This window comes from Acetivibrio mesophilus (assembly GCF_004102745.1).
In the GTDB taxonomy this organism is placed as follows: domain Bacteria; phylum Bacillota; class Clostridia; order Acetivibrionales; family Acetivibrionaceae; genus Hungateiclostridium; species Hungateiclostridium mesophilum.
In genome coordinates this window covers 346,028-461,370 of record NZ_RLII01000001.1, presented here as the reverse complement: position 1 = coordinate 461,370, position 115,343 = coordinate 346,028, and the positions used below count along the sequence as shown (strand labels likewise).

95 protein-coding genes, 3 pseudogenes and 1 other annotated feature (2 of these 99 running past the window's edge) are annotated in these 115,343 nt (G+C 36.5%); of the genes and pseudogenes, 23 read left to right on the top strand and 75 right to left on the bottom strand.

Going from position 1 to position 115,343, the window contains the following annotated elements; translation table 11 throughout:
• From EFD62_RS02195 to EFD62_RS02180, 4 genes are all read right to left on the bottom strand, one after another.
• On the bottom strand, positions 1–606 hold the 5' portion of the coding sequence (locus tag EFD62_RS02195) for a cation diffusion facilitator family transporter (RefSeq protein WP_128705667.1). Its footprint begins 333 nt before the window's first position; only the first 606 of its 939 coding nucleotides appear in the window; the start codon lies at positions 604–606; the stop codon falls past the left edge of the window.
• Between the two features lie 135 nt (positions 607–741).
• Entirely contained in the window at positions 742–1,512 is a 771-nt protein-coding gene (trpA, locus tag EFD62_RS02190) for a tryptophan synthase subunit alpha (RefSeq protein ID WP_069194502.1), read from the bottom strand.
• Positions 1,505–2,689, bottom strand: a complete 1,185-nt coding sequence (gene trpB, locus EFD62_RS02185; RefSeq protein WP_069194503.1) for a tryptophan synthase subunit beta — start codon at positions 2,687–2,689, stop codon at positions 1,505–1,507. The genes trpA and trpB overlap by 8 nt, the downstream gene beginning before the upstream one ends.
• A 65-nt stretch (positions 2,690–2,754) precedes the next feature.
• Positions 2,755–3,002, bottom strand: a binding site (T-box leader).
• A gap of 79 nt (positions 3,003–3,081) precedes the next feature.
• Positions 3,082–3,648 (bottom strand): manganese efflux pump MntP, encoded by a 567-nt coding sequence (locus EFD62_RS02180; protein WP_069194504.1) that lies wholly within the window; start codon positions 3,646–3,648, stop codon positions 3,082–3,084.
• Positions 3,649–3,977: 329 nt separating this feature from the next.
• Between EFD62_RS02180 and sppA the strand changes: the two genes are divergently transcribed.
• Positions 3,978–4,958: a signal peptide peptidase SppA gene (sppA, locus tag EFD62_RS02175; protein ID WP_128705666.1), complete on the top strand. Its 981-nt coding sequence runs from the start codon at positions 3,978–3,980 to the stop codon at positions 4,956–4,958.
• The gene (locus EFD62_RS02170; RefSeq protein WP_069194506.1) at positions 4,936–5,709 is read left to right on the top strand and encodes an RDD family protein; all 774 of its coding nucleotides are present in this window, start codon (positions 4,936–4,938) and stop codon (positions 5,707–5,709) included. The genes sppA and EFD62_RS02170 overlap by 23 nt, the downstream gene beginning before the upstream one ends.
• 92 nt (positions 5,710–5,801) lie before the next feature.
• On the opposite strand, the gene EFD62_RS02165 is transcribed toward EFD62_RS02170, so the two are convergent.
• A complete protein-coding gene (locus tag EFD62_RS02165; protein WP_069194507.1) occupies positions 5,802–6,920 on the bottom strand; it encodes an AI-2E family transporter in 1,119 nt (372 codons plus the stop codon).
• A gap of 258 nt (positions 6,921–7,178) precedes the next feature.
• Between EFD62_RS02165 and EFD62_RS02160 the strand changes: the two genes are divergently transcribed.
• The 4 genes from EFD62_RS02160 (at position 7,179) to EFD62_RS02145 (ending at position 11,785) form a co-directional block, all read left to right on the top strand.
• On the top strand, positions 7,179–8,126 hold the full coding sequence (locus EFD62_RS02160) for a tryptophan-rich sensory protein (RefSeq protein ID WP_128705665.1): 948 nt from the start codon (positions 7,179–7,181) through the stop codon (positions 8,124–8,126).
• Positions 8,127–8,443: 317 nt separating this feature from the next.
• The gene (locus EFD62_RS02155) at positions 8,444–10,531 is read left to right on the top strand and encodes a sodium-translocating pyrophosphatase (protein ID WP_128705664.1); all 2,088 of its coding nucleotides are present in this window, start codon (positions 8,444–8,446) and stop codon (positions 10,529–10,531) included.
• A gap of 212 nt (positions 10,532–10,743) precedes the next feature.
• Positions 10,744–11,478 carry an AzlC family ABC transporter permease gene (locus EFD62_RS02150; RefSeq protein WP_069194510.1) on the top strand — a complete coding sequence of 245 codons (735 nt, stop codon included), beginning with the start codon at positions 10,744–10,746 and terminating at the stop codon, positions 11,476–11,478.
• A 4-nt stretch (positions 11,479–11,482) separates the two neighbouring features.
• The gene (locus EFD62_RS02145; RefSeq protein WP_069194511.1) at positions 11,483–11,785 is read left to right on the top strand and encodes an AzlD domain-containing protein; all 303 of its coding nucleotides are present in this window, start codon (positions 11,483–11,485) and stop codon (positions 11,783–11,785) included.
• Here the strand turns inward: EFD62_RS02145 and EFD62_RS02140 are convergent, their stop codons facing one another.
• From EFD62_RS02140 to EFD62_RS02130, 3 genes are read right to left on the bottom strand one after another with little or no spacing between them, the layout of a single operon-like run.
• Positions 11,786–13,093, bottom strand: a complete 1,308-nt coding sequence (locus tag EFD62_RS02140) for a glycoside hydrolase family 1 protein (RefSeq protein WP_069194512.1) — start codon at positions 13,091–13,093, stop codon at positions 11,786–11,788.
• Between the two features lie 25 nt (positions 13,094–13,118).
• Complete coding sequence (locus EFD62_RS02135; RefSeq protein ID WP_128705663.1) at positions 13,119–14,015, bottom strand: metallophosphoesterase; 897 nt, start codon at positions 14,013–14,015, stop codon at positions 13,119–13,121.
• A 41-nt stretch (positions 14,016–14,056) separates the two neighbouring features.
• Positions 14,057–15,076, bottom strand: a complete 1,020-nt coding sequence (locus tag EFD62_RS02130) for a DUF4474 domain-containing protein (protein WP_069194514.1) — start codon at positions 15,074–15,076, stop codon at positions 14,057–14,059.
• Between the two features lie 225 nt (positions 15,077–15,301).
• Between EFD62_RS02130 and EFD62_RS02125 the strand changes: the two genes are divergently transcribed.
• Positions 15,302–17,251, top strand: coding sequence for a hypothetical protein (locus EFD62_RS02125; RefSeq protein WP_128705662.1), 1,950 nt, complete (start codon positions 15,302–15,304; stop codon positions 17,249–17,251).
• 129 nt (positions 17,252–17,380) lie between these two features.
• Here the strand turns inward: EFD62_RS02125 and EFD62_RS02120 are convergent, their stop codons facing one another.
• The 12 genes from EFD62_RS02120 to EFD62_RS02060 all read right to left on the bottom strand — a co-directional run bounded on the left by EFD62_RS02120 (position 17,381) and on the right by EFD62_RS02060 (position 28,370).
• The gene (locus EFD62_RS02120) at positions 17,381–18,154 is read right to left on the bottom strand and encodes an SDR family NAD(P)-dependent oxidoreductase (RefSeq protein WP_083225138.1); all 774 of its coding nucleotides are present in this window, start codon (positions 18,152–18,154) and stop codon (positions 17,381–17,383) included.
• 166 nt (positions 18,155–18,320) lie between these two features.
• Positions 18,321–18,911: a hypothetical protein gene (locus EFD62_RS02115; RefSeq protein WP_069194515.1), complete on the bottom strand. Its 591-nt coding sequence runs from the start codon at positions 18,909–18,911 to the stop codon at positions 18,321–18,323.
• A 209-nt stretch (positions 18,912–19,120) separates the two neighbouring features.
• Positions 19,121–20,647 carry a M56 family metallopeptidase gene (locus EFD62_RS02110; RefSeq protein WP_069194516.1) on the bottom strand — a complete coding sequence of 509 codons (1,527 nt, stop codon included), beginning with the start codon at positions 20,645–20,647 and terminating at the stop codon, positions 19,121–19,123.
• Complete coding sequence (locus EFD62_RS02105) at positions 20,644–21,003, bottom strand: BlaI/MecI/CopY family transcriptional regulator (RefSeq protein ID WP_069194517.1); 360 nt, start codon at positions 21,001–21,003, stop codon at positions 20,644–20,646. The genes EFD62_RS02110 and EFD62_RS02105 overlap by 4 nt, the downstream gene beginning before the upstream one ends.
• Positions 21,004–21,290: 287 nt before the next feature.
• The gene (locus EFD62_RS02100) at positions 21,291–22,217 is read right to left on the bottom strand and encodes a DUF2935 domain-containing protein (RefSeq protein ID WP_069194518.1); all 927 of its coding nucleotides are present in this window, start codon (positions 22,215–22,217) and stop codon (positions 21,291–21,293) included.
• 562 nt (positions 22,218–22,779) lie between these two features.
• Positions 22,780–23,340, bottom strand: coding sequence for a GrpB family protein (locus EFD62_RS02090; protein WP_069194519.1), 561 nt, complete (start codon positions 23,338–23,340; stop codon positions 22,780–22,782).
• Between the two features lie 304 nt (positions 23,341–23,644).
• Positions 23,645–24,430, bottom strand: coding sequence for an amino acid ABC transporter ATP-binding protein (locus EFD62_RS02085; RefSeq protein WP_069194520.1), 786 nt, complete (start codon positions 24,428–24,430; stop codon positions 23,645–23,647).
• 14 nt (positions 24,431–24,444) lie between these two features.
• Positions 24,445–25,107: an amino acid ABC transporter permease gene (locus EFD62_RS02080; RefSeq protein ID WP_069194521.1), complete on the bottom strand. Its 663-nt coding sequence runs from the start codon at positions 25,105–25,107 to the stop codon at positions 24,445–24,447.
• A gap of 78 nt (positions 25,108–25,185) precedes the next feature.
• Entirely contained in the window at positions 25,186–25,998 is an 813-nt protein-coding gene (locus EFD62_RS02075; RefSeq protein ID WP_069194522.1) for a transporter substrate-binding domain-containing protein, read from the bottom strand.
• 187 nt (positions 25,999–26,185) lie between these two features.
• The gene (locus EFD62_RS02070) at positions 26,186–26,497 is read right to left on the bottom strand and encodes a hypothetical protein (RefSeq protein ID WP_128705661.1); all 312 of its coding nucleotides are present in this window, start codon (positions 26,495–26,497) and stop codon (positions 26,186–26,188) included.
• A 109-nt stretch (positions 26,498–26,606) separates the two neighbouring features.
• Positions 26,607–27,260 carry a vWA domain-containing protein gene (locus tag EFD62_RS02065; protein ID WP_069194524.1) on the bottom strand — a complete coding sequence of 218 codons (654 nt, stop codon included), beginning with the start codon at positions 27,258–27,260 and terminating at the stop codon, positions 26,607–26,609.
• Between the two features lie 96 nt (positions 27,261–27,356).
• On the bottom strand, positions 27,357–28,370 hold the full coding sequence (locus tag EFD62_RS02060; RefSeq protein WP_069194525.1) for an O-acetyl-ADP-ribose deacetylase: 1,014 nt from the start codon (positions 28,368–28,370) through the stop codon (positions 27,357–27,359).
• Between the two features lie 376 nt (positions 28,371–28,746).
• On the opposite strand from EFD62_RS02060, the gene EFD62_RS02055 reads away from it, so the two are divergent.
• Positions 28,747–29,397: a hypothetical protein gene (locus EFD62_RS02055; RefSeq protein WP_069194526.1), complete on the top strand. Its 651-nt coding sequence runs from the start codon at positions 28,747–28,749 to the stop codon at positions 29,395–29,397.
• 118 nt (positions 29,398–29,515) lie between these two features.
• On the opposite strand, the gene EFD62_RS02050 is transcribed toward EFD62_RS02055, so the two are convergent.
• The 4 genes and pseudogenes from EFD62_RS02050 to EFD62_RS02040 all read right to left on the bottom strand — a co-directional run bounded on the left by EFD62_RS02050 (position 29,516) and on the right by EFD62_RS02040 (position 32,462).
• Entirely contained in the window at positions 29,516–29,704 is a 189-nt protein-coding gene (locus EFD62_RS02050) for a nucleic acid-binding protein (RefSeq protein ID WP_069194527.1), read from the bottom strand.
• 17 nt (positions 29,705–29,721) lie between these two features.
• The gene (locus EFD62_RS02045; RefSeq protein ID WP_235832529.1) at positions 29,722–31,167 is read right to left on the bottom strand and encodes a hypothetical protein; all 1,446 of its coding nucleotides are present in this window, start codon (positions 31,165–31,167) and stop codon (positions 29,722–29,724) included.
• A gap of 27 nt (positions 31,168–31,194) precedes the next feature.
• Positions 31,195–31,545 (bottom strand): annotated as a pseudogene (locus EFD62_RS18300) (ABC transporter permease); the annotation flags it as partial.
• Positions 31,546–31,702: 157 nt separating this feature from the next.
• Positions 31,703–32,462 (bottom strand): annotated as a pseudogene (locus EFD62_RS02040) (ABC transporter ATP-binding protein).
• 320 nt (positions 32,463–32,782) lie between these two features.
• Between EFD62_RS02040 and EFD62_RS02035 the strand changes: the two are divergent.
• Both EFD62_RS02035 and EFD62_RS02030 read left to right on the top strand, forming a co-directional pair.
• Positions 32,783–34,348, top strand: a complete 1,566-nt coding sequence (locus EFD62_RS02035; RefSeq protein WP_128705660.1) for an FAD-dependent oxidoreductase — start codon at positions 32,783–32,785, stop codon at positions 34,346–34,348.
• Positions 34,349–34,651: 303 nt separating this feature from the next.
• Entirely contained in the window at positions 34,652–36,364 is a 1,713-nt protein-coding gene (locus EFD62_RS02030; RefSeq protein WP_128705659.1) for an AMP-dependent synthetase/ligase, read from the top strand.
• 28 nt (positions 36,365–36,392) lie between these two features.
• Here EFD62_RS02030 and EFD62_RS02025 read toward each other — a convergent pair whose 3' ends face one another.
• Both EFD62_RS02025 and EFD62_RS02020 read right to left on the bottom strand, forming a co-directional pair.
• Positions 36,393–36,938, bottom strand: coding sequence for a ClbS/DfsB family four-helix bundle protein (locus tag EFD62_RS02025; protein WP_069194531.1), 546 nt, complete (start codon positions 36,936–36,938; stop codon positions 36,393–36,395).
• 508 nt (positions 36,939–37,446) lie between these two features.
• Complete coding sequence (locus tag EFD62_RS02020; RefSeq protein ID WP_069194532.1) at positions 37,447–38,118, bottom strand: DUF5680 domain-containing protein; 672 nt, start codon at positions 38,116–38,118, stop codon at positions 37,447–37,449.
• A 245-nt stretch (positions 38,119–38,363) separates the two neighbouring features.
• On the opposite strand from EFD62_RS02020, the gene EFD62_RS02015 reads away from it, so the two are divergent.
• The gene (locus tag EFD62_RS02015; protein WP_069194533.1) at positions 38,364–38,810 is read left to right on the top strand and encodes a GNAT family N-acetyltransferase; all 447 of its coding nucleotides are present in this window, start codon (positions 38,364–38,366) and stop codon (positions 38,808–38,810) included.
• Positions 38,811–38,837: 27 nt separating this feature from the next.
• On the opposite strand, the gene EFD62_RS02010 is transcribed toward EFD62_RS02015, so the two are convergent.
• Together EFD62_RS02010 and EFD62_RS02005 are read right to left on the bottom strand one after the other, a co-directional pair.
• Complete coding sequence (locus EFD62_RS02010) at positions 38,838–39,662, bottom strand: GTP pyrophosphokinase (protein ID WP_069194534.1); 825 nt, start codon at positions 39,660–39,662, stop codon at positions 38,838–38,840.
• Positions 39,663–39,995: 333 nt separating this feature from the next.
• Positions 39,996–40,202 (bottom strand): hypothetical protein, encoded by a 207-nt coding sequence (locus tag EFD62_RS02005; protein ID WP_069194535.1) that lies wholly within the window; start codon positions 40,200–40,202, stop codon positions 39,996–39,998.
• 654 nt (positions 40,203–40,856) lie between these two features.
• Between EFD62_RS02005 and EFD62_RS02000 the strand changes: the two genes are divergently transcribed.
• The 3 genes from EFD62_RS02000 to celH all read left to right on the top strand — a co-directional run bounded on the left by EFD62_RS02000 (position 40,857) and on the right by celH (position 46,066).
• A complete protein-coding gene (locus EFD62_RS02000) occupies positions 40,857–41,417 on the top strand; it encodes an RNA polymerase sigma factor (protein WP_069194536.1) in 561 nt (186 codons plus the stop codon).
• Positions 41,417–43,102 (top strand): glycoside hydrolase family 5 protein, encoded by a 1,686-nt coding sequence (locus EFD62_RS01995; protein WP_069194537.1) that lies wholly within the window; start codon positions 41,417–41,419, stop codon positions 43,100–43,102. Before EFD62_RS02000 ends, EFD62_RS01995 begins: the two co-directional genes overlap by 1 nt.
• 237 nt (positions 43,103–43,339) lie before the next feature.
• Positions 43,340–46,066 (top strand): endoglucanase CelH, encoded by a 2,727-nt coding sequence (celH, locus tag EFD62_RS01990; protein ID WP_069194538.1) that lies wholly within the window; start codon positions 43,340–43,342, stop codon positions 46,064–46,066.
• A gap of 73 nt (positions 46,067–46,139) precedes the next feature.
• Here celH and EFD62_RS01985 read toward each other — a convergent pair whose 3' ends face one another.
• Positions 46,140–46,697: an NADPH-dependent FMN reductase gene (locus tag EFD62_RS01985; protein WP_069194539.1), complete on the bottom strand. Its 558-nt coding sequence runs from the start codon at positions 46,695–46,697 to the stop codon at positions 46,140–46,142.
• 425 nt (positions 46,698–47,122) lie between these two features.
• Here EFD62_RS01985 and EFD62_RS17970 point away from each other — a divergent pair, with 425 nt between their 5' ends.
• The 3 genes from EFD62_RS17970 to EFD62_RS01975 all read left to right on the top strand — a co-directional run bounded on the left by EFD62_RS17970 (position 47,123) and on the right by EFD62_RS01975 (position 49,350).
• Positions 47,123–47,263, top strand: a complete 141-nt coding sequence (locus EFD62_RS17970) for a hypothetical protein (RefSeq protein WP_235832528.1) — start codon at positions 47,123–47,125, stop codon at positions 47,261–47,263.
• Positions 47,244–47,834: a transglutaminase-like domain-containing protein gene (locus EFD62_RS01980; RefSeq protein WP_235832527.1), complete on the top strand. Its 591-nt coding sequence runs from the start codon at positions 47,244–47,246 to the stop codon at positions 47,832–47,834. Before EFD62_RS17970 ends, EFD62_RS01980 begins: the two co-directional genes overlap by 20 nt.
• A 328-nt stretch (positions 47,835–48,162) precedes the next feature.
• Positions 48,163–49,350, top strand: coding sequence for a M28 family metallopeptidase (locus EFD62_RS01975; protein ID WP_069194540.1), 1,188 nt, complete (start codon positions 48,163–48,165; stop codon positions 49,348–49,350).
• 155 nt (positions 49,351–49,505) lie between these two features.
• Here the strand turns inward: EFD62_RS01975 and EFD62_RS01970 are convergent, their stop codons facing one another.
• The 31 genes from EFD62_RS01970 to loaP form a co-directional block, all read right to left on the bottom strand.
• Positions 49,506–50,684 (bottom strand): glycosyltransferase, encoded by a 1,179-nt coding sequence (locus EFD62_RS01970; RefSeq protein ID WP_069194541.1) that lies wholly within the window; start codon positions 50,682–50,684, stop codon positions 49,506–49,508.
• Between the two features lie 29 nt (positions 50,685–50,713).
• On the bottom strand, positions 50,714–52,132 hold the full coding sequence (locus EFD62_RS01965; RefSeq protein WP_162302498.1) for a B12-binding domain-containing radical SAM protein: 1,419 nt from the start codon (positions 52,130–52,132) through the stop codon (positions 50,714–50,716).
• 57 nt (positions 52,133–52,189) lie between these two features.
• Complete coding sequence (locus tag EFD62_RS01960; RefSeq protein WP_069194543.1) at positions 52,190–52,876, bottom strand: hypothetical protein; 687 nt, start codon at positions 52,874–52,876, stop codon at positions 52,190–52,192.
• Positions 52,877–52,916: 40 nt separating this feature from the next.
• Positions 52,917–54,077 carry an NAD(P)/FAD-dependent oxidoreductase gene (locus EFD62_RS01955; RefSeq protein WP_069194544.1) on the bottom strand — a complete coding sequence of 387 codons (1,161 nt, stop codon included), beginning with the start codon at positions 54,075–54,077 and terminating at the stop codon, positions 52,917–52,919.
• A gap of 73 nt (positions 54,078–54,150) precedes the next feature.
• On the bottom strand, positions 54,151–55,929 hold the full coding sequence (locus EFD62_RS01950; RefSeq protein WP_069194545.1) for a hypothetical protein: 1,779 nt from the start codon (positions 55,927–55,929) through the stop codon (positions 54,151–54,153).
• Positions 55,930–55,933: 4 nt separating this feature from the next.
• On the bottom strand, positions 55,934–56,209 hold the full coding sequence (locus EFD62_RS01945) for an acyl carrier protein (protein WP_069194546.1): 276 nt from the start codon (positions 56,207–56,209) through the stop codon (positions 55,934–55,936).
• Positions 56,210–56,296: 87 nt separating this feature from the next.
• Complete coding sequence (locus tag EFD62_RS01940) at positions 56,297–58,102, bottom strand: hypothetical protein (RefSeq protein ID WP_069194547.1); 1,806 nt, start codon at positions 58,100–58,102, stop codon at positions 56,297–56,299.
• 58 nt (positions 58,103–58,160) lie between these two features.
• Positions 58,161–58,433 carry a hypothetical protein gene (locus tag EFD62_RS01935; RefSeq protein ID WP_069194548.1) on the bottom strand — a complete coding sequence of 91 codons (273 nt, stop codon included), beginning with the start codon at positions 58,431–58,433 and terminating at the stop codon, positions 58,161–58,163.
• A gap of 10 nt (positions 58,434–58,443) precedes the next feature.
• Entirely contained in the window at positions 58,444–59,619 is a 1,176-nt protein-coding gene (locus EFD62_RS01930) for a U32 family peptidase (protein ID WP_069194549.1), read from the bottom strand.
• A 17-nt stretch (positions 59,620–59,636) separates the two neighbouring features.
• The gene (locus EFD62_RS01925) at positions 59,637–60,566 is read right to left on the bottom strand and encodes an NAD-dependent epimerase/dehydratase family protein (protein ID WP_128705658.1); all 930 of its coding nucleotides are present in this window, start codon (positions 60,564–60,566) and stop codon (positions 59,637–59,639) included.
• 5 nt (positions 60,567–60,571) lie between these two features.
• The gene (locus tag EFD62_RS01920; protein ID WP_162302497.1) at positions 60,572–62,053 is read right to left on the bottom strand and encodes a class I adenylate-forming enzyme family protein; all 1,482 of its coding nucleotides are present in this window, start codon (positions 62,051–62,053) and stop codon (positions 60,572–60,574) included.
• A gap of 20 nt (positions 62,054–62,073) precedes the next feature.
• Positions 62,074–63,705 (bottom strand): B12-binding domain-containing radical SAM protein, encoded by a 1,632-nt coding sequence (locus EFD62_RS01915; protein WP_069194552.1) that lies wholly within the window; start codon positions 63,703–63,705, stop codon positions 62,074–62,076.
• A 45-nt stretch (positions 63,706–63,750) separates the two neighbouring features.
• Positions 63,751–64,785, bottom strand: a complete 1,035-nt coding sequence (locus tag EFD62_RS01910) for an SAM-dependent methyltransferase (protein WP_069194553.1) — start codon at positions 64,783–64,785, stop codon at positions 63,751–63,753.
• A gap of 13 nt (positions 64,786–64,798) precedes the next feature.
• Complete coding sequence (locus EFD62_RS01905; RefSeq protein WP_069194554.1) at positions 64,799–66,424, bottom strand: B12-binding domain-containing radical SAM protein; 1,626 nt, start codon at positions 66,422–66,424, stop codon at positions 64,799–64,801.
• A gap of 61 nt (positions 66,425–66,485) precedes the next feature.
• The gene (locus EFD62_RS01900) at positions 66,486–67,991 is read right to left on the bottom strand and encodes a class I adenylate-forming enzyme family protein (RefSeq protein WP_144445240.1); all 1,506 of its coding nucleotides are present in this window, start codon (positions 67,989–67,991) and stop codon (positions 66,486–66,488) included.
• A 73-nt stretch (positions 67,992–68,064) separates the two neighbouring features.
• Positions 68,065–68,868: an ABC transporter permease gene (locus tag EFD62_RS01895; RefSeq protein WP_069194556.1), complete on the bottom strand. Its 804-nt coding sequence runs from the start codon at positions 68,866–68,868 to the stop codon at positions 68,065–68,067.
• A 15-nt stretch (positions 68,869–68,883) separates the two neighbouring features.
• On the bottom strand, positions 68,884–69,675 hold the full coding sequence (locus EFD62_RS01890; RefSeq protein ID WP_069194557.1) for an ABC transporter permease: 792 nt from the start codon (positions 69,673–69,675) through the stop codon (positions 68,884–68,886).
• Positions 69,672–70,673 carry an ABC transporter ATP-binding protein gene (locus tag EFD62_RS01885; RefSeq protein WP_069194558.1) on the bottom strand — a complete coding sequence of 334 codons (1,002 nt, stop codon included), beginning with the start codon at positions 70,671–70,673 and terminating at the stop codon, positions 69,672–69,674. The genes EFD62_RS01890 and EFD62_RS01885 overlap by 4 nt, the downstream gene beginning before the upstream one ends.
• A gap of 51 nt (positions 70,674–70,724) precedes the next feature.
• Positions 70,725–71,846 (bottom strand): DegT/DnrJ/EryC1/StrS family aminotransferase, encoded by a 1,122-nt coding sequence (locus EFD62_RS01880; RefSeq protein ID WP_128705656.1) that lies wholly within the window; start codon positions 71,844–71,846, stop codon positions 70,725–70,727.
• A 60-nt stretch (positions 71,847–71,906) separates the two neighbouring features.
• Positions 71,907–72,803: an MDR/zinc-dependent alcohol dehydrogenase-like family protein gene (locus tag EFD62_RS01875; RefSeq protein ID WP_069194560.1), complete on the bottom strand. Its 897-nt coding sequence runs from the start codon at positions 72,801–72,803 to the stop codon at positions 71,907–71,909.
• Between the two features lie 14 nt (positions 72,804–72,817).
• Complete coding sequence (locus EFD62_RS01870) at positions 72,818–73,513, bottom strand: hypothetical protein (protein ID WP_069194561.1); 696 nt, start codon at positions 73,511–73,513, stop codon at positions 72,818–72,820.
• A gap of 204 nt (positions 73,514–73,717) precedes the next feature.
• The gene (locus EFD62_RS01865; protein ID WP_069194562.1) at positions 73,718–74,461 is read right to left on the bottom strand and encodes an ABC transporter permease; all 744 of its coding nucleotides are present in this window, start codon (positions 74,459–74,461) and stop codon (positions 73,718–73,720) included.
• Positions 74,458–75,186, bottom strand: a complete 729-nt coding sequence (locus EFD62_RS01860; protein WP_069194563.1) for an ABC transporter ATP-binding protein — start codon at positions 75,184–75,186, stop codon at positions 74,458–74,460. The genes EFD62_RS01865 and EFD62_RS01860 overlap by 4 nt, the downstream gene beginning before the upstream one ends.
• 59 nt (positions 75,187–75,245) lie before the next feature.
• Positions 75,246–79,721: a non-ribosomal peptide synthetase family protein gene (locus EFD62_RS01855; RefSeq protein ID WP_069194564.1), complete on the bottom strand. Its 4,476-nt coding sequence runs from the start codon at positions 79,719–79,721 to the stop codon at positions 75,246–75,248.
• A gap of 55 nt (positions 79,722–79,776) precedes the next feature.
• Positions 79,777–82,368, bottom strand: coding sequence for an excinuclease ABC subunit UvrA (gene uvrA, locus EFD62_RS01850; protein WP_069194565.1), 2,592 nt, complete (start codon positions 82,366–82,368; stop codon positions 79,777–79,779).
• Positions 82,369–82,417: 49 nt separating this feature from the next.
• Positions 82,418–82,684, bottom strand: a complete 267-nt coding sequence (locus EFD62_RS01845; protein WP_083225142.1) for a phosphopantetheine-binding protein — start codon at positions 82,682–82,684, stop codon at positions 82,418–82,420.
• Between the two features lie 136 nt (positions 82,685–82,820).
• Complete coding sequence (locus EFD62_RS01840) at positions 82,821–83,981, bottom strand: hypothetical protein (protein WP_128705655.1); 1,161 nt, start codon at positions 83,979–83,981, stop codon at positions 82,821–82,823.
• A gap of 26 nt (positions 83,982–84,007) precedes the next feature.
• Entirely contained in the window at positions 84,008–85,063 is a 1,056-nt protein-coding gene (locus tag EFD62_RS01835) for an FkbM family methyltransferase (RefSeq protein WP_069194567.1), read from the bottom strand.
• Positions 85,064–85,071: 8 nt separating this feature from the next.
• The gene (locus EFD62_RS01830; protein WP_083225144.1) at positions 85,072–87,018 is read right to left on the bottom strand and encodes an FAD-binding protein; all 1,947 of its coding nucleotides are present in this window, start codon (positions 87,016–87,018) and stop codon (positions 85,072–85,074) included.
• A 45-nt stretch (positions 87,019–87,063) separates the two neighbouring features.
• A complete protein-coding gene (locus EFD62_RS01825) occupies positions 87,064–87,792 on the bottom strand; it encodes a hypothetical protein (protein ID WP_069194568.1) in 729 nt (242 codons plus the stop codon).
• Positions 87,793–87,904: 112 nt separating this feature from the next.
• On the bottom strand, positions 87,905–88,438 hold the full coding sequence (gene loaP / locus EFD62_RS01820) for an antiterminator LoaP (RefSeq protein WP_069196315.1): 534 nt from the start codon (positions 88,436–88,438) through the stop codon (positions 87,905–87,907).
• Between the two features lie 663 nt (positions 88,439–89,101).
• On the opposite strand from loaP, the gene EFD62_RS01815 reads away from it, so the two are divergent.
• Positions 89,102–89,308 (top strand): GyrI-like domain-containing protein, encoded by a 207-nt coding sequence (locus EFD62_RS01815; RefSeq protein WP_235832526.1) that lies wholly within the window; start codon positions 89,102–89,104, stop codon positions 89,306–89,308.
• A gap of 76 nt (positions 89,309–89,384) precedes the next feature.
• Here EFD62_RS01815 and EFD62_RS01810 read toward each other — a convergent pair whose 3' ends face one another.
• The 6 genes from EFD62_RS01810 to EFD62_RS01790 form a co-directional block, all read right to left on the bottom strand.
• Positions 89,385–90,089, bottom strand: coding sequence for an MBL fold metallo-hydrolase (locus tag EFD62_RS01810; RefSeq protein ID WP_128705654.1), 705 nt, complete (start codon positions 90,087–90,089; stop codon positions 89,385–89,387).
• An 89-nt stretch (positions 90,090–90,178) separates the two neighbouring features.
• Positions 90,179–92,848, bottom strand: coding sequence for a cytosine permease (locus tag EFD62_RS01805; protein WP_069194570.1), 2,670 nt, complete (start codon positions 92,846–92,848; stop codon positions 90,179–90,181).
• Between the two features lie 53 nt (positions 92,849–92,901).
• Entirely contained in the window at positions 92,902–93,060 is a 159-nt protein-coding gene (locus tag EFD62_RS17445; protein ID WP_155522883.1) for a hypothetical protein, read from the bottom strand.
• A 334-nt stretch (positions 93,061–93,394) separates the two neighbouring features.
• Positions 93,395–94,138, bottom strand: coding sequence for an ABC transporter permease (locus EFD62_RS01800; protein ID WP_069194571.1), 744 nt, complete (start codon positions 94,136–94,138; stop codon positions 93,395–93,397).
• Positions 94,125–94,859, bottom strand: a complete 735-nt coding sequence (locus EFD62_RS01795) for an ABC transporter ATP-binding protein (RefSeq protein ID WP_069194572.1) — start codon at positions 94,857–94,859, stop codon at positions 94,125–94,127. The genes EFD62_RS01800 and EFD62_RS01795 overlap by 14 nt, the downstream gene beginning before the upstream one ends.
• Positions 94,860–94,936: 77 nt before the next feature.
• Entirely contained in the window at positions 94,937–95,743 is an 807-nt protein-coding gene (locus EFD62_RS01790) for a MerR family transcriptional regulator (protein ID WP_069194573.1), read from the bottom strand.
• Between the two features lie 160 nt (positions 95,744–95,903).
• Here EFD62_RS01790 and EFD62_RS01785 point away from each other — a divergent pair, with 160 nt between their 5' ends.
• From EFD62_RS01785 to EFD62_RS01770, 4 genes are all read left to right on the top strand, one after another.
• Positions 95,904–96,902, top strand: a complete 999-nt coding sequence (locus EFD62_RS01785) for a hypothetical protein (protein WP_069194574.1) — start codon at positions 95,904–95,906, stop codon at positions 96,900–96,902.
• A 14-nt stretch (positions 96,903–96,916) separates the two neighbouring features.
• Positions 96,917–99,142, top strand: coding sequence for a DUF3160 domain-containing protein (locus EFD62_RS01780; protein WP_069194575.1), 2,226 nt, complete (start codon positions 96,917–96,919; stop codon positions 99,140–99,142).
• Between the two features lie 3 nt (positions 99,143–99,145).
• Positions 99,146–100,186 (top strand): CapA family protein, encoded by a 1,041-nt coding sequence (locus EFD62_RS01775; protein ID WP_069194576.1) that lies wholly within the window; start codon positions 99,146–99,148, stop codon positions 100,184–100,186.
• A 532-nt stretch (positions 100,187–100,718) separates the two neighbouring features.
• On the top strand, positions 100,719–101,213 hold the full coding sequence (locus EFD62_RS01770; RefSeq protein ID WP_128705653.1) for a hypothetical protein: 495 nt from the start codon (positions 100,719–100,721) through the stop codon (positions 101,211–101,213).
• Between the two features lie 280 nt (positions 101,214–101,493).
• On the opposite strand, the pseudogene EFD62_RS01765 reads toward EFD62_RS01770, so the two are convergent.
• The 5 genes and pseudogenes from EFD62_RS01765 to EFD62_RS01745 all read right to left on the bottom strand — a co-directional run bounded on the left by EFD62_RS01765 (position 101,494) and on the right by EFD62_RS01745 (position 105,868).
• Positions 101,494–102,478, bottom strand: a pseudogene (locus tag EFD62_RS01765) (serine hydrolase domain-containing protein).
• Between the two features lie 35 nt (positions 102,479–102,513).
• A complete protein-coding gene (locus EFD62_RS01760; protein WP_069194579.1) occupies positions 102,514–103,359 on the bottom strand; it encodes a MerR family transcriptional regulator in 846 nt (281 codons plus the stop codon).
• A gap of 131 nt (positions 103,360–103,490) precedes the next feature.
• Positions 103,491–104,267 carry an aminoglycoside adenylyltransferase domain-containing protein gene (locus EFD62_RS01755; protein WP_128705652.1) on the bottom strand — a complete coding sequence of 259 codons (777 nt, stop codon included), beginning with the start codon at positions 104,265–104,267 and terminating at the stop codon, positions 103,491–103,493.
• Positions 104,268–104,491: 224 nt separating this feature from the next.
• Entirely contained in the window at positions 104,492–105,523 is a 1,032-nt protein-coding gene (locus EFD62_RS01750) for a type II TA system antitoxin MqsA family protein (protein ID WP_069194581.1), read from the bottom strand.
• Positions 105,524–105,556: 33 nt separating this feature from the next.
• Positions 105,557–105,868, bottom strand: coding sequence for a type II toxin-antitoxin system MqsR family toxin (locus EFD62_RS01745; protein WP_069194582.1), 312 nt, complete (start codon positions 105,866–105,868; stop codon positions 105,557–105,559).
• Between the two features lie 322 nt (positions 105,869–106,190).
• Between EFD62_RS01745 and EFD62_RS01740 the strand changes: the two genes are divergently transcribed.
• Positions 106,191–107,423, top strand: a complete 1,233-nt coding sequence (locus EFD62_RS01740) for a DNA polymerase IV (RefSeq protein ID WP_128705651.1) — start codon at positions 106,191–106,193, stop codon at positions 107,421–107,423.
• A gap of 28 nt (positions 107,424–107,451) precedes the next feature.
• Here the strand turns inward: EFD62_RS01740 and EFD62_RS01735 are convergent, their stop codons facing one another.
• The 4 genes from EFD62_RS01735 to EFD62_RS01720 form a co-directional block, all read right to left on the bottom strand.
• Positions 107,452–108,588: a YcjF family protein gene (locus tag EFD62_RS01735; RefSeq protein WP_069194584.1), complete on the bottom strand. Its 1,137-nt coding sequence runs from the start codon at positions 108,586–108,588 to the stop codon at positions 107,452–107,454.
• Positions 108,589–108,745: 157 nt separating this feature from the next.
• Positions 108,746–110,911, bottom strand: a complete 2,166-nt coding sequence (locus EFD62_RS01730; protein WP_128705650.1) for an immunity 26/phosphotriesterase HocA family protein — start codon at positions 110,909–110,911, stop codon at positions 108,746–108,748.
• A gap of 403 nt (positions 110,912–111,314) precedes the next feature.
• Entirely contained in the window at positions 111,315–112,538 is a 1,224-nt protein-coding gene (locus EFD62_RS01725; protein WP_069194586.1) for an FprA family A-type flavoprotein, read from the bottom strand.
• Positions 112,539–112,747: 209 nt separating this feature from the next.
• On the bottom strand, positions 112,748–115,343 hold the 3' portion of the coding sequence (locus EFD62_RS01720) for an S-layer homology domain-containing protein (RefSeq protein ID WP_128705649.1). The gene runs 6,053 nt beyond the window's last position; the window shows 2,596 of its 8,649 coding nt (coding positions 6,054–8,649); the start codon falls outside the window, past its right edge — the gene reads right to left on this strand; its stop codon occupies positions 112,748–112,750.

Below are 115,343 nucleotides of genomic sequence, written 5' to 3'. Positions count from 1 at the left end.
AATTAGACCCATAATTCCATCTAAGGGAAAACGGACAAAACTTCCAATCAAAGTTCCTGCGACCACTGCAGTTGTTGCAATGAAATCATTCAGACTGTCCTGGGCTGTCGCTTTATTTATACCTGAATTGATTGTTTTTCCTATGTATCTATTGTATGAAAACATCCACAATTTTATAAGTATTGAGATAATCAGTATTAAAATAGATATTGTGTTAAACGTCACTTCTTCGGGCTTCATTATTTTCCCAAAGGAATTTCTTAAAAGTTCAAGGCCAACTGCAAATATAATAAAGGACACCACAAGAGATGATATATACTCGTACCTTCCATGCCCATGGGGATGTTCATCGTCAGGAGGCCGATTGCTAAGCTTGACGCCAAGTATGGCAACTAATGATGAACCCATGTCGCTCAGATTGTTAAAGGCATCGGAAATTACTGCAATACTGTTTATGAATAGTCCAGTGGTTATTTTTAGCATAAAGAGAAATATATTACAAACAATGCCTATCACTCCCGACAACACTCCATAAGACTCTCTCACCTTCTTATCCGTCACATTTCGGTAATCCTTAATAAACCACTTAATTATAAGTTTTATCAACTCAAGGCCTCCATTCTCGATATCGTAATATTTACAAATCATCCCCTATATATTATATTCTACAGAGCATAAAAAACACATCTGCGGAATGTCATTTTCCCACAGATGTGCTCATCTGCTGCCTTGTCGAGTCCGCTATTTTATTGCACTCTTCATTTCGCGGACATACGCTTCAACGTGAGGTATGCATTCCACACCGTATTGAGCTATAATCTTTACAATTGCACTTCCCACAATTACTCCGTCGGAAAATCTGGCCATTTCAGCAGCCTGTTCCGGATTAGAAATTCCAAAGCCAATGGCACACGGAATATCCTTAACGGCTTTTACTTGCTTTATCATTTCTTTAGCATCATTGCCGATTTCATCTCTGACACCGGTAACACCCATGGATGATACACAGTAGACAAAACCCTCAGCTTCTTCCACAATCATTCGAACGCGCTCCTTTGATGTGGGCGCTATCATTGAAATAAGCTTGACATCGTATTCTTTACAGAAGGGAGCCAATTCCTCCTTTTCCTCAAAGGGAATGTCAGGGACAATAACAGCATCAATTCCCGTGTCGCTGCACTTTCTTAAAAACTTTTCAGTCCCATAACTGAAGATCGGATTTGCATAAGTCATAAAAGCAATCGGCACATTACATGATTTACGGACGCGTTCTACCATATCAAAAATTTTGTCCGTTGTCACTCCGCCCGAAAGTGCACGATAATCCGCTTCTTGAATAACAGGTCCTTCTGCGACCGGATCAGAAAACGGTATTCCCAACTCAATTAAATCCGCTCCTGCTTCCGCCATCTTAAGCACCAATTGTTCGGTTATCTCCAATGACGGGTCTCCCGCTGTAATAAACGGAATAAATGCTTTTCCGCTACTAAATGCCTGCTCTAATTTATTCATAGATTTGCACCCCCCTATAACGCGCTATCGCCGCAACATCCTTATCGCCTCTTCCCGAAAGACAGACTACAATGACTTGATCCTTGCTCATTGTCGGAGCAAGCTTCATAGCATATGCAACTGCATGGGAACTCTCAATTGCCGGAATTATGCCCTCGGTACGGGAGAGATACTCAAAAGCTCCCACAGCTTCATCATCAGTAATAGCCACGTATTGAGCTCTGCCAGTATCACGCAGGTTTGCATGTTCCGGGCCTACTCCCGGGTAGTCAAGACCTGCCGAAATAGAATAAACTGGTGCAATCTGCCCATACTCATCCTGGCAGAAATAAGACTTCATGCCATGGAAAATCCCCAGAGTACCTTTGGTCATTGTTGCCGCATGCTTATCGGTATCCACTCCATGTCCGGCAGCCTCGCATCCGATAAGTTGAACACTTGAATCCCCAATAAAATCATAAAATGCTCCAATTGCATTGCTTCCTCCGCCAACGCAGGCCATTACAACATCAGGAAGCTTTCCTTCTTTCTCAATAATCTGCTTTTTTATTTCCCGGCTAATTATGCTCTGAAAATCCCTTACAATGGTCGGGAACGGATGTGGTCCCATAACCGAACCTAGCACATAATGGGTATCATGAACCCTCTTTGACCATTCCCTCATGGTCTCATTGACCGCATCCTTCAGGGTCTGAGTCCCGCTTGTAACTGCATGAACCTTTGCGCCCAAAAGCTCCATTCTAAATACATTCAATGCTTGACGCTCGGTATCCTCCTTGCCCATGAATATCTCACATTCCATTCCCATAAGTGCTGCAGCTGTTGCCGTTGCAACACCATGCTGTCCGGCACCGGTCTCCGCAATTACACGGGTTTTACCCATACGTTTTGCAAGAAGCACCTGACCGAGAACATTGTTTATTTTATGGGAACCTGTATGGTTGAGGTCCTCACGCTTTAGATAAACCTTAGCACCTTTGAGGTCCTTTGTCATCTTTTCCGCATAATAGAGCAGAGACGGCCGTCCGGCATAATTCTTCAACAGGTCATTTAGTTCTGCTGTAAACTGAGGATCGTCTTTAAAGTGATTATATGCCTCTTCCAGTTCAATTACAGCATTCATCAATAATTCAGGAATATATTGCCCGCCGTGGACTCCAAATCTTCCTTTTGACATATACGTCACCCTCCCTTTAACAATATAAGATAAACTATATAAAATAAAAAACGCCTTCATCCCTATATAGGGACAAAAGCCTTCGACTTCTGTGGTGCCACCCAAATTGACGATAAATCGTCCTCTCATTTTTGTATACTAACATATACCCCCCACTGATAACGGACAGGTTTCCCGTAAGCGCCTACTTTTCTATAATTTCGGGCTTCCCTCACAAGTCCATTCGGAATAACCTTTGCAACTGCATTTCCAGCAACCAGCAGCTCTCTTTGTGCAAGTAATTATTCTTACTATTCTTGATCATAGGTTTATTCATACTATTAAGGTTTAGTATATCATTAAATAACTGTTTTTGTCAACATCAAAATTCGCTCTAACAGAAGATTACACTGTCAAAAAGAAATGATTCCGAGGTGCTCAAGAAGTATTTTACATCCCATTGCAATTAGGATGAATCCACCTGCAATCTCAGCCTTTGACTGAAACTTCTCTCCGAAGACATTTCCAATCTTTACTCCTAAGAATGAAAAAGTAAATGTAATTATTCCTATCATTGCAACCGCAGGAATAATGTTTACCTGTAAAAAGGCAAAGGTCACCCCTATTGCCAAAGCATCAATACTTGTGGCAAAGGCCATCATTGTAAGACTTTTGAGGCTAAAAGAGTCCTCATTAGATATTTCACATGTGTTTCGGGATTCCTTTATCATATTAATACCGATAATTGAAAGCAAACCAAAAGCAATCCAATGGTCGATTGAAGTTATGTAGTCTTTAAACTGTGTTCCCAGAAGATAGCCCAAAAGGGGCATCAAGGCCTGGAAACCTCCAAAAAAACAACCGGTAATAACTGCGTTCCTATAACTCATTTTATTCATTGACAGACCTTTGCAGATTGCAACCGCAAAAGCATCCATCGAAAGTCCGACTGCAATAATCAGTAATTCTATACTTCCCATTCCATTATACTCCTTCGCATGTCAACTTGCCGCATAGTAATGCTACGTACACTTTCCCGTTAAATTTCAATTAATATTTATACTAACACAATTTTGCCAAGTTACATAGATAATTTTTACAGATATCAATATCAAATTTTATACAATTACTTACGACTTTATACAACATCTATATGTATTACAGAAGCTTTTCTGACGATTTGTCAAATTTGCAATACCCCCTGTCATCTACATATATCTGTCATGCATTTAACACTTTACTACTAAAATAGAGTATGAGATAATTAATTTTATGATAATATGCAATTATTTAGAAAAGGGGTCGAACAATGAATAAGAAACAGCTAATAGGTTTAATTGTAGCAGGAGCAGTATTTGTTTTTGTTTGTTCTTCAAGTATTTTGATGAACATTGTATCTAAAAATCTAGGAACATCTTTTAATTTCAATGCGGCCGAAAACAGTCTTCCTCTTACTCCCTATATAGGTGTAGTGAGTGTTGAAGGCACTATTATGGAAAGCCAATCAACTACAAGCTTTATGGCAAGTGGATACAATCATAAAAATACATTAGAGCTTATTGAAGACATGAAAAATTCAGCAAGCAACAAAGGTATCCTCTTATATGTGAATTCCCCCGGCGGTGGTGTTTACGAAAGTGATGAATTGTATTTGAAATTGAAGGAATACAAAGAAGAGACCGGAAGACCGGTTTGGACTTATATGTCAAATCAGGCATGCTCCGGCGGCTATTATATTTCAATGGCATCCGATAAAGTATACTCAAACCGAAACACGTGGACCGGCTCTATTGGTGTTATCATTTCCCTGACAAATTACAAAGAGTTGTTTGAAAACATTGGGATTAAAGGTATTTATATTACAAGCGGTAAAAATAAAGCAATGGGTGCCGCCGACCTAGATCTAACAGAGGAGCAGCATGGTATACTGCAAAGCCTTGTCGATGAGTCATATGATCAATTCGTTGAAATTGTCGCAGAAGGCAGAAAAATGACAACAGCTGAAGTGAAAAAAATTGCTGACGGAAGAATTCTTTCTGCAAAACAGGCTCTCGAGTTGAATCTTATCGATGAAATAGCCACATACGAAGAAGTAAAGGAAGCTTTCAGCAGTGAGCTCGGAGATGCTGAAGTCTTTACGCCCAAAAATAATGATCCGTTTGGCTTAAGCTCCTTATTTTCTTATATAAGCAGCTTAAGACCTCGTTCTGATACAGAAATAATGGCTGAATTAATAAAGGTCAATGGAAGTGGGGTGCCGATGTACTATGCAATGCCAGGACAATACTAAGACTATTTATGCTGGTTTTGGAGCCCGACTATCAGCGTACCTAATTGATTCTCTGCTGGTGGGAATTGCGCTGTTAGTTGTGCGGATTCCAATGTTTGTAGCTTATCTGTTTGGGTCTTCAAATTTTATTACCAAACCGGTACTGTTTGAGTTCAATATCTTTGACATTGTTATTTATTTGTTAAGTATACTATACTATACTTTAATGACCTACTACACCGGTTCAACATTGGGTAAAAAGTTTCTGAGTCTTAAAGTAGTAAGTGCAAACGGTGAGAAATTGACATTCATCAACGTACTATACAGGGAAACAATCGGCAAATATTTATCGGGGGTTGTTATTTGCATAGGCTATTTTATGATTGCAATCGATGAGCAAAAACGGGGCCTTCATGATATCCTGTGCGACACAAGAGTTATCTACAACTTCAAAGTTCCTGTTAAATTGGTAGACAAAGCTCCGGGCAAAAAATATGCTTGGACCTGGAGTGTAAAAGAGGAATTCCTTAAGGAATTTTTAGAAATGCATTTAAAACCTTCTGCGGAAATACTTGAGGAGCAAAAGAAGGCAGGATATAAGAATCACTCTATCTTCAACAACGGCAATCAATTCTTTTATGTATTTGAATGCGACAACATTGATTATGCCAATAATTATTTATCCTCAAGCCAGATCTGCCGGGAATGGTGCGAAAGCATTTCCCCTATGGTGGAAAGCTCTTTTGACCTAAAAACAGCTACAGCTGTTTAGAACATATTAGAATTTCCATATAAAATAAGCCTTCATCCATTTCCGGCATAAGTCCGAAGATGAATGAAGGCTGTTTTCTTGTCTTCCCTCATTTATTTAACACTCTGCTTCTCAGACCTTCTTAGAACATCATTTTTAAGCAGATTAAAAAGAATTGTTGCAATCGGTACCCCTAGCAAAACACCAATAGAACCTCCGACTCCTGCACCTACAATTACCGACAGGACAACCCATATCCCAGGAAGTCCAAGACTGCTTCCAACTACCCTCGGATATATCAAATTGTTTTCCAACTGCTGCAATACGATTAAGTAAACCAAAAACCATATGGCTTTCATTGGCGAAATCATTAATAGAAGCATGAAGGCCACAAATCCTCCTATATATGCTCCAAAGTATGGTACCAATGCAGTAAGCGCAATTAAAACACTTATGAGCAGTGCATATTCGAACCGGAAAAAGATCATGCCGATAAAACAAAGGGAACCCAAAATAAAGGCCTCTGCCAGCTGTCCATATATATACTTATTAAACACATCTACCACAACACGATATATATAAGCTCCCTTATTGCACAAGTCTTTGGGAAGATAGGTGCTGAAAACTTTTTTGCACTGTCCAATAAGCTTTTCCTTTCCAGCTAAAATATATACGGAGAATACCAGTGTTATTACCAATGTTGCTAAAAATGACACAACCCCTGTAGTTATACTGATAATCTTCGACATCAGCTCAGTTATGCTGCTTCCCAGCCTGTTTGTATATTCAAGAATTAGTTTATCCATAGAGGATAAATCAATCTTTTCAAGGCCCAAAAGCTCGGAAACTTCATTGGTTAGATCGCGAAAATTGTCGATATATGAAACCCTATTGCTCAGGAATACCTGTATACTTTTTATCAGTTCAGGTATTATAAAGCTTATTATCAGGGTAAGCAATAAAAGAACCAGCAAATAGGTAATCGTAATTGCTGTCCCTCTTGCGACACCCTTTAATCGATTTTTGAATATTTTTTTATTCAAAAACCTATCAACTGCCATGCAAGGCTTGTTTAAAATGAAAGCAACGGCAATTCCGATAAAAAAGGGTTTGAATAAAACAACAAATTTCCAAATACCGCGCATAATCGGTATGAAATTAATGACAATGAGAACGAGTGCTACTGCATAAGTAATCACGATTATCAGGTTCTTTGTCATTTTATCACTCAATAAAACCAACTCCTCAAGAATTGAAGCAAGTATTCATATAAACTACTCTTACTTCTTTTTATTGTCAAAATCTATTCTAATAAATATAGATAAAATAATCAATAATATTGCTGCATAACGATGCTATAATATTATGATTTTATTGTATTATATCATAAAATATGTTAGTATAAGCACGAGATGATTATATTTTATGTCTATAATTATTAACAAAGAGCATTATAAGGTTTATGGCTGCTCATACAAGGAGTGTAAAATATGGAAGAAAATATAGAAGGCAAAGCCGAAAGCAATTTAGAAGCCAATAGGGATAATACTGTTGAAAATACTGTTGAAAATACTGCGGAAACCACATTAGAAATCCCTTCGGATAACGACGCAGAAAATAATAGTGTGAGTACTTTTACAAAGGTCCATACCACCGTTTCTTTTGCTGTAATGGTTTTCATAAATTTTTTCGCCAATGTTGTTCCCTTTAATAAAATGACTACAGGAGAAGTATCCGATTTTTATCCGAATCTCTTTGCACCTGCAGGCGTAGCCTTTTCTATATGGAGGGTTATTTACCTTTTGCTTGCGGCATATACAATTTATCAGTTTGACCTTTTCAAGAAAAAAGACAGAATATTTAGCAAAGATTTAATTGAGAAAATAGGGATCTTCTTCTCAATATCATCTATTACAAATACAGCATGGATTTTTGCATGGCATTACAATTCCATTGGCATGTCCCTCATATTGATAGCCATTATTTTGGTATGCTTGATTTTTATTAATCTCAAGCTTAATAAAGCCAACCTTGTAACAAGAGAAAAACTTTTCTTAAAGCTTCCTTTCAGCATTTACTTCGGCTGGATTACAATAGCAGCAATCGCCAACACCGTTATATTCCTTTCTAGTATCGGATGGAACTGGTTCGGCATTCCTGAGTCGGTCTGGACCATACTGGTTTTACTACTCACCCTTCTAATCGGTGGTATCGTAATATTCAAAAAACAGGATTTCGCTTATGGGCTCTCCATTATTTGGGCCTTTATTGGTATTTTGATTAGACACACTTCTGAAGACGGCTTCGGCGGCAAGTATCCTGTTATTATTATCGTTCTTATTATAAGTATTATCCTATTGCTGATTACCAATGTTTATGTATTGGTGTCCGATAAAGAAAAACTAAAAAGCTTTAGACTATTTAAACGACTAAAATAATGGGAAATAGAAAAAAATAATCGCTGGATGATATTTTTTTCTCACCTCTATGATATAATAACGAATGGAGAAAAATTTTATAAAATACTGGCATTAATTTTAAGTTTTTCATAATACTAAAACAGAAGGGAGGTTTATTTTGAATATCATCTGTACTTTTGCTTCTGGTTTTTAATCAAAAGCAAACCTTATTTCTGTTTTAGCTTTTCATATTATTCTTATCAGACGAAAAGCCGAAATAAGATTTAAGTACTATGTACTTATTGTTTTGCTGTAAAAACTTGAAAGAATTTTAACATCGCCAAGGAGGTCTGTAAATGATTGATATTACTACTCAAACGGTTCAAATTCTTGCAATCCTAATCTCGGCTTTGGCTCTTGGTGTTGCTGTGTGGTTGTACTCATGGGTAAAGTCTCAACCATCCTCCAATGCTCGTATCGCTGAAATCGGGGAATACATTCGCCAAGGTGCAAATACCTTTTTAGGACGCGAATACGTTGTTCTTGCTCGTTTTACTGCAATAATAGCGGTTTTGATTGTAATCTTTCTTCCAAAACCAATCTGGTCAGGCCATGGTTTTGCCAGTAATATCTGGATGGCTGTAGCTTATATTTTCGGTACAGTTCTTTCAGCATTGGCCGGAAAAATCGGTATTCAAATTGCTACCATTGCCAATATAAAAGCTGCTGAAGCTGCTCAAAAAGGTGTTAAACCGTCCTTTATGGCAGGATTCCGTGGAGGCGCGGTAATGGGTATGGCTGTTGTAGGTACTAGCCTTTTAGGAGTTACTCTAGTCCTAATGGTCGTTGGAGATGCCAGTGCAGTTCTTGGTTTCAGTTTTGGGGCAAGTTCATTGGCTCTTTTTGCAAAAGCAGGCGGCGGTATATTTACAAAGACTGCCGATATTAGTGCGGACCTGGTAGGTAAGGTAGAGCTTGGACTTGAAGAGGATGACCCGAGAAATCCTGCGGTTATAGCCGATAATGTGGGAGACAACGTTGGTGACGTTGCCGGAATGGGCGCTGACCTCTTCGACTCCAATGTTGCATCGATGTCCGCTGCATTGGTTATGGCCACCGCTCTCGGAGGTCTTCAGAGCAAAAACGTCACTATGGTTTTTGCCTACGCTGCCATAGGGCTCTTGTCTTCCATCATTGGAGTAGCCACGGCACGTATCGGCAAAGACGGTGATCCCGGAAAGGCTCTTAACAGTTCTACTTATGTGACCACTGCCATATTTGCTGTACTTACAGCTTTGTCAACCTATATCTTTGGTTTTGAATGGCGTATCTGGGGTGCAACTGCTGTTGGTCTTATAGTCGGAACTATCATAGGTATTACCTCCGACTATTTCACAAACGATGCGAAGCCTCCGGTTCATGCTGTTGCAGAAGCTTCAAAGTCAGGACCTGCTTTCACTATACTTTCAGGTTTTTCTTATGGATTGCTAAGTACCCTTCCTGCACTGATCGGAATAGCAGTGACTGCTTTAGTTTCCTATTATATATGTGCTCCACTGGGCGACGGTTATGGAATGTTCGGAATCTCAATGTCAGCCCTTGGTATGCTCTCGATAGTTGGAATGATTATTTCCAACGATGCCTATGGCCCAATTGTTGATAATGCCCGTGGTCTGGCTGAAATGGGTGGCTTTGGCGAAAAGGTCATTGCCATTACCGATGAACTGGATTCAGCCGGTAATACAGTTAAGGCCGTAACAAAGGGATTTTCCATAAGCGCCGCAGGTCTTACGGTTATATCTCTTCTGGGTGCATTCATGAGTGAAGTAAACACTTCCGCCGCCGAGCTAGGCTTAAAAGGAATTGAGAACTTCGACATCATGGATCCCACTGTATTCTTCGGACTCATAATAGGTGTGGCAATTCCTGCAGTATTCTCCGCAATGCTGATGCTGGGTGTAGATAAAAACGCACAGCGAATGGTTGCCGAGATTCATCGTCAATGGGATTCAATCCCCGGACTCAAAGATGGAAAAGAAAATGCCAAACCGGATTACGATAAGTGTATAGATATCGCCACAACAGGATCCCTTAAAGAACTTATACCGGCTGGATTAGTCGCTATAGTTTCGACCATAGCTGTAGGCTTTATCGGCGGTGTATCTGCAATTGGAGGCTTTTTGACCGGTAATATTGCTTCCGGTCTCCTGCTTGCTCTTCTGATGTCCAACGCCGGCGGTCTTTGGGATAATTCCAAGAAATATGTTGAGGCAGGAAATTGCGGCGGCAAGGGCTCAACGGCACATAAAGCTGCTGTTGTTGGCGATACCGTAGGAGACCCATTCAAGGATACCGCAGGTCCTTCCATCAATACACAGATTACCGTTGTGTCCTTGATTTCTTCGTTGCTATCAACATTGTTCCTACTGTATTCTTTCTTCTAAGAAGTTGTAATGGATTTGTAATCACTGGACGTTAAACATAGAAAGCCTTCCTTTTTCGAGGGAGGCTTTTTTGCGATTTCAAATTTAATCTGATTTTTAAGTAAAAATGCTATGGATAATTTTTCGATTTAATATTATAATGTTCTAATGCTTGAGAAGAATATCTTACTAAAAATAATTTGTAAAAGGTCATAATTGGGGAGTTTGAATTTATGAGCAAAGTTTTAATAAATAGGAATGATTTCATCTATGGATTTAAAAAAGGTACACCAATTCTATTGGGATATATACCGGTGGCTTTTACCTTTGGCCTTATGGCTGTCAATGGCGGTCTTCCTCCATTAATGGCAGTTTTTATTTCCTTATCCAACCTCACAAGTGCCGGACAGTTTGCTGGTACAAATTTAATTATCGAAGGTGCGGGGTATCTTGAAATTGCCCTGACTACCTTTGTTATAAATATCAGATATATGCTGATGTCCCTTTCTTTATCTCAAAAAATCGATCCAAAGATCACTCTTTGGCAGCGCCTTATTTTCGGTTTTGGAATAACCGATGAAACCTTCTCAATGGCTTCAATGGAAAAAGGAAAGCTATCCTATTCCTATATGTTGGGTCTTATTACGGGGCCAATTTTCGGTTGGAGCTTCGGGACAGCTCTAGGCGCCTTCACCTGTTCCGCATTGCCACAATCCCTCAGCAATGCAATGGGTATTGCTTTGTTTGCCATGTTTATTGCTATTATAGTGCCGCCATCAAAAAAATCCAGGCCGATTTTGATGATTGTACTTATCTCAGTTACAATAAATCTAGCTTTAAAACATATCCCTATCTTCAGTTTTATCTCAAGCGGTTTTCGCGTAATTATCTCTACCATATTAGGTGCCGGAATCGGAGCCGCCCTCTGGCCTGCAAAAGAAGAAAACGGTATTGTTAAGGAGGATTAGAATTATGCTGTATGCATTTATCGCCACTGTCTTAATGGCACTTGTTACATATTTACCGAGGGTACTGCCCATTGCTGTCTTTAGGAAAGAAATCAAGTCAACTTATATAAGATCTTTTTTGCAATACGTCCCTTATGCAGTGTTGGGAGCACTTACCTTTCCGGACATTTTCAATTCCACAAGCAGCTACACCACTGCCGTCTGCGGTACTATTGTCGCTCTAATTCTGGCTTACAGGGAGAAAAGCCTCTTTGTAGTAGCATTAGGAGCAATATTAACTGTATATGTCACCGGGTTATTTTTATAGTCATCTGCTGTACTTCTTAAAGCTCCCAATCATTTCCTCGGTCAATTCTTTTCTCCTGCATATTTGGGCAAAAAGCCAGGCACTTTTTCTGGCTGTCCTTTTCTGTGTACGAAAATTGCAGTCGTAGAGGCCAAAATCCGTTGACTCGCCCTCCAGCCATTCGAAGTTATCCATCAATGTCCAGTAATAGTATCTTTCTATCGGTATTCCTTCATTTATAGCTTTCGAAATGTAAGCAAGGTGGTTTACAATAAAGTCCGGCCGTTTGTTGTCATTTTTATCGCTTATTCCATTCTCAGTTATATAAATGGGCAATTTATATCGGTCATAGTACTTCTTGCACACCTTATATATGCCCTCCGGATATATATCCCACCCTAGGTCTGATTTAGTTAAATCCTTGTCATTCACAAGTTGATGAAAATAAAGGGATGGGTCAAATACAAATTCAACAATATTTCTCGTATAATAATTAATTCCCAAAAAATCCACATATCTGCCTTTTTTATGGCTTGAGCCCTTTTTTGAAAGAGGAAATATCAAGCGGCCAACTGTCATGCCTTCCATAAACATTTCATTAAATAGATAATCGACAACTTTACCTATCATTTTCCCGGTCGAGCTTATTCCATCAAAAATGCGAAGGTGCATTGCTGTGCCTACCATTGTCCTGCCCTCAAACTTACGTTGTCTTCTTATCTTATGTATTAAATGATAGAGCTTTATATGAGTATTAATAAGCTCTGCTGTGACCTTCAGTCCTTCCGAAAGACTTCTCTCCCCCGGAGGGAAAATGCCGATTACATAACCAAAATCGACATAGACATTGGGCTCGTTAAAGGTTATCCAGTCACTCACAAGATCCCCCAAATTTTCAACAACATACTTCACATATTCTATAAAAATCTCTGCATTGCCCGGTTTCTTCCATCCTCCAATATCATGAAACCAGATCGGATCAGAAAAGTGGTGGAGTGTAACCATAGGTTTGATGTTATTGTCTATCAAAAGCTGAATCTCATCTCTGTAATGCTTCATCGCTTCTTCGGAAAACTGTCCCCTAGAAGGTTCTATTCTGCTCCATTCAAGGCTCATCCTGTGGGTTTGAACCCCAAGATCCTTCAATAACTCCGTATCCTCCTCTACCCTGTTCCAGTGGTCACAGGCAGTAATACAGCTGCTTGAGTCCTTAATCCGGCCTTCTTCACACCATTTATACCACGTATTGTTGGTATCTCCACCTTCAATTTGAGTACTTGCGGTAGCGGTTCCAAACATAAATCCATCATCAAGCTTAAAAGTAACCATGATAGCCACCCCACACTTTACATTCTTATTTGAAATATTCCTTTAGCTTTACCGGCTTCTCCATTTCATCCCTACCGACATACAATGTGCCATCATCCTTGGTTTTTAGACTCCATTTCACAAGTACTATCTTTCCATCTGCAATCTCTATTCCCGTTATGCCATAAGGGTTAACACAGCAACCATCATTAAAATACGGTGGCTGGCCAACTGCCGGAAATGCTGGTCTGTGTGTGTGACCTGCAATAATCATCTGATTGTTGCTCTTAACCCAATCAACAATCTTGTTTACTACAGATGCTTTTTTCCCGAGGTTTTTCGATGCACTGGTAGGATCTCGAAATCCCAACAATTCAATCGGCCTCCAAAAGTGTCTTACAAGAAATCTGCCGATCATCCATAATCTATCATTCGAAAAATCAGCCTGGTGACCATGTACAAGGAATATTTTATCTCCTGTAACTCTATGACGCAGAATCAATCCCTCATGTACCTTTATTTTGTAAAATGAATTTATGTTCCTTATATCGCCATCTTCAAAATGACGGTAATATCTTCTTTTGGCGGTTCTTGACGCGTATTTTTTCTTTTCTATATCATGGTTGCCATAAACAAAGTAGGCCCTGCCGTCTTCAATAAATTTAGTCAATAGAGAAAAGACGTCTCTATGCTGACTTATTATTTCACATATATCGTTATTTTCCCATAGTTCATCTCCATCCCCCAGCTCTATATAAGTGTAATTATTTCTATAGTAATGGGTTAATGCTGCATAGTAAATGTTTTCATTTTTGCTGAAATTATCTGCCCAGCTTCCATCACCTCTGTGACAATCGCTCATCAAGATAATTTTTGATGAGTCATCAAAAGGAATCTCTTCTGCTGATTGAAAAACTTCGGATAATCTCATGAATTCATACACGTTCACCACCTCACAAGTACAACAATCCCATATAATTAATCTCATAGATGCCTTTGTATTTTTTCATAGGAGCTATATAATTCCGCTGGTCTTCCCAATGCCAGAATATGTTTATACAACTCTGGTTCCTTCTCACGAACTGCATTCATCTTTTCCTCCAGAGTAATGCATTCTTGTGTAACCTCATTATAAAGGTCGCATAAAAGTTTGTTTTTGGCCTGAATGATTCCATCGGTTATCTCTGTTCGGGTAAGAGGCTGCGGAGTATGAGGCTTATCAAATATTATTCTAACGGAGTTTCCATATCTTTTTACTTCCTTATCCGAATATCCCGCCCTCTTTAATCCTTCAATAAATGCTGTGCACATTAGCTGGTCTTTTAATGTCATGGTGATCTCCATAGTCAATTCTGAAGGCTGTGAGAATTCGCCAAGTCTGAATCCTGTCAACCACCAATGCCTATCCCCACGCTCGAAAAGAACTTTTCCTTTCTTTTTCAAGGTAAACGACATCCATAATAATTCATCATCACTTACACAATGATAAAAAGTCCCGTTAAAAAATCCGGGAATATTTAAATCTGGCCCATCCGTTGCGTATATTCCTACCTCAGCACCGGTGGGCAGGTCGTATTGCCCTTTCCAAAACTCAATTAACCACTTCTTGCCGTTATACTCAAAATAAATCGGGTCGCAATCTACTATCATACCTAAAGGTGCTGCAGCTTCGTCATATAGGCGGCAATATCCAAAATTTCTTTGCCATGCGTCTTTGATAGAATAAAAAATATCCTGCTTTTCGTCATATGCATAACCGGCAATGGCAAAGGATTCGTTCAGCTCTTCCTTATTTGCATCCTTTTTTCCTATTCCAATAAGAAACAGCAGTGAATTAATAATCTTATTTAGCTCGTTGAACCAATTGAAGATAGAGCGATAGAGTTCTTTCCTAATAACCAGTCTAATAATAAAAGCCAATACAACCAATGCAATTATAATTCCAAAAATATACAATAAGTTTGAACTCAAAAAGGCCACTGAGCATTTCGCCTCTTGAAACATAAAAACCTCACCCCAAACATATTTCTTTGTACCATAATATTCAAAACCGATTGATTATGTTAATGATAATTTGCATTTTTTATATCAAATCCTGGGAATAAAACAAAGAACTTTTTTGATTAAATTAATTAATTTGACAAAAAGTTTTATTTTTCTGTTGATTCTGATATAATGTTTATATATTTGTTTATACAAGTTTCATTTACTAGGGGGATGGTCTTTGATATGTTTATTTTGCTTTTAATAGCCTCATTCTTGACAGGATTTTGCCTGTTAAAGAAATTAACCGCTATTAGATCACCAATTATGATGATTTCCGGTTCCTTTCTTATAGGATGTCTTTTTTCCGGCACACTGCTATACTGGCTTGATATTCTTTTTGTTAAAACACTGAACAACTATTATATGAGCAATATAGTATACCTTGTAATATCCGCTGCCTTTATCGCATACGTATACTTCACAGAGACCGGAATACAAAAAGAGTTTCTTAACATGATAAAAGAGTTTTGCCGTGATAAAGTTGCGGTAATTTGCTTTATTGCTTTTATCCTGTTTTCAACGTGGTTTAATTATAATACCTTCAGCCTATCAAACGGATATATAACTATGTCCGGAGGTGCATGGAGTGATTTAACTCTTCACAACGGGTTTGTCCGCTCCATAAGCCTTGGTCAAAACATTCCGGTTGAGCATGTTTATTATGACAACACCCCGATAAAATATCATTTTTTATTCGATTACTTTGTAGGTAAAATATCCCAGACAGGGTTGCATTCAGTTCACGCCTTGAACCTTATGTGTCTTTTAAGCCTTTCCTTTTTGCTCCTAATGATTTTTCAGTTCGGAAGAACAGTATTTAAAAGTGATGCCACAGGAATACTTGGTGCACTCTTTTTATTGTTCCACAGTTCAATAAGTGGTTTAAAATGGGTTTTCGATAACTTGGGTTGGGATATGTTTAAAAAAATGTATGAAAAAACCGGATGGTTGGGCTCAACCATGTTTGAAGGTTGGGGACTTTTTAATCTAAACGTCTTCGTAAATCAAAGACACTTTGCCTTTGCTTTGGCACTTCTTGTTTTTATTGTTACATATGTGCTTTCTGTATATGAAAAAGAAACGAATACTTCAAAACCTGTAAAAGCTAAAAGCACCCCATTGACCCAAAGTAATAATTATTCATGGCTTTTGTCAAGCTGTTTAATAGGGGTTACAGTAGGTATCATTCCTTATTGGAATTCTGTTGTAAATACAGCTCTGCTCTCATTTTTAGGACTATATACGATTTTAAATATACGAAAAAAAGAGATCTTTCAACCAATGTTTGTCACTACTGCCATTGCAGGTCTTGTTTCATTGCCGCAGCTACTGATATTTAAGTCAGGCGACTCGAGTTTAAATGAATATCCTAAGCTGCATATCGGCTACGAGGTGGGACATTTTGATTTATTTGACTTGTCAGAGTTTTATTTTAAAGTCCTTGGCCTAAAACTAATTATTGTTATTATAACACTTTTTATTATCCCCAACAGAAAAAAAATACTGTTCCTTATCCTCTCAGTGCCGTTTATACTGGCCAATTTGCTACAGCTTGGCGTAGTGCTGTACGATAACAGCAAGCTCATGTTCGCAACTCTCATATTTATAAATTGTCTGGCTGCCTACTATTTAGTACAACTTTTCCGCCAAAAGTCCTTAATATTTAAATTCGTAGCCGTCATCCTTTGTATTAGCCTTATGGTCGCTGGAGTACTGGACTTAATGTCTGTCAAAAATCTTCCTAAAGTCAATGTGGCAGATAAATCAGACTTTACGCAATGGATTATTGAAAATACCGAGCCGGGTTCCACATTCCTTACCCTTCCGTCCATACAATATAATGACAATGCCGTATCCAATATACTTATGGCAGGCGGAAAAATGTATGTACATGATGCAGCCGACTCAGCTTATAAGCTTGATGAACGCTTTAACAATCTAAACATTATATTAAGAGGCGAAGAGAGCTTTGAAATAATAAAAAGTATTATCGAGCAAGAAGATATCGACTACATTGTGGTTAGTCCCGAGCTTAGACAAAGCGAAAAATACACTGTAAACGAGGAATTCCTCAATCAAAACTTTACTACAAAATATAACTTTAACGGTATTTCTGTTTACTCAATTAATTAAATACTTTGACTGTCATTCAAAAAGCCTTTATAATGTGTAACTGCCCCATTCATCATCAGCTAAACCGATGAAAATGGGGCAGTTGCACATTACAATAATCTATTAAACTTTAATTCCCTTTCTTTCAGCCTATACACATGTGTATCCGCCATCTACAGGTATAATAGCTCCTGTTACATAGGTAGATGCATCAGATGCAAGATAAACAGCAGTTGAATCCAGTTCCCCTTCTTTTCCGTAACGTCCTACCGGAACAGTGGATTTCATATAATTGGTGAAGTATTCGGTGTCAAGAGTCTCCTGAGTAAGCTCCGTAACAAAATAACCGGGACATATTGCGTTTACCGTAATACCATACTTAGCCCATTCCGCCGCCAGAGCTCTTGTCATATTAACCACACCGCCTTTGGCTGCGTGATACGCAGTGCTTGGATGCGCCATGTTTCCAACCATGCCGTATATGGAAGAAATGTTAATTATTCTTCCATAATTATTTTTTATCATAATCTTGCCGAATTCCCGGGCAACCATGAAAACACCGTTTAGGTCAACATTAATTGTGTTGTTCCACATCTCATCACTTGTCTCCTCAGCTGACGCCACACCACCGCTGCCGGCATTATTTATTAAAATGTCAACTTTCCCAAACTCTTTCTCAGTAAGCTCGGCTGCTCTCTGGATCAATCCGATATTTGTTACATCACATTCTATGGAGAGACACCTTACCCCAAATGCACGGATTTCTTCTGCAACCTTCTCGAGTTTTTCCTTGCGCCTTGCCAAAATAACAATATCCGCTCCTTGAGCTGCAAGAGCTTTAGCCATTTGAACACCAAGTCCAGATGAAGCTCCTGTGACTACCGCTACCCTGCCTTTTAAGCTAAACAAATCTCTCTTTTGCATTTTACACACCTCTATATTTCTTAATATTGAATTATATCCTCATAAATATAATAACACATTGTTTACAAAATATTAAGGCTTTTTTGTTAAAAAAATAACAAAATGAAAAAAACGTATCCTCAGGGGAAAAAATTTTTCTACAACCGAAATTTTTTAAACTGAATTGTTATAAAGCCGCAGATAGTTTTTGTTTGATAGGTATTTCCTGATTCCTTAAGCATCCCTTTAGTAATTTTGCATCCTTGAGATCACCTTTAAATATTACTCGTCCGTTTAATCTTAGAAGACTTTGAGGTCTGACAAGATTTCTTGATATTTTAAGATCTGCAATACCACTTTCTTTCAAGATATAATACACAAATTCAGAGCAAACGAATCTTGAACTGTCGCATGCTTCCCTATTCAATAAATTATTGATAAGTCCCATATAATTGTACTTATATTGGCTGGCATTGGCAATAAAATACCTTAATAGGGCTTTAGCCCTTTTGTACTGCTGTTTTGATACCTCGAACTCAATTACTGCTCCCGGCAGTACTCTACAGTATTTATATGTCCCTTTATTTAGATTCTCATGCTTAAATACACCAATAAACGGATAGAATTCGTATTTCCTTCCAAAACTATACATGTTCTCAATGTCTCTGTCTAGCGAAATAGAAGCGTGGGTAAATTCATCTTTTGTAAAAAATCCTATAAGTCTCGATATTATTGTATTAGTCCTCGTAAGAACTACATAGATATAAAACTTTTCCATTGTGCTCCCCCACATCAATAAATATTCGCTGTGAACCTCTTCATTGAACGTACTGGCCAAAACACTAACAAACACTTTTTGCAATTATTTTGCTTGTACTTTAATTATATTCCTTTATGTGAGCAAAATCAACATATATTGTATCCTCTAACACAGCAAGGTAATACCGTTATAAAAAATCAATACCTTAATTTAAAATCACCCTATTTTTATCCGGTTTCATATCTATCTACCCGCCACCTCCCATCATCACCTTTTAAAAGCACAACATAAAAACTGGTTTGGGTTGACAAATATTGAGCAGATGTTTTTACGGTTTCCATATCAACTGATACATTAAATACTAAAACCGAGTCAGAATTTTCTATACGTAAAAAATGCGTATCTCTTATTAATTCTATTTTTTTTGCTTTAGCCCATCTCATCCCCCATACATCACCATCATGAATAAAATTACCTTTGCCATCGTCGACAAAATTATTGTTATGGTTTTCGGTGCTAAGAATGCACATTGCATCATAATCCGCTAGCTCAAAAGCGGCAAAATACTCCTGTAGTACTTGAAAGGCCTTTTGCTCTTCATCCCTCATTTCGTCTGGCATAGGAGTAAAGGTTGATACAGTTTCATCATCCACATTCATAAAATCATATTTGTTATAAATGGCGTCATTAAGATCGCTTTGCAGTTCTCCCTTATTGGTTGGATCGGCTTTAAGATTGTATTCGTCGTTGACTTCCAGGACTTTTCTTCTGTCCTTTACCAAAATTTTACCTTCTTTAGATGCATTTGTGGCAAAAGCAATCGAAGCTGCAAGAACTGCCATAACCGCAACCATTATGACCCAAAACTTAGGTTTTTTAAAATTTAGAACATTTTTTATTCTGGTCTTTACATAGCTCTCGCCGAATGCCAAAGGAGCAGCCGTTAAAATACCTTTCCTCCTAACCGACAGCGACAGAAGTGAATTTGAATAACCACCCTTTGCTCCTTCGCCCAGCCTATACATCACACTCTCATCGCAGGACATTTCCATATCCCGGCTCATGAGAGCAAAGCTCAGCCACATAAGCGGATTAAACCAGTGCAGGATAAGTGCCAAAAAAGCAATTGGCTTTATGAGATAATCCTTCCTGCGGATATGGGTGCGCTCGTGTTCCAATATGTACGATAGGTTGGCATCCCCAATATTCGTCGGCACATAAATTCTCGGACGGATAAAGCCGCATACAAAGGCTGTGCTGATGGCATCGGTTTCAAAGACATTGCCCTCCACGAGAGTCGCAGTCTGAAGCTTTCCTTTGATTTTCATATAAGAAGAAAAACTATAAATCGTCAATACAATAACGCCAAAAATCCAAATAAGACTAGAAACAGTTATCCATATCTGCATGGGATTCACGCTTTCAGATAGAACAGTCCCGGGCAAGGGAGCATTCACTGCATTATCAATATTTCCAACCGAAGGCGTCTCATTAAGCCAAATATTCTGCGGTACAAACTCATATACTCTGCTTCCTTGCTTTACATTCAGCGTTATTAGATTGAAAAAGCTAAAGACGAAATTAATAGAAAATGGGCATACAAGACGGAAAAGTACAGGAGTCCAAAGAATATAGGAAAAAATCTTCGGCACTTTTTTAAAAAGAAAACGTAGAAGGATTACACCGATAGCCACATAGGATGCAGTGATACTCATGTTTACAATTGCTATAAATAAATCTTGCAAATAAGTCATTTCACCGCCTCCTCTATAATCCGCTTCAATTCCTCAGCCTCCTGTTCAGAAAGCTTACGGCCGCTTAAAAAGGCAGTCAAAAATTTCGGCAGTGAACCGTCAAATGTTTTTTCCAATACGGCTCTGCTTTCATATCTCTGCACATCTTCACGCTTTACCAATGAAGTAACGGTCGCATCCGTGTTTTGCAGGATACCCCGTTCACAAAGCTTTTTTAATACAGTATAGGTGGTCGATTTTTTCCAACCGAGTTTGTCTGCGCATAGCTTTACAAGCTCTGTAGAATTGATAGGTTCATTGTCCCAAATAATGCTGACAAATTTGTATTCCGCGTCAAATAGCTTATACTTTTCCATGAAATTGCCTCCTCAGGTTTATTTTAATAGACCTAATTAAAGTCTATCGCATTAGACCTGACATGTCAATAGCAAAATACATGTTTTCTCCATTGCAACAGATGCGTAGAGAACGCAAAAAAATCAGGGACGCACCCATCCGTTGTGTACCTGATTTCATGGTATTAACTTGCAGTAAATTCAGCGGTATTAGACCCTTCCCGAAATTCCCAGACCGGTGGATACAGAATCGGCTTATCCGTTGCAAAAGCTATTGTTTCGGCGCGCAAATCTCATACCAAATATCTTTATTTACTTCCTTCAAACATTTTAAGCAATCTCAAATAATGGTTCGCTTCACGCAAGACATGATCCCCCAGTAGCGGTATAATGATTGATTTTACTTCACATGCAAGAATACCCTGCGTGCCCTGCGCTTTGAAGTTCCGAAAATCCTCTGTTGCTTTTAAGCTTTCGTCAGTAACTTTAGCCAGTGGAGCGGTCGCTTCCATTGCTGCCTTTGCTTCTGCTGTCAATTGATCAAACTCATTTCCAAAACTATTAGCTTGATTGAACAAATTTTCTTCTGTAGGATCAAGTAAACCTCGAATAAACTTGGCATGTTCTGCCATTTGCCTATTCCAAAAAAATTCTAATGCGTAGGCTTCTTTTGCCAGATCTGTCTCTTCTCTTCTTTGAAGTCTTCTAAGCTGCTGAAGATATAATTCTGCCTCACGAGTTATGTGTAGAATCAACAAAGGATAATTAAATGTAAACATTTTGCAGTTTAAAACATTAGATAAGATATCCTTCTTAAACTGTATTAACGCAGCAGTTGCATTTATTGCCCTCTGGTTGAGCGCAGATACACGTTGTTCAAGCATAGGATTTGCTGTTATTATACCGCCTCCTGCTAGCCCTGCCTCTGCCTGTGTCAGTTGAGTCGGTATCTGTACCCCTGTAAAATATGTGGTTGCCATTTCTGCATTCAAAGTAAAAGGTGTTATTACCTCTCCTGATTTAAGTACCTCAGGATTAACAACACCGCTCGAAAGCGAAATAGCTTCTCCTAGAAGTGCGTCAAATTCCCTGCGAAAAGCATCTGCTCGCTGAGTAAAGCCTGAGTCCCTCGGCGCAAACCCAACTTCAAGGAAAAATGAGTGTTCTTTCATAATCCTTGCAAAAAACAGATGTAAACCTAGGGACTGTCTAATAAATTCAATGCTTGAGAGCATGGTTTATTCCTCCCCCTAAAAAAGGTTAACTTGCAATATCAGTTTATGTTAATATCCTATGAATTGTTACGGAATACTGCACATGATAACAGTAGTAACTTATATTTCATGTAACCTTTTTCTCATAGAGGTAAACCATCAGATACTTATATTGCTTTTTCACTTTGCCCTATTCAAACTAGATTCTCTAATGCCCTCTTTTACATAATCCGGCGCCTCAAAATAAATCTCACTTCTTCTTTCTTTCCGGAAGTTCCGTATAGAACCCTTCCAACAATTCCCGTATCATATCAACATTTTCAACTTCTTCCACCAAATACAACAATGTCTTTGAGCCTTCATACGGGTATTCAAGTCAACAGTCTGCAAGGAGTCTATCGGATGTACTTGTTCGTTTGACCAGAAACCTATTATCGCATATATCACCGATATGTTTTCCCCGATAATAAACAATATACTCTCCCATCATCTTTCTTGTCGTAATGTCTCCTATCATTGAAAGGCAGTCTACTTCGCTATAAAAATCGTACCTATTAACTATATAAAATTGGCCATACAGTCATTAATATTTCCCCTCACCATACTTTTCTACTGCCATATTCGTATATTTTCGGATGAAATCTGTTTTCATCTTTGTATATCCGTTACGGTCGAATTCGAATTTTTTCCAGAGGGACAATTTAAGATTTTCATACTCTTTTGCAATTTCTAAATGCTCTCTCAGATAGTCGCGAAAATAGAGCTCATCGTTGTCGCCAAAATTTCTTAAGTGTAGGTGGAAAACGCGGTCGGCAAAACCATCCGGTGTATAGCCTTTATTAAAATCCATTCGGTTTTGGCTTTGATCCATGCAAAGATATCCGTTTCTAAGGAGCAGTTCGTAAATTGCTTGATGTTCTACAGGTCTGGCCTCCACCAAAATGTCAATAATGGGTTTAGCCCAGATTCCATTTATAGATGTACTTCCAATATGATGAATTTGAACATTCTTCGGAAGAAATGAGGATAAAAATTCCTTTTCCTCCCTATACCAATCCTTCCAGCATTCCTTATGCTCCGTCAACTGAATAGGAAACAGTTGCCAAAGCTCACGAAGTGTCATTTCCGATAACGGTTTACGCACTCAAATATCCTCCCTTCCAGCTAACCCATACTCCATCTGTCTACCAATTTTCAAAAACAAAATCCGCTACTTTCTACTAGCTCCTTCTTGATAATACTTATTAAATCTCCTACTACAATTATCATATATTCCAGTGGCATACTTCATTTTCAGTATAATACATTAGGTGAGAAATCTCTATATTAAGGTCCCAAAATAATAAAGAGATACAGCGGCCTAAAACCTCCATATCTCTTACATTCTGCAGCACCTTCTAATGGGGATAATCACATACAAGACAGAGAAACCGTCTCCTGTTTCACTTTTAACCTTTCTTATACCGGGCCAGAAACTGCTTAGTTCTCTCTTCTTTAGGATTGCCAAATACTTCCTGGAGTGGACCCTGTTCAACAATCACACCACCATCCATAAAGATAACACGGTCTGCCACATCCCGAGCAAAATCCATCTCATGAGTAACAATAATCATTGTAGTGTTGCGCTCCGCCAAATTCCTAATAACCTTCAGCACTTCCCCAGTGAGTTCAGGGTCTAAGGCAGAAGTAGGCTCATCAAAACATAAAATGTCCGGCTCTAGAGCTAATGCCCGGGCAATAGCTACACGCTGTTGCTGTCCACCGGATATCATATGGGGATAGTAGTCCAGCTTTTCCGATAGACCAACCTGAGAAAGAAGCATTTTGCCCCGGTCTTGGATCTCTTTCAATATAACTTTTTTCTCCTGTTTGAAGTTAGGACGTCCTTTGGCTAATAGTTCCGCTGCTAATGTTACATTCTTTAGGACTGTATATTGAGGAAACAGGTTAAAATTTTGAAAAACCAGGCCAAAATGCAGACGCTTTTTCCGCACTTCACTTTCCCGTTGAGTAGCGGGATCCATTGCGTCAAAAATCACCTCATTATTGACGACGATGCTTCCTTTATCAGGCCGCTCTAGGAAATTAAGGCACCGCAGCAATGTGGTCTTTCCGCTTCCGGAAGAACCTATAATCGCGATTACATCTCCTCTTTCCAATGAAAAATCAATCTTTTTCAAAACCTTGAGGGTTCCGAAACTTTTCTCAATACCTTTTACTTCTAAAATCGCCAATCGAATCCCTCCTCTCAAGCACGGAAATAACTGAGTTTCTTTTCTACCCAATTAAGCAGTATGGTTAACGCCCCCACAAAAATAAGGAAATATATGCCCGTGGCAAAGAGAGGCCAAATAAGTCCTTTATTACTGTATTCTCCAGCCATCATTATGATCTCTTTATTTGAAATGATGTTGGCAAGAGATGTATCCTTCACTAAAGTAATCACCTCATTACCAATTGGAGGAACGATACGCTTCACTACTTGAAGCAGTGTTACACGGAAAAAAATCTGTGTCTTTGTCATTCCTAAGACTTGACCCGCTTCATATTGTCCCACCGGTACGCTCTCAATACCGCCTCGATAGATCTCCGAAAAATAACAGGCATAGTTGATAATAAAGGCAACGGTTGCAGCAATAAAACGTCCCGGTCCACCATTTGGCCAGGAAAAAGGTATTTTTAATAGACCCGGTCCATAAAAAATTATTATAAGCTGCAACATCAGTGGCGTTCCTCGGATTATCCAGACAAAAGTTCGCACCACCCATCGAAGAGGACGAAAGCGGCTCATTGATCCAAAAGCAATCAACATCCCTAAAGGTAGCGCAAACAAAAGCGTTAATACAAAAAGCTTACAATTGAGCATAAAGCTCTCAGACAGCCTCGTAACAATCACAAGAATTTCATTCATATTTCTTTTACCTCAACCTATAAGCGGCAGGACAGAGGATTAGCCCTCTGCCCTCACTTCATTTTTATGTATATAAGCCTATTCAGCCTGTTCCAGTCCATACTTTTCAGCCAATGCAGCTATAGTGCCGTCTGAAACAAATTCGTCGAAAATCTTATTCACTTCCGCACAAATATCAGAACCCTTTCGGAAGGCAACGCCATAATCTTCTTCGGCTAAGTAATCTACAATAATAATATCCTCATAGTTAGTGCCTTCGCCCGTCATTGATTTTGCCAAAGTTAAATCCAACACAGCTGCGTCAGCAGTACCGGATTTCAATTCCATCAAGCAGTCTGTCTGCAATGTCTTAGGAACAAAGCTTGCCTGCTTCAGATTATCATCAGCATTAATGGTATTTTCACCGGCAGAACCCTGCTCTGCCACAACAGTCTTACCTATTAAGGATTCCGTTCCGTTGTAAGTAGTGCCTTCTTTTATCAGAACCACCTGAGCATTCTTTATATAAGGCTTGGTAATTTCCATGGCTGCCTTACGCTCATCGTCGATTGTCAATCCATTCCAAATACAGTCAATGGACTTTGCATTCAGTTCTACTTCCTTGGTTTTCCAGTTGATCTCAACAAATTCAGGTTTAAGGCCAAGCTTCTCACATGTTAAGGTCGCCAACTCTGTGTCAAAACCGGTAAAAACGCCATTTTCATCTGTATAATTCATAGGCTCATAATTTGTGTAGCCAATAATCAGTTTGCCATTACCTTTAACGTAACTCAAATCACTACCTTCATCTGGAGATTTATTAGTTTCCTCAGTGCCGCAAGCGGCGAACGCAAGAACCATAGTTAGCGCTAGAAGCAACGACATTAATTTTTTCATTCTCAATTTTCTCATTTTTACTTCCCCCAATCTCAAACTAAAAATACTTCCTCATTATATCACGTTAACATAATAAAGCAAAGACTTTTTCTCTGACATTATGGTGCAACTTACCTCTGGCTTCACAGATAGTCTTATCGCTCTCATTCAGTACTATACCGCAATACGGGACATATTTATTCATGATTGGTTGCTCGTATAATTAAATGCTGCCAATCCAGTAACTTACAACCATAACTAAACAAGCAATGCTGGGAATGAACCATAAAAGTCTTGCTAGTTTTTTCTTGTTTTTAACAAACACAAAGCTAAGTACATTAGCAATCACAAGTGGAATCAATCCGATTGTTAGGGTCATTCCTGCCGCATCCCACGCTTCAGCAGGTAGCATAGCATCTGGATTTTGAACAACGGTATTATGCGTAACATACGGAATTGCGAAATATATCAAACAAAGAACTCCGAATATATTTATAACTACTACTGCAAGTTGTACTAATTTATTTATTATCATCCTGAATCCTCCTCCCCATAAAAATAGATGACAAGGGACTGCTCTCTATTCTATTTTTATGTTCTTGCATCTATTTACAATCCCTTGATTATCTTCGTCAATATACTTTTTATCTCTTTCGTCCGCGCCCCTTGAAGTCCTCTTCAATACGAATTTTCCAATCTTCTGCTATAGGGCGACTTGCACGCATACAACTTACTGTTTCACTGATTACTTCGTAATTAAGTAAGGTTCCTTCACTATCTGCGTTATAATTTGCTGCTCTTTCTTTTCTTATTCCAAAGCGCTCTGCAGTTGCAATGGCATCAATGTTTGCACCAAGGAAAATAAACTCCCAGCCGTATTTGCTTTTTTGACGTTCAATCATACGGCGGACTTTTTCGTAGCCAAACTCCTTGCTGGCATTTTCCATGCCGTCAGTTATTATTACGAACATAACATGTTCAGCTCGCTCATCTTCACCTGTATGCTTCTGAACATTTGCAATTTTATTTATTGTTTTTCCCACCGCATCCAATAACGCAGTAGTACCTCTGGCAAAATACTCTTTGTCTGTTATAGGTGCTACTCCTCGAAGGTTAATACGATCATGCAGTAATTCATACTTATCATCAAATAGTACAGTAGTTACTATTGCCTCGCCGGACTCTTTATTCTGCTTTTCCAGCATGGAGTTATATCCGCCAATAGTATCGCTTTCAAGACCGCTCATAGAGCCACTTCTGTCAAGAATAAAAACCAGTTCCGTTAAACCTTTTTTCATAATGTTATCCCCCAATCACTTATTCTAATTAAAGGATAACATTATTTATCTGGAGATTGGTCGCATGAGAAGCGACAATTCCACAATGTTGCCACTTTACACCCCTAACAAGTCTTGGTCAAACGCAAACAAAGCTTCATTTATTTCAAAAATATTATAGTTGCCTTCTTCAATGAAATACTCAATAATGATATCAAATTTACTGCTGTGAGAAAGTGCAAAACCAGCCTTAAGCAGTAAATCTTTGGTTTCATCCAAGTTTAATCTCAATGCTATTGCAAAAGCAATTACAGTTGCCTTGCTTGGATTGTAATTCATATCATTACGGATTTTAGAAAACAGTCTACGGTCTATATTGGCCCTTCTATAGGTTTGTGCATATGTCATATCCTTTTCGTCAATCAAACGTAATAACATCTGCGAGAATGTTTCGTCCATGTTCTTTATTACATCATCAAGGCTTCTTTTATATTTCTTCTTCTGAACAGGTGCTTCTATTGAGAATATGTCGGGATCTTCTCTATAGCTTTCTTCGGATTCGTATATTTTCTCAAATCTTTCTCTTCGGATGAAAGTATGTTCTTCTACATATCTATCATCGATATATTGGGCAATAGATGAAAATAGCTTCTTAGACAACATAAATTCTGCCTTATCGTATACAACTAGGAAAACTGTCATCTCATTGCCCAACAGAAAATCTCCAATGACCGTAATAGCCGTTTTTAATGCTTTATCTTTTGGGTATCCAAAGGCGCCTGCTGATATTAGCGGAAAAGCAATACTTTCACAATTATGTTCTTTTGCCAATGCAAGTGAATTTTTATAGCAATCTGCCAGCAACTTCTCCTCATTGTTTTTACCGCCATGCCAAACAGGTCCAACAGTATGGATTATATATTTTGCAGGCAGCCTATACCCTTTAGTTATCTTTGCTTGTCCGGTTTCACAACCACCAAGAGCCCGGCATTCATCAAGCAGCTCAGGCCCTGCTGCACGATGGATTGCCCCATCAACCCCTCCTCCTCCAAGCAGGGATGAGTTTGCTGCATTAACAATTGCATCTACGTGTACTTTTGTTATATCATTACGGATTATCTCGAGTGGCATTACTCTACCTCCTTGACCTCAATTTCTTAATAACATTTTAATTATGTTGCAAAGAGTATTATTAACCATTACTTCATTAAATGCCCAATCCAATCGTAAAATAATATATTTCCATTATACCATCTTAAGAATCTATTTCTGGATACAATTTATTCTTTTTAATTTTAAAGTATTTCTTCTAAATTACTTCCATAAGCTCTGGCATAATTATCTAAGTATTGACAAAAACGGTAGAACCGCATATACTATCTAAATAAGTTATTTGAGCATACTATGACAATTGAGGAACAACACAGCCAATGAGCCATACGATGTTTGCTCTATAAGTTCAGGTTTGGCGAAAAAGCAATAGTTTAGTAGAATAGGAGTCATAATAATGAAAAACAAATTTTCCATGCTATTTGTTACCATACTTACAATACTTATACTTGGAGGATGTAAGAATATGCCGAACAAATCACCGATGAAAGCGTATCGGTTGGTGTTGCAAAACAAGATCAATTTTTTCAGCGTGGACTCCAATAAAGAGTTGAATATTACCCAATTAAACGAAGCCATTGCTGCCGACAGCGGTGTTACGGTAAACGTGACAAAATTTGCAACAGTTGATTTAGAAAGGGATGGTATTCCGGAAATTATCCTTTGTCTGGCTGTGAATAACAACGAGGGTTTTGGCTTTGAGGTTTTGCGTTATCAAGATGAAATGTTTTATGGCTACACTTTGCCGTATAGAGCTTTTTTTGACGTAAAAGTTGATGGTACATTTTCCTTTTCCAGCGGTGTAGGAGACCATGGGTTCGGTACAATAGAATTCACAGATAAGGGTTATACGGTAAATAAGATAACTTATAGTGAAGCAAGCTATGATTCCGAGAATAATCAGACCTTTTCTTTTTTTGTCAATCATGAAGCTGCTACAGAAGAGGATTTCCTAGAGGCTATTAATGCGCAAAACGAAAAGCCGGAAGCCATGTGGTTTGATTTCACTGATGACAACATAAAAACACTGTTAGCCGACATGAAATAAAATGATGCCAAAAAATCAGACAATCAAAATGGAATACACAATGGGCCATATTGGCCCATTGTCTATTCCCCTTTATTATTCAACCTACAGACTCACAAAATCTAATCCATAATCATTTTTATATCTTTGTTGTATCTTTCAAATAAAATTCAACATACCCACATTTCGAACATACTGCACAATGTACTTTGCCAAGGTTTTCTTTAAAGATACCCGGTTTCGTAATCTTTAACCCGTAAGCTCCCCCTTCGACCTTAACATCAAAGTCTTCAGACATTTCAGAGTCACATCTTATGCATTTTCTCATTTCAACACCTCCGGAGATTAGTTTTTTGCCTTTAAATGGAATTTAATTATTTCCCTATTGTATCTCTTTTGAGTTATTATATAGTATATTAATTGGAAAAGGAAGAATACAAAAATGACAACTAATGTATTTACCGCAAACACCTCTTCCATACGTGTATTCAATGTAGCTATACGTATAAGTATATATCCCAAAAACGCGCCCAATAATACCGGAGTAAAGAAAACCACTTTTAGTTCGTTTGAAATTACTTTTCTAAACTCACTCTCAGTAATTCCAATTTTCTTTAGCTTTTTATACTTAATTCTTAGCTGCTCAATGTCTGTAATGAGCTTAAAGTAGATAACACAACTTGTGCAAATAAGAAATAAAATTCCAATAAAGCTTACAATAAACAATCTCATTGAACTTTCTCTTTTAACAGAAACATAATACTCAATTCTTGAAACCATTTTAAATGCACTGTAAGCAGCCGAATCCTTGTTTTCTGATGTACTGAAATCTTTGTTTTTCTCATCCTCAAGCTGCCTTTTCAGTTCAGCAACTAGGGGACCGGTCCTCTTCCAATCATCAAAATTAAGCATATTAAATGTTCCAAAATACCGCTCATCAACATTATCTTTCATTTCATTAAAATCATCAGCATCTACAATCAGCATAAACCTTGACGGTTGTACTTTGAGATTTATTAGTATGGTGCGTTCCTCACCGACAAATCTGAAATCATAGGACTTTCCTCCAAAATCCAATTTGACTGTATCATATGGAAACTGATTATTTGCTTCACTTGCCAAATCCGAGTTTATCTGCATTATACTGCCTTTGCCAACATCTAATGATTTACCGGTAACACCCCTGTATTGTTCATCTGAAATAACAGCCATTTCTGTGGAAGTCTCAGTTTCGCCAAAACTAACTATTCTTGATGCATACAAGAAATCCAACTTTTTATGCACTGCTTGTTTTAAGTTATTTCCCTTGATTAACCTATCAATTTTTGACATGTCCAATCGTTTGTTAGGATCTACATATACAATATGATAGGGCTGTTCAGTTTCAATGACTCTTGGAAGACCAGCCAAAATCGAGTAGGCTGCAGAAACAAAAAATATTAACACAATACATAATATCGTCGAACTGAAAATAACTTTCTTGTTTTGATTCACCTTATTACGTATTTCCGTAATAGTTAATATATTGTTATAATAATTCTTTTTGCTCCCTTTAAATAAATGCAAAATTACAGCGCCTAATCGCGATATAATAAGGTAGATCCCCACGAAGCAACAAACAACAAAAACCACCGGTGTCAATCCACTGTTGTTATCGCTTCTTACGCCGGCAATATAGTTGTATAAATTGATATGTGCAAATAGTAACATAAGAACTGCTAAAATACTCAAAACTATGCTGCTCGTTGGTTTAGGCATTGTGGTACTTTCAGGCTTTTTCCACTGTTTCATAATCTCATTTAAATGTAACTTTTTTGAGTATAACCAAATAAAGATTAACTGAATGAAAAAAATTAGAAGAAATATCGCTAAAGTCTTAATATAGCTAATAAGCTCAAATGAAAAGGATATATTATTTAGTTCCAGTAATACCTTAAAAACAATATATAATAGACATGATAAGACGGTGCCGAAAATGAAACCCACAATCAATGCACCTGCAATTATAATGCAAGTTTCAATAAAAATCAGTTTAATCAAATCTTTCCTGTTCATACCGACCATTAAGTATACGCCAAATTCCTTGCTCCTTAGTTTTAAGAAAGTCTGGATAGCATAACTTATGAAAAAAACTAAAAATATAATTAATACAATTAATGAAAAATTCATTAGCATTTTTATGTTCTTATTTGAGAAGACATCCAAAAAATCTTTATTGTGCAATATGTTAAAAAACACTTGTAGCACCATAACACAAAGACTATAGCACAAGAATATAGATAAGTATTTTCTCACATTGCCTTTAAAATTCTTTATAGCCAAGTCTTTAAACGTCATTTTCTTCACCCCCGATTTTCGAAAGGTGTAGAAGTATCTTGTCAAAAAACTCCTTTCTCCTGCAGTCTTTTACCATTTCACTGTTGATATGCCCATCCTTAATAAAAATAATTCTATCGCAAAAACTTGCAGCAAACGCATCATGGGTTACCATAAGTATAGTGCATGATTTTTCTTTGTTAATTTTCTGGAAATAAGTCATAATAGAATTTGATGACTTCGAATCCAGATTACCGGTGGGTTCATCAGCAAATATTATTGCAGGATCATTTATTAACGCACGACCAATGGCAGTTCTCTGCTGTTGACCTCCAGAAGTCTCGAAGGGATATTTATTTGCTATCTCAAATATATTTAGAAGCCTTAAAATATCATTTGCTTTTCTGTCTATATCACGAGTATTTTTTTCTTTCGAGGGTCATTGGAAGTATTATGTTTTCTCTTATTGTGAGGCTGTCTAAGAGGCTAAAATCCTGAAGAACAAATCCTATCTTCCGTCTTCTAAAAAACGCGAATTCATCATCTTTTAATGAGCAAATATCTCGTCCTTCAATTTCAATCGTTCCGGTTGTCGGGTAATCAATTCCGCTTAATATGTTCAATAATGTAGTTTTACCGCTTCCCGAAGGTCCCATTACACCTACAAATTCTCCTTTGTCAACAGTCAAATCAATTCCGTTTATTGCCTTATATTCTATGCCTTTGCTAACATATATTTTTGTAATACTGTTAGCATTTAAAATACTCATTACATTGACCCCCCTGTTAATAATGTATGTATATTATAGATTTAAATCCTCTATGTGTAAACATAATCATTCAATCATTTTCAAACTATAACTATTAAGTAATTTATCATGCATTTTTTCCAATTTCAATATTTTTTAGTGCTTCACAAGCAAAGCTCTACCGTGCTAAACCGTATAGATAAAAAGATATCTAATCTTTTGATAAAATACGTAAAGACTATCCGTGCAAGCTCAAACAAAATGGATATTTCACCACCTACCTGCAAAGAATAAATCTTGTTATAGATTGTGTATATTCTAGATTATTGGAGGGAATTTGTATGAATATAGATAAACAAGATATATTTTCCAAACCACCCCAACCGTATTGGATAGCTTCTACCCCGGAAACTGATTATCCTACCCTGGATGAGGATATAAAGGTTGATGTAGCAATTATCGGTGGTGGCATTACCGGCATCTCATCTGCCTACCTACTTAGTAAAGCTGGAGTAAAAGTAGCTGTCATTGAGGCCGACCGCATTTTACAGGGCACAACCGGACATACCACAGCAAAAATAACTTCTCAGCATGAATTGATATACAGTAAAATAAATAGTCAAATGGGCAGAGAATTGGCAGAGCAATATGCCGATGCAAACGAGTCTGCCATTCGTATGATTGAAAAAATTGCGACTGAAAATAATATCGAGTGTGATTTCGTTTCCCAATCCGCATATGTGTATACACTGCAAGATGAGTATATTGAAAAAATAAAAGATGAAGTGCAGATTGCCGAGTCCCTTGGCATAAAAGTCTCTTATCTCGAAGAAATACCTTTACCTTTCCCAATTAAAGCTGCTGTACGTTTTGACAACCAGGCTCAATTCCATCCTCGAAAATTTCTGCTGCCTCTTGCAAAAGAAATTACCGCAAGCGGTAATCAAATATTTGAACAAAGCAGAATTGTAGACATTGAAGACGGCAGCAACTATGTTTTAATTACAAACCAAGGTAAGAAGGTAGCTGCAAGCAAGATTATAATCGCTTCCCATTACCCTTTTTACAATAAAACTGGGCTATACTTTACAAGGATATATCCGGAGCGTTCATATGTTGTTGCTATTAAGGCAAAGGAAAGTTATCCCGGTGGAATGTATATAACCATAGAAGAACCGGGGCGCTCACTTCGCAGCCAACGGTCAGATGATGGCGAACTGATACTGGTCGGCGGTGAACACCACAAAACCGGACAAGGCGAGGATACAATCAAACATTATGAGGCGTTGATAGATTATGCCAACACAACCTTTACGGTAGAAGATATCCCTTACCGATGGTCTACCCATGATTGCATGACTTTGGACGGACTTCCTTATGTGGGGCATTTCACATCAAACACTCCAAATATGTACATTGCGACCGGTTATGGCAAATGGGGAATGACCAACAGTATGGCTTCCGCAATGATATTAAGGGACTTGATTGTTGATGGAAAGAGTTCCTGGCAGGAGGTTTATAACCCCTCACGTAAAACCATAGCAGCTTCCACCAAGAATTTCGTTGTGGAGAATCTTAATGTCGCAGAAAAACTAATTGAAGGAAAAATCTCACCCTTACCGGATAATATCAGTATTAAACCTGGAGAAGGGAAAATTATACAGGTGGATGGAAAAAGAGCTGGAGCTTATAGAGACCACCAAGGCACATTACACGTGGTAGATACAACATGTACACATATGGGCTGTGAATTATATTGGAATTCTGCTGAAAAATCCTGGGATTGCCCCTGCCATGGCTCAAGATTTACCTATGAAGGCGATGTGATTGAAGGTCCGGCAGTCAGACCTTTAAGTATACACAGTGATGTAAACACAATTGAGAAACTCATCAAAGACAAATTTTAATAGTTCAACAGGAAAAGGCTTCGTCATTGATGCCTTTTCTTTTATTTATCTTGTACAGTCCACCTTCTGGATATAGCTAAAATACCTAGCAAAAGTTCTATAATAACCGTGATTGAATATGGAAATGAATTGCCGGAATATGAATTAGCTCTTATCGGTATTACTCGATAAGAAAGATTGTATGCAAAATGGATTAGTTATATTTTTTTGTATTTTTGGTTTGTAAATACTGATAATATTATTGTATAATTATTATTAATGCTTTGCAGGACAGATTCTTATTTTTAGGGAGGTAAATTAATAATGAAAAATGGAGAATTATATAAAGTTAGACCTATTAATGATTTAAAGGATATGCTGAATTCCAGTGCAGAGATATATGGTGATAAGGCAGCTTTTTTATCAAAACCAAAGGGTGGGTCTGATTATATTCCCATATCATATAAACAGTATAAATCTGATGTGGACGCTATGGGAACAGCTCTCATTGATCTTGGCCTTAAAAATAGGAAGATCGCTTTAATAGGTGAAAACCGTTATGAATGGTCTATATCATATCTTTCGGTTGTAAATGGAACCGGAGTTATTGTTCCTCTGGACAAAGAGCTTCCTGCAAACGAAATTGAGTTACTTCTAAAACGCTCGGAGGCAGATGCAATTATTTATTCGGAAAGTGTTAAGGACAAAATAGAGCCTCTCTATGAAAAATCTACATCCATACGATATTTTATTAGTATGGATAAAGAAAAAAACGATGGCAGCATCTTATCCTTCCATTTACTTTTACAAAAGGGACATAACTTACTGAAAGAAGGAAAGCGTGATTTTATTGATGCAAAAATAGATGCCACAGAAATGACTGCGCTTCTCTTTACTTCCGGAACTACCGAAACTGCCAAGGCGGTTATGCTGTCTCACAAAAATATAGCAGAAAATCTAATGGGTATGTGTTCTATGTTATATATTGATGAAAAGGATACATTCTTATCAGTCCTCCCTATTCATCATACCTATGAATGTACCTGCGGTTTTTTGTGCCAAATATACAGAGGCTGTACCATCGCATATTGTGAAGGGTTACGCCATATAGTTAAGAACCTTAAAGAGTCTAAGGCAACAATGATGTTGGGAGTGCCCTTGATTTTCGAATCCATGTACCGTCAAATAATGAATCAGGCAATAAAATCAAAGGGAGAGAAGAAAATAAAGCTTGCAATTAAACTTAGTGACATTTTGGGTAAAATCGGAATTGATATACGCAAAAAAATATTCAAGCAAATTCACGAGGCTCTCGGTGGACACATAAGATTGTTTATTAGTGGTGCTGCAGGTATTGACCCCCAAATAGCTAAGGGATTTAGGGAGCTAGGTATATTCTTAGTGCAAGGCTACGGTCTTACTGAATGCGCTCCGATAGTTGCCGTTAATCGTGATATTTACTATAAGGATGAGGCTGCCGGGTTACCATTGCCAGATCTTCAGGTTGAAATTGATAACCCCGATGAAGATGGTATTGGCGAAATTAAATGTAAGGGTGCTAGTGTTATGCTCGGCTATTACGAGAACCCTGAAGCTACTGCAGCGGCTATTAAGGATGGATGGTTTTACACAGGTGACAGTGGATTTTTCGATAAAGATGGATTCATTCATATTACTGGCCGTAAAAAGAATGTAATTATCACTGGAAACGGCAAGAACGTTTTCCCTGAGGAAATAGAGACCTTATTAAACAGGAGTCCATATATTAAGGAGTCATTGGTTTATGGAAAAGGCCAATCTGACGGTGATACGATAATATGTGCAAAAATAGTTCCCGATATTGATAAAATCAAAGAAGATAAAGAGAATAATCTGCTTACAGATGAGTCTATAGAAAAAATAATTGATATAGAGGTTAGGAATATAAATAAAACCATGACTAACTATAAGCATATTAAAGAAATTACCCTTAAAGAAGAGGAGTTTGTTAAAACAACGACAAAGAAGATTAAACGCCATGAAGAATTAAAAGATTAAAAGCTCGGGACATCGAGTCCCTTCCCTGTCAGGAAGGGGAACTCAGCTTTTTTATCTGCCTCTTTATCTTTTTAATCGCCCAGTCATAATGGCTGCATGTTGCGCTAATGCAGTAACTGCCCAAACTAGTTGTGCCACTCCATTTAAAATGCTGTTTCTCAAACAACTCCTCATTGGAAAAACCTTCGATGAGTCCGAGAACTTCCTTATGACTTTGCATAAGCATTTTCTTTGCATCTTCATATGGTGTTAATTGATGTTTTTCCCAAAATTTCATGTTCATATCGCCGTATGTTTTCCAATTGTACGGTTCAGGCAGAAAAGGTATGTGATTGCCCTTCTGGTTGGAGGTAACCCAATCTAACAAGAGTTGATGCCACTCGTACAGGTGAACGAAAATATCACGCAGGTTTTTATCACGCTTCCAGTGGGCCTCCTTATCCTTTGGATCATCACCGAAATCAAAAGGCATGCTGAGTTCTTCCTCTGTCATGCTGTCAATGAGTGCCCACATCTTATCAAATTGCTCATTTGCGGCAGTAATCAAATCTTTTTTCGTTGTCGGTCTTGGAATATTATTCTACACTCCTCTCATTTTGGTTGATTGTCTTAGCCATATAGCCCTGCCTGTCCCATTTTTATCAGCTCTATTCTTAATAATAACATCGGAAAGATGACAACAGTACGTCATATTATATTGGTTGAATTTTTTGTTTTAAGTGATCCGGAAGTTTTACTGTCCCGCGAAGCCAGCCGTTATCACATTACATCTATTTCTCATTAAGCAATTCAAGCGTAAATAATTATCCTTGTTAGCGTTAAGCAAATATAAAGGAAAATAATATTCCATAATATGGGTGTTGAAATTTGCATGATTCGCTATTGAATTGCTGTGATCAGGATACATAATATTTGTGTTCAAAACCACTTACCCAGAAAGATAAGCGGCCTAAAATCTACTACTTACTATAAATTGCAAGTCACGAAACCGAAGATGTCAACCAGCAAAATGCTATGTCATCTAGAATAACTTATAAGTCTACAGCAATAATTATTTTATGCCCTGAATATACTCGTCAAATTCAACGAATCAATCCCCCATGAAAGTAACACTCAAACACCTTTACCTCATTACAGTAGATTTCTTCATAGCCTTGAAACCAAGTAAAATCACCCACAACCTTACACTTGTATAAGTACTCTCCTGACTGATAGTATTCCGGCCCTCTATAAGGCATGTTTTTATCTGCCTTCCTAAGCGCCTCTTTTAAGAAATTTCCACTAAAGTTTTCTCCCAACACCCGTCCCAGATAATTCATGGCATAAACGGCTTTTCCATCTTGCCAAATAGCTTCTTCACCTGCAAATTGTTCTCCTCCCACATATGTATCATGATATGTGAAAGGTCCATTTGTATACTGAAAATCATGGGAATCAAGTCTTGTTGAAGTTGTTTCATTCATGCATGCTGCATATGTGTTTATATTCGCTTCAAGTCTGAAATCAATCAGTTTGTCCAAATCTGTCTTCGCATCGGATGAAATATTGATCATACACTTTTGATCTCTAACAAGATAATCAACAGTCACATTGAGTAGATCACTGATTTGAATCAGATTTGAAATATCCGGATAAACCTGTCCTGACTCCCATTTAGCAACTGCCTGCCTTGATACATTAAGTCTCTCAGCCATTTCCTCTTGTGTGAGCCCTTTATTCTTTCTAAGTAATTGTAGTTTTTCGGAAAAAATCATCATCATCACCTCAAAATAATTATACTATAGCTCAGTCACATTACACATAACCCAATGTTTGCAATTATGCTACCTTTGTTATACATATTATGATAGAATATATCCTCTAGGATGCAATGTTCTTTGAATTGCCCCTCACCCTACATTCTACAACAATTTGAACTATCAAAGAATAAATTGAAGTTAAATTTTACTTTTGATAAAATTCAATTGAACAAAGTCAACAAAAAAAGGAGAAAACGCAGATGAGAATCGAGAAAATTGCTGATGGTGATAAAACTAAGTACATGGATTTGCTACTTATTGCAGACGAACAGGAAAGTATGATAGAAAAATATTTGTATCGGGGTGAAATGTTCGCCTTGATTGATGATGATCTTAAAGCGATTTGTGTTGTTACTCAAGAACAGCCGAATGTTTATGAAATTAAAAATATTGTTACAGTTCCAAAATATCAACGCAAAGGATATGGACAATATCTAATCTCATTTATTGTTAATCACTACAAAAAGTCAGGTGGCGAGTTGTACGTCGGAACAGGCGATAGCCCCATGACACTTAATTTCTATGAGAAATGTGGATTTGAAAAATCACACATTGTTAAAAACTTTTTTGTAGACAATTACGACCACCCCATGTATGAGGATGGAAAACAATTGGTGGATATGATTTATTTAAAAAGATCGCTCTGAGTCTGATTTTTACCGCAAATAAATACCCTATTCAATCGGCGTATCAATCTTACTTAATTTTTTCAGCAATATCTCTTCTTCTGTAGGATCACTACTGTTTGCCTCAATCTTCGTCCTTATGTCAAGCATTCGGGAGTCGATGTCCGATATAAGTTCGGCACACTCCTTTAAATGCTCGGCGATTTCTTCCCCATTTGCTATCTGCTGCTTATATCTAAGTTGATGTTCCAAGCTTGCCCAGGAATCCATAGCTATGGTCCTGATTTGTACCTCCACTTTCATATTTTTCTTTTGTTCGGCAAAATAGACAGGAACGCTGATTATCAAATGCAAACTTCGATAGCCGTTGGATTTTGGATGTGCTATATAATCCTTTTTCGTAATAAGCTTAATATCATCCTGCTTTATTAGCGCTTCTGCAATGCTGTATATATCATCTACATACGAACAAATCACCCGGACTCCGGCCACATCGTGAATATATTTTTCAATATTCTCGAGTGTAAAAGGTATATTTTTTCTTGTCATCTTCTTAATAATACTTGTAGTGCATTTAAGACGTGTATTAATAAAATTAATAGGATTCCTTTGATACCGGATTTTAAACTCTGTGTCCAAAACTTCAAATTTCGTCTTGATTTCTTTTATGGCACATTTATACATCATCATTAATTCTTTGAACTCAACCACCAAGCTCAATATTTCTTTGGACTGATCCCACATGGTATTAACTATTGGGTTGTCCATCGATATCACCTCAGGTAATAAATCATAAATTTGCGAATCAGATGTATCTGAAAACAGGTTTTCTAAGTATTCGTTTGAATTAAAAGACCTTTCCTTCTTGTTCATTGCGTTCCCCTTTTCTTCATGCATATTTTCCAAAAGATGCAAACAACAAAATTGAGAATATAGCGGTAATATATAAAATATTATACCGATGCAATATAAACTGAATATAAACAGTTTGTATAACCAAGTATTCTCAACGATTCAAGTTTATCTCTTTTTTTGGAATTAAGACAACCGTCTCCACATGCATTGAAACTTTACTTCGCATTAACATTCGCAAACAACTTAGGGATACCTGCATTTCCCCCCTACGTTTGATAGGAATCTTTTTTTCTAGTACACAAATTTATACCTTTAAAACTACGCACAAAATAACAATTTTATAGTTCAAGGCTACTCTGAGAAGAAACCATCATTCTTTACAGTTTTTCCAATAAATACTTTGTATGCTAAATATTCCATTCCCTCGACATATTCTTTCATATTTGTGCATCCGCTTAATCGCTTTTTCGCATTAAGCAAACACTCGTGTTTAACACCATTAACTAAAACATACTCATGTTTTCCACCGTCTGAACCTATAAATTCAACATTACTCATTTACACCAAACCTCCTTTTAGACAATTAAAGCAGGCACAAATTCTCTAACCTTATAATAATCATTCCAAGTATAGTATAAATCAATTTTTAGATCCGACTCCAAATAATCCAATGCTTCATCAAATGAATCTGAAAGACCAACAGAACAGCATAAATATAACTTATAGCTCCAACAACGGTCAAGCCCTATAATAAGCGCAAAAATCTAATGGAAGAAAACACCCCATGTTTATTACATAAAAAATTGAATACGAGAATTTTAATTATTAATTATAATCACTCTTTTTTACTCCAGATCCCATCTTTCTATCTAATAAATCACCTACTTTTTTCTAAAACGCAATAAGCCAAATAAATAGTTCTTCATTTCCCCTTAATAATTGATACTTCTGAAAAATATAAAAGTAACGTTTTTTTGCAGGAAAGTATATATTATTTTATTAGAAACTTAATCAAAAATGCAACATATTTTTCGAGAAAAATGTAGAGACAGTTTGATTTAACTATATTTTAATGATATAATCAAATTGAATACGAGAATTTTCCTAAATCAATCACTCTGGCTAATTCTTACTCTAAGTATTTATCTATTTTCCCATATATTATGAATTGAATTGATTTATATACTTTTTCTTTACAAGGGAGTTGATAAATTGCTGGATGAAAGCATTTTAATTTCCAATACATTAAATGGCGATATACAGTCATTTGCTTTACTTGTACAAGCTTATCAGGGACAACTATATAATTTTATATATAAAATGACAAAGTCTAAAGAAGACACAGAAGATATCCTTCAAGATGTGTTTGTAAAAGTATATAATAACTTGTATAAATATAATAATAATTACCGTTTCTCCACATGGATTTATAGTATCACTCTTAATACAATAAAATCATCAATAAAAAAAAGGAACACCCGAGCTTCCAGCTATTATCTAGATGATTTGATTGAAGAGATTCCAAGCCTAGAAAACAACCCGGAACTACTAATAGAAGTTAAGGAACATTATAGAGAAATAATAGAGGTCATTGATAGCCTTAAAGAAAAGCAAAAGACAGCTTTTATATTGAGATATATAAAAGACTTTTCCTATAAAGAAATTGGGAAAATAATGGGTATCTCACAGGACGCAGCCAAAATGAAAGTTCATAGAGCAAAATCCTCACTCGCCCAGAAGATAGCTGATATGGGAAGGAAAGGTGATTTATAATGAGATGTAGATATATGGATTATATGACAAATTACGACTTGGACTGTTTGTCTAATGAGGAGTCAGAAAAAATAAACAAGCACATAAGCACTTGCAAAAACTGCAGAAATTATTTAGGCGCACTTATGATATCCAAAAATTATATTACTAAAGAGCCGGAAATGGATAAATATTTTTACATGAAGGTTATTAATGCTGTAGACGCTGATAGATATAAGAAATCAAAACTGACTTTCAAGGTTCTCTCATTATTAGAACGACTAAAACCTGCTCTAAAAGCATCTTTTGGCACTTTAGCAATCTTTGTATCAGTAACTTTGTTAATAACCAGCGGAATCTTTGACAATCTCGGTAATTTGATTATCAAAGATAACAATAACATTTCCTATACTAATGAATTAACAAATTTAACCTTTTTGCAAACAGAGGGACAAAATATTGTTACTGAGAATGGTGAAATCTTCAATATTAGAGGTGTTACCCTTACAAACAACTTTTGGGGCAACTGGGTCAATGAAGAATCGGAAAAATTGCAAAGTGAAGGTATGGACCCTATTATACGACCATCTGTACAGGATGCCTGGGTCTTGACTGAGGATGATTTTGAGCGTATTAAAAATCTAGGTTGCAACACAGTCTTATACGACATCAATTATCAGCTTTTTGCAGAGGATAATCCCAACAGAGAGGAAAATCTCAAAAAACTGAAAGAACATATAATGCGTTTTTCTTCGATGGATATATATACTGCCATTATGCTAATGGCTCCTCCAGGGCTTGATTCTGCAAATGATATTTACGAAAAACACAAACATGGTTCAGACCGTATAAAATCTGTATTTGAAGATGATACCTACTATAAACAATGGGTTGATATGTGGAAGTATTTATCCAATGAACTTAAAGACTTTAAAGGTGTGGCCGGATACGGAGTGATAAACCAGCCAAGGGCTCCAAGTGAAATCGAAGGTGGAATCGAGGTATTTAGAGAACGTTTAAATAATGTATGCAAAGAGATACGTAAAATTGACAAAAAACACATTATTTTTGTTCCTGAGTATAACAGCAGAGAAGCAAATCCCGGCGAATCTTATTGGAACGAAAAAACCAGTAATTATACGATAGACAGCGGTGAACAAGGTATTATTTGGGAAAGGGATTTTGTTAAGATAAATTCTTCAAACATAGTATATTTGTTTCATTTTTTTGAGCCATATAATTTTGTAAATAACGGTGTTGGGGACTTTGATGCCGCAAGTATGGAATCCCAGGTTGAAGACCGCTTTGAATGGGCAAAAAATATTGGCAAGGCGCCTTTATTAACCGAGTATGGAATTTCGCGGGTAAATAGCGTAGATAAACGTGTAGAGTGGCTGGAAACTGCCCACAATATTTTCGATAAATACGGTATATCTGCTTCATACTTTCAGTATAAAAATGCTGTTAGTTCTTTCGTAGATGTAAAAACGGGTTTTAATGCTTTATATGGAGAATATGTCAGTTGGGAGAATGAAATCCGATTGAATCCTTTTTACTTTACAAGTGAGTACGTTGCTACATCTGCAGAAGAGAATCATTTTGCGGAGGCTCTTGAGGAATATTACATTAAGGATAATTATTTTAAGAGAATTTCAATACTAGACAATCAGCCTATCCTTGAAACACTACAAAATTTTTGGAAATAGGACCTTGTGACCTTTGTTAATAAAAATGTTTTAATCTGCCAGTTATCCAAAAAGATATCTGGCATTATTTTTTTATAAAACGTTACCTTTATAATTTCAAGAAGTATTAATTAATAGAGGGAAAAACTAATTTAGCCCCCTGTATAATTAAGCTCAAAATATAAGTCTGGAAAGGAGGATATTTTTTAAAAGATTGACATTTTACTGTAATTTTTATTTTTTAATGGGAGGGATATTATGAAAAAAAGGATTTTAGTGTCCTTACTAGTGTTGAGTATACTCACAAGTTTATTTTCTTTTCAGTCACTTGGTCAGAACAACACTAATTTAAAATTTGGTGCATGGGTAGGAACCCAGCCCTCAGAATCAGCTATTAACAGTTTTCAGGAGCTTCAGGGCAAAAAGCTTGATATTGTACACCAGTTTATTAACTGGTCTACTAATTTCTCCTGGGTAAAACCTTATGCTGATGCTGTTTACCAAAACGGTTCAATATTAATGATTACCTGGGAACCATGGGAATATAACACTGTGGATATTAAAAACGGTAGAGCGGATGCTTACATAACCAGGATGGCACAAGATATAAAGGCTTATGGCAAAGAAATTTGGTTAAGACCTCTTCATGAAGCCAACGGAAACTGGTATCCATGGGCTATAGGATACCCCGATAAAGCAAACACAAACGATACTTATATAGCTGCTTTTAGACGTATCGTTGACATTTTCCGTACCAACGGTGTTACTAATGTTAAATGGGTATACAATGTAAACTGTGATAATGTAGGTGATGGTACAAGCTATATGGGTTATTATCCTGGGGATAACTATGTAGACTATACTTCCATCGATGGATATAACTGGGGTACTACTCAAGACTGGGGTAGCCAATGGCAAAGCTTCGATCAGATTTTCTCAAGAGCCTATAATGCGTTAAACTCAATAAACAAACCTATGATTATAGCAGAATTCTCATCAGCTGAAATAGGTGGAAACAAGGCGAGATGGATTACAGAAACATATAATACTATAAAAACATCTTACACTAAAGTATTTGCTGCTGTTTGGTTCCATGAAGACAAAGAAACCGACTGGAGAATCAATTCAAGTCCTGCAGCCCTTGAAGCATATAAGAATGCAATAGGTGCAGGTTCATCAAATCCTACACCTACCCCAACTCCAAAGTCAACTCCTACTCCTTTGCCAACGTCAACTTCCACAAATACTACCAAACCCTTTGAAATGGTTAGGAAAATGGGTATGGGAACCAACCTTGGCAATACTCTTGAAGCCCCTTATGAAGGTGATTGGTCCAAGCGTGCCATGGAGTATTATTTTGATGATTTTAAAGCTGCAGGCTATCAAAATGTAAGAATACCGGTAAGATGGGACAACCATACAATGAATACATACCCATATACAATTGACAAAGCTTTCTTAGATAGGGTTGAACAAGTAGTTGATTGGTCACTTTCAAGAGGTTTTGTTACCGTTATAAACTCACACCATGATGATTGGATCAAGGAAAACTATGATGGAAACATAGAACGTTTTGAAATGATATGGGAACAAATTGCAGAAAGGTTTAAAGACAAATCGGAAGATCTCTTGTTTGAGATTATGAATGAACCTTTTGGAAATATCACAGACAGTCAGATAGACGATATGAATAGCAGAATATTAAAAATAATCAGAAAGACCAATCCAACACGTATTGTTATAGTAGGTGGCGGCTTCTGGAATAGTTATAATGCGCTTGTAAACATTAAAATTCCAAATGATCCATACTTAATAGGAACTTTCCATTATTATGATCCATATGATTTTACACATAAGTGGAAAGGTACATGGGGTACCAAAGAAGATATGGATACTGTAGCAAGGGTATTTGACTATGTTAAGAGCTGGTCTGATAGAAATAATATACCGGTTTATCTTGGAGAGTTTGCTGTAATGTCTTATGCAGACGGTCCTTCTCGTATTAAATGGTATGATTTCATCAGTGACCAAGCTTTAGAGCGTGGCTTTGCATGTTCTGTATGGGATAATAGTCTTTTCGGATCATTAGAATATGATATGGGTATTTACAACAGAGATACCCGTACCTTTGATACCGAAGTGCTTAATGCAGTATTGAATCCGGGTACATATCCGTCTTACTCTCCAAAGCCTACCCAAACTCCTGCACCAACCAAACCGCCTGTAACACCGGCTGTTGGTGAAAAAATCTTGGATGATTTTGAGGGTGTATTAAATTGGGGTTCATACTCCGGTGAAGGCGCTAAAGCTTCATCAAAAATGTCAACCGGTAAATCAGGAAATGGCCTAGAAATCACTTACACTGGATCAGCAGACGGTTACTGGGGAACAGCATACAATTTAGAGGACGGCGATTGGTCAAAGTGGCTTAAATTATCCTTTGATATTAAGTCCCTTGATACTTCTACTAATGAAATAAGAGTTTTGCTTACTGAACAAAGCATAACCGGTGAAGGAGATGGAGAACATTGGGTTTATTCAATAACCCCAGGTAGTTCTTGGGAAACTATAGAAATACCATTCTCCGACTTCAAGAGAAGACTTGATTACCAACCACCAGGTCAGGATATGAGCGGTACTTTGGATCTGGAAAAGTTATGTGCAATACATTTTTCATACGCTAATAGCGGGTCAGGAAAATTTGTTGTAGATAATATGAAGCTGATCGGTATTACTTCTGATCCAAGTCCTTCACCAACTCCTTCAATAAAACACGGAGATATGAACTTTGATGGTAAAGTAACTTCTACAGACTTGGCAATGCTAAAAAGGTACCTCATCAAAGCTTTAAAATTCGATACAATTGAACAAGAGGAGAACTTTAAAAAAGCAGCAGATTTAAATAGAGATAATAAGGTTGACTCAACTGATTTTACTGTGCTAAAAAGATACCTCTTAAAAATTATTAAGGAAATCCCCATATAATTTGTGAGTTCAAACTGTATGATAAATAAATCTAAATGAAAAGAGGCGGGAGATATCTTCCGCCTCTTTATAATCATTTCGCCTGTATGAAATTCACAAAAGCATTTGCTTGCTTTTCCAATTGAGGATGGATTGCTTCTAATGTAAGCTTGCCCTGATTGTCAAAATACTGCATAGCGCTTGGTATAGTAAGTCTTGGAACATTCATAACCTTCATGTCCAAAAAGCTAATGAGTGTAACTAGATGGTCTTGTGCAAGACCTGTTCCTGACATGCCCAAGGAAATTCCGCTTATTGCAGCGGGCTTCCCAGCAAGAACCTGTGGTTCTTTGTCGCTAATCGGACGGGATAACCAGTCAATAAGGTTTTTCAAAACTCCCGAGAAAAAGTGATTGTACTCAGGGGTAAAAAACCAAACTCCATCAGCAGACTTTACCTCTTCGCGAACACGCCTTACAGCGTCAGGTGCCGGATATTCAATATCCTCATTCATTAGGGGTACGTCTTGATAGTCAAGTATTGTAAAATCAACCCTATCCCCTATTATTTCTTTTGCCTCCAAAGCCAATTGACGGTTATAGGATTCCTTTCGCAGGGAACCTACAATAGCTAATATTTTTATCTTTTTCATTATAATGCACTCCTCTATGACTAATTTGACATTTATCAGTAAGAGATTTAGGCTTTATTAAATTCTTTCTGCTCATGACGGTTCCATCACTTCTACTTTTCCTTCGTCGATAATAGTCTTACCACTTTTTTGATGTTTATAAACAAAACATATGCAGGTAACTAGTTTGGATGTCACAAAGATAAAGCTTTAGTAATTACTTAGACTAATCAATACCATATATGGTGTTTCCTTGACCAACTTTGCATAAGATTAAAAGCCACAAATTTTTCCCTCGACTCAAACCGAATTATTTCCCAGGATATAATATGTTACAGGTATAAAAGCAAATATATTACCGCACAAAATATCACCCATCCTCATTAGACTGTGAGCTATAATTGTATTATAACCCGATATATTTTATGATGATTGGAGTGAGTATTGTGGTAAAAAACACCCTTGAGATTTATCTAGAGCATGATATTATGACACAAGTCAACACAATGAAGCCCCTGGTTGCGGATATACCGAAAGATATCAAAACTATTGTTGCTTACGTGCAAAATGATATCCATATGCCGTGACTTTTCCGTAGTTGCAGCTGCCCTTTGCCGTGAAGCCAGTATACCTGCCAGGGCAAGATGCGGCTTTGCAACCTACTTTGAAGAAGGCAAGTGTATTGATCACTGGGTACTTGAATACTGGAATGAAGAACAGGAAAAGTGGATAATGGTAGATGCTCAACTAGATGCTCTCCAGCAAAAAGCCCTAAAGCTGCCTTTTGACCCTCTGGATATTAGTGAGGACTATTTTATAACAGGCCCCAGGGCTTGGTTGATGTGTCGAGAGGGAAAGTGTAATCCTGAGTTGTTCGGTATTTTTGAATGGTGGGGATATGATTATTTAAGATGCAATCTAATCCTTGATGCCAACTCATTGCTAAAAGTGCCTATGCAGCCTTGGGATTCGTGGAAAGGATACAAGAGCCTTCCTATAGAAGAGTGGACAGCAAATGACTATAAGGCTATGGACGAGCTCTCCGTACTTGCTTTAAATGTAGATAATAATTTTGATGCCGTATATAAATATGTTCAAGCTAATGATAAAATAAAAGTACCTGAGGATTTAAACGAGGTAATAAATACTCTGGAATAGGTGATGATTGAATATGTCTAATTTATTTTGATAGATATACTGGAAAGAAAAATATATTTTGAAGTATATTGATAAAATCAAAATAAAATAATATAATATGTTAATATTAGTTAAATTCCCAATTGCAAACATTTGAGCGTTTTTCTCAGAAGTCCGTAATAGAATAATATTTGTAAATATATTCGCTGAGATATCATACGGATGATGTGCTTGATGATTAGAAAACCATGAAACATATAGTGTTATGTTAATTCTGAATTTTAATGGGTCGAACAATGGCTTATGTCATTGCTTTAATTCAATATCAATTGTGCAAAGGAGAAATCATATGAAGAGTAGCTTTAATTTTCTTCGCTCTATAACCCAAGAGCGACCTGTTGGAACATCAGCAAATAACACGGTTTTGGATTTGATTGAAAATGAAATTTATAACTTGGGATATCAAATTGTTTTTTTACCTTTTAGTTGCTTGGTTTGGGAAAGAGATACATCCGCTTTAAGAATTGACGACATCAGTTATGAAGTTTTTGCAGGTCCCTTCTCAAATGCCTTTGAAGGAACTGCTAAGATAATGGTCTTTGATTCATTAAATGCTTTGAAAAAGGCCAATTGCAAGAATAATATAATTATTCTTACCGGTGATATTGCTAGTGAACCGCTGCAACCCAAAAATTATCCTTTTTTCTATCCGGAGGAACACGAATCTTTTATCACTCTATTAGAGGAAAAAAATCCAAAGGCTATTATCACTGCCACAGGCAAATATTCCACTAATTACCCGGAACCTTTTCCATTATTTGAGGATGGTAATTTTTTAATTCCTTGTGCCTATATAAGCAACACATTTATTAAAGAGCTTAAACAATTGGAACATCAAGATGTCTCATTAACTTTAAATTCAAAAAACATATTGGTAAACACAAAGCAAATCATTGCTTCAAAGCAGAGTCATAAACAGTCCAAGGGTAAAATTGTGATTTGTGCTCATATGGACACAAAATACAATACTCCAGGTGCACTGGACAATGGCACTGGCGTAGCTGTACTCATTCAAATTATGCATAAATTAAAAGATTTAATTTGCGATTATGACATTGATTATGTGTTCTTCAATAGTGAAGAATATTTTGGGGCAACTGGAGAATTAGAATATTTAGAATACATAAAACACCGTCAAGATAAGATCCAATTAGTAATTAACATTGACTCTCCTTGTCATTTTAAATCTAAAACGGCTATATCCTCCTATAATGCAAATGAAAAATTAATATATGTTTTAGAATCTCAAGTATTAAATTTCGATGAAATTATTATAGGAGAAGAATGGTACTCCGGTAATCATACTATGTTTGTCTTTGACGGAATCCCATGCATTGCAGTTACATCGTCAAATCTTTTTGATACAGTTTCGACTTTAGCCCACACACCCATGGATACACTCGATCATGTTAGCCCTCATTTGATAACATCTACCGCAGACTTTTTGGCCGAATTTGTAAAATCTTTTGTATCGTAAATATCGTGCGATAAAGAATTTACATTTCTCTACAAACGCATCTTTCAGATGATGCTATTAAAAATGCTTGAAGAAAAACTCCTATGGCGAAAATGTAAATTCTTCGTCGCTGCATATAGGAGGATATGAAAAAGCCATTCCATACATTTTAAACTTTATTTAAGTTTTGCAGTGTCTAAAATAACTTTTACGCACTCTTTAGTACCACCATAAGATTTCAACCGCTGCGAGAGTTTTTCACACACTAACTTATGATCACCATTTAATACATCTGATATAGCTTTTTTGAGTCTATTGGGCCGGAATGCATGTACCGGTAATTTTACAGATGCACCTAAGCTTTCAAGCTTTGCTGAATTGTAGTCTCTTTCATAATGCTGACCGGGAATCGTTATGGAAGGAACTCCGTATAATAACGTAGTCAGCATTGTGTCCTGCCCTCCGTGGAATATGGTAAGGACAGTTTTATCCATGATGGCAGCTGTCGGAACATATCTTTCAAATTTAATATTTTTTGGACTTTCAGGTAATTTGTCAATATTATAGTGAAAACCACAGCCACAAATCACTCTAAATGGCATATCCTTAAATGTATTTATAATAACATCCATATATAAAGCTGGGGATAACGCCCCTACACTCAAATAGATAAATATCTGCGGCAGATCCACCCAGTCTTTATACCAGACAGGCAGGGGCTTTTCATTTGCCAAATCCAGAATATAACCAACAAATTTAATGCCTTCTATATTCTGCATTTCAGGCTCAAGTTCAGGAAGGGTTGGTGCAAGCTTTACATTTGCCCGCATATAAAACAATTCTGTAACATTACTTATTTCTGTCAAACCATAACGCCGAAGCTGCCTATTATAAGTCTCAATGCATTCTTCAGAACACCTGGAATTCGCAGGATTTTGCGGATTACAAGGCCAGCTTGCAATCATCACTGTAGGTATGCCGGCTATCTGTGCTGAAATTGATGCACTTGGTCTTGCTTCCGAAAAAATAACATCGGGCTTGAAATCCTTTATTGCTTCCAGTTCATAAATTATTGATTCTTTAGCAAAATCCTCATTGGCCATCCCTGTCCATTCGATGAAATCTATTAATCCGTTGATAACAACAGAACCTCCTGTCGGAACAGGAACAGGATATGGGTAAACTTTGAAACCATTTGCATGAACCAGTTCACTGATTTTACCTCCGAGAACAAAAGCAACTTCACAATTATGCTTTACTAGCTCATGAGCAATCCCAATTGACTTGGTAACTGAACCTATAGATCCAGAATTCGGCGGACTTGGCAATATCATAACTCTGGTTTTTCTATTCATTTATTATGCCTCCGTAAAACTTTAGATAATTACATATAAACAATTTGCCTGTTCTTCATATATTGTTCTTTGTCGACAATCTTTTTCTTATATTTTCTGAAATCAGAATCATCCTTTTTACCTTGAAGTGAAAAATACATATTGAGAGTTTCATCTGAAATGTTCCAAAATTCTTTCATTACGAGTGAAGTATGAATAAAACTTTCTTCACCATCTTTATACAGGTTAAAATCAATTAATCTGTCTTTTATCTGCTCATGCAATTCAGTCCCCAGATACGGAACATTAATATTAATTACATAGTTATCGGCTTTTAAGTCATAAAAGAACTGCCACATTTTTTTGTAATCTTCATCATTAAAGCCAGGACATCCTAAAAGTACATAAGCAGTCCTCTCAATTCCGCATTCTGCAGATATTTTGAAAGCATTTTCAACTTCCTTTAAGTTAATACCTTTTTTAACTACATTTAGCATCTCCTGATTTGCCATTTCAACACCAAATTTTAAGTGCCTGCAACCTGAGCGTTTCATGTTCTCAACAATTTCTCTTTTTGTTATGGTATCTACTCTGGCTTCTGCCCACCAACTAAAATCAGGGTAATCGTTTTTTAATGCAATTAACCGATTAATCATTTCAATTGTTCTAGGACCCGTTCCCGGTGCAAAAATCATATCGGAAAAATAAAAACCTTTCGTTCCGATTTTTTCAATCCGGTAGCGAAGTTCTCTAACAAAGCGTTCCGGCGACATTGTGGAAACATTGAATCCTCTTAATGAAGGTTGATGACAGAAGGTACACCTGTTTGGACACCCTCTCATAGACATAATATAGTCCCAGTCTTCCGGTTTATATTCATGAAAAATATAGTCTCCTGTCAATATAGGCAACGAATCCATATCTTGACACCACTTACTAGGCAATTTACCCCTTAAACCTTTTTCTACGACCTCTATTGCTTGCTCTTCACCTTCTCCCGTAATGACTACGTCAAGATCTTCCAAATCACATTTTTTTGCATATTTAAGTAAATGCCCGTAACCAACGCATACTATTGAATCCTTGCCCAGGGTTTCCTTGATTCTTTTTGCAATATAAGCACAGGACTGAGTACTGCCCATTTCAACTGTAGGCATTAAAACGTCACCGGCACCTATAAAGACAATATCGGGTTTAAAATTTACTAATATTTGAATAACTTCTTCAAAAGACTCATGCCCATTTTTATACCTTTCAGCAAAAAGCCAACTGTTTAAAGTCATACTTAATCTCTCAGCATAATCAACAGAATCATCGGCAAAATCACCATTGATAAAGACAACCTCATGACCCCTTAACTTAAGCGTTTCTGCTACATAATGCATCGCAGGAGAAAGTCTATTATTTTTTGACTCAATCAATCTATAAAATGGGGGTATCACACAGGCTACCCGTTTCCTTTCTCTCATATACATTATTATCTCCCCATTTCTTTTAGTTCTATTTACTTTAGCAAACTATGAGACTTATTTTGATTTTGGCGGTATTCCATAACGTGCTCCCAAAAAGCTGGCTGAAAACTGGGGCATCCATCCATGAACATTTAAATTTGCATTGCGATCAAAACCTGCTATTAACATACCGGAGCGGTCATAACGACCTCTTGGAAGCCAAATCCAGTACTCTAAGTCCGGTGTTCTTCCTGTCAAATATCTCATACGTCCAATAAAAACTAGATATCTTTCTATGCTGAAGTTTAACTTGTTTTCATCCTCAAATCTCCTACTCACATCAACACCTGTACATTTCATATACTCCGGTGTTGGAGACATACTCGTTCTAACCCAGCAGTCCTCCTCTTCGGTAGCAGGCGTAACAAGCGGATCATGTAATGCCCATGTATCTAGACGGAAAAGCTTTCCTAGTTCTTCTCTTTTTACACCTGCCGGAACGCACAAAATTGTCTCTCCTTTTTCATAGGCTTCTTCCAACTCTTCCTGCGTAAATGGACAATCGGACAGTGAAAGCTTTCTGCCTGTAATATGTTCCAGCCCCATTTTTTTATACCATTCTTCCATTTCATGCTTTACAAATGCAGGGTTTGTAAGGTCCTCCAAATTTGTAACATATCTCTTGAGATCGTAAGGCGTTATTATCTTCTGTTCCAGTAATTCTTCTATTAACCCAATAAATTTTTGTCTAGTGTTTCCCATAATTTACCCTCCAATATACAAATTTATTTTTTTATCTAACCTATATTTTAAAACTTTCTGTATATGTGCATTTTCCGTTGTAAAACCGTTCTACTCTTAGGATTTCTATATCAAGACTTCTTGCTTTCCCATAGATGATTTCTTCAGCCAAGAGCTGTCCGCAAATGGGACTTTGCATAAACCCATGTCCGTTAAAGCCTGCTATGCAATAAAATCCGTCAATCCCCGGTATGCTGCCTACAATCGGATGATCATCTTCAGTTTCCTCGTAAAAACCTGCCCATCTGGATCTTATATATGTATTTTCTATATCAGGTATCCGTTGAATTGCTTTTTCACAGTGAAGCAGTTCCCATTCTTCGTCAATCATCAACTCAAAGCAATTGTCCTTTACTGGAGGTTTTGTCATACCTGTCAGCAATCCATCTCCTTCTTTATGGAATCCAAGACCTTCATAAGGAAATATAACAACAGGAAAGGAATTGGAAACCCATTCTATTTTTGAGGTGAAAAACAACTGCTGCATAACAGGCTTAATTGGGATGTTAACGTTTACAAGTTTTCCTATCTCACCGGCCCACGGTCCTGCAGCATTCACAACAATCGGTGTACTTATTTTACCTGAGATAGTGGCAATACCTTCTATTTTATTATCCTTTGTGTCTATGCCAATTACAGTTTCTCCCGTAAAAATTTTTACACCCATCTTCTCTGCTTCACTGAGGTATGCATTAACTAATGAAGACGGCTCCATCAGACCATCATATTCATAATATGTAGCAGCAATAACATCATCAATGCGCATCATAGGAAGCATTTCCTTTATCTCGTTTAATTCCAGCCACTGTGTATTTACATTTAATTCATTTTGCATTTTTACTGCATTTTTAAAAAAACTGAGGTCATCGTTTTCCGTAAGTAGAAATACATATCCACAATAATTGATGTCAAAATTGTAATTTAATTCTTCTTGAAGGTACCTAATCTTTTCAATACTTAATTTCGATAAAAGGACATTGATTTTAGTTGAAAATTGATGCCTAAAGCCTCCGGCGCACCTGCTGGTTGTATGTCCTCCCGGAACCTCTTCCTTCTCCAGAATTACAATATCTTTAACGCCCATCTTTGCTAAATGGTATGCGGTGCTTGCACCCATTGCTCCACTTCCAATAATAACTACATTTGCTGTTTTTGGTATCATGAGCCTTCACCGTTGCCTCCCAAAGATTCTTTATAATTTTTTATACCGTCAAGGAATTTTTCTGGTATACTTTTCATTCAAAAACCTCCTCTATCTGGTTCATACTTTTGAACTTTTTGAAGTCATCCCCATTTAAAAGCGGATAAACGCTTCTTTTATCGTTCAATGCCAGTAAAATATCGCCTTCGGGTACTGCTTTTCTCCCTGATTTAGCATCTAAATAGATCCATTCCGTTTCTGTTTTATATGCACAGTACACACTCCTGTCGCTAAATAAAACAAACGTTTTAGCACCTTTTTTTAATTTAAACCAGCAGAATATCAATAAGGCTTTAGCTTTATCATCGCACCTTTTATGTCTCAATACCTGATCAGCCGTCATTATCCTGTCGCTTTCGGAGAATATTGAAATATTTAATAACTCTTTAATTTCTTCTAATATTTCATCCAAGGAATTCCAGACAGCTATTTTATCTCTCACAGCCGGGCTCTGTATCGACCAGCTTAAATACGTTTCAGGTTTTGATACATAAAGGGTCTGACTTGCATATTTTGCCCATGTGAAAACTGAACCCGGATATTCTTTACTTAACTCAAAAACATTCCTTCTAATATCCTTATTTAAGCTATCCGGATTTTTGTTGCTTATTAAATCGGGAAGCTTTACACTATCCATATCAAATGTTCCAACATATTTATCATTTAACTTCCATGAAAAATCAAATATAGGCGTTCTGGACGCAATTAGGTTTTTGTAAAATACAATTTTGTCTCTATGAATGTTGGTTAGACCTTGCTCAGTCCAGAAATAACAATCTGAAAACAATTTGCTTATTTTCTTTAAAATATAAAGGCTTTTCTCAGTTAATTTTTCAATCTTACCCGAACTTATTAAATAATTGCTTTCTCCTACAGAAATGATAAGAGCATCCTGATTACCCGTACGTATTTGAATCACATCTTTCCCGGCATATCCGCCTATTCTTAGCAATGCAGCTAAAAAAGACATATAGGATGAACAGTTACATGAAATCAAACCCTTATCGTCTCTAAATAAGAGCATTTCGTCAAATCCATACCAAGGTGCTAGAAATTTACTTGTCCATGTATTGTCCCTATCATCCCTAACAAGCCTTACAAGTACGGTATCTTTCGTAACATTATAAACATTTCCCATATACTTTAGCTGATCGCAATCAAAAATATCGGCAGCTAGCCAGGCTAATTTTGCTGACATCATACAGGCAAGAATTGATGCACATTCAAGGATTGGATGTGCTTCTCTGAACCTAATATTTCTCGTGATCGCTCTTGCATAAATTAGTGGCGAGTCAGGATCATTTGCTTCATATGCAGCTTCGATTAAAGTATTGTTTTTCCACCAGTCATTACTATAAGATGCTGTGCAGTCAATATTATTCATAAAATCAAACCAGTGACTGCTGTCTTTATCGCCTGCCATAAAAGGTTCTCTTAATTTTTCAAGCCATGTAATGCAAAAATCTCTACGCGCTTCGACATACTCAACCGTATAAATATGTGTTTCGTGCAATGGATTAAAATTACTATATTCTATTTCAATTCTGCATCTTAAAACTGCATTAGCTCTATTAGTGGAAATGTCCAAAACAACAAAATTATAATTATCAGGTTTTATTTCTATCATATATTTTTCAAACCATATCTTTTGAGCTTCGTATGCAATGTCATCTTCAGAATAAAATAAACTCATCCACATGGATAAATCATTTTTTCTTAAAGCTTCATTTATCTTTTCTACAACTTTGCTGACCGCTGCATCATTTATATCCTTTTTATCCGCCTGATTATGCACATCCTGACTTCCTCTCATGCCTTTACCTCATTTCATGCACTTGTTGATTTTCACTGATAAACTCAACGGCTTTATTAAAAGAATCTAATATTTCAACTGCAACATTGTCATCCTCGATCACAATTCCAAAGTCTTGTTCTATCCTTACAATAATCTGCAGTGCAATTAATGAGTCAATATGGAACTTTTCCAAAATTCCGCTCTCCACGTCGAGTTCACCGAAATCGATATCTCTTTCAAGAACACTACTAAAAATCTCATGCAATTTCTTTTTAATTTCAAGCTTTTGATCAGTCATAGCTAGTCATCTCCTTTTTTATAAATTTTAAACGAACGAGACATACAAGTCTTCCTATACAATCGAATTCTACTATCTAATTTTGTGTTAAATGATTTTTTGGAGCCAGACAGGAGTATTTTCATTCATTTTGTAAATGCTGTAGCCCACATTTTCATCAAATGCAAAAATTACTGTTTCATTAATTTTTGAAACCCTTTCAAGAGTTTGTGCATTATAGATAATCACCTCCCCATCACCGTCAAACAGGACAGCATAGGCTGTACGGTCTGATATTGCAATTCCGGCGCCTTTACAGATTTTCATCAAAATTGCCAAGCTTGAAATAAGAAGGGCCACATCTTTTGGGTTCCCTTTTCTATTTCTCAAAACTTGATCTGCTGTCATCAATCGGTCATTTTCCGGGAAAATAGAGCCCGGCTTTATATTTTTTCTTATCCAATCAAAGAGTTCTTCTATTGAATTATATAGATTTGCAGCTTTAATACATTCCATAGCTTTTATTGAACTGATAAGATAGGCCTGCAATTTATCTACCAGCAAGGTCTGGTATGAGTACTTTGCCCATGTAAATGGAGAGTACGGCCAGTCTTTGCTCATTTTTAAAACATATTTTTTAAGTTTCATACTAAGTTCAATAGGGGTATTACAGTTTTTGATTGAAAATTCAGGTTCAACACCGCAGGGAAGCGTGTTTACCTGCTTGTTCATTTTTGGTATTTTAAACAAAGGAATACCTTTAGCAAAAAATTTGCTTACTTCTTCATATACCTCAAAAGGCATATTACTTTGTCCGCTGCTATCAAGAAAATATACGGGAGAAAAAATTCTTGTGACTTCATTATCTCCGTACAATCGATTTTCAGTCATTGGCATAATATCATTTACATTAATAATATAGTAGCCTTTATCAAGTTTAAATACAGTAAGGTAATGAAAAGGCTGTGTCACGATAAACACATTGGTTCCCTTCATACCTCCGGCTCTAAGGATTGACCCATAAAACGATGTCAGTTCTGCGCAGCTTGCTTCCATGAAATGTTCCGAGTTTCTGCTGGCAAAAACTTCATCAATATTGAATTGGGGAAGAAGCGATAGCTCTCTAATAGAAATTTCCCCATCATTATGCTGAGCTTCATTGGTTTTTGAAATAATATTTTTTTTGCTGAAAGCATTGATTCTTTTAGCGTAAGTTGCAAAATCACAATCTCCCAGCAAAAAAGACAGTTTTGCAACCCTCAATGTCATTAAATCCGAGAGAAAAGCGGCACAGTCTATTTCCGGGTGTGTATTTCTAAAACGAACAGATTTAGATACCGCTCTTGCATATAGGTTTGCACTTAATGGGTCACAGGAATTCTTAAAAATCTCAATTACTTCTTTAGACTGTAGCAATTCGTTATGATATCTCTCTTCTTGATTTAAAGATTCGGTTCGAAAAATTATACCTGTTGAACCTATTGAAAAAGATTTGGTCTCAGTTTCATCATCTTTCCATGGCTTGTCATGAATTTTATATGTCTGGCTAACGATCTTAAAGGCTTCCTCATCTCGAATTATCACATAACTAAACGTAACATCTTCTGCATCATAAGACTTATACTTCAACCGAAATGTTACTTTTACATAATATCTGTTTGATGACTCTTCTCTAAAACCTTCTATCTCATACTCACACTCAGAGGGATTTTCAAATTTTACTGCGTAGCCGTTAAACCAACGTCTTAGATAGTATTCATTATAAGAATCCAACTCAAACCATTTTATAAAGTCCTCTACGTTTCCATTAATTAACGCCGTTGACTGTTGTTGCATCATATGCGTCAGGAGATTAGTATAAAATTCAATACTTTGATTGGTATGTACTAAATCATTTATCTTAACCACCCCCATAGACAAAAACTACAAATTAAACCGATTACTTTATCATTATTAAATTTACTATTACACCCTAGCTAACTGCATTTAAAAACATATTTCTATTTTGCTCTGACCCTAGTTCTCCGCTGATATATAAGCTTAGAAGCCTGATATTTTTAAACATCCCGTGGAAAATATATTTGTCGTCTACTTCTATTTGATATGTTTTTTCAATCCAAGTTACTGTATTCAAAATTTGAATTGAACTTAACTGTAAATCACTTTCTATAGAAAGCGGTTGAATATTAAACTCTTCTGATATATAGCGCTTGATCTCTCTAACAATTTCTCCATAAGAAAACATTTTATCACCTCTAATTCTGCATATTGATAACCCCTTCATTGATTAAAATCTTATTAACCTCTTTAATTTCGTCCAGTGCATGGCTAATTGCCTTACTATTGGGAAAGCTAATGACTTTCTGGGCAATGCTGCTGCAGTATCCACAGCTGTCACAGGATTTATGCCTGCAGTTACCATTTTTAAAGAATTCAATAAAACCATCCAGCTTACTGTTATCCATCTGAACATTTAAAATCATATATGCTCTTAGCAATCTTTTTATATGTTTTTTTGCAGCTTCATTATCCGAGTTCGCTTCAAAAACTTTCCCGCTGGTTCTCTTATTGTGAACCTGAACAATATTTAAAATATCAGCCAGATTGCCGTCATATTTTCTCTCATGATAACTTTTAACAACTTTAACAATCCAGTTGCTGGATTTACCTCTGTCTGTGATTTTAAATTTGTCAATTCCATAATCCTCATAAACGCACAAATCTTCGGGTCTTATCCAGTTGGATTTTATAATTTCAGTCGGATTATCAAATTTTCTGTAAATACATTTTAAAATACAGTAATCGATAAATACGTCTTCTTCCAAATCGCTTTTTTGTGAAGCATGACTCATTACATTATCATGATAAAACTGATAAGGACAGTGATGTAAACAGGTCTGATTGACCAAAACTTGAATTTTACACTTGACATTCTTTTGTATCTCCCTCAGCAAGTTTAAATCTCTATTTATATTTTCACGTACAGTAATCTCATCAACTCCTAAAGAGTCGTAAAATTTCGCTCTTTCCACGCTCTCTACCATTGCAAAAGAGGATAAACTCACTTTGATTCCAGGAAATTTATTTTTACATATTTCAATTAAGTAAGGATTTGCAATAGTGACCCAATCAACATTTATGCTTTCAAGCCAAGATAGGTGTTCTATTATTTCATCGCGTTTTTTTGCGAGAAATTCTTTATTTCCCATACACGAGCTATTTAGCAAATAGTTAAATTCAATCTTATTTTCATGAGCTTTTACAACAGCTTTTTCAATATCCTGTTTTGTTATTACGGAAAGACCGTTTGTGCCTCTACCACCACCGGTGATATCTTTGCTAGCTGCACCATAGATATTTACAACTGAACTATATTGCCCCAGTGCATCAATAAGCTTCAAATCACCGTTATACGATACCGAAAGTTCCACTTTCCTTCCCCCCTCATCTACATTTGTAAAGATATTTTATTTGAATTTACTGTTTCGTGTCGTTTAAATAAGTCAGTAAGTCCTTCTCTGATTGCTGGGTATTTCAATTTGTAATTCAAATCTTCTTTTATCGTTCTATTCGACATACGTAAAGATAACATACGCAATCCATGTATACTTAACCTTATCCTGTGCGGAATCGTATAATCCGCCACCCATTCCGGTTCCGAATATCCTGAAATTGAACATGCTTCTTCATAAAACTCTTTTTGTCTCACAGGTAAATCATCGCATATGTTGTAAATTTTATTGGTTTTATTGCTTTTAAATGCAAGTAATAAGAGTTCTATCAAATCATCTATATGAATTTTTGACGTATAGTTTGTACCGTCGCCAAGTATCTTTAATTTATAGTTTCTTAAGTTTTTAAAGGGATCATATTGGCCGTCTCCATATACTTCCGCTATCCTGAATATAATCCATGGAAATTGATTTCTTTCAGCTAATTCTAAAACTGTTTTTTCAGTTTTCAAAGAAATTAAACCAAAAGGGTGAGTCGGATTGGTATTATTTGATTCATAAAGAATTTCATCTCCGCAATCTCCATATACCGCACCATTACCAGCAAGGTAAAATCCCTTTAATGGAGAATTTTTAAGTTCATTTATGAGACCTTTTGTTCCATTTACATAAAGACTTGTCATTCGATCCACCGATGAGTGCAAACCCGCCATATGGAAAGCAAATTCTACATTCTTGCCGATCCCTTTTAATGTCTCAGCATTGCACAAATCCCCCTGGAAAACCTCAATGCCGCATTTTTTCAACTCTTGAACTTTGTCCATCTCCTTTGGAAGGACAAGTCCTTTTACCTTTATCCCCATACTAAGCAGCCGAACAGCAAGACGGCTTCCAATATATCCGGTGCATCCAGTAATCAATACCATTCATGTCACCCCATTCTGGAACGGATTTTTTTACCGTAGCGGCTTTGAGGCAATTCTTTAACTATTTCACAGTGCCTTGGAATCTTGTAATGGTTTAGCTTTTTACTTAAATATTCATACAATTGATCGGTATCCAGAATATCTTTATCATTTTTAAGTATTATTTTTGCACCGACACACTCTCCAGTATTCATACTTTTAAAACCATAGACCAAGACATCTTTAACCTGAGGGTATCCTTTTATAGCTTCTTCCACCTCTTCAGGATTAACCAAGAAACCGCTTACGTTAATAGTTTCTGATGCCCTCCCGGTCAAAAAGATATAGCCACTTTTATCCATATACCCCAGATCACCGGTATTTACCTTGTTATCTTTAAAAACCTCTTTATTCAAAGTCTCTCTATTGTGATAACCAAAAGAAATGTGACTCCCTCCTACGAAAATATTTCCCGGAACCCCTGGAGGCACTTCTTCACCGGTATCATTCAAAATTCTTATTATAACCCCTGAAAGCGGATATCCAACCGAATTACGCAACAATTCCAAATCATCGGAACGATTAAAAGATATAGCACCACCTTCTGATGAACAGTACAAGGAACGAATGGGAATAGAAGTTTTTTCATAGAAACTATCGAAAATATCTTTGTCTAAAAATGCCGAACTTGTAAAACAGAGCCTTACATTTTTCCAATATTCACTCTTTCTTAAGCTCATTGCTGTACACAGCAAGCTATACATATAAGGAACAGCATAAAAAACCGTTACATTTTTCTCAAAAACGTTCTTTATTATACTCCCCGGAAATGAGGCTTTTGTCATAACTAAAGTTGAGCCTACCGAAAATGCGGGAAGAAAAACTGAAGCTATTGTTGCCGGCAGCATAATGGATAATGGGGTAAAAAATACATCATTACTGGTAAGGTGAATTGCTTCGGCCAGTGATAATACATTCTCTTTCATTGCATCATGGCTGAAACAAACACATTTGGGCAGCCCAGTTGTTCCGGAGGTGTAGAATAGTAGTGCACAATCGTTGGGATTCTCTTCAATATTTTCATAACCGGTTTTTATGTAAGTAATTGAGTTATCGATATTGCAATTTACTTTTGTAAACTTCGTCTTGCTATCCTTCGACAAATTGTCCAAATTAATATCCTTAGTACTTATAATAATATTACAGCTACTGGCATCCACTGCGTGGATTAGTTCTTCACTATCCGTAAAACCATCCATTGGTACGGGAATACAGTTTATTTTCCACAGAGCGAGCCATAGGAAAATGAAAGTTATGTCATCATCTAAAGCCAACAAAACTTTTGTATTCTCTTTTAACTCTGCGCTGCCATCTGTAAGCTCCTTACACCATTTCCGTACTTCTCCTTGTAGATTTTTGCAACTAATCTTTCTATCCCCATATTCAATTGCAATTTTATCGGGATTTTTTTCAAATGTAGTTTCAAATAAATCTATTAATTTACTCATATTCCCGTTTGCAACCCCTCTCATACAAGTAGTTCAACTTTCTTTCGTCTGAACATCATGTTGAATTTAAGCCATATTTTTTCAAGCTCAATATTATTTTCACGCAAGGCAGAAATCCAATCGTTACAAATACTATCTATTTCCCTGTCAGACAAATCCCTTTCAGTCTTGTCTATCAGTTCCATAAAATATTCATACTGACAAATGCCCATGAGCTTTTTTCTTTGTTCATATAACTCAATATATTCACTCATTTCATTTTCAATAACCTTTAGCTGAGAGTCCTGTTCTTTCCACACATTATAGAGAAGTTGATCGAGTTTTATCTTTTCATTTGTATTTACATATGCTATGCTTTCTTGGGATTCCCCAATTTTTTTCATTGCAGCATTTACCCTGTGAATCCTTCCATCTTCATAGGCATAGTTAAAAATATAGCCCTTTTCTTCTGGCCCCATTAATAGTCCGTCCTTGGTTACATCAAAAAATATTCTGGAATCCGGCCACAAATCCATTGTCTGCCACCAGGACTGCGGATGGTATGCCATTTCTACTTTCAAAAGCAGCTCAGCGTTTGACCGCAACTCTGTAAAGGATGTATATGGATGAAACATAATTAAAAAACCGAACACATTGATGTTTTCATCTTTAAAAATACGATATGCTCTGTAATTATCATCTATAGAAGCTCTTTTCTTAAATATCTCCAGTGTCTTTTCAATACTTCCTTCATATCCAATATTCACTTCAAACAACCCAACATTTTTAAGTCTCTTGATTAAATCGATGTCATTTTCGCTCCATGATTCAGACCTTGTATAACAGTTAAACGGAATATGGATATTATTTTTCTCCATCAGACTCACTAATTCTTTAAGCCTATTTTTTCTGATTGGGTCAGGATCTTCAATTGAACTATCAATAATAGTATAAAACAATCGTTTGTCAGGAAATGACTTTTTCAAATACAGTATTTCATCCACAACATTTGCAGGTGATCTTCCTCTCCAGTTATATTTTTTTTCATATGTATAGAATCTGTTTGCCACACAGAAGGCACATTTTCCCATACATCCTCTCGAAGTTGAAATACCAGCAAATACATAATTATTATTCAGACTTTTTTCCTTTAATACGTCAATGGCTGGAAATGGAAGTTCATCAAGATTTTCAATCAATTCACGGTTTTTATTTTTTATTATTTCATCATCTTGTCTATAAGTGATACCTTCACAAGTTTCAAGACTTCTTCCTTCCTCCAATCGGTTTACAAGATCCAGCACTGTTTTTTCTCCCTCACTATTGACGACAATATCAATGTTTTTTTCCTTTTTTAATATATAGGTAGAATATAACGTTGCCGTATGTCCTCCTAAAAACACTTTGATATTAGGTTTTGCTTTTTTCAATAGCCGGGCCAGTTTAAAAATGTATTCTTCAGTTTCTCTATAAAAACTTATTCCAACAACATCAGGATCTTTTTCTAGTATCATTTCTGAAATAGAATCAACTTCTTCGGCTTCAAAAAGCATTTCACTCACTGTATAACCGTCTTCGCGAAGTACAGAAGTTAGATAGTGGATACCTAAAGTGAATTTATAAATGGTCACACTATTTCTTATTTCTAATAGAGCAATTTTTAATTTTTTCAACCTCTCCACCTCCCTTTTATTTGTAAAATAAACTCTAATTTCAACTTAACCAATCCTTAAGACAGCAAATATGGCCTTCATAGGAGTATAGTCAGAATTCTGCTGATAAAAAGTTGTTTTAATTTCATCAATTATAAAATTGCTATTAATAAAGTCGTAAAGCTCATCTTCCGAATAGTAATACTTTAGAACATCTTTCGTCAGGTGCTTATTATCGTTTGTTGCATATTTTAATAACAATATGCCATCATCCTTAAGTATTTTCTTTACTTGTCTGACATATGTTTCATAGTTCTCCTTGCCCAAAGCGTGAAGACATCCTCGATCAAATATATAGTCAAACTTTTTATTTAACCGTGTATCCAATATATTGTCTTCAATAAAATCAACATTGTTAACTTTCGCAGCAGTGTTCTCAAAGGCATATTTAACTAAATCTGTTGCTGTTACAGTAAAACCCAATTTTGCAAGCTCAACCGCCTGGGTTCCTGCTCCTGTTCCCAAGTCCAAAAAGGTACCCTGATTTAAATTGTTTTTATTTATATACTCAGCTAAATCCGGATCCAGCTCATTTACGGTCCATGGCATATTTTCTACAGAGTCCAGCAGGTACCCTATACTATACCCTGTATTCTTAATATCACCAACGGCAATATTGATATTATTTTTCCTGCTTAGGACAGCAATTTTTTTCATTTCTTCAAGAGATAAATTTGCTTTATATCCACGAATGATGATGATTGTTTTAATTTTTCCGGTAAAATTTATTTCTAAGATTAATTCAATATCATCAAGAATTTTTTCACTTTGCGGAGGAAAAATTATAGTATCAGGATATTCCGACTCTAAAAGGCTGTTTAAAAAGGTATGCATGTCTTTTTTTAAAGTTATTTTACCTGTATATTCACAGAAGGCATTATCTTTTATTAAAGTCTCTTCCTTATTCCATCCACCAATAAGTTCCACCGGAAAATTTAGCTGTTTCAAAAGCAATTCAATTCCCATAAAATTATTTTTGGTGACATTTGCAATGGCAATTCTATCATTTGCTTTTATATATTTAAGAGCTTCCAGTTCCACAATATCCCCCCACTTATATTAGTCTTATTCCTTTCCTCAGCAATTTAACCCTGAAACGTACCCACTCACTTTCAAGATAATTATGTTTTTCCTCTAACAAGTGGTTCCACTCTTCTATAATTTTTTCTTCTTTATGCAGTATCTTGCGGGCTTCTGCCAGTTCAACAAGTTCTAAAAACATCTCATTAAGTCTCTCACTAACTATTTTTGAGGTCTTCTTAAATGAATTAATGTATTCGTCCATTATATCTCTGACTTTTTCAAATTCATCATACTGCTCTTTCCAAACCTCATATAGCTTTAGCTCATAAGAAATCTTTTCACATGTATTTTCAAAATCATCAACTACAGGCAATCTTTTCAATCGCTCTACGGTTTTATAGAGTTTTTCCATCCTTCCATCGTTAAAAGAATATAAATAGACAAATTGGCTTTTATCTGTTCCAATAAGAAGTCCGTCCATTGCAATTCTATGAAATATTCGGGTATCAGGAAATACATATAATGAATGGAGCCAACTCTGCGGTCTATGGCCTAGCCCTATGTCAACTATAAACTTTGCATTATTTCGCAAATCATTGAATGTAACATATGGGTGGAACATAATAATAAGCCCACACACATCTACACCGTTTTTTGAAAATACCTCATAGGCTTTGTAATTGTTTTCAACAGAAGCACGCTTTCCAAAGGATATCAAAGAAGCTTCCGATCCACTTTCAAAACCGGGTGAAACGCGGAAAAGCCCACATTTTCTCATTCTCTTAATTAGATCTGTATCTTTTTCCGACCAAGATTCTGCTCTCGTCAAAAAAGAAAACGCTATTTTTATATCGTTTGATTCCAGCAGATCCACAAACTTCAATATGCGCGATTTATTCCTCGGATCAGGGTCTTCAAACGAACTGTCAACAAACTCTATTGCAATTCTTTTCCCGGGAAAATTGCTGATAATACATTTTATTTCTTCAATAATGCTTTCCGGATCTCTTCCCCTCCATTTTGCGTTTTTGACAATTTTACTAACCCTGTGGGAAACACAAAAATCACAATTCCCAAGGCAACCTCTTGAGGAAGAAATCGATGTAAATACTGTTGGAGAAGTGTCATCGTTTAAGTCTTTTGTAATATCATCCACTGGAAAAGGAAGCACGTTTAAATCCTTTATTTGCTCCCTAGGACCTGTCTTCAATATCAAATTGTTCTTTCTGTAAAAAATACCTTTTACATTCTCTATGCTCTGTTTTTTCTCAATATTTCTACATAACTCCAAATAGATTTCTTCACTTTCACCACAAGTAATTAAATCTATATTTTTTTGCTCCTTCATAATTTTTGCGGCATATAGAGTTGCTGTATGTCCACCTGAAATTGTTGTGATATTCGGATCAGATTCTTTTATATGGTCAAAAATTGCATAAACAGTATCTTTTATCTCCGGGTAAATCGGGATTGCTACAATATCCGGTTTCAGTTGGAGAACCTGTCTACAAACCTCCTCTACTGCCTCCCCTTCAAACACTTGAATATGCGTTTTGTATCCATTCTGCCTTAAAGTAGCAGCTATATATTGGAGACCAAGACTATTTCTCTGAAATAATGAAGTGTAGGGCCTCCATTCTAATAATACCGTATTCACATTCTCCCCCCCTTTTTTAATTAATAAAATAGTTGACATTATGATCTTATGTATTGATGCATTACATTCTGCGTATTTTGCCGTACCGACTCTTTGGAAGAGATTCTACAATTTCAATCCTTTCCGGTACTTTGTACTTGAGCAACATTTTTTTGCAAAACTCTATTACTTCCTTTTCTTCAATTTCAGCGCCTTCCTTTAAAACAACTTTCGCAATTACACGTTCTCCTATCATTGGATCCTTTTCCCCTAAAATCATAGCTTCACTAATCCCGGGATAGGATATCAAAATAGACTCTACTTCCTGGGGATTTACTAAGTGCCCACCTACATTTATAGTGTGTGAAATTCTTCCGGTTATGTATAAATAGCCTTCTTCATCAAGATAGCCCAAATCCCCTGTGTGGACCCATCCGTTTTTAAAAACCTTTTCTTCCAGTTCAGGTCGACAAAAATAGCCCTTAGACTTATGAGTCCCTGACACTAAGATCTGCCCTTCTGTCAACAGCGGCACTTCATTATCTTCTTTATCCGCAACTTTTATTTTTACCCCCTCCAGCGTTGTACCGCATGATTTTCTCAAAATCTCTATATCGTCACCTCCATAAAAAGTACAGTAGAAAGCTTCTGAGGAGCAAAAAATCGAACGTATAGGTACTCCCGTATATTTATAAAATTCATTGAATGTGTGGTTATCAAGAAATGCAGAAGTTGAAACACATAATCTTAAATGTTCAAAACGCTGGACTGCCTTTACACTCATTGTCTCATTCATTAATCTATAAAAATACGGTACTGCAAAAAATACAGTTGTACCTGTTTGAGCCATTACTTTCAAGGCACGCCGCGGAATTGGTTCATCAAGCAATACAAGTGTTGAACCGGCAGCCAATGAAGGTAAAATTGCAGTAAATATAACAGATGGCAGCGAAGGATTTAGAGGTGTCATAAAAACATCCTCAGGAGTCAGTTTAAAGGCTTTAATCAGTGACTCCAGTATAGCTACAGTTCCTTCTATGTCATAAATAACACATTTGGGAGCCCCCGTAGTTCCTGAAGTATAGGCAAAAAATGCACTGTCTTTACCGGAATCAATATCATTATCTGTGTTAATTTTTGCGATAACCCACGAAGGCTGCAAATTACAGTTAAATATTTCAGAATTTTTGGGCAAAGCATTTAAATGCTCTCTATTTTCACTGCATATAAGGTGAGGTTTTCCTGCCTCAATCGCACGAGTTAATTCCGGTGCTCTGGCCACTGGTTCCATTGGTATGGGTATTGCACCGATACTCCATAAGGACAACCATGAAGCAATAAATTCAAGTCGATGATCTGTACTAATAATTAATCTATCTCCTTTATTTACTCCTACAGACTCAAAAAAATTTTTCCAAGCATTAATTCTTTCAAATAATTCCTTGTAGGTTGTTTGCACATCATTAATAATAATAGCAACCCTTTCCGAATTTTGTGTGAGATGCTTTTTAAACATTTTATACAGCTTAGATTCGTACATCATCATGTCATCCTTTCTATAATTTATAATTAAATTTACAATTTCCACATATTTTTCTGCAGAAATCGCACAAATTTCCTTGATTATGAGTTTTAAATCAAAAATCACACTTATCCGTTTCTTAACTAGAAGCACTGGAATACTTTTTTATACTGTTTTTAAAAAACATGGCCGCAATTGTATAAAGAACGGCAGCGAAAACAGCTCCGGCAATTAAAATGAAGGGTGAAGCTTTCCCCGTTAGTACTTCTACAGGGATTGTAACAACAAAGCCAACCGGTATAACCCAGGTAAGTAAATTTCTAAAAACTGACGGATAAATCCGTATCGGAAAACGTCCCATTTCCATAAAACTATCGAATATCCATAATAATGGCGTTCCTAGATACCAAAAAGCTACAGAAGTCAATATTAGCATAATGGAATATAGTATTGTTATTGCTAGAAATAGAGCTGCTACAAACAACATAACATTTATAAATGTTATCGTAATGCTTAAATAAAAAATAGATAAACCAATAACTATCAAACTTACTAATATATCAAAAATAGATAAAGGGGACCATTCTCTAATACTAATATATAATTGTGTAGGTATAGGTTTGAGTAATGTAAAGTCAAAGCTTCCTGTCCACAAATCTCCATCGAGGCCGGATACTGACGATAATCCGGGAGCAAGAAATAGATTCTTAATGCTCTGAACAAACAGAAAACAACCTGTTACAGCAAGGGTTTGATATAGCCCCCATCCATTAACTGTTTCGACTGCTGAAAATATGATAAAAACACTTGCAATACTTCCGGTTATACTTAAAGCAGAATTAAATATTTTGATAATAAAGTCAAATCTAAATGCCATCTCTTGTTGAAAAGAGGTTTTAAAAAATAATACTGCCATGCTTTTGAATAATTTTAAATACTTCATTGTCTGCTTTCCCCTTTACTGTCCAACTGAGGCATATCGTTTTATACATTTTTTCCAAACAATCTTGTTTGTTATAATTACAACGCTAAGCCATAGCACCTGCAATATTATCCCTTGTACAATCATTGCCATACCCAATTTGCCAGTAACCAACTCAATGGGAAAACCCAGCATGTACCTGAAGGGTAAAAATACTGCTATTATTTTAACAAATCCAGGTAATAAAACAGTTGGAATTACTTGGCCAGCAAATAAAAAAACCAATAAATCATTCACGCTTAAAAGCGAATTTATTTTATTTGTTACCAAAGCCATAAGTGAAATGGTATAAGCAAATATAAACCTTAAAAGCTGTGCCAAAATCAGACACAAAATAAAAAATATAAGATTTATTACGGTAAGTCTAATACTGAACCCAAATAACAATACAATTACAGATATAAAAATAACAATAAAAGGCAAACATGCAATCTTCATTGCGATATCTGCAGCAATCGGTTCATAAATGGGCGGCAGAGGTCTTAAAAGCCAGGTTGCAAATGTTCCATTAAAGATACTATCACCAACTGTCCAGTGTGATATCGGATATGTAATCTGATTTACAAATATCATAATGGTATAATAGCTGATAAAATCACTTTGGTTAAAGCCGGATATTGAGCTATTTTCCGATGCGACGATCCATACCAGCATATAGATTAGAGGCAGTAACATCCATCCAAGCGTCAGTGTCCAAAAAAAGCCTTTTGAAGCCATATAGCTAAAAAGAGACTTTTTTATTAGTGCTATTCCGCCGCGAAAGTTCATACCGATACTCCTTCTCTATATACTTGATCAAACACAGCTTCAATGCTAGGGTCTTCTATAGTTAAGTCAGCTAAAGAGAAGTTATTTAATAATTCTACCGTTGCTCTTGAAACATCTTCTTTTTTAATTCTTAATGCGATAGACTGTTCAATTTCATTTATCAGCGTAGTTTCACATTTTAATAAGCTTTTTACTTTTTTAAAGCCAGCGGGTTTATCATGAAATGTAATTTTTATAAGCTTAAATGGCAATAACTTATTGCTTAATTCCATGAGTCCACCATCGTACATTAATTTTCCCTTATCAATAAGTATTACTCTAGAACATAAGGACGTTATATCCCCCATATAATGACTTGTTAATATTACCGTTATGTTATTTTCTTTGTTATATGTTTTTATAAACTCCCTCAATTTGATTTGTACAGAGATGTCCATTCCCAATGTGGGTTCATCAAGATAAATAATTTCAGGTTTATATAATAAAGCAACAGCAAATTCACATTTTGCTCTTTCTCCAAGAGAAAGGTTTCTAGGGAGCCTTAATAGAAGCTCCGATATGTTTAATAACTCTACCAATTCATCCAACCTTTTTTTGTAAACTTTATCTTCTATTCCATAGATTTCTTTAGTCAGATATAACGAATCTAAGACAGTTATGCTTTGATTTAGCTGAGATTTATTCCCTGTAATCATACTAATTTTTTTTAGATATTCACTTTTTCTTTCATAAGGCTTAAATCCAAACACTTCAACACTGCCGGAGGTAGGATACAAAAGGCCGGCCAACATTTTAAGCGTAGTTGTTTTTCCAGCACCATTAGGTCCTAAAAACCCAATTATTTCACTTTTTTTAATCTTAAAACTGATGCCATCAACAGCGACAACATTATTGTATATTGGATGTATAAGGCTTTTAAGAGATGAAATTAATCCATGGTTGCGAACAGGAACTTTATAAACTTTTCTCAAATTCTCTACGACTATTTCGGAATCCATTATGTTTCCTCCACAGGTGTTTAATTTATATTAGGAAGTAAGTTTATAAAATTATTTTTTTAGTTCGGCAATTACTTTTGCCAGCTCCTCTACTACATAATTTATTTCAGAATCTGTCAGTCCTTGATAAATGGGTAAGCAAATATGTCTAGAACAAACATTGTCTGCAACTTCAAAATTTTTATAGGAATCTAACATCTCCGCAATCGGTTGTTTATGTAAGGGGATCCCATAGACTTCTCCTTGCAGATTAATATTTTTTTCTTTTAATCTGGATTTAACAACTTCCCTATCTATTTCATTTGGTAGCATTGCAGTATATTTATACCAATTTGATCTATCCTCAGGTAATATCAGTTCCAATTCAGGTAGATGCTGCTTTATTTTTTCTGTGTACATGTTTGCAATTCTATCTCTCTCCTGAATGATTTTATCCAGCTTCCTTAGTTGAGAAAGCGCAATAATCGCAGTTATTTCATGCATTCTGTAGTTTGAACCAAGACTTGTGTGGTAAGTATCCCATGGTTTTGGTTTTCCATGATTCCTGAACAATTTTATCTTTTCAGCAAGTTCATCGTCATTAGTTACAATGGCTCCACCTTCAGCACTAGTTATTACTTTTGTGGCAAATAATGAGAAAGAACCGGCAATACCAAACGTTCCTGCAAACTTCCCATGAAAAGAGCTCCCTATAGCATGTGCTGCATCTTCAAAAAGCCACAATCCATTCCGGTCACACCATTCTCTAATATCCTCAATTTCCGGTGTAACGATACCTCCAATATGAACAATGATAACACCTGCTGTATTTTTGGTAACTCGCTCTTTGAGGCTTTTTAGACTCACTGATAATGTTTTTGGATCTATGTCAACAAGCTTTACATTCCCACCGGAAAATTTAACTCCTACTGCTGTTGCCAAAAAAGTGTTAGTTGGGACAAGAACATCTTTATTATTAACATCTAAAATTTTCATAACAAGATCGATTGCACCTGTTCCTGAATTTACTGCTATAGCTTGCTTAACATTCAAATATTTTTTAAGCTCCTCTTCAAATTCCATCACGAATTTACCTTGGCTCAATTGCCCTGTGGCCAAGCACTCATCGATCCTATCGGTAATCCAAGCCCTATCTTCCTCTGAAAAAGAAATCTTTAGAGATTTTATTTCCATAAAACTTTTTCCCCCAATATAATAAAATTATATTTTCATATCAATGTGGATATAAACATTTTACCAATCATAAACCAACGCTTTTCCAGAATATTTATTTTCACAAATATCATTAAACACCTGATTAACATGTTCAGCATGAACATGACAAGCAATCAAGTCTTTTACATAAATATCGCTATTTTCTAACAATTCAATGGCATTCATTCTGGTGTCATGAGCCATACAGTTCTTTGTATTCATATTACTGCAATAAATAATTTCTTTATCATAAGACTCATATTCAGCTAGCTCATCTATTTCTTCATTCGGTTGTGAAATTACAAAAACAGTTTCGAATTTCTTTAATTCTTGATTTAAGTGAATGGAATGTATATCTAAAATATCTGAAACACCTTTTTTTCTAAGCAAATCATGTTTATATTCACACTTATCAAGCACAACTACAGGTCTAATGCCTTCTAAATTCATTAGCATAATCATCATTAAACCGATTATATCGCATCCCAACATTAATACCCTATCCGAAATAGAATTTCTTAAATTACATAATGAAATCGCTTTACATAACAGTGGTATAAATAATGCATTAACCATATCCATATCTTCGGGAAGCAAACATAGCATATTATTTCTCAAATTCTCCATCGTGTTAAAGCTAAAGAATTTACTATATTGGGCCGTTAATAAAACCCGGTTGCCTTCTTTTAACTGATTGCAATTCATTCCATTCTCTTCCACAATTGCCACCGAAGAATAGTTGATGTGTCCTGGAATTGTAAAGGTTTCTAAGTTTGAGTGAGCTTGTATAGTACTTGATGTGCCTGCCAGTGTAAATAAATTTCTAAAAAGTATACTGTTTTGAGGAATTTCATTTCGATTATGCAGCCTATATTCCGGAAAACCACCTCTTAGGATAACCTCAATATTTTCCCTATTATTTATAATCATTGTCATCGTACTGATACTCCTTATATATGGTCTGGTATAAATACGTATCTGCCTCCAACCAACGGAGAATGAAAATGCGGCATCCATCCATGCACAGAAAATTTATTGTTACAATCAAATCCTGCAATTAACATTGCTTTAGATTCGTATCTGCCATGAGTAATCCATACCTTATATTTTGAATCGGGAGTCGTTCCGGTTAAATACCTCATACGTGCGATAAATACCATATATCTTTCAAGGCTCAATCCGAGCTTTCCCTCATTTTGCATAACCCTTTTCACTTCTGTCCCGGTTTTATCCAAAAAATCAGGAGCAAAAGATTTTTTCATTTTAAACCAAAAATCCTCTATTTCAGTAGTAGGACTTATTAATTCATCTTCTAATGCCCAACTTTCTAAATTAAACAACTTTCCTAATTCTTTTCTTGTAATTCCCCGTGGAACACATAACAATATTTCATCATTTTCATATAATTCTTTAATCTCTTCCTGTGTAAAATAGGGCAGTTTCAAACTGAAATTCCTTCCTATAAGGTTTTCGATGCCCAAAGTTTTATACCATGCTTCCATTTCATACCTAACAAACTCGGGGTCAGTTTTATCTATTTCGTTGACCCTAAATCTCATTAAGTCTTGACTACTGATAAGACCATCGTCCAACATTGCCTGCAATGTTTCTAGCGTAGTATTTCTTATACCTTTCACGTTGCTCATTATAATCACACCTCTTCACCTTAATATAATCAGTCTTCAAAAAATCTGACCCCTATGATATTACTTAGTTTATTGCAACTAAATTCAATTAACTTCATCTCACGTATTCCAAACTCGCTTAATATCCATACTTTCCCGCCCCGATAAGGGGACGGAGAGCATGGCATTGAAGAATACACAAATTACTCTTCAAACTTAATGAGACTATTCCCATTTAAAGACCTTCACTGAGACGACAATACATATGAGTGCTAGTATCCCCAAATAAGCAACCTGAAACCATAACCCAGTAACAGGTAAGCCCAATGAATAATTTTTAAGCATCTTGATTCCCTGGGTCAAAGGAAGTATGTTGACTACCTGCTGCATTGTGCGAGGCATAATTTCATAAGGTACAGTGGCTCCAGATAAAAACAGCATCGGAAAGTAAGCAATCGAACAAAGCAGACTTGCTGTTTTTAGATTTGGCGATATACTTGCCAGAAACATTCCCATTCCATATATAACCAACGTAATCAACAGATAAGAAATCAGAAAACCTGCGACCGAACCGGTAAAGCGATATCCAAATAACACTGATGCAACAATAAAAACTGAAATAGTAGATATCACCGCGATTATAAACGAGATAAGAACTTGTGTAAAAAGAAGCATACTCGGGCTTACCGGTGTAACCTTGAATCGTTTCAATACTTTTTTGTCTCTGTAATCCGCAACAGCCAGTGGAAGTCCCATCAAGCCTGTAGCACATATTCCGATTGTAGACAGAGCTCCGAATGTCTGCTGCAGGGCAGTATAAGATGCCCCTTCAAAAGCAGGTTTCTTCCCAAAAATAACTCCCATAAGAAGTATCATTCCCAGCGGGAAAAACACTCCAAAAAATATGCTATTTACACGTCTTATTTCAAGTTTGCTTTCAACTATGAATAGAGTTTTGAACGTTTTCATGCTCCCAAATCCTCCTCTCCAGTATACCATAAGTATGCATCTTCAAGATTAGAGTGATTGCTAGTCTCAATAACAGATGACACTGTATCCATAGCCACAACCTTCCCCTTTCTGAGAATACATATTCTGTCGCATAATGTTTGGACCTCATCCATGTAATGTGATGTAAGGAAAATCGTAAGTCCTTGCGATTTTAGATTTTTCAGATAATTCCATACTTCTCTTCGTGCCTTGGGATCAAGCCCGGTAGTCAGCTCGTCCAGAAATACTAGCTCAGGGTTTGGTATAAGTGCCAAAACTACTGAAAGCTTTTGTCTTTCACCACCAGACAAATCTGATACCTGCTTCTTCATATTCTCTTTATCCAAGTTGAAAATTTCTAAAAGCTCTTTCCAGTCTGCTGGGTTTTTGTACAAAGAATGAGTCATCTCACAAATTTCGTGAACTCTAATCTTATCTTGATAGTGGGTTTGCTGAAACTGAACTCCCACCTTCTGGAACAACTCTTTGCGGTCCTTTATAGGATCCATTTTCAGCACTTCTACTGTACCCGAATCAGGTATTTTTGTTCCTAAAATACACTCGATTGCAGTAGATTTTCCTGCACCATTATGCCCAAGCAAACCAAATACTTCGCCTTTACGAACCTCTAGATTGAGATTATCCAAAGCTACCAAATCACCATAAGTTTTCCTTAGACCTTTTACTACAAAGGCATTTTCCATATCTCCTGTCCTTCCTTTCATTTTTATTCAATGATATATTTACATATGATTGACAAATGTTATTCCATATATTCACTGTAGATCTTAAGCTCCTCATCATTTTGGACTATATACCGGAAATACTTTGCAACAAGCTGCTCATCCAGCTCAGGTATCCTAATCCCTGCGTTTTCAAACTCTTGAAATGTCTTAGCATTGTCTATGTCCAGCTTTCTGCTTTCATCATTAATATAGTTTTCCACTTCCTCCCTTTTTGTCCCTACAAAATTTTGAACAAATGGAAGGAATGGTACTGCATTTCCCTTATCGACATGTGCCGATGCTATTTTCAGCCATTCGTAAAAACTAACGATTTTAATAGGCTTCGATGTAATCTTGTTGTATACATGTACAAAGCTTTGAACCGGTATTCTGTTCGGTTTGCATAAATAGAAATTTCTATTGTAAAGCTCTTTTTTGAGAGACAAGCTAACAAGCCCCCTTACAGCAACATCTACAGGCAACACAGCATGATTAAGATCCGGCATTTTATCAAATGAATATCCTAAGAGAATAAAGCTTTTGATTAACTGATAACACCATTGATTCTTATCATATCTCCCAAGTTCAGTATCTCCAAGCATTAGACCAAACCTGTAGATATTGCATGGAATACCATGTTCCCTTGCGATATGTACAACTTTTTCAGCAACCCATTTTGAAGCAAAATATCCCGGGAAATAATTGTGCTTTTCATCTTCAATAGGTGTATCTTCGTTGACAACCCTGTTTTGGGCCGATCTGAATACGGTTAATGTCGATGAAAAATGAATGGGTTTAACTTTATACAATCCGGCAAGCCTTACAACTTCTTTAGTACCATTGACATTTGTATCCTTCAATCTGCTGTAGTGCCCAAGATAATTTGCATTGGCTCCATTGTGGTAAATAACATCAATCGTCCGCGCAAGCTCCATATATTTTTCTTCATTCAAACCAAATCTCGGTCTTGATAAATCTCCGGGCAATGCAATAATCCTGTTTGCGTACTCCTCTTTCCAGAGTCCATTTGATACCAATATCTGTTTTTGTCTATCGAATGCTTCCTCTTCAGAATTTCCCTTTAACAAGCAGTAGATTTTGGCATCTGTACTGCAAAGAAGCTCATGGAGCAAAAATCTTCCGATAAAGCCGGTACTTCCGGTAAGAAGTATATTTTCCATTTCATATTCGTTTCTTTCGCCCGGCTGGGCTATTTCAAGACTGAAATCAAAGGACGATTCCGTTTCAAGATCTACAAACCTTTCTTCTACAGCTCCATTCACAATCTGGTTTGCCAGTTCTTTTATTGTAGGATATGTGAATATATCTTTTACACTAATTTCAATGTCCATTTGCTGTTTCACCTGCAAAACCATCTGAGCAACAAGCAGTGAGTGTCCGCCCAAATCGAATAAATTATCAGTGGTACTGATGACATCTATACCGAGAAGTTCGGACCATATCTTAGTTAAAGTTTCCTCAGCCTTATTCACCGGTGCAACATGTTCCTCAGTGCTCTCTTTGCTTGGAGAGTATTCCAAAAGAGCATTCCTGTCCAACTTACCGTTTGTGGTAATTGGAATTCTGTCAATCATAATAAAAGAGGATGGAATCATATACTCCGGTAATTTCGTACGCAAAAATTCTCTCAGTTCTGCTGATGTAATTGAATTACCGTCCTTCGGAACCACAAAAGCTACTAAACGTTTGTCTCCAGCACTCATTTCTTTTGCTATGACAGCAACGTTTGCAAGCTTCGGATACTGGCCTAAAACTGTCTGTACTTCATCCATCTCAATTCTAAAACCTCTAATTTTTACCTGATTATCCACCCTCCCAATAAATTCCATTGTGCCATCACTCCAGAAACGAGCCTTGTCTCCTGTATGATACATTTTGGCACCTGGCTTATCGGAAAATATATTCGGTATAAACTTCTTTTTGGTTAATTCCAGTTGATTGGCATAGCCTAAAGCCAGACAATCGCCTCCGATGTATAAGTCCCCCGGAACACCTATGGGACACGGTTTCATATTTTTATCAAGTATATAGTACTTGGCATTCTGTATAGGTTTTCCGTAAGGTATGCTGCTCCATTCCGGATTGACCTCGCCTATCACATAATAGTTCGACCATATTGTAGCTTCTGTAGCCCCACCAAGACTTATTACTTGTGCATTCTTGAAGACATTCCTAATAGAATCCGGCAAACTCACAGGTATCCAATCTCCGCTTAAAAATGCCAGTCTGAGATTGGTCGTGTTACTTCCTTCTTTAATTCTTGACAAAAACGGCACAAGCTGCGATAATGCTGCAGGAGCTGAATCCCAGAAGGTTATACGATTTTCGCACAAGATTGATAAAATCTGCTCCGGATCCTTGAGTGAGGCCTCTGGCGGTATATGAACCGTCCCTCCTGCACCAAGAATACCGAATATATCGTATACAGAAAGGTCAAAACAGATAGATGTCACAAACAAAAGCCTATCCTCGGTATTTATATTAAATGTTTTATTAACCCACTCGATAAGATTTATTACAGGTTTATGGCATACCATTACTCCTTTCGGTTTCCCTGTAGTTCCCGATGTATAGATTACATAAGCGAGATTGTCGGAATCTACTTTGACATTTGGATTTTCCTCAGTCTGCTTCTCGTATAAATATTCATGAATATCCAAGCAAATCCTTTGGGGTATATCATCTGACAGCTTTTCCAAAAGACGTTCCTGAGTCAGGACAATATCCACCTTTAAGTCCTTTAGCATGAAATCGATTCTCTCACAAGGATAGGAGGGATCTAACGGCAAATATGCCCCACCAGCTTTCAAAATAGCAAGTAGCCCAACAATCATTTCAAAAGAACGTTCCATACATATTCCGACAAAAGTGTTGTTTTTGACACCCAATTCTATAAGATAGTTTGCCAGTCTGTTTGCTCTACGGTTTAGCTCCTTATAGGTTAATTCTTTACCTTCAAAAAACAGTGCGACAGCATCAGGAGTTTTTTCAACTTGCGCCTCGAACATCTGGTGGATACAAAGGTCTTCCGAATATTCCGCCTGAGTGTTGTTCCACTCCTTTACAATTCTTTTGAATTCGTCCTTTGACAGTAATTGTATATCGAATAGTCTCTTGTTAGGATTTTCTGCCACTTCGCTTAAAAGATTTATGAAATGCTCTGAAAATCTCTCAATGGTATCTGCATTAAAAAGAGCCGTACTGTACTCTATCCATCCATCCACCGAATGCCCTCTGTCATAAAGCAGCAGAGTGATGTCAAACATGGCTCCTTTTTTTTCAAAATTCATTTTTTCAACAATAGCATCACCAATTTTAATGGTGTCATCAGTAATGCTCTGGAATGAGAGGGCAACTTGAAACAAAGGATTTCTACCCAATTCTCTCTTTATATTCAGCTCATCCATCAGATATTCAAAAGGAATATCCTGATTTTCATATGCTTCAAGACATGTCTTTTTTTCTCTTTTTAAGACCTCCATAAATGTCGGATTATCGGATATATCAGTGTAAAGGGCAACCATGTTTACAAAAAATCCAATTAGGTCTTTTATTTCTCTTCTATTCCTATTTGCCAGAGGTGATCCTATTATGATATCTTCCTGCCCGGAATACAGATATAGCAGCACTCTGAAAGCTGCAACCAGAATCATAAAAAGTGTCACACCTTCTTCTTTTGCTCTCAGTTCTTTTAAAGCATTTACAATTTCCTGCGGAATAATTATTCTATGCATTTTACCGTCAGAAGATATTGATGCCTGTCTTTTCCTATCCGTAGGAAGTTCTAATGGTCTGATATCCTTAGGAAGCTTTTTTTGCCAGTATTCCAACTGGGTCTTAAGGAACTTTTTCTTCTGAATCGAACGCTGCCAAATTGTAAAATCGGCATATTGAACAGGCAGCTCTGGCAAATTTATATTTCTACCTCTAGTAAAAGCATCATAGAAGCTGGATATCTCATTGTACATGATGCTAACAGAAAAACCATCCGATATAATATGGTGCATAATAACAGACAAATATGACTCTTGGTCATCGACTCTCGCCAAAACCCATCGAATCAACGGGCCCTTGGCAAGATCAAAAGGTCTTTCAGTCTCATTCATTATCCACTCAAAGGCAAGTTTGTACCGTTCATCTTGAGAACTTCTGAAATCTTTTATTTCGGTTTTGATTTTAAGTTCCGGCAGAATTTTTTGGTATGAACTTCCTTCCTCTTCAGCAAATACTGTTCTCAGGCTCTCATGGCGTTTGATAACTTCATTTACGGCTCTGTCAAATGCATTAACATCTATATCACCTTTAACCTTCAACGGCATAAACATATTATAGGCAGTATTATTCGGATCCATTTGCTGTAAAATCCACAATCTCTGCTGGGCAACCGTTAATGGTATATCTATATACCGAGGTGTCGGCTGTATTTTCGGCATTTGCTTATGTTGCTTGAGCATATTCTTAACGAAATCCCAGTAATTCGTTGTCTCGGACATTTTATCCCTCCATTCTGCAAAACATTTTGAATCTATAAGATTTTCACCATAGACTTCAATAGCTAAATATCTCTTTGAGGCAAAATCCAGTTTTTGACTCTGTTACCTTAGCAACTTGTTCAGGAGTTCCCTGAGCTACAATTTCACCACCTGCGTCTCCTCCTTCAGGTCCAAAATCTATAATCCAATCAGCCACACTGATAACGTCCAAATTGTGTTCAATTACAACAACAGTATTCCCTGCTTCAACCAGGCGCTGCAACAGGGGTATAAGCTTATGTACATCATGAGGGTGTAACCCGGTTGTAGGCTCATCCAAAAGATATAGCGTATGTCCTTTTTTGTTCTTACTCAGTTCCTTTGCAAGCTTGACCCTCTGTGCCTCACCGCCTGACAATGTGGTCGCTGCTTGCCCAAGCTGTAGATACCCTAGACCCACTTCTTCCATCAGGGACATTTTTTCATAGATAGGCTTAATGTCCTTAAATACAGACACAGCTTCTTGTATAGACATATCCAACACATCCGATATGCTGTATCCATTATATTTTATATTTAATATTTCTCTTTTAAAGCGTCTTCCATGGCAGGCAGGACATCTTACTTGAACATTCGGCAGGAAATGCATACTGATACTTAGTACACCTGCCCCCTTACACTTTTCACAACGGCCACCGGGCACATTGAAGGAAAAATGTTTTGCCTGTATACCTTTTATTTTAGTTTCAGAAAGCTCAGCATATAAATTTCTTATTGACTTAAAAACATCCGTATATGTTGCAGCATTTGATCTTGGAGTCCGGCCTATAGGAGATTGGTCTATTGTAATGACATTATTAATATATTCTAAACCATTCACACTATCACATTTGCACAGCACCTTATCCATATTACTAAAATGAATTTCCGCTGCACGACCGATGATATCAAACATTAATGTAGATTTACCCGAACCTGATACACCCGATAAAACTGCAAGCATTCCTAAAGGTATATCTACACTTATATTTTTCAAATTGTGTTCATAGGCATTGGTAATGGAGATATACTTCCCATTACCTTTTCTTCTGGAGGAAGGTATCTGGATAAAATCAACTCCAGATAGATGGCGTCCAGTAATTGAGTTCTTGTTTTTCCCAACTTCTTCAGGTGCACCGATTGCTACTACTTCTCCGCCATTCTTACCTGCTCCTGGGCCTATATCTATTATATAGTCCGCTGCCCTCATTATTTCTACATCATGTTCTATAACAAGCACAGTATTACCTAAATCTCTCAATTGTCTCATTACTGTTATTAGCCTTTTAGTATCTATTGCATGCAACCCTACAGTGGGTTCGTCAAGAACGTAAAGAACTCCAGTAAGGCCGGAGCCTAAAAGAGAAGCCAATCTTAACCTCTGTGACTCACCTGCTGAGAGCGTAGATGCTGAACGTTCCATTTTAAGGTATCCCACACCGACATTAATAAGTCTTTTTAACCTTTCGCTCAGATCCGATATAATCGGTAGACATATATTCATGCCCTCGCTCGAAATAAACTTGGGCAAACTTGCAACCCATTCGCTCAGCTGAAATAGAGAAAGATTTGATATGTCTATTATTGATTTTCCTGCTACAGTAACCTTTCTGCTTTCCTCTTTCAGACGAGTCCCATTACAACTGGGACATACTTTTTGTATAAGCATTTTTTCAATTTTTTCACGGCTGCTTGTATCATTTGCGCTTTCAGCATAACGCCTCATCAATGCAGTAATTACACCCTCAAAACGCCCGTTAGCAATAGAGTTTGGTGGCTTTACCTTAGGATAATGCCTACGGAATTGGGAACTAGAAACACCATACAGCAAAAGATCCTTTTGCACCTGTGTATACTCCTTGATAGGTGCATCCTCATCAAAAGAAAATCCATAGTGTTTTGCAGCACTTTTTAATACATCCAAATACTTTGCTTTATGATAGTCGTACCACCCTTCTACAGCTCCATCTTTTATACTAAGATCCTCATTAATAATCATTGATATATTTGGAGTACTAGTTACACCTAAGCCTGTACACTCTGGACACGCTCCATCGGGACGATTGAATGAGAAGTGACTCATGGTAAGCTCAGGTAACAACTCTCCACAGTTTGAACACTGAATTGTATTCCCAAATTCCTCTGTTGAACCTTCGTTTTCACCGACAGCTTCGTCACTATTTATTACAATTCCCTCATTCAATTCTCCATCCCACATATCTGTGTTCGCATTTTCACTTACTTCAAATTTTGGGGATATAATCTCTCCACACTTCGGACACGGTCTCTGTCCCAGTTTTGCAAACAATATACGAAGATAGGTAAACACTTCAGTTACTGTGCCTACTGTTGACCGGGGATTACGATTTGAGACATATTGGTCAACACTGATAGATGGAGATAAGCCTATAATAGCATCCACGTTTGGCTTGCTTATAAAATCTGTTACCATCCCCATAGATTCCATATATTGCCTTTGACATTCCTTCTGCAGAGTATCAAAAGCTAATGTCGATTTTCCAGAACCCGAAAGACCTGTAAGAACAACTAACTTATTCTTTGGTATACTTAACGAAATGTTTTTCAAGTTGTTCTCTTTTGCTCCTTTTATAATAATGTAGTCATTCACTTTAACTATCTCCTGTATCTCCAATATTTTATAAGTCAAGTATTTAAACTTACTGAGATTCTAAAATTGACTCTACAGCATGCTTTAAAGCACCTACAGAAGCAAAAATTTCAGGGGACAACATTGAGTCAGGAATTTGTATCTGAAATTCCTCTTCCAAATCAAGTAGTACATGGATGGCTTTAAAAGAATCCAACCCCAATTCATCAAGGGTTGATTCCGTTGATATTTCTGTACATTCACTTGATGAATCCAAATGATTCCTTAGAACTTTTACAACTTTTTCACTTACCTGTTCAGAACTTAATATGGGCATAGTAATATCCTCTCCTTCATTGTATTTGTAAAAATTCAATATATTTAAAATACTAATGCAATTTATGGACCGTTAATATGCATTCGTACGTATAGCTCTTGCCAACTATATTCATACATGTTTTTGCTTCGATGTGTTATGTAGACTTGAATATTTTGGTAAATTTCATATTTTCATTTACTTTAGAGTAGAAGAATTTACTAAACCTTAAGGCGGCATCAAAATCATTATAAAAATCCCAGTAGGCCCATTTAGGAAATGTATCTTCCGAGTACAAACGACGATTTTCAGGTATATCAACAAGCTCAATATCTTTACTATATACAAAGAATGACACCTTGTGGTTTTCATCCTCTGACTGCAGCAATTTTTTATAGTCTTTTCTTATGGAAGATCCACTTACACCTTCATTGTAAATACCTACATTCATAATACATCTTGGAAATGCGTAAAGCACTTTTTCTATTAATTCAACCGGCATATTAGAATCAATTTCAACACTCATATCAATGTCAAAAAATTGATTGGAAAAGTCATAATCATTTTCTGAAAGAATTAGCATACTTGCCTTTTTGAACCTCTTTTCAATTTTGCGTAATAGATATAACAGTGTATCATTACTCATTTTTATAGGCGGTCGGTGATATATCTCCCTCAAAACCTCGTGTTTTGAGCCCATACAATTGTTACATCCCTTATGCATTGTTGTACAACCGCCCTTTGAGGTTATTATCATAGGCAAATTATACTGATCATTATATTCATATAGCCTTGAATAATTCTGGTCCTCCATATAATAATCCGAGGTTCTGCTTACATATTTATGGTAAGACGGAAACCAATCAAGATCAAATTCAAGATCCCTATAATCGCTTTCAGTAAAAACGTAACTTACCGGGTTACGAAAGTTACGTCCTATAAGATTAGGAATTTTATCAATACTGTAATCATTTAATAAGTAATCTATAGGTAATTCGTTATCACTTTGAATATAGTAGTCAACATCAGCCCTTTTAAATATTTCTTCATATTTCAATGCAGAGTATAAACCTCCAAATAGTATCCGAGCATTCTTATTGATGCTCTTTATGTAATTAACAATATGGAAAAATTCATATAGTTGTATAAACCAGTTAAGTTCGATAATAAAAAAGTCATATTCCCGTACAAGCCTCTCATTAAGTTCAAAACCGTATACTCCTTTTACCTTGTCTTTATTTTTGCTAAACAGCCAACAAGCAGGTGCGGAAAAAGAGTAGTTATGCATTGTTATAGGAAATACTACTAAAGCATTCATTGCATCAACACCTTTATAATTAATTTTTAAATAGAAGCATATAGAACCAAACTGTGAGGAGAAGGCGTTTTTTGCCCAAGATATATTTTATACTCCGGAACTATAGATTTAAGCCATAAAGGTATTTCTACTATATCCATATATTTATGATAAACACAAATTGCTAACTTTGGTTTAAAAGTTTTTATTGTATCGATACTCCCTTTTAGCGCCTTTAATTCTGCGCCTTCTATATCCATTTTTATAAAATCCACACTCTTTATGTCATTTTCTTTTACAAAGGAATCCAGGGTAATAACTTCAATTTCTAACTGCCCCTCCTGAGGGGTGCATTTCGTTGCATCTCCGCTTTCTATTATGCGGATGGTTGTATTCCTATCCCACAATCCTTTTTTAATTACTTGTACTGATTCTTCTAATTTATTAATCTTAATATTACGTTCTATTGCAGAAACGTGAGAGGGCAAAACCTCGAATGAATAAACCTTGCCGTAGCCTTGGGTTTTATCTGCAAACCACACAGCAGTTTCACCTTTATATGCTCCGGCATCTATGATAATATCCCCTTTCTTAGGCTCACATTTTCCTTCTAATAAATATGTCTCACAAATCCAGGATTCCGAGACAAGATATAGCTCTGAATCTAAGCTATACCCATCAATGATAAACAAGTTGCCTTCCTTTTTTATTTTTTTGGCAGCAAGCTTTGCAAGAGTGTACTTCTTATTTTTAGTTGGATAAGGATATATTTGCTCTGCCGTATCTGTATCCTCAAGAATAGTAAATGCAATTCTTGACTGAATATACCAATGGAATACATTCTTAGATTCTTCATCTTGCAAAGCACTATATACATCGCTTAATTGCTTCAATAATCCAGCACTAATTAAAATCTCACCCGATGCTTTCCATTCGTCATAGGACTGTTTTATTTCTTCATAAAAACTCTTATCTTCTTCATAAAATGGAATAAACTCTGAAAGCTGCTTTTTTTGGTTGGAAGAATTAATTAGCTTTTGCTTTTGATCTAAACAAGCGGAAAACGCTTTTTTATACAACTCTACAATATTTGTCTCCCCCATTGTATCCCTCATTTTTTAGTATAGTTTTCGATTTTATTTGCCAGCTCGCTTGTAAGAACAGGAATAAAATCCATTAAATTTGCAATCACACCATAATCGGCAACTTTAAAAATTGGGGCATTTGGATCATTGTTTATGGCAATGATAATATTTGAAGTTGACATCCCGGTTATATGTTGTATTGCACCGGAGATTCCACACGCAATGTATATTTTGGGCACAACAGTTTTACCAGTTTGTCCTATTTGATGACTGTAATCAATCCACCCCAAATCAACAACAGCCCGTGTTGCTCCTATTGCACCATTAAGTATCTTTGCCAAATTCTCAATTACAGGTATATTTTCAGGACACCCTATTCCTCTTCCTACCGAAACGATTATTTCCGCTTGGATAAGGTTTACTATTTCAGTTTCATTTGAAACTGTCTCCACTATCTTACTTCTTAAATATTTAGGTATAGTTACATTTTCACGAATAACCCTGCCTGTTGGAATCCTGCTTGCTATTTTCTCTTTAATTGCATTTGGGCGAACTGTAGAAATTTGCGGTCGAGCCTCAGGACAAATAATCGTAGCAATCAAATTGCCTCCAAATGCCGGTCGTGTTTGAAGCAGAAGTCTTTTTTCCAAATCAATATCTAAATCAGTACAATCTGCCGTCAGCCCAGTATTTAGCCTTGAAGCTATTCTTGGAGCCAACGACCTTCCGTATGTTGTTGCACCAATAAGAACTATTTCGGGTTTATGTTTACGGATTAACTGGACAAATACATCAGTATGCAACTCATCAATATAATGTTTTAAAGAAGGGTGATCTACCATATATACTTTGTCTGCACTATTTTGAGCTAATACATGAGCCAACTCTTCAATGTCCTCACCGAAAATTACTGCACAAAGTGGAACTCCCAGTTTATCTGCAAGTCTTCTCCCTGTACCTAAAAGCTCAAAAGTTATACTTGAAAGAGTATTATTCTTTTGCTCTCCGAAAATCCAAATTCCCCTATATTCATTTTTCAAATTGCTATCATATCCAATTATCTGAGGACCCTTCGATTCAATATGAATCGGAAACATAGGGCTACCAAAACGTTGTATATTATAGCCTGAATTGTCTTGTTCTTCAAAAATATCTCTAAATTCTGAAAGCGCATCCCTAGCAAGCAATTTATTAACCAACTCTTTTGCCTTTTCTTCCAGTGTACCGTATATAATTTCACATTTATTTTGATAAAATGGAGTAAAGGTTTTTATTACCTTTGTTGGAGAACCTTTTAATCCACAATAATTTATGTCTGCATGAATATCCTCAGCGTTTAATATTCTAATTGGAACATTTTTTGCTTTTAGTTTATCCTTTATCCTTGGGGTCCTAGGCTCATTGATGCCTTTTGTAACAGTTATGAGCGCCGGCAATGACACATCAATAATCTCATATCCGTCTTCAGTAAGCCTTCTGCATACAATGCTGTCTCTTGATATTTTCTCTATTTTTGATACACAAGTGATATGTGGAATATTAAGCTTTTCAGCAAGTTCGGGCCCCACTTGGGAAGTATCTCCATCAATAGATTGTCGCCCGCAAATAATCAAATCAAATTTATTAATTTTTTTTATCGCCCTTGATAAGATATAAGCAGTAGCCAGTGTGTCAGAACCTCCAAAACACCTATCGTTTAGAAGTATTGCCTTGTCTGCCCCCATTGCTATCGTCTCTCTCAAGATAGCTTCTGATGACAGTATACCCATACTAACAACTGAAACAGTTCCACCCTCTCTCTCTCTGATTCTTAGACCTTCTTCAACAGCATAAACATCAAAAGGGTTGATAACAGACTTCGTACCTTCACGTACAACCGTATTTGATTGACTGTTTATTTTCAGATCATTTGTTTCAGGTACTGCCTTTATACAAACAATGATATCCAGTATATACTCTCCTCCCCTTGCCATTCATATTTCTCGCTCTATCTATTCAATCAACTTGAAAAAACATCTTTATAATCCAGTACTACTATTAATATAATCGTTTTGGTTTTCTTCATGATACCTATATGACACCTCTATGCTTGGACCACAACTCCAAAATTGTGATAATACTACTCTTTCTGCAATTATATACTTGTCAATCGCGCATTCTAATCCATTTGGAGGTTTACATGTAGCAATCAACATATCCAACTTTTTTGATGGCATTAATACTGTAATATTTCCTAAATTGCTCGAATCACCTTTAAGTGAAAAATATGAAAGAAAGTCACCCATATCAAACTTATTTATCCCATTATCTATTTTTGGTATTTCTTTTTTAAAGGATATTTTTAAAAACTGTTGTCCCTCCGGAATATTTAGAACATATTCACACTTTCTCAACTCTTTATATGAATATAACAATTCAATCAACATATTTATTTTTTCTTCATCGGTTTCAACTTTGAGTCGCTCAAAGGATGCATCTATTAACTCTAATAATTGCTTTTCTTCCGAATCTTCACTCTTAAAAGACTTCAAAATTTGCTTGCTACTATGAGTAAAAACTTCCGGATTATAGATAGAATCTATATATGGAAAAATAATACATACATCTTCACACATGGGCTCACATAGTCTAATAGTTGCAGCAATCTCAGCCACATCGCACTTGCCTCCGTATGTTGATAAAGGAATAATATTAGCTACCACTTCTACTGAAGCGATGCTAACTGAGCGTAAACTCTTAGGATACATTAAAACCACCTCATTATCTAATGATAGTATTGTCAATAAGAATTGAATCGTAAACTTCGCACAAACATGTCTCATTTTGAGATATCTATAACTTTATTAGCGCTCCACATATCTATTTTTCTACATCTATCTTTTTCACTATCTCTAGCGATACATTTACCAACCTTTCTTCACCTAGAAATCCCAGCTTAATTATGGCTCTTCGAGTATGTCTATTAATCTTACATACAATACTCTCTTTGCCTTTCAGAGGACCATCGGTAATATATATTCTGTCTCCCTTAATAATTCCTATAGATGACTCTATACAACGTTCGTCATTACATATGCTTAATAACATCTGTCTTTCAGATTCCCTCATTGCCACCTCCGTATTTGAGTATCTCAATAAGCATATAATATCAAGGGAAGTATGAATTAATATACTTGTTCTCTTTATGAATTCTTTGCTAGGTAAATCCGTTTCAATAAAAACATAACCTGGAAATAGAGGCTTTAATTCTCTTTTTACTTTTCCTGCCGTCTTAAAAAGCCTCTCTTCTAATGGCACAAACGGCATAAACACATTTTGATCCAATCTATCTTTAAGGTACTGCACAACCTTATATTCCTTGCCCGTTTTCACAAAAAACACATACCAATACATCATCTTCACTTATCATCATCTTCACTTAAAAATTTTGTCAATATTTACATAGCTTCGCCGTTTCGCTTATCAACTTGATAAGCTACGATGAGCTTCACTATATATTCCTTGTCTTCAGTTAACGTGACCAACCAGCGATTAACTGCCAACAAGTACATTTGCTCAAATATTTACCATACTATTTCCTTACTAAAATATGTTTACTTTAAACCTATTTGTGGTATAATTAAAAATGGTAAAGCATAATAGCAAAAAGCTATTGTAGTACTACCCCCATAAATCATCCGATTCCGCCAAGAAGAAGTATGATTTATGGGCTCTTTATTTAATAGCTGCAAAAATTTCATACCAATATTACGCTAGTAAAATAAAAAAGATTCCTTGAACTTAACAACAATTTGCATGCAAATCGCTTATCTATTATGATCTATATATTACTGAACGATTATCAAAGTAAGTCGAATATTCCTCACAATGTTGCTGTCTCATATTTTTAAATTGTAAGCATTAACATTTCTTAACAGGAACACTTTTCCTCTATTATAAACAATTATTTCTAAATTGTCAATTTTCTTTTTTTTTTGAATATTGTTGTATTATGTTGAGTTCTGTTTTGAATTTTTTTACTATCTTAAAAAGTGCTTTTTATTCTCTCATTCAGAGGTGGTAATTCTATCGTATTATGCGGTTTTTAGAACCCTTGGCCCTATAACCGAAAGTGTACAAAAGACTTGGGATTATATCTATTCGATATGGCTTATTGAATCGGAATATGAACATGCCGGCACTCACGATATTGAGTATTACTATTATAATCAGGGAGAACTCACCGCAGACCTTTATGTGCCGGTAGTCCCCCGGATATTCTGAAAGTAATTCGTAGTAAGTTTTGCGATTTTATCAAACTATATTACATGTTTTTCATATCTCTCGTGTAATATAAAAATTACTGGGCTGTAAGAACATAAGGCCCACCATGGTAGCAGTAATAAGCCCTTGCATTTAAGGGCAATAGTTTTTCTAAGGATTCTGTCGCCCTTTCAATGTCCAATGTAAACTGTGGGTTTGCAATTACAGGCTTACCATCCTCCAGCGCAATTGCATCCCCCGTTATAATAATCGAATCCTTTTCCATAAGAAGCGAAATATGTCCGGGAGTATGGCCTGGCGTCGCAAGAATACTGCATCCTCCACACCAATCCATACGATCTCCATCCCTTAGGAAAGTGTCCACTTCAACCGGCTCAACCCGACGTAGCATATCACAAAATACCTTGCCAAAATCCTGCTGCTCCGGTGGAAGTATTTTCTGCATTTCTTCCGCTTGACGAAGCCTCAACGGTTTTTCCTTAGCAGAAATGAATGGTGCTTCCAAAGCGGAAGCATATATTTTTATATTAGGATTTATCCTTTTGAGGACGGCAGCTGCTCCCATGTGGTCATGATCATGATGAGTCAGAACAAGGCCAGTTATTTGCTCTGCTGACACTCCATGCCTCCGAAGCTCCTGTTCAAGAATGGGGAAGGCCCCGATAAAACCACAATCAACAAGAATTATGTTTTGCTTATCCAAAAGCAAGGTTGGAAAAACTGTATTTTCAGTATCTCCAAATGGCATGGTTATTGAAAAATTTAAAATTTTATATTCCATAATAGCTTGCGTTCTCCTTTCATATGACGTCAATTGATGCTGTATCTCTATTCTCCACAATTTATTCCCATATGATTCCTTTATCCTTTTTACTTATTATAAGCATACGTAACGGAATGCATATATTCTGTAGCGAATTGTATTTTCGTAGCATTGAACCCTTCTTCCAATGGAAAAAGGAAGTACGTATTATCCAGCGTGGATAGTGTAATACATTGCCCCTTTCCTCTATAATTGTACTCTGTATGAATTGAAAATGTCTGTGCACAGGGCCACAGTAATGTCCTGTATTTTTCTATCTCATAATCATAAAACGTCAGCGAAAAACCGTTCCCGTCATGAATCAAATGTCCCTCGCCACAGTCAATGAAGTTTTTTGCATTAGGCAATGCGCTTACTTCCACTTTTATATCTAAAATATATCTTCCGCTTTCAATTTCCTCATTCACCTGTTCCCGTTGCCACTCATACCAATCCGGAATATAAATTTCCTTTTTCCCAAGCCACAATGAACCATATTCATCCATATGATAAACGGCTCCACAAGCCTTACATATTAATTCGCTACCACTTGAAGCCATCTGAAATTCCTCATGACAGCTATAGCACTGATATAGTGGCAAATGCAATCCCTTAGCCCTATCTCGATATCGAATCGACATCTTTTGCTCTCTTTGCCATGCATATTCATCGTAAGATAATAATTCACTTAAGCGTTGATGTATTTCCTCAACTGATAATTCCTTTACTTCGTCTTTATCTAAAGCATAAATCATATCAGTATGCAATCGGACTTCCCTTCGTTTTTTCAAATTCCAAAGGGGTGCTTGCAAGTAGTTTCCTTTCATATTCAATGTTACTACCGGGACCTTTAATAATTTGACCATTTTGGCAACTGAAATAGGAAGCTTTGAGCTAGTTCCGACATTGGCATATCGGGCTTCAGGATATAAGACCAATATCCCTTTTCGTTCGATAACACGCTTGATATTTTTTATCAATGCGAGATCATTTACAAATTTTCTAGTACCCAAGCAACCCATTTGGCGATATATCCATTCACCATAATACTCAAATCCCTCCAATTCCGATACATAATTGGCACGGTGCGGAAATAAAGCTAACGGTGTAACATAAAAATCTGTAAAAGAATGATGGGTACCCAATACAATAAATGGCGGCTTAATCCCTTTATGCCCGGTCTTATTGACTTTCAACTTTGTCCCAAATGTGCAAATTAAACACATCAGCCATATAAAAGGCATGGCAAACAAATTTTGCTTTGGAGGGACTTTATTTCTATCAAAGGGCTCTTTGTCGGGATTAATTGATACATCCTTTCTAACGTATCTACGAACAAAGGGAAGCTTGCACAAAAGAAAGTATGCTATTGCGGTCCCTAAAAATGCACATCCCGTTGGCGTTAAAGTAAATAAATGCAAGTTGTGTATTTCACCGGTGACCGGATTATAAATTGCCAGCGAAAGCAAGCTTCCACCAATTAAACATGCAAATCCGATAATATTATACCCTCTTGTGTAATGATAAGAATTGTGTCCTTTAAATTCATAAGCACTTTTTAAATCTAAACGTTGCTTTCTAATAAAGAAGAAATCTACAAACAATAAAGCTGCTAACGGTGCATAGATACATGCACTGATGGTTAGAAATGAACCGAAATAATCTACTATTTTTCCCCAAACACAAAGGATGGATACATATACCCCCAATACTATCACTAATACATGGTAGCTGGTTTTCTTAAATGTTGATTTTAGCATAACTGCATAAATATAAGAGCCAACAGCCTGTGTCCCTATATTAGCAAACGCAACAAGCAATAGAGAAGTCAATCCCAAAGCAGGTACTGACAATGTAGCCATCATCAACGTCGGATCATCTACCATTTGTCCCGTCACATGCTGCATAGCAATAGCCATTACCGCACCAATTACCACAAAAAAGGACCCTGATAACCCTTGTCCTAATACTCCTGCATAAAATCCCGATTTCTCACTCTTACACAATCTAGGGATTCCTGCCATTCCACCTACCAGGGTAATAACAAATGCAAAATTTGCTTCTATAGATAATATATACGAAATAAAAGAATTGCTTTTATCCGCCCCTTGCGGCACATAGTTCCATATAACATCTGCCGGTACCGATGTAAAACCCACAATAACAACAGCCACTCCAACCAATAGCAGCAGTGGAACCAATACTCTTGTTGTCCATGTGATAGTCGAAATTCCTTTATATGCAATTATAGTTCCTATTACGACACAAAGCAGCGCTAAAAACAAGTGACTTCCCTCTGGCAGAGGTATATGAAATAAACCTAATAAATTCTCCATTGATGATGCAAATAATTCGCAGCAAACAGCATACCAAGGAAAATTTATTAAAATTATTATAATCGTCATAACCTTCACACCGCTGGTCCCAAAAATACTTCTAAGCCATATCCAAATATCAATTCCATATCTCACAGATAAAATAACCGGTAATTGATATATGAGTAGCATCAGGATAGCCCCTAGGAAAGCACCAATCAATAGTTTTTTGAATCCCACAAGTGTGGCCAAATATGACCCTTGCGTGTAACTCCACGTTGCTATGCAGTAACCCGACAATACTAATAATGCATCTATGAAGCCATAAATACGGTTATTACTAAGTGCCGGCCATATACCGCAATATACCTCCCTCTCAATTCCGCCTTGGCCGCCCTTTTCAGTATCTTTTTCTTTTCTCACCGCTTCATTCCTCTATTCTTTGTCAATAAAAGCAAAAGTTTCACTCCAAGTGACTAAATAAAAGCTCCTATCACAACTCCAATTAAACAAAGTGCTGCCAAAACAGCTACTACAATATAATCCCATTTAGTCATCTTCTTAATGTTTTCCGCATCACCCTTTTCAATAATTGTGATACGTTTTTCCAATTCTTCTAGAAAGTAATCTTTCATTTTCACCCTTATTCTCCTTATATTTCAACCGGCATTCTATTATAATCCGTCCCAAAACAAACCCTTTTTATTCCAACCTTTGTTTTCCTCTATTATACACTTATTAACCCTGAAAGCAAATAGCTAATGCTAATTTATGAGGAATTTTTTAGAGCAATATATCTAATCAGGTGAATACTTACTCCCTTTTTATTGAGATTAAGTATAAACTGCTCCTCTTTCCCAATTTCACCTATATATCACTCCCATAGTTTTCCACAAGCATCTCACCTAAAGCTGTTGTAAGCAGGGAGAAGGTACCTGTCCCCTTCTCCCCTCCATCTCGTTCTTTCTCTTATTCCCACTTAAAAAATTTAATAGCAACCAATGAACATATTACTGCAATCGCCGTCATTACAATAATTGGAAGCAAAACTCTTTCCATTGGCAAATTTAATGTCGCAGATTTTAGTATCTTAATCCCCTGCGTCAAGGGTAAGATGTCCACAACACTCTGCATTGTTGTTGGCATTACTTCATATGGAAGTGTTGCACCCGAAAAAATCACCATTGGAAAATACAATATGCTTGCGATAATGCCTGCATCTTTTGAATTCTTGGCAATACCACCCACCATCATGCCGATACTAAACATTGAAACCATGACCAATAACCAACCAAGAATAAATTGCAATATACTGCCTTGCATTTTGAAACCGAAGAATATTCTTGCCACAGCAAAAAGTGTGACTAAAGAAGTTAAAGCATATAGAAAATATATGGTTACTTCTACAAGCAGAATTGTAACGGGGCTAATGGGGGTAACCTTGAATCTTTTTAAAATTCGCTTGCTTCTGTAGTCGGAAACGACCAAGGGCAATCCCATAACTCCGCCTGCACAAATCGCAATACTTGCCAATCCACCAAATGATCGCTGAATAAATGTATAGCCAGCGCCCTCGAATGCAGGCCTATTTCCATAAATTATGCCGAGCACCACAAGCACAACGATAGGCATTATAACTGCAAATATCAACATATCCATACCACGAAGGGATAGCTTAAGTTCAGTTTTTAGTATTTTTTTATAAGATCTCATTGTTTACTACCTCCTCATCCGTAAACCAAAGGTAAGCGTCCTCAAATTTATTGTGAGGACTTTGGTTAACTGCTTCAGATACCGTTCCGTAAAATACGGGTTTACCCTTCTTTAAGATGCAAATCTCATCGCACAAGGTTTCTACCTCTTCCATAAAATGTGAAGTTAATAAAATGGTAATGCCATCAGCTTTAAGTTTTGCAAGGATCTGCCAAACATCCCGTCTGGCTCTTGCATCAAGACCTGTAGTAAGTTCATCTAAAAACACCACTTTGGGACTTGGTATTAAGGCAAGTACAATAAACAGACGCTGTTTTTCCCCACCGGAGAGTTCTTTTACAAGAACATTTGCTTTATCCGAGATACCGAATCTTTTAAGTAGTTTATTACAATCCTCTGGATTTCTGTACAAAGATGCAGTTACTTCACACAGCTCACCAACTTTTATATTCTCCTGATAATTAGTTTCCTGGAATTGTACACCCACCTGCTCAAACAGTTCTCTGCGATGAATTGTCGGGTTCATTCCCAATATAGAAACCACTCCGCTATCTGCCTTTTGTGTTCCTAAAACACATTCAATAGTCGTACTTTTACCTGCACCGTTTGCACCAAGCAATCCAAATACTTTGCCTCTCTTTACAGAAAAACTGAAATCATCAACCGCTTTCAGATTTCCGTAAGATTTTGACAGATGCTCTACCTTAATTACATCTTCCATTATCACATCCTCCTTTTGCCTCTTTTAATTCATTCCATGAGGCTAGACAAAGTATAACACCAAACAAAAGTCTGGTGTTATACTGGAGGGTTTGAATATTTACTTTTCATTTCATGGAGCAAATCTATAATTATCTCGGCATTTTCTTTTGCCATATTAAGGGATACTATTAATTTATCATAAACGGATACAATATCCTCACTTGCAGTTGGTGTATTCAATAATTGTTCTATGTTGGCTTCAGGGTTTTGGGTTATTGTGTTCATCATTCGTAAAATTGCCGAAAGAGAGTAGTTGGCACATCGAAGTGACCTGATAATTTTTAACTTTTGAATATCCTCATTGCTGTAAACACGATAACCGTTTTCACTGCGTTTTACTTTAAGCAGTCCATTCATTTCCCAATTGCGAAGTGTGTCCATGGTGACCCCTAAAGTAGTTGATACTTCTTTACGTGTCAAGAACACTGTATTTTCTTGAGTTAGTCCTTGCAATAGTTCTTTAGTAATCTCAACCGCTTCATTTGCATTATCAATTTCTTGCTTAACAGCTTGAATATATTGATGTGTTAATTGAATTGCTTTATCATATTGCTTATTTGCAGATAATTTTACGACCTCTATAATTCTTTTCCTAAGACCATTTTGCAATACCTCAATTTGGAATGCTGTACGAGCTATCTTAAATTGATAGATATGAATATCTGTAAAAACCCTATAGCCATTCGGTCTTCGTAAAGGTTTCGAAATAAGTTCTAATTCCTCATACATTCGCACTGTATTTGGATGTATACCGATTATCTTTGCAATTTGACTTGTTGTATATGTGTTTTCTATAATATCACCAACTTTCAAAATACACCGCAATAGTGCTGTTTCACCCATATTTTATCACACTTGAGTCTTACAGCAAAGGTAGTTTGAGCAATTGAGCTTACCCATTCATAACCAAAAGTTGCACTTAATTGAATATAGTATAAATTCGTAATATAATATTATTGTAGATATAAATGGAAAAATGTACTCGTTTATTAGGAGAATGGCCTTGTATATAAAAAAGAAATCTTTAATGACACTATCTATATTAATTGTTCTTTTCATAGTTATTGCTACTGTCTTAGCTAATTCCATAAAGATAGACAGTGTCAAAGCTGTCTCCGATGCATCTATAAATATAAGTTTATTTTCAGCAAGATTTTTTAATATAAATATCAACGGAATAATTAATGAGGAAAGTTTGATTAGATACAAAATCCTTCAGTTTTCTAAAGATGAATTAACAAGTCCTGTAGAGATAACATACAATAACAATAGTTATTTATTAACTTTTGATGAGGAAGGGATTAGTTTTTTTACGATTGAAGGAACAAAGGTAAACAGTGTTGAATTCGAAGAAGGAAGGATTATCAGTAGCTGTATATCCGATCTTGACAATGATAAAAACAGCAAATTGGTATTACTGACTTCAAAGAAGAATAGAGAATATGCAGATGAGATGATAGTTTATAATTTTATTGAAAATGTTCAAAGTAAAGAAAATATTTCGCTTGAAGAAGTATACAGATTTGCATGTGAGGATCTGAATCCTTGGAAGGTTCAAACCTGCGATGTTGATGGGGACGGTAAGCTAGAAATATCCCTGGGAGTATATAAAACTGCCCCCTTTCATCCTGAAATGGCAAAAAGGCCTTTTATTTATGACTGGCACAAAGGCGGCATAGCTCCAAAATGGAGAGGTTCGAGGCTTTCAAGGCCTTTTGAGGATTATATATTTGCGGATATTGATTTTAGCCAAAGCGATGAACTTATATCTATTGAGTATCTTTCAGACGGCAATAAAGCTTTGGCATCATATAAGTGGAAGGGGTTTGGCTTTGAACGAAATGCAGAGAGCGAAAGCTTTACCGATATTAAGGAATTAAGGAAGGGATGTTGGATAGAAGGTCAGGGATATGAAATTGAAGCTTTTGTTAAGGCCGAAAAGAATTATAAATGGGAAACCTTTGTTTTAAAAGATGGGGAGCTCAAAGTGAAAAAAGATTAGAGGAGGAAATAATTATGCTAGGTAAAAGAGTATTATGTTTAGCACTTGCACTTTTTCTGTTCGCAGGTACAGTTGGATGTTCCAATAAAAATGAAACGGATCTACCAAAAGAAACACCATATACAACGGAGGAAAAATCTCCAGATAACACGCAAAATAGTCTTGAGACTGTTTTCAAACCTTCTTTTATTGATGAGAGGGACAGGAATTACTCTACACTGGAATGGTCCCCTATAAATTATGAAAAAAAGGTTAAGCCCTATAAAATAAACAAGGACTTATCTAATATTAAAAATATTGATCAATTCGGTGAGTTTACCCCGGAGCAAAAAGAACTGATTACCAAAAATGGCTTTGTGGTTGTAAACTCCAATGAAGAGCAGTTGTTTTATATTTATGAAAGAAATGAATACTTGAAAATCCCAAGCTTTGTGACAACGGATTCTGTTTTGCAGGTGTATCATTTATTCTTTGATTATTCTTTGAGAATACTGGAATATGAAAAGCTTATGGATCCCCTCAATCAATTGACCTCTAACATGATATTAAAGTCAAATGACCTTTATAAAGCTACTAAAGACGAAAAATTAAAAGAGTTGCTGATAAAAAACATTGCATATTTTACTGTGGCCCAAAAGGCTTTAGGGCTGGAAAACAGTATACAGATTCCGGATGAAGCTAAGAGACTGGCAGAGTCTGAATACCAATTGATAGAAAAGGCAGAAGGAACTTCAAAGTCACCGATATTCGGTTTTGAACTCGATTACAGTCAATACATACCAAGGGGTCATTACACAAGAAATGAGGAATTCGAAAAGTATTTTAAGGCCATGATGTGGTATGGTCAGGCACCCTTCCCTATATATAAAAGAGGTTCAGGAAATGAAGAACTTGATCTGGATTCGGTTATGCGGGTATTATTAATTACGTACTGTGCCTTTTCAGATGTTGATGGTGTAAATAACATAGAGCTTTGGGAAAAAATATATGATCCCACAGTTTTTTATGTAGGAAGTACCGATGACCTTAATTTGTATCATTTAAAAGACCTGATAATAAAAGTATACGGCGATGAGCCCGATATTGAAAAATTCCTTAACAAAGAGTATATAGATAAACTTAATGCTGAAGCAAAGAATTTGCCTTCTCCCCGGATTCAAGCTAAATATACTTCAACGGATACGCCTACAGATATACAGTTTAGGTTCATGGGGCAAAGATATATTCCCGATTCCGAAATACTCCAATCTTTGGTAGAACCGTACAAAAGGCCATTTCCCAAAGGACTTGATGTAATGGGAGTTCTCGGTTCTGAAAGGGCTTATGACCTTCTGATAAACAGGTATAAGGAAAACGAAACATGGAGTGATTATTCAAAGGAATTTAATAAATTAAAAGGCAATTTTTCAAAAATCAGCAATGATACATGGCAATCAAACATGTACTATGGATGGTTATGGACATTAAAACCCCTAATAAGGCAATTTGGTGAAGGGTATCCTTCTTTTATGACAAATACAGCATGGGAAGACAAATCTTTAAGCACAGCCTTAGGAAGCTGGTCACAACTAAGGCATGATACAGTTTTATACGCAAAACCCAGCGGTGCAGAGTGTGGAGGAGGAGAAGAACCTCCTGTTGTAAAGGGTTATGTAGAGCCTAATATAGAAGTCTATGAGAGACTGCTGTGGTTGACCAGGTTTTCGAGAATGAATTTAACAGAAAAAGAAATACTTCCCGATGAGTTGAAGAATAAGATGCAGCATTTTGAAGATCTTCTTGAATTCTTAATTACATGTTCGGTTAAAGAGTTAAGAAACGAAGAACTATCAAAGGAAGAATATTATCAGCTTCTTATATACGGCGGAACTCTCGAATATATTTCTACATCCCTTGTGGAAGGTTATAAGAGCTGGTATGAAATCACTTCAGAAACCGATAGAAATATGGCTCTTGTTGTTGATGTTCACACTGCTTACGGTAACTGTCTTGAAGTTGGTGTAGGACCGGCATCACAGATATTTGTTGCAGTACCTATAGGCGATGAAATATATCTTACGAGGGGAGCAGTGTTTAGTTATTATGAGTTTGTAAATGACAAGAGGTTGACAACCGAAGAATGGCAAAATATGATTAAGGAAAGCCGTCAACCCGCCCAACCTGACTGGACAGATTCTTTTATAAACGGTGAAAAGCTAGAAATCCCTGTTCCATTAGAGCCGTATAGCTCAGGGTGTTAGGATATGAAAAAGTATTTGCTTGTTCTATGTGTGTTTTTACTAGTGTTGGTTGCTTCTCTAGCAGCAATATTCAAGGACGAACCTGTAAAAATAGTTTTTGTCGGTGATATACTGCTAGCCAGGGGCGTGGGTGAGAAAATTGAGACCAATGGATATGAGTATCCTTATGATAATATAAAACGGATATTGAAGGATTCGGATATCACTATAGGCAATTTGGAATGCGCTATCTCATCAAGAGGAACGCCCGCCCTTAAGAAAGAAAGCCTTCTGTTCAGGGCAGCACCGGAAAATGCTGCTGCCCTGAAGGAGGCAGGCTTTGACGTGTTAAATCTCGCCAATAACCATACCATGGACTTTGGCAGGGAAGGATTAATGGACACCGTTGACTTTATAAACAGTGCCGGAATTAAAACCTTTGGAGCAGGCAAAAACAGAGAGACTGCAGGAAAACCGTTATATATCAAAGTGAAAGGTACTGTAGTCGGGTTTTTAGGGTTTTCGGCTTTTCCTTCCGAAGGCTACTTCTTTCTTGAAGATCAGCCCGATGTTGCACAAGTTGACATAGAATCCCTCGGTGAGGAAGTAAAAACTGCAAAAGAGAACTGTGATGTATTAATAGTTTCTTTTCACTGGGGAAAAGAGTTCGATTTCTATCCTGTTGAAAGTCAAAAATCAGCAGCTCATATTGCTTTGGATAACGGTGCGGACATTATAATAGGACACCACCCCCATGTACTTCAAGGGGTAGAGATTTACAACGGCAAACCGATATTCTACAGCCTGGGGAACTTTGTTTTTGACCGGCAGATTCCAAGGGGTACCGATGAAACCGTTATGCTAAAAGTTGAAATAGAAAAAAGCAAAATAGGAAAAATCGAACTTGTGCCGCTAAAGATTATCGATTGTCAGCCCACTGAGGCTGGTTTTGATGATGGTGTAAAAATACTTGAAAGATTGAAGTTATTCTCTGAGGGTATGGGATCAGATATCGACATAAGAGATTCTAGAGGTTATATTTCATTACCGCTTTTCGATAACTAAATATTAAGATTAATAGCATCTACACATTAACCTATGAATTTAGAAAAATAAAAACAAGGTACCTGTTAAACAAATTATAATGAGAAATTCGTGCCATTGCGATATATGTAAAATAAATACAGTAGAGTAGAATTTAAGTATACGTAGCTATATTATCAATAATCAGTTTAGTTCATGTTTTCTGGGATTGATTGTATAAGTAATAATTGGTATAATATGTGTTATTAGAAACACAGGGATAATTCGCTAGTTTTCAGTTATAATGGAACGCTTGAAGCACTGGGCTATTAGTTTGCACTTTTATTATCTGAATCACATTATAAATAAAATTTTAATAAAAGGGGTGATCATTTATGAATATTAAGAGAATTTTAGTTATTCCAATAATGGCTGTTGTACTAATTGTTGCAGCTACTATTAGTTACAGTCATATAAGTGGGAATACAAATAAAGAATCATATGAAGCGAATGCAGAAATTTCAATTAAGTCAAGCTTTAGAATCAAGTCGAGCCAATATCAGTTTCAGCATCGATGATAGGTGATGAAATTGATTGGCTGAATAACTCTGATTTGATTGTAAGGTTAGAATTAACGAGCTTAGATTCTACTGACTATTTGGAAGATTCCTTTTTTGGACAACTTGAATATAAAATTTATAGTGCCAAAGTATTGGAAACATTTAAGGGTAAATGCCCCAAAAATATTAAGATAAAAATAACTCAATTAGCATTTATTACTGAAAATACTGTTTCTGATATTATTCTCGGACGGGAGTATATCCTCCATTTATACAAAACTCCTGAAGAATATGGAGATAATACCTATTCTATTAATACCTCCAAGGAATTTGTATATGAATTGGTTGAAGATAGTAATAATAAAAATGAAAAGGTATTTATGAGGGCAATCTCAGAAAATCCCCGCTATAAAGACTTAGGATTAAAAAGCAAACTGACTTTAAAGGAATATAGAAAAGTAATACAATCTATAATTAAAAAAGGACCGAGGTACAAAGAAACAGCTTGAAAAGGCATTCGGTAAATACAGTTGATATTTAATTTTCAATAATTTAACTTCGGGTTTTTCTAAAGTTTTCTTTATTTCCTCTTACCCTTCATATACAACATGCTCAGTTGTTCCATAATATTATCGGTTTACACTGCCGGGTTGGTCTCCGGCACATAATTTACTTATAAGCCAATTATTTAAACTTATTTTAATACCGCACATTTGAGAGAAAGGCATCTTTTCGATATCGGAGGAAGGGAGTATACCGATTAGTTCCATCAGAACGAAGCGTTACCTTTTACTCTTCGTTGTCAAATATCGGTTCAACATACTCTTTTATGAATTTTATTCTATCCTTGACCTTTTGCACAAAAAGAGAAGCAATAGAAACTACTATTTTTTTCTTTGTGTTGACATAAATCACATTTCCTCCATCTCCCATAGCCGAAAATCCATTCTCATTCTCTACCCACCATAAAAATCCATATGGTAAATTAAGTTTTTTTCCACCGACTATGCTCTTTTGTACTCTCATCTATCCATCTTGAGGATACAATTTGCCTTCCATTCCACATACCACCATCTAAGTATAATTGGCCGATTTTTGCCATATCCGTAGCAGATAGCGTAAGCCCTCACCCTCCTGCATTTACTCCAGTTGAATCCGCAACCCAGCCGCTAATATTTATAGCATTATTAAATGCAAGTTGTTCCTCTTTGCTATGAAAGATTACATTTTTCTCAACAGTAATTCCCAGTGGTGAGAATAAATATTCTGTTGCGAAATCCAACACAGATTTCCCCGTTGATTTTACAAGGATTCCGGTCAAAATATCCGGTCCTATGAGGGGAGTGTATCTGAATTTTCCTATCTGTCCCCTACCTCCCAACAAATCAAGCGAAAATTTTACCCAGTCATCACTTGTAAAATACTTAATATATGGTACAAAAAACTTATATTTATATGGAGCTGTCATCGTCAGCAAATTCTTAAGTGTAACATTCTGTATCGTTTTTTCTCTTGTTTTAACTGTATAATCCGGGAAAAAATCCAGTACTTTCTGGTCGATACTTTTTATGTACCCTTTGTCCATGGCAATCCCAATCAATATGGAAATAATACTTTTTGTTACTGAATAAACATGGATTCGGCTAGTAGCAGTGCATTCATTAAAGTAGTTTTCATATAGTGTTTTACCGTCTTTTAATATAACTATACCCGCAATATTGCTATATTCGTTGTTTATCTTCTTTTCGAGCTCTGTTATTTTTTCTTTATTCATATAATTTTCCCCTTTGTTATTTATCGTCTTATATGCTATTTCTCGGTGTAATTATTTGACACTTTCTTTTTGACAGGATAATAAATTTCAGTTATAAGCTCACTTTCCTTCGAAACTTGAGAAGGGTCAGTTACATATACTTCATATAGGGCATTGCTGGATTCATAACCTTCCTTTTCTGCCCATTCACGCTGTTTAGCATATACGGAAGATAGGTTGGAATAAGAACCATATAGCACTGTTTTTAGGCATAGTCCCGGGTGAAAATCCCTTGAACCTGTAACATACTCCTTTACCGGAATAGCAAATTCCGTATCTAAGCCCAGTGGAGTAAATTCTGCACTGTGAAAAAGCACCATTGGTGGTGCAATCATAGTTAATTTGTCGTCTGCAATTCTTCTAAACAGTGCACTAAAGCAATTTCTATATTCCTCAGCAAAATCAAATTCATGAACCATTTTTCGAATAAATAGAAGGTACATCATTGGTACTTCTACAAGTTGGACACCAATACTATCCATATATGACATAATTGATTTGCCCTGTTTCAAATTCAATATATCATTATTTAATTGGTCTAATGTTTTTTCATACTCTTGTACTTGCTTCTCAATTTCTTTTTTCTTTTGGGTAAGTGCCAAATAAATCTTTTCGTCCTGCGATTCTTTCGATTCAAGTATTGCTTTAATTTCTTCTAAAGAAAAATTATATGATTTTAGACGGTTGATAAACAACATCGTTTCTAATTGATCTATAGAATAATATCTATAACCGTTTTCAGGATTGATTTTATTAGGCAGAATTAGACCTATTTCAGCATAATAACGAAGTGTCTTTGCAGTCACTTTGCATATATTTGAAAACTCTCCGATAGATAACATAACTTATCCTCCTTTTAGCAAGTCCCATAACACCCACCTTTATCTTACACCTTGCCCTAAGGGTAAAGTCAACGGATAAATTCTGCAGACGGCGGTTCTGGAAACATACGTAACCCAAATATGCACCAATACTATTCATCCGATAAGATCAGTTTTTGACGGCATATAATTGCCAGCATTTCATTCGCAAACTGTCTGGCAAGCTCCATGTCTTCCCGCATTAGCTGATTTGATTTGTAGCAATCTAATGCCCTAGAAATAAGGAAATGATATTTTCGGGGTAAATGCGAAACTCCCCACTCCCCCGCTGACTGCTTTGAGAGGTATAAATTATCTTTTATAAATGCCAGAACTCTGCATAGATTAAGGATCATATAAATAGGTTCCTTTGTTATTTCTTCACTTGCTCCTTTTACATCACACCAGATACTATCAATATAATCCTTCTTCGGTACCTCTTCGAATACATGTTCAATCATTTCTCCATACAGCACAATTCCATATTTATTTATGACGGTAAAATGGGCTGCGAGGTCTTTATCCATACCTTTCATACTTTCCACATAGTTTTCAGGATTATCTTTAATCCACTGTAAATACATCGGTGAAAAATGTAATTCAAAAGGTGTTGGATACACAAAGGGCTTGCAAAATTCTCTCTTTACAATACTGATTTCCAACCCTTTTGCAGGGCCTTTCTCATTCAACTTCACAAACTGCTTTAAAAACTCTATTTTTTGCACATTCCTAATGCCATCTTCAATCACTATAAGTAAGTCAATATCACTCTTTTCAGAATTAAAACAATTCATGGCCATAGAACCATGCAAATAAATCCCGGTCAGTTTTTCGCCGATTATACCTCTACTCATGGCAGTAAATTCATCAATTAATGTTTGATAAAACAAATATGCCTTTCCCCCTTTATAGACTTGCTGCCCTTTTAAATATTTCTCTTGAATTATCTGTATCACAGCATGTAGTAAAGTATACGCAATGAAAAAGGCTCCTACCATTGCTGATAGATGCCAGATAAACTGATTTTTATTTTGCTATAAATTTTGTATATCATATATTATAGTCCTTACGAATATTTGAGAATGGGACATAGTACCTGTTCATCCGTCTCAGGTTATGAAAAATCTCTCAATCTCCTTGCTAATGAATACGGTATGATTTGATCAGTCTCTGTCTCAATATAAGCAGCTTCATTATGCATGTAATCAACAATTTCTTTAGTTTTAAAATTCTTAAAATACGATGCAACTTCATCTAATACAGATATCTCCTCAAACGTAAACTTCGAAAGATTGATTTCCTCATTCGGACAGATTTTATAAGATATAAAATCGTCAAAATATTCTTCAACAACTTTAACCGCAGGTAGATAAAGTAATTCGTTATAAGCTATAGGAACCGCTCCAAGAGGTAGATGTTTATAAACCAATCCTGTCATAGATGTACCTTCTCGTTTAAAATACAGTGCATCTGCATACCATAATAATTTCATCAATTTTACCTTATATAGTGATTCAATATATTGTGCAAAGTAACCAATAACTGCATTAATTTTCTCAATGTCAAGCAACTTATAACCGTTATAGTCTGACTTAACATCATATTCTATATAAGCATTCTTAATTTCTTGAATCTTCAAAAGAGTATTGCCCTGTAATCTGATAACATTATTAATACTTGTCTTGATTTGCTCGAATCTATCAATTTCAAACTTTTCTTTATGCTTTTTTAACATCTCTAAAGCATATGCCGGGTTAGTTTGAATCATCCTCATAATACTGTCATATGTTTCGTCTTGTATTAATTTCTTCTCGTACCTTCCAATAGTAACATCTCCCCAACCCAAAAGGCATGAAAACTCCTTTTGAGTTAATCCATACATTCCTCTAATCTTTTTAATTTCTTCAGAGGTCAATAATCCCTTACTTGTCCTGTAAGCATCTCTAGCCCTCAATAAGTTTTCGTCCATAATTTTGCCAGGTACAAACTCTTCATCTTCTTTTGGACAATAATATACTATTTGCTCATATTCAACTAATCCATCCTTGATTTTCGCTTTCGATATTTTCTTTTTAACTCGTATACTATGTTCTTCATCACAAAATGGACAATCATAACATATTTCCTTTAAAATACTTTCCTTCATAATAATCGCCTCTCCTTATATTAAATCCAGTAACTATTCATATGGCTTGTTCTTAACAGGAAATCTCGCATAATGAAAAGACACACAAAAAACTTTATTTTTTCTCTTATCTCTTATTTTAACCTTTATATAAACATCTTTTTTCTTAATCGTCTTACTAAAAACCCAAAATGGAGGTCGAGTAGCATCTCTATCATCTTTTATCGTTTCCATATATTCTTTCTCATTTAATGATAATATTTCATTCTTTACATCATCTGTATCATAATCCAAATCCAACATAGTGTTCGCAGTCGTATATGGATCACTATCGTCTTCATCCTTCTTCTTGAGTAGAATATCCAATTCACAATCCTCTCTGAAGATAATATATGTTTTATTTCTCTTAAAAAAGCTGCTAGCTCTTCTATAGATGCAATATAACTATTTGGATTACCCATTAATATTTTACCTCCTATTGATTATATTATGCAATCAATTGATACTTAATTCAATACAAAATATCAATTGATTGTTACATACAAATTCATTCAATAATTTCAATAATAATTAAAAAGTAAAAAGTTCTCACTTGTACACCTTCTCCAAATCATTTTTAAAAGTTGAATACTTTCCCCTTTTTTATTAAAATTAAATAGGGAAAGTGCTTGTGAAGAGGAGGTTTTTTATGCAAAAAGTAATATTTCTTGTTGACATGAATGCTTTTTTTATAAGCTGTGAAATGACGAGAAATCCTTCCCTTGTTGGAAAACCTTCTGCAGTTGCTGGAGATCCGAAAAACCGTTCCGGAATCATATTGGCAGCAAACTATGAGGCTAGATCCTTTGGCGTGAAAACAACAATGGTTATCCACGAAGCCCTAAAACTCTGTCCAAACCTACATTTAGTACCACCGGATCATCCTTTTTATGAGTCAAAATCCAAACAAGTTATAGCTATATTATCAAATTATTCTCCTATTGTTGAACAGAATAGCATTGATGAAGCCTGGCTAGATATGACCGGCACAGAAGGATTGTTTGGAACTCCGCTGGAATCTGCAAAAAAAATTATGAACGAAATCAAGGATAGTCTTGGACTTTGGTGTTCAATAGGTATTTCTGAAAACAAGTTTCTTTCCAAGATGGCCTCAGAATTGAAGAAGCCCATGGGAATTACTGAACTCTGGAAACATGATGTTCCGACTAAACTTTGGCCTCTCCCAATAAAGGCAATGTATGGAATTGGTAAGAAAACTGCCGATAAACTTAATCTGTTGGGTATACAGACTATTGGTGAGCTTGCAAAATGTGATAGAAAGCAACTCACTAAAACCTTTGGAAAATATGGAGATGAACTTTATTTACATGCAAACGGTCATGATACATCATTAATAGAACCTCATTGTGCTGGAGAAATGAAATCAATAGGCCGGTCGACAACTCTTCCTGAAGATATTAATGATATTGAAAAAGCTAAACTGATTTTATTAAAACTTACTGACGATATTGGTATGACAGCAAGAAAATATGGAAAAAGAGCCCGTACTGTACAAATAACACTAAAATACTCCGATTTTAAGGTTGTCACCAGGCAAAAGACTATATCGCCGACATTTGCAACTAACGATATTTATCAAGCCGGCTGTGCTTTGCTTGAACAGAATTGGAACAAGTTTCGTCCCGTTAGATTAATCGGCATAAGCATCTCAGGTTTTGATGAAGATAATGCTATGGATCAGTTATCGCTTTTTGACTTTTGCGAAGATATTTGCGTGGATAATATAAAAAATGACAAGCTTGAACGAATCGACAAAGCTATCGATAAAATACGGACAAAACATGGTATTAATAAGATAAGCCGTGCATCATTGATAAATAAAAAGGGTTCCAACTCTAAAAGCTATATTGAACGCATATAGTAAATTGCATTCATGAATATGCGTTATATCATCTCTTCTTTTTTAATCCTTCTTTAAACAAACGAGTCATTGTCTTTTGTCCATCATCAGAATACAAATCCTCTTTACTGATTTCGCCTTTATATATCATCTCCATGATTTTTATGTATGCCTCACCCAAAGCTGTTGTAATCAAACCGGCTGTTGTACCGGATATCAATCCCCCTGCGACCGTTCCTACTCCCGGAATAAGCTTCAGCAATCCGGATACAATTGACCTGCCAAGCACTGTAGCACCTGCAGCTCCAATAGTTGAAGAAACAAAGGATGTAAGAAAGCTCTTACTAATGTCTAATCCGAAAATTACCGTTATGCCTGCAATCATACTAATCTGTGTAGGCACAAGAAGTGCTGCATCCGCAAAAGGCAAAGGTGCAAAACCTTCACCGAAAGCCCCCGCTACGGCTGCTGCGATTACTGCCTGTGAAGCCTTTTTTTTTGACTCTAAATTTGCCTTTTGAATGTTCTGAAGAGTGTGTTGCAATTCGTTGGGTAACACCTCTGTCATTACATCAATTAAATGATCCAGCCCATATGCCCTGGCAATATACTCCTCATCAAAATCCATATCTTGTGCAAGAACAGGTACTACTTTTGCAATATCTAGGTTCTCTTTCTCTACAAGACTCTTCATTTCAGCAGCTTTCTTTTTTGGAATAGCTTGAGTAAGGACAACGATTATCGGAACCTGTGTTGTTTTATTCCTAGCAGTAAACTCTTTAAGCCATGCAATTTCCGACTCATCAAAAGTTCTATTTGCCCCAACATTTATACAGTACCAAATGCAATGAATAGCATCGTTAACATCTTTTGATCCAGCTCCCTTGCTGATAATTTCAAGAATTTCTTCCTTGACTTTGCTCTGTTGTCCACTGGAGAGTTCAAATCCCGGTGTATCATAAATAGCAAGGGGATATCCCTTCTTAACCTTTTTTCTGATTTCCGATGTCACAGGTCTGCCTAATCCTGTTTCGGCAAAATTTCCGCGAAATAAGCTGTTAATCAAGGTACTTTTTCCCACACCTGATTTTCCAACAACAATAATATTAAGCGTATTTAGTTTCTTTATCTTATCACTAATGGCATCAATACACTGCTGTGCCATCTTGTCTGTATCTATATGCATATTTTTTCTCCATCTAAATTATCAATTTTTCTCATGTGATAATTCTAAGTACTCACTATCTAGCTTGAATAAAATATATCATAATTCACCGTTAAAATCTATTCATTTGCTATCCTTCGACGACAATGACCATGGCTAATCTCTCGCCATCCTACCCCTACTTCTTAAATCTTTCATACGCAAGCTCAATATACTGCTTTCTGGTTAATCCACCAAACCTTTTTGCAAAATCGTCCATATCAAAATTCTCATCCTCACCAAGATATTCAGCTAATTTTCTTTTCAGCTCCGCAATATGTATGTATTTGGATAAATCAGTATATGAATCCGATCTATAACCATGTTTTGAAAGCAAATAGTCAAAATTCATACATAGACTCACACCATAGAAATCCGTTCTGTATTTCAATAATTCAGGAATCTTTTCTGCATCCAATTCTATTATTGAAGTTCCCCATGTAATTTTCACTTTATCTTTCTTACTTCCCTTTAATGGCTCAATCATAAAAGGAAGATCAATATCTTTTTCTTCCAATGTCTTAGTATCAATAATCGGGTAAGTTCCCCAAATAATTTCATTATCCTGTGCAATATCTAAAGGAAGTAATTCAATATTCTGCAAGTCTTCTTTTTTAAGATTGCCATCCTCCGTTACAATGTCATACATTCTAAATATAATCGGTTGAGTCATCTGCCTTCTGAATACATGTTCCTTCGGAATCTCATCCCATTTTTCCAATTGACGGATTTTGCCTAAGATAATTCCATAGCCATAATGCCTGTAGTCAAACTCCACCCTGAATATGTCCCCGGCTGTAAACTTAACGGTCACATGCTTGCTATTGCGTATTCTTTTTATTCTTTCCATATGGTTTTTAGGACTGTTCGACACATATTCCTCTACATATTTTCTAAAATCATTATTATTCCTAATGTTTTCATGCCCTAGGAAATGAAGATATTGAACGTTCCTGGCATTTGCACAATACATATGACAAGGATAATTATCGTTTGCAAATGTTATATTAAAATGACATTCCGTAAATCCGCCATTCATTGCATTGGTGGGGGTTAGACTTTTTTCTCTGCCCCGCTCTGTCTTTGGCAAAATTGTATTCCTATTCTTAGTAACTATTTCCGTATTAAGTTCCGAATAAGAATCTCTTACAATCCCTTCTTTTCCGTTGTCGTCTACTATTTCCTCATAAATAATTTTTCTAATTATGTCTTTATCAAAAAAGAATACAGTCCTCTTATGAATATTATAAGTAGTAGAAAACATCGTTACCTTTTCCCATGAGGGGTCAATCTCATCAAGTGCAAAATATGGTCTTTCCCCATGATTAAACTCAATTAAATACTTGTCCTCCTCAAAATACTTCTGTGCTTTAATCTTCCTTGTTGTCTTTATCCGCTCCTCCTGCCCTTTTATAGAGGCATCATCAAAGGCTATCATTTTATCCTCTGTCAGCATGTTCCCGGTACACGGGCCAAAGATTTCTTTGACTGCAGAGTAATTCACACCATGTTTTCCTCTCCACCAATTGAGAGGATAATATAAGTCACATTCATGCTCAAACCCTCTGTCAGAACTATTGGTATATTCATATATATACCCTTTATCCTGTTCAGTCTGAAAAACTCCGCACATACTCAATATGCCTAATATCGTATCAATTTCAGTCTTGGAGGCTTGAAAAACCTTTTCTTTGGTTATGAGCTTTTGAAGGGCAATAACCCTATTACCGGTTCCAATTCTAGTTGCCAACCCGAATATTCTGTTCAATATAAAAATATCTTTTTCATTGAAATTCACTTTGGGTAGTTTCAAAAATTCCTTTAAATCATGCAATACATAAGCAATATCCCCCAAATCCTGGGTTCCTCCGAAAAACCTCATATAGCTATATTCGTTTAAATCTATTGTAACGATTGTATTGTCATCTGCACCTTCTCCCCCACGAAATCCGCAAACACGGCAATAATTCTTCTCCGGCTCATAACTGTGGTCCGGAAGGCTCTTTGCGTATACATAGCTCGCTAGAGCAGTTCTATATTGCTTGTCTCCGGATGATAGGCTGTAAAGGAAACCCGTTACCACATTATCGATATTGATATCGGCAATGATTTTCTTAATTTCTGAAATTATGCCGTGATGGGATATAGCAAGATTTTCGAACATTACACCATGGGTCTTGCAATATTCAAAATCCTCCGTAGAGTATTGTCCATAGGACTTATTTGAAAACTCATGACCGTGATAATATTTTTTAAGTAATTTAAGAGCTTTTTCATTCATATTAGTTGGCAACAAAATCTTCATTCCCCCTTATAGGTCACGCTTATATATTTATATTATAACACCTCAGTTCAAAGAAAATTTTTCGATTCTAGAAAAATTTTCTTACCTCACTTTTTCCTTCTTCTGCTTGCTTCTGTATCAACGATGAGAATACATTCATAATCTCAAATGACAAGAAGATCACCTCCAAAAGGACAATAGATACAAGGATATTAAAAATTACTATTGACATTCTACCTTAAATACGTTATAGTTAAAGTGGTTAGTTATACATTTTATCAGATAAGTCATAAATTTGATTATACCACTTCCTCTTGAGAAGAGCAATATCATAATAAGAAAAAGTCACAAAAAAGCTGCCCCATAAGAAGCAGCCCTACGATCTCAGTCATAACTAATATAACTATTTGCGATTCATAAAAAATTATTCTACTACCTTCTCCCTCATTTTTTTTATAAACTCTAATACTTTTTCTTCTACCTTAACAAGGTCTTCATCCTTTGGAGCTCCTTCAAACTCCACCGATTCAACAAAGTCCCATTTCATGTTGTTTCTTTCAATTATTTCAGCAAGTTCCTTCTCTGCGCCACCGGACCATCCATAGGACCCAAATCTAATTGCCACCTTACCTGTAATCCTCTTTCTGCCAACCTCATTTAAAGCTACTGCAATCGGTGGAAACAGTTTGTACTCATAAGTAGGTGCTCCAATAATTATCCCTGCAGATTTAAAAACAGTTGCGACCGTTTCACTATCACTTTCCAGTGGCATTTGCAGCTTGTTATATTTGATGCCTTCTCTTTGAAGTATGCTTTCGACATAATCAACTGCTTTTTTAGTCATTCCATACATGGAACCCCACAATATAGTGACTTCATTCTTGCCTGACCCTTCGGCGTATTGGGAAAACCTAGAATAATCATCTATAATTTTTTGTGGATTTTTTCTATAAACCGGACCATGTCCAGGTGCTATAGTACTTATTTCCAGTTGTCTTGCTTTTTCAATTGCCTTTTTTAGGCTAGGTGTAAAAGTTATCATTACATTGGAGTAATACCTTATTCCTTCAGATTCAAAGAAGTCTATCTCTTCAGGTGTCAGCTCATCATCAAAACAGTGGTCTTCCATCCTTCCAAATGCTCCAAACATATCACATGAGAAGAGAGTTTTTGTATCTCTTTCATAGGTGTACATAGTGTCTGGCCAGTGAACGTTTGGTACCGGATGAAAACTCAACACCTTGCCCTTTCCAAGGTCTAGCGTATCTCCTTCCTTCACAATCCTTATCTTGTCCTCACCATAAAAGGAAGCTATGATCTTTGCAGCTTTATCAGTACATATTACTGTAAAATCATCTTTAATTTTTCGGAAGTTTGAAATCCAGCCGGAATGGTCCGGTTCCATATGATTAACAATCAAATAATCAATATTTTTAGGATCAACACCTATGTCTTCCAAATCTCTATAAAGAGTTTCGGGTATTCCATCCCATCCGATTACACCATCAATTATCGCAGTCTTTTCTCCCTGAACTATATAGGAGTTTAAAGACACTCCATTTGCAATCTCCCATATTCCTTCAAACAGTATGTCTTCAACATTCATGGTAAGCATGTGTATTCCATCTGCAATTTTTAACTTCTTCATACTTCATCCTCCTTGAATTCATAATATCACAACTTGTTTACCCACACTAGGGGGTAATATATCAAAAAAATCATGATTAATGTCTTAAACTAATAATATCACAAAGTTATATTGTTTTTCGAGCTTAATACGTTATCTGGATTTTTTATGGTAAAAGGGCTGTCAATTCACTGTTTGACAGCCCTTTTTTAGCCTCTTTTTCCTAATGCTTATTTAACAAACAAGTTATATAGTACTTGTGCCATCTGTGCCCGAGTGGTAGTATCGGTGGGGAAAAGCTTGCCATTGTCGCCGTTAATGTAGCCTACTTCCACAAAATACGTCATGGCCTCTTTAGCCCATGGAGCTATATCCCCCGCATCCGCGAAGGATGACAGGGATTGGCCCGCTGATGCCTCAGGAAGTTTCCCGATACTCTTGAGGGTATTATACAGAAGAGTAAACATCTCCTGACGGCTAACCTCCCTGTCTGGGCCAAACATATTGTTTCCAATACCGCTGGATATGCCTAGACGTTTTGCCGCTGCAAGATAGCCGGTATAATAGGTGTCTTTGGCATCTGTAAAATTGTCCTTCGGATCCATATCGGGTGCTATGCCATAGGCCTTCATCAGCATTACTATGAATTGCCCTCTGGTAAGCTTTGCATCAGGGCTGAAGTTGCCGTCGCCCGTACCTACGGAGATACCCCTTGCCGCTACAAAGGTAACCGCTTTACTATACCATGCAGTTTCCGGCACATCATTGAAGCTTACTTTGTTATAGCCTACCGCATACCTTGAGAAGTGGTTTGTGGTAAAGCTTATAGTTCCTGTTGAAGGAGCATAAACACAATTGCTCACAACCTCCGGCTTTCCTATCTCATTGATGTAGTAAACTACAATGGCGTTTACATCCTCCAAGGCTTTGAGGGTATATGGAACAGCAACTGTTACATATCCTCCGAACTGAGAGATAACCTTATCCCCGCTAATTACACCAAAATCAAATACAGGTCTGTCTCCAATCAATTGTCTTGCTTCTTCACTAAGGTTTTCCGCATTTTTCTTCGATATTGTAATCCTGACATCGTCCACTGCCTCACTTGCCATGGTGCTCAAAGCATCTGCGTCAAAGGTAATTTCCGCAATAGAAGTAGATATAGTAAAGGCTTCTAAACCACTAGCAACGATTGACTCCAGAATTATTTTTGGAATAACGATTTCCACCGATTCTGAATCTGTCGGAGCTTCTACATTAATCTCGATAATTGGAGTGCTTCCACTTTGTTTTGCTTCCGTAATTACCTTATTTACAGCGCTGTTCATCTGCTCCTGCGGAGCTTCTGCTGTTGCTTTGCCGTTTTGATCCACTGTCGAAGGAATTGTTGATATGACAGTTACCTTGCCATCGGAAACAATAACTTTGTTACCATCGCCGGCAGGAACGCTGTCTTCAGGAGAAACAATGTCATCTGGTGAAGAGCCCTCGCCTGTTGAAGATCCACCTCCTGATGGACTGCTACCTCCTGAAGATCCTGAACCACCTTTGGATTCTCCTTTATCAGAGGTATTTTTCTTCCACTGGGCATATACGGTTGTGTCAGAAACTACAGGTGTACTTCCCGTGAAGATTATGCCACTTCCATCAGCTTTAGTATTCCATTCCATAAAGGTATAGCCTGAGCGCGTCGGCTTCTTAGGAAGTGTTCCTAGGCTTTCTCCAGCAATCACAGTCATACTGCCGGGATTAGCCTCAGTATCTCCGCCATTTTTGCTGAATATCACTGTATACAATATTGCTACGGTCACGGTTGCATCTACTGACACATTCGGATCTTCAACAGATGTTGCCGTTACCTTCAGCTCTGTTGCAGTTTCATCGTCTCCTACAGTCAACTTGCCGTCGCTACTGATATATGTGCCACTGCTGGTATTTCCGCTAACGCTCCAAGTGACATCCTGCGACGGGTTATTTATTCCACTTACAACAGCACCAAAGCTCAGGCTTTTGCCTTTTTCAACCGTAGCCGTTTCGGGAGTTATCTTTACGGCAGTAACTACTCGAATCGGTTCTATTACCGTTACGGTTGCATCTGCTGACGCATCCGGATCTGCAACAGATATCGCCGTTACCTTCAGCTCTGTTGCATTCTCATCGTCTCCTACAGTCAACTTGCCGTCGCTGCTGATATATGTGCCGCTACTGGTATTTCCGCTAACGCTCCAAGTGACATCCTGGGACGGATTGTCGATACCCGAAATAGCTGCTGTAAATTCAATAGATTTTCCCTTCTCGACCGCAACATCCTGCGGCGTAATCGTTACTGTGTGAAGGTATGTTGTCTCTGCTTTGATGTCAAGATTTTCAGTCAAAGGTGAGACAGTTAATCGGAATATTCCATCTTCATCTGGTTGATATTGGGTACCGTTTACAGTAATTGAATCAAAGCGATATCCTTCATCGGGTGTTACAACCAAAGTAATCTTACTGCCTTGTCGAGCATAATGTACATCCCCTGAATCCTCAGTTTTTTGTGAATAGTTAGACGGACTGGCAGCATAATCAACATCAGCATCGGTTGCATCAATATTTATTTCATGTTCCACAAGTTCTGTGAAAAACACCTTGTAATCCACCATGCTTTCTCCAAAAAACGCACCTATTTCCATAACTTCACCGACAAACGGTGTACCGTCTTCATTCCTTATAATTTCACCGTTGTAAGTCCAATAATCAACCATACGACTCTCCGCAAGATCGTGAACCGGCTCTGCCGTAAGCACCAGTTTCCTACCGTTACTAATTAATGTACCACTGGTGATT

Excerpts from the sequence above, each read along its gene's own strand:
- trpA (WP_069194502.1), bottom strand. The coding sequence starts at position 1,512 with ATGAATAAATTAGAGCAGGCATTTAGTAGCGGAAAAGCATTTATTCCG.
- trpB (WP_069194503.1), bottom strand. The coding sequence starts at position 2,689 with ATGTCAAAAGGAAGATTTGGAGTCCACGGCGGGCAATATATTCCTGAA.
- EFD62_RS02180 (WP_069194504.1), bottom strand. The coding sequence starts at position 3,648 with ATGGGAAGTATAGAATTACTGATTATTGCAGTCGGACTTTCGATGGAT.
- sppA (WP_128705666.1), top strand. The coding sequence starts at position 3,978 with ATGAATAAGAAACAGCTAATAGGTTTAATTGTAGCAGGAGCAGTATTT.
- EFD62_RS02170 (WP_069194506.1), top strand. The coding sequence starts at position 4,936 with ATGCAATGCCAGGACAATACTAAGACTATTTATGCTGGTTTTGGAGCC.
- EFD62_RS02160 (WP_128705665.1), top strand. The coding sequence starts at position 7,179 with ATGGAAGAAAATATAGAAGGCAAAGCCGAAAGCAATTTAGAAGCCAAT.
- EFD62_RS02155 (WP_128705664.1), top strand. The coding sequence starts at position 8,444 with ATGATTGATATTACTACTCAAACGGTTCAAATTCTTGCAATCCTAATC.
- EFD62_RS02150 (WP_069194510.1), top strand. The coding sequence starts at position 10,744 with ATGAGCAAAGTTTTAATAAATAGGAATGATTTCATCTATGGATTTAAA.
- EFD62_RS02145 (WP_069194511.1), top strand. The coding sequence starts at position 11,483 with ATGCTGTATGCATTTATCGCCACTGTCTTAATGGCACTTGTTACATAT.
- EFD62_RS02140 (WP_069194512.1), bottom strand. The coding sequence starts at position 13,093 with ATGGTTACTTTTAAGCTTGATGATGGATTTATGTTTGGAACCGCTACC.
- EFD62_RS02130 (WP_069194514.1), bottom strand. The coding sequence starts at position 15,076 with ATGTTTCAAGAGGCGAAATGCTCAGTGGCCTTTTTGAGTTCAAACTTA.
- EFD62_RS02125 (WP_128705662.1), top strand. The coding sequence starts at position 15,302 with ATGTTTATTTTGCTTTTAATAGCCTCATTCTTGACAGGATTTTGCCTG.
- EFD62_RS02120 (WP_083225138.1), bottom strand. The coding sequence starts at position 18,154 with ATGCAAAAGAGAGATTTGTTTAGCTTAAAAGGCAGGGTAGCGGTAGTC.
- EFD62_RS02115 (WP_069194515.1), bottom strand. The coding sequence starts at position 18,911 with ATGGAAAAGTTTTATATCTATGTAGTTCTTACGAGGACTAATACAATA.
- EFD62_RS02110 (WP_069194516.1), bottom strand. The coding sequence starts at position 20,647 with ATGACTTATTTGCAAGATTTATTTATAGCAATTGTAAACATGAGTATC.
- EFD62_RS02105 (WP_069194517.1), bottom strand. The coding sequence starts at position 21,003 with ATGGAAAAGTATAAGCTATTTGACGCGGAATACAAATTTGTCAGCATT.
- EFD62_RS02100 (WP_069194518.1), bottom strand. The coding sequence starts at position 22,217 with ATGCTCTCAAGCATTGAATTTATTAGACAGTCCCTAGGTTTACATCTG.
- EFD62_RS02080 (WP_069194521.1), bottom strand. The coding sequence starts at position 25,107 with ATGAATGAAATTCTTGTGATTGTTACGAGGCTGTCTGAGAGCTTTATG.
- EFD62_RS02075 (WP_069194522.1), bottom strand. The coding sequence starts at position 25,998 with ATGAGAAAATTGAGAATGAAAAAATTAATGTCGTTGCTTCTAGCGCTA.
- EFD62_RS02070 (WP_128705661.1), bottom strand. The coding sequence starts at position 26,497 with ATGATAATAAATAAATTAGTACAACTTGCAGTAGTAGTTATAAATATA.
- EFD62_RS02065 (WP_069194524.1), bottom strand. The coding sequence starts at position 27,260 with ATGAAAAAAGGTTTAACGGAACTGGTTTTTATTCTTGACAGAAGTGGC.
- EFD62_RS02060 (WP_069194525.1), bottom strand. The coding sequence starts at position 28,370 with ATGCCACTCGAGATAATCCGTAATGATATAACAAAAGTACACGTAGAT.
- EFD62_RS02055 (WP_069194526.1), top strand. The coding sequence starts at position 28,747 with ATGAAAAACAAATTTTCCATGCTATTTGTTACCATACTTACAATACTT.
- EFD62_RS02050 (WP_069194527.1), bottom strand. The coding sequence starts at position 29,704 with ATGAGAAAATGCATAAGATGTGACTCTGAAATGTCTGAAGACTTTGAT.
- EFD62_RS02045 (WP_235832529.1), bottom strand. The coding sequence starts at position 31,167 with ATGAAACAGTGGAAAAAGCCTGAAAGTACCACAATGCCTAAACCAACG.
- EFD62_RS02035 (WP_128705660.1), top strand. The coding sequence starts at position 32,783 with ATGAATATAGATAAACAAGATATATTTTCCAAACCACCCCAACCGTAT.
- EFD62_RS02030 (WP_128705659.1), top strand. The coding sequence starts at position 34,652 with ATGAAAAATGGAGAATTATATAAAGTTAGACCTATTAATGATTTAAAG.
- EFD62_RS02020 (WP_069194532.1), bottom strand. The coding sequence starts at position 38,118 with ATGATTTTTTCCGAAAAACTACAATTACTTAGAAAGAATAAAGGGCTC.
- EFD62_RS02015 (WP_069194533.1), top strand. The coding sequence starts at position 38,364 with ATGAGAATCGAGAAAATTGCTGATGGTGATAAAACTAAGTACATGGAT.
- EFD62_RS02010 (WP_069194534.1), bottom strand. The coding sequence starts at position 39,662 with ATGAACAAGAAGGAAAGGTCTTTTAATTCAAACGAATACTTAGAAAAC.
- EFD62_RS02005 (WP_069194535.1), bottom strand. The coding sequence starts at position 40,202 with ATGAGTAATGTTGAATTTATAGGTTCAGACGGTGGAAAACATGAGTAT.
- EFD62_RS01995 (WP_069194537.1), top strand. The coding sequence starts at position 41,417 with ATGAGATGTAGATATATGGATTATATGACAAATTACGACTTGGACTGT.
- celH (WP_069194538.1), top strand. The coding sequence starts at position 43,340 with ATGAAAAAAAGGATTTTAGTGTCCTTACTAGTGTTGAGTATACTCACA.
- EFD62_RS01985 (WP_069194539.1), bottom strand. The coding sequence starts at position 46,697 with ATGAAAAAGATAAAAATATTAGCTATTGTAGGTTCCCTGCGAAAGGAA.
- EFD62_RS01980 (WP_235832527.1), top strand. The coding sequence starts at position 47,244 with ATGATATCCATATGCCGTGACTTTTCCGTAGTTGCAGCTGCCCTTTGC.
- EFD62_RS01975 (WP_069194540.1), top strand. The coding sequence starts at position 48,163 with ATGAAGAGTAGCTTTAATTTTCTTCGCTCTATAACCCAAGAGCGACCT.
- EFD62_RS01970 (WP_069194541.1), bottom strand. The coding sequence starts at position 50,684 with ATGAATAGAAAAACCAGAGTTATGATATTGCCAAGTCCGCCGAATTCT.
- EFD62_RS01965 (WP_162302498.1), bottom strand. The coding sequence starts at position 52,132 with ATGAGAGAAAGGAAACGGGTAGCCTGTGTGATACCCCCATTTTATAGA.
- EFD62_RS01960 (WP_069194543.1), bottom strand. The coding sequence starts at position 52,876 with ATGGGAAACACTAGACAAAAATTTATTGGGTTAATAGAAGAATTACTG.
- EFD62_RS01955 (WP_069194544.1), bottom strand. The coding sequence starts at position 54,077 with ATGATACCAAAAACAGCAAATGTAGTTATTATTGGAAGTGGAGCAATG.
- EFD62_RS01950 (WP_069194545.1), bottom strand. The coding sequence starts at position 55,929 with ATGAGAGGAAGTCAGGATGTGCATAATCAGGCGGATAAAAAGGATATA.
- EFD62_RS01945 (WP_069194546.1), bottom strand. The coding sequence starts at position 56,209 with ATGACTGATCAAAAGCTTGAAATTAAAAAGAAATTGCATGAGATTTTT.
- EFD62_RS01940 (WP_069194547.1), bottom strand. The coding sequence starts at position 58,102 with ATGGGGGTGGTTAAGATAAATGATTTAGTACATACCAATCAAAGTATT.
- EFD62_RS01935 (WP_069194548.1), bottom strand. The coding sequence starts at position 58,433 with ATGTTTTCTTATGGAGAAATTGTTAGAGAGATCAAGCGCTATATATCA.
- EFD62_RS01925 (WP_128705658.1), bottom strand. The coding sequence starts at position 60,566 with ATGGTATTGATTACTGGATGCACCGGATATATTGGAAGCCGTCTTGCT.
- EFD62_RS01920 (WP_162302497.1), bottom strand. The coding sequence starts at position 62,053 with ATGAGTAAATTAATAGATTTATTTGAAACTACATTTGAAAAAAATCCC.
- EFD62_RS01895 (WP_069194556.1), bottom strand. The coding sequence starts at position 68,868 with ATGAAGTATTTAAAATTATTCAAAAGCATGGCAGTATTATTTTTTAAA.
- EFD62_RS01890 (WP_069194557.1), bottom strand. The coding sequence starts at position 69,675 with ATGAACTTTCGCGGCGGAATAGCACTAATAAAAAAGTCTCTTTTTAGC.
- EFD62_RS01885 (WP_069194558.1), bottom strand. The coding sequence starts at position 70,673 with ATGGATTCCGAAATAGTCGTAGAGAATTTGAGAAAAGTTTATAAAGTT.
- EFD62_RS01880 (WP_128705656.1), bottom strand. The coding sequence starts at position 71,846 with ATGGAAATAAAATCTCTAAAGATTTCTTTTTCAGAGGAAGATAGGGCT.
- EFD62_RS01875 (WP_069194560.1), bottom strand. The coding sequence starts at position 72,803 with ATGACAATGATTATAAATAATAGGGAAAATATTGAGGTTATCCTAAGA.
- EFD62_RS01870 (WP_069194561.1), bottom strand. The coding sequence starts at position 73,513 with ATGAGCAACGTGAAAGGTATAAGAAATACTACGCTAGAAACATTGCAG.
- EFD62_RS01865 (WP_069194562.1), bottom strand. The coding sequence starts at position 74,461 with ATGAAAACGTTCAAAACTCTATTCATAGTTGAAAGCAAACTTGAAATA.
- EFD62_RS01860 (WP_069194563.1), bottom strand. The coding sequence starts at position 75,186 with ATGGAAAATGCCTTTGTAGTAAAAGGTCTAAGGAAAACTTATGGTGAT.
- EFD62_RS01855 (WP_069194564.1), bottom strand. The coding sequence starts at position 79,721 with ATGTCCGAGACAACGAATTACTGGGATTTCGTTAAGAATATGCTCAAG.
- EFD62_RS01845 (WP_083225142.1), bottom strand. The coding sequence starts at position 82,684 with ATGCCCATATTAAGTTCTGAACAGGTAAGTGAAAAAGTTGTAAAAGTT.
- EFD62_RS01840 (WP_128705655.1), bottom strand. The coding sequence starts at position 83,981 with ATGAATGCTTTAGTAGTATTTCCTATAACAATGCATAACTACTCTTTT.
- EFD62_RS01835 (WP_069194567.1), bottom strand. The coding sequence starts at position 85,063 with ATGGGGGAGACAAATATTGTAGAGTTGTATAAAAAAGCGTTTTCCGCT.
- EFD62_RS01830 (WP_083225144.1), bottom strand. The coding sequence starts at position 87,018 with ATGGCAAGGGGAGGAGAGTATATACTGGATATCATTGTTTGTATAAAG.
- EFD62_RS01825 (WP_069194568.1), bottom strand. The coding sequence starts at position 87,792 with ATGTATCCTAAGAGTTTACGCTCAGTTAGCATCGCTTCAGTAGAAGTG.
- loaP (WP_069196315.1), bottom strand. The coding sequence starts at position 88,438 with ATGTATTGGTATGTGTTTTTTGTGAAAACGGGCAAGGAATATAAGGTT.
- EFD62_RS01810 (WP_128705654.1), bottom strand. The coding sequence starts at position 90,089 with ATGGAATATAAAATTTTAAATTTTTCAATAACCATGCCATTTGGAGAT.
- EFD62_RS17445 (WP_155522883.1), bottom strand. The coding sequence starts at position 93,060 with ATGAAAGATTACTTTCTAGAAGAATTGGAAAAACGTATCACAATTATT.
- EFD62_RS01800 (WP_069194571.1), bottom strand. The coding sequence starts at position 94,138 with ATGAGATCTTATAAAAAAATACTAAAAACTGAACTTAAGCTATCCCTT.
- EFD62_RS01795 (WP_069194572.1), bottom strand. The coding sequence starts at position 94,859 with ATGGAAGATGTAATTAAGGTAGAGCATCTGTCAAAATCTTACGGAAAT.
- EFD62_RS01790 (WP_069194573.1), bottom strand. The coding sequence starts at position 95,743 with ATGGGTGAAACAGCACTATTGCGGTGTATTTTGAAAGTTGGTGATATT.
- EFD62_RS01780 (WP_069194575.1), top strand. The coding sequence starts at position 96,917 with ATGCTAGGTAAAAGAGTATTATGTTTAGCACTTGCACTTTTTCTGTTC.
- EFD62_RS01775 (WP_069194576.1), top strand. The coding sequence starts at position 99,146 with ATGAAAAAGTATTTGCTTGTTCTATGTGTGTTTTTACTAGTGTTGGTT.
- EFD62_RS01770 (WP_128705653.1), top strand. The coding sequence starts at position 100,719 with ATGATAGGTGATGAAATTGATTGGCTGAATAACTCTGATTTGATTGTA.
- EFD62_RS01760 (WP_069194579.1), bottom strand. The coding sequence starts at position 103,359 with ATGTTATCTATCGGAGAGTTTTCAAATATATGCAAAGTGACTGCAAAG.
- EFD62_RS01750 (WP_069194581.1), bottom strand. The coding sequence starts at position 105,523 with ATGAAGGAAAGTATTTTAAAGGAAATATGTTATGATTGTCCATTTTGT.
- EFD62_RS01740 (WP_128705651.1), top strand. The coding sequence starts at position 106,191 with ATGCAAAAAGTAATATTTCTTGTTGACATGAATGCTTTTTTTATAAGC.
- EFD62_RS01735 (WP_069194584.1), bottom strand. The coding sequence starts at position 108,588 with ATGCATATAGATACAGACAAGATGGCACAGCAGTGTATTGATGCCATT.
- EFD62_RS01730 (WP_128705650.1), bottom strand. The coding sequence starts at position 110,911 with ATGAAGATTTTGTTGCCAACTAATATGAATGAAAAAGCTCTTAAATTA.
- EFD62_RS01725 (WP_069194586.1), bottom strand. The coding sequence starts at position 112,538 with ATGAAGAAGTTAAAAATTGCAGATGGAATACACATGCTTACCATGAAT.